Here is an 82,111-nt window from a genome sequence, read left to right on the forward strand (position 1 = left end):
CAGCCACTTAAGCTACAATGAAATCATTGAAAAAGAATTAAAAGTTATGGATTTAGCGGCATTTACTCTAGCCCGCGATCACAATATGCCATTGAGCGTATTTAATATGAATAAATCAGGCGCGCTAAAACGCGTAATTATGGGTGAAGAAGAAGGAACACTTATTTCTTCACAAGCCTCAGATGAAATAATCAAATAATTAGGATTAAACCGTGATTAACGATATTCAAAAAGACGCGCAAGCGCGCATGCAAAAAAGTGTAACTGCACTAGGTAGCCAATTATCTAAAATTCGTACTGGCCGTGCACATCCTGCAATCCTAGATGGCATTATGGTATCGTACTACGGTGCACCAACGCCTTTAAACCAAGTTGCTAACGTAACAATTGAAGATTCTCGTACACTTGCTATTGGTGTATTTGATAAGTCTTTAGCGCAAGCTGTTGAAAAAGCAATTATGGCGTCTGACTTAGGTTTAAACCCTATGTCGGCAGGTACTGTTATTCGTGTACCTCTTCCTCCACTTACAGAAGAGCGTCGTAAAGACCTAATCAAAATTGTACGTGGCGAAGTTGAAGGCGGTCGTGTTGCTATTCGTAACATTCGTCGTGATGCTAATGGCGATGTAAAAGGTTTATTAAAAGATAAAGAAATATCTGAAGATGAAGCGCGTCAATCAGATGATGCGATTCAAAAACTTACAGATAAGTTTATCAAAGAAATGGATACGCTATTAGCTGCTAAAGAAGCAGAGTTAATGGAAATCTAAGTAGGGCCCGTTTATCTTTTGAGGTTGAATTTGCAGTAGTGTGTTTGGTTTTAAGGCAAGGCAGAGCCTACGTAGTGTGGTTATTTCCCATTATTAGGCGATAGCAATGCATAAAATCTAAAAACGCGCTGCCCAAAGGGTTCTGCCTAGATTGAATAAATTACAATCCTGAAAGGTCGACAGGACCTATTAAAATTATTAGTTTTGAAACGCCGTCTAGGGTATACTAGGCGGCGTTTTTTTATGGAATACTCGATATTTATGGTTCTAGATGCTGACACAATTTCACAGCAATGTTTACCCAAACATGTTGCTATCATCATGGATGGGAACGGACGTTGGGCACAAGCTAGAAATAGACCTCGTGTGTATGGGCATAAAAAAGGCGTAGACGCAGTTCGTCAATCTGTTCAGTTTTGTACTAAATTAGGGATACAATCGTTAACCTTATTTGCTTTTAGTAGTGAAAACTGGCGCCGCCCTGAAGACGAAGTAAACACTCTAATGGAGCTTTTCTTATTTGTTTTAACAAAGGAAGTTAAAAAGCTTCATAAAAACAATGTAAAACTAACCATTATTGGAGACTTATCACGATTTTCTGAAGGATTACGTAGCAAGGTAGACGCTGCGCATAAGCTGACTGAAAATAATACCGGATTGCGCTTAAATGTTGCAGCTAATTACGGTGGTCGTTGGGATATGGCTAACGCGGCTAAACAACTTGCTTTGCAAGTTGCGCAAGGCACACTCAACGCAGAAGATATTACAGAAGAGCGCTTAGCACAGCATATGAGCATGGCAGATCAGGCAGAACCTGATTTACTTATTCGCACTGGTGGCGATGTTCGTATTAGTAATTTTTTACTATGGCAAGTTGCTTATGCAGAACTTTACTTTACCGAAACACTTTGGCCTGATTTTAATGAAGCAGCATTTGCTGAGGCTATAGCGTGTTACGTTGCCAGAGAGCGACGTTTTGGTTGTACGGGCGAACAAATAAAACAATTACTCGCTCAAACCTAAATAGAATAAGGGTCACATTTTGTTAAAACAACGAATTTTAACCTCACTTGTGCTTGCACCATCGGCATTAGCTTTGGTTTTTTATACACCGCTTACGTTATTTAGTTACTTTGCCGGTGCAATAGTATTATTAGGCGCATGGGAATGGTCTGCGTTTATGGGTTTATGCGATAAGCTCAAACGTGGTGCTTTTGTTGTATTGATTGCAGCCTTACTTGGCCTGCTTAATTTACATTGGCCTATTGAATCACTATGGGAAAGTGGCAAGCTAGTAGGTGATGCGAATTACTTATTTACGCTTTCGTTTGCTTGGTGGATTGTTGCTAGTTATTTAATTTGGCGCTATCCAGAAATGGCTAAAGCGTGGAATGAAGGTCTAGTAATGCGCGGCATTGCAGGTTTATTAACACTTGTGCCGTTATGGCTTGCACTAAATACGCTGCGCAGTGCGCAATATGCTGAATCAACACATTTTGGCTCTGTACTTATTTTAGTCGTATTGGGTATTGTGTGGAGTGCAGACGTTGGTGCTTATTTTTCAGGTAAGAGCTTTGGTAAGCATAAACTTATGCCAAAAGTGAGCCCTAATAAAACAATTGAAGGGTTAGCAGGCGGTGTAGTCGCTTCTATCATTTTTGTTTTAGCATTTTGTCACTTTACCGATGTTGATTTAGGTGTTTGGCCTATCTACGCGATAATGACTGCATTTATTGCATTGTTCTCTGCGGTAGGTGATTTACTTGAAAGCATGTTTAAACGTGAAGCTGGTTTAAAAGATAGCGGCCGTTGTTTACCTGGGCACGGCGGTATTTTAGATCGCATTGACAGCTTAACGGCTGCAGCTCCAATGTTTGTAATGTGCTATGCGTGGACTCTTAGTTTATGAGCCAAAAGCAATTGCTGGTTATTTTAGGCGCAACAGGTTCAATTGGTTTAAGTACACTAGATGTTGTATCGCGCAATAAAGAGTTATTTGATGTTTTTGTTTTAGCTGCAGGGCAAAACGCAAAAAAAATGGCTGAGCTGTGTATTGAACACGAACCACTTTATGCGATTATGGCTACCCAGCAAGCCGCTGAGCAGTTATCTGCTTATTTAGCTAATACACCATGCCAAACGCTTGTTATGCACGGCGAGCAAGCAATGTGCGACTTATGTGCTCACCCAGATGTTGATGTCGTGATGTCGGCAATTGTAGGTGCCGCTGGTTTACTGCCAACATTAAGTGCAGTAGAAGCAGGTAAAAAAGTACTCCTTGCTAATAAAGAATCGTTAGTTATGTCAGGTCAGTTGTTTATTGATAAAGTTAAACAACATAAAGCGACCTTGCTGCCAATTGATAGCGAACATAATGCTATTTTTCAATGTCTACCTTCTTCGTTACAAAGTGCCAAAGGCGATCAAAATTTACAGCAACATGGCGTAAGTAAAATTTTGCTTACCGGTTCTGGTGGCCCGTTTTTAACGCGCGATATAAACACACTAAAAGATGTAACTGTAAGTGAAGCCGTGGCGCATCCTAACTGGTCGATGGGTCAAAAAATATCAGTAGACTCGGCCACTATGATGAATAAAGGCTTAGAGTTTATTGAAGCTAAGTGGTTATTCAATTGCGACACCAGTGATATAGACGTAGTGATTCATCCACAAAGTATTATTCACTCAATGGTGCAATATCATGACGGTTCTATTTTAGCGCAAATGGGTAACCCTGATATGCGCACGCCAATTGCCCATGCACTTGCATACCCTGAGCGAATTAATGCAGGCGTTAAACCGTTAAACTTCTCTGATATATGTGATTTCTCATTCACCAAGCCTGACTTTTCTCGCTATCCAAATTTACAATTAGCGATTGATGCGTGTAGTGCAGGGCAGGGCGCGACTACAACGGTTAATGCTGCAAATGAGATAGCAGTAAGTGCATTCTTAAACGGTAAAATTGGTTTTACTGATATATACAAAATAAATGCACAAACGCTTGAATCTGCAACGTATACCAATGTACAAAGCTTAGATGAAATTTTAGAGTGCGATAAATTAGCGCGTATTAGCGCTTCAGAATTTATAACAAAAGTGGCGCATTAATATGTTTGATTTTTTTTGGAATCTTGGCTCATTTATTTTAGCGCTTGGTATTTTAGTGGCCATACATGAATATGGCCATTTTTGGGTTGCACGAAAAATGGGCGTTAAAGTGCTGCGTTTTTCAATTGGCTTTGGTAAGCCACTATTAAAATGGCACGATAAATATAATACCGAATATGTGATTGCGGCTATTCCATTAGGCGGTTATGTAAAAATGCTTGATGAGCGTGTTGATGACGTGCCGGCAAACCAACGTCATTTATCGTTTAACGCTAAATCTGTACAAGCACGTATTGCCATAGTTGCAGCGGGTCCAATGGCCAACTTTTTGTTTGCCATTTTTGCTCTTGCTGTAATGTATATGGTGGGTGTGCAGTCGGTAAAGCCTGTGGTAGGTAGTATTACCGAGGGTAGCCGAGCAGAGCAAGCGGGCATTATGCCTTCTCAACATATTATAAAAATTGGTGATGATGATATAACGACCTGGCAAGATGCCACGTTTGCACTTATGTCTAATTTAGGTGAAGAAAGCGTTGAAGTGATAGTGCGCGATAAAAACCTTCAACCACGTGTTAAAACGCTTAATTTAGAGGGGTGGAAACTAGATCAGCAAGACGTGCCACCATTAAGCTCGTTAGGTATTGTACCGTTTAGACCTCAAGCAACTTTAACAATTGCCGCCGTAACTAAAGACTCAGCTGCAGAACACGCTAATTTACAAGTTAATGACACAATTTTGGCTGTAAACGGTGAAACAATAAGCAATTGGCAGCAATTAGTTAATCTTATTACGCAATCAGCTAACAAATCTTTACAATTTAGTGTAAAAAGACAAGATACTATAAAAGCCATTACAGTAACCCCTAAAGGGCGCATTGATAATAACGGTATTGAGCAAGGCTTTTTAGGTGTTGCTCCTGTTGTACAGCAATGGCCTGATGGTTATGTAGAGACTAGACATTACGGCCCGCTCGATAGTATCGTGCGAGGCACAAAAGAAACGTGGCGCTTAATTACACTCAGTTTTGACATGATTGGTAATTTAATTACAGGCCAGGTTTCGGTTAAGAATTTAAGTGGCCCTGTGGGCATTGCAGTAGGCGCTGGAACTAGCGTAAGCTATGGGTTAGTGGCCTTTTTAAGCTTTTTAGCCTTAATAAGCGTTAACTTGGGTGTATTTAATTTATTACCCTTACCAGTACTTGATGGTGGACACTTAATGTATTACATAATTGAACTTTTTCGTAAAAAGCCGGTCTCTGAAAAGACACAAGAGTTTGGTTTTAAAGTGGGCGCCTTGTTGCTCATTTTTCTAACATGTTTCGCTTTGTTCAATGATGTATCGCGTTTGTAGTTTTACAGCGTGGCAAATTACTAATTAGAACACGATTGTAAAGCACCACTTTAGTAGGGTGTTATGCGGTAATACAGTTGTAAAGGATAAAGATAATAAAATGGCTATAAAAAAACATTTGGCAGTAACAAGTTTATTGGGTGCAAGTTTTGCAGCCCTAGGCCAAAACTCCTTTATTGTTGAAGACCTGAAAGTTGAAGGTTTACAGCGTGTAGCACTTGGTGCAGCGCTAACACATATTCCTATTAACGTAGGCGATAATGTTGATGACTATACGATTTCAAAAACAATAAAGTCACTTTATCGTTCTGGGCACTTTGATAACATAAAAGCCCTTCGTGATGGCAACAACGTTATTTTTAAAGTAACGGAACGTCCTACCATCAGCTTCATTGAGTTTGAAGGCAATAAAGACATTAAAGACGAGCAGCTTAATGAGTCTCTTGATCAGCAAGATATTCGCCAAGGTGAACCACTTGATAAAACCGTTATCGATAGTATCGAAAAGGGCTTAGTTGAGTTTTTCCACAGTATTGGTAAATACAACGCTAAAGTAGATATCAGTATTACTAAGTTGCCTCGTAACCGCGTTAAACTTAAATTAGAGTTTGATGAAGGTGATGCAGCTTCTATCCGACAAATTAACTTAGTGGGTAATGAACTTTTTTCTAATGAAGAGCTTCTTAAAATTGCTGAATCGCAGCAAGATTTACCTTGGTGGCAGTTTATGGGTAGCGATCGCTACCAAAAGCAAACCATTGAAGGCGATTTAGAAAAAATTCGTAGTTATTATTTAGACCGTGGTTACCTACGTTTTAATATCGATTCAACGCAAGTATCAGTGAGCCCTGAACGTGAATCAGTTTACGTTACAGCTAACTTAACCGAAGGCGTAAAATATACCGTTAAAGGCTTTGACTTTATTGGTGACTTGCTTGGCCGTGAAGACTTAATTAAAAGTGTTATCCCACTTAGAGCGGGTGAGCTTTACAATGGCTCAGTCGTTACTTCGTCAGAAGAATTTATTAAAAGCTACTTAGCACGTTTTGGTTACGCTAATGCTGAAGTACGTACAATTCCAGAAATTGACGACGAAAAGCAAGAAGTACAACTAACACTATCGGTTAATCCAGGTAAGCGTGTATATGTTCGTCGTATTATTGTTGGTGGTAACCAAAATACAGCTGATGAAGTACTTCGCCGTGAAATGACACAACTTGAAGGCGCCTGGTTATCTAATCAAAACCTTGAGCGTTCAAAACTACAAATTCAACGTTTGCCTTACATGGAAACTGTTGATTTTAACGTAGTGCCTGTACCAGGTGTGGATGACCAAGTAGATGTAGATTTTACTGTAAAAGAGCAATCAGCGGGTAGCTTTAATGCTGGTCTTGCTTATGGTTCTTACTTAGGTCTGCAGTTTAATATTGGTGTAACAGAATCTAACTTTTTAGGCACAGGTAACCAAATTGGTTTAAACCTTAACACGTCTACAGGTTCTGAAAGCTTAAGCTTATCGTACACAGACCCATACTTTACGCCAGATGGTGTATCGCAAGGCAGTAGCATCTTTTACAGAAACTACGATGCAAGTAAATTCAGTCTTGTTGAGTACAAATCAAAAAGTTATGGTTTAGGCACAAATATTGGTTTTCCAATTGATGCTGTAAATCGTGTTAACTTTGGCGCCCGTTGGATTAAAGAAGAGCTTTCGGATATTGCAGAGTACGAGCAAACGCGTGTACTTCGTGAAACATTCTTAGATCCAGACAACCCAGATGCAGGCTTTGACTTTACTAAGTATGAGCTGAGTGTTGGTTGGTCGCGTATTACAGTTAACCGTGGTTTATTCCCAACAGCGGGTTCGCGTCAAACTCTAAACTTAACAGCAACAACGCCTAACTCAGATCTTCAGTACTTTAAACTGAATTACGATTCGCGTTTTTACTGGCCTATATCAAATGACCACCGTTGGGTATTCTCAACGCGTGCAGCGCTTGGTTATGGTAATGGTTATGGTTCTACAAACGGGTATGAGCAAACACTTCCATTCCAAGAGTACTTCCGTATAACGGAAATGGAACTTCGTGGCTTTGACCGTAATACAATATTACCACGTGCTGTATCGCGTATACCGCAGTCTATTCCAGGTACGCCAGGTGCAGACGGTACTACAACCGGTAGCATTGGTGGCGCATCAGAATTTGATATTCTAGTGCCGCAAGGCCGTATTGGTGGTAATGCAAAAGCAGTGGCAGGTATGGAGCTAATTGTTCCTACGCCATTCTTAGATGAAGAAAATACCAGCTCTGTACGTACTAGCTTCTTTGTTGATGCTGCAAACGTATGGGATACTGAGTTTAACGTAGACCGCTATCAAAACTTAGGCGTTGATGAACGTGCTAAATTAGATGACTATTCAGACCCAATGCGCTTTAGGGTTTCAACCGGTCTTTCATTACAATGGATCTCTCCAATGGGTCCAATGCTGATCAGTTTTGCGTATCCATTGCAAAAAGAAGAAGATGACGATACGAAAACCATCAGCTTTAACATTAGTAACACTTTCTAAAGGAGTTTTTTGTGAAAAAATTATTTAAATCAACAGCTGTAGCAGTTTTAGCAACTTTAATGATGGGTACTTCTGTGAATGCATTTGCACACAAAGTAGGTATTGTTGATATGCAGGAAATCTACAAGCAAATTCCTCAAATGGCTAAAATTGAACAGTCTTTACAAACTGAGTTTGCTGAACGTCGTCAAGAGCTTGAAAAGTTACAAGGCGATATTCGTTTTGAAGCTGAAAAATTTAAACGCGAAAGTACAACTATGAGCCAAGCTCAAAAAGATGCACTACGTGATAAAATCCAAGGCATGCAAAAAAATCTTGCTGAACAAGGTCGTCCTTTAGAGCAAGAAATCAAAGCGCGCCAAAACCAAGAACTTGCTAAAGTTCAAGGTGTAATCATCAAAACAATTGAAGAAATTGCTAAAGACGGCGACTTCGACGAAGTTAAAGTAAAAGACACAACAATTTACTTTAATCCTAAAGAAGTAACTGATCTTTCGTCTAAAGTTGTAGCTGCAGTTAGTAAGAAATAATCACTCTATGCAAAATTATACGCTTTCGCAAATTGCGGAACTTCTAGGCGCCGAACTTCAGGGTGATGGCGCTTTAGAAATAAAAAAAATAGCGACACTTGCAAATGCCCATTCTGGGCATATTGCATTTTTAGCGAACTCAAAATATCGCTCGCAACTTGAGACTACTCAAGCTAGCGCTGTAATAGTAAGCCAAGCCGATGCTCAGTACTTTAGTGGTAGCAAAGTTATTGTTGCGAATCCGTATGTAAGTTACGCAAAATTAGCGCAATTTATGGATACAACACCACGCTCAGCCTCGACGGGTATTCATCCAAGTGCCACTGTTCATTCAACAGCGATTGTTAGTGACAGCGCCGCTATAGGGGCTAATGCAGTCATTGAAGCTGATGCGGTGATAGGTGACAATGCGCAAATTGGTCCGAACAGTTTTATCGGAGAACGTGTTAAAATAGGCTCTGGCACTAAGCTTTGGTCTAGTGTGACTATTTATCACGATGTTGAAATTGGTTCAGATTGTTTGTTTCAAGCAAATAGTGTTGTAGGTAGTGATGGGTTTGGCTATGCGAACGAACGCGGGCAATGGGTAAAAATACCTCAGCTTGGTTCAGTGATCATAGGTAACAAAGTTGAAATTGGTGCAAGCACGACAATTGATCGTGGCGCACTGGACAATACCATTATCCATAGCAATGTTATTATCGATAATCAGTGTCAAATAGCGCACAACGTTGAAGTTAATTCAGGCACCGCAATCGCGGGCTGCACCGTACTTGCAGGAAGCGTTACCATTGGCAAAAACTGTCAAATTGGTGGCATGGTTGCAATTAATGGTCACATGTCTGTATGTGATGGTGTTATAATTACCGGCATGAGTATGGTGACAAAATCAATCACCGAACCAGGTATTTACTCATCTGGTATGCCCCATACAACAAACAAAGAATGGCGTAAATCAATAGCTCACTTGCGTAACCTTTCAGACATGAAATCTCGTCTTAAAGCGCTGGAAGCATTGGCTAAGTCATAACGTTGAACACTAATAAGGATGCTATTTTGGCAAACGAATTAAATAGCCTTGATATTCAAGAAATTTTAAGTTTATTACCGCACCGTTACCCGATGCTATTAATTGATCGTGTTATTGATTTTACACCTGGCAAATCTTTACATGCTATTAAAAATGTTTCTATAAACGAACCTATATTTACTGGCCATTTCCCAAATCAGCCAATTTTTCCTGGTGTGCTAATATTAGAATCAATGGCGCAAGCCACGGGTTTATTAGGTTTTAAAACAGTAGAAAATCGTAGTGAAAACGAATTATATTTATTTGCTGCTGTTGATAACGCACGTTTTAAACAGCCAGTGATCCCAGGTGATACAATGCACCTTCATGTTGAGTTTTTAAAAGAACGTCGCAACATTTGGAAGTTTGCAGCAGAAGCTAGAGTCGACGGCAAAGTAGTGTGTAGTGCCGAAATTATGTGTGCGAGAAGAGAGTTTTAATAGTGATCCATTCTACAGCAATAATCGAACCTGGCGCTAAACTAGGTAACAATGTCTCAGTTGGTCCGTATAGTTATATTGGCAATGATGTTGTTATCGGTGATAACTGTATTATTGAGTCTCATGTTGTTGTTAAAGGGCCATCAACTATTGGCTCTGGCAATCATATTTTTCAGTTTGCGTCTGTGGGCGAAGCCTGCCAAGACAAAAAATACAACAACGAGCCAACCATATTAGTCATGGGTGATAACAATGTTATCCGTGAATGTGCCACTATTCACCGTGGTACAATTCAAGACCAAGGCGTTACTAAAATTGGTAGTAATAACTTATTTATGGCTTATACACACGTTGCACATGACGCGGTAATTGGCGATAACGTAATTTTTGCTAACAATGCAAGTGTGGCCGGCCATGTACATGTAGGCGACTGGGTTATCTTAGGTGGTAATTCGGGAGTTCATCAGTTTTGTAAAATTGGTGCACATGCCTTTATTGGTATGTATTCAGGTGTTAACAAAGATGTACCACCTTTTGTTACTACCATTGGTATGCCAGCAGGCCCTGCCGCTATCAATAAAGAAGGCATGAAACGTCGTGGTTTCGAAAGTGATGAAATTATGGCTGTACGACGTGCATACAAAGCGTTTTACCGTAAAAGCTTAGGTGCAGACGAAGCGATTGAATCGCTTAGTGAAGATGCTGAAAAGTACCCTGCTGTGAAATTGATGGTCGACTTTGTTAAAAGCTCAGAGCGCGGCATTGTAAGATAATTCGCGCGTTTTGCTCTAAGCATAAAAAAACCACCCTAGATGATAAATCGAAGGTGGTTTTTTATTGCCCACGGTTTAGACCTAATTCAGTTAATACTCAGCGAGCTCAAGTTAGGATGCATCTAATTTGTATAATAAAAGTCATCCTATGCGTTTACCTAAGTTAGTTGTCACTCTTTTTATTACTTCAGCGTTAGCCGCTTGTAGTAGCCAACCTATTGTTAAATCATCTACTGGAGAGGTTACTCAAGTTGGTAAAGCATCTTTTTATGCTGACAAATATCACGGGAGAACAACTGCCAACGGAGAGCGCTTTAGCCAACAAGCCGCCACAGCAGCCCATTTAGAGTTCGACTTTGGCACTAAGGTCGTTGTTACCAACCTCGCTAATAATAAATCAGTCACGGTAAGAATTAACGATAGAGGCCCGTATGTGCGAGGTCGTATTATTGATTTATCAAAGAGTATGTTTGAAAAGATAGCCGACCCTAAAGTCGGCGTTATTGATGTATCAGTAACGGTTTTAAAACCGGGTAGTTAGCGCAATATAGTCGGGATAAGTGCTACTGAGCTCTTTATGAGAGCCTTGTGCGACTACTTTACCGCCTTCTAACCATACAACATTATCCATTTGAGCAAGTAGAGCGGGATCGTGCGTAATTGTCAGCACGCTGGCGTTATTCATAACATGCATTATTGCTTGCATTACCCCTTGCTTAGATTGATTATCAAGACCTTCTGTTGGTTCATCAAGAACTAAAATAGTAGGGTTTTTAAGTAATGCTTGGGCAATGGCTATACGCCTAGATTGACCTTGCGACACGTTACGCCCGCCAGTGCCTAATCGTGTTTTTAAACCTTCTTTTAGCTCATTAAACCATGGGCTCAATTGAGCTAATGCGAGCGCTTCAATCATTTGCTCTTTAGTTGCATTTGGCGCGGCATAACGTAAGTTTTCACTTAATGTGCCATCAAAAATATGGTGCTGCTGGGCGAGTATATTTATAACATTTGCGCGTATATCATTATTTAACGAATGTAAGTCAACAACGCTATTTTGATTGTTTAGCGTTATGCTGCCTTGTTGCAAAGGCCATAAACCAGTAAGTAAATTTACAAGCGTCGTTTTACCGCTGCCGCTTCTACCTACAATCGCTACTTTTTGCTGAGGCATTAGTTCAAAACTGATATTAGTTAGCGCTGTTTGTTCACCATATTGGTAGCTAATATTGTTAAGTACTAACGTGTGATTTTGCGCGCTAAAGTTTTCATCAATGTCTACATGTTTACTTTCAATTTGCGTACTAGCTGCTTTATCTTCAAGTGTAAACAATCGCTCTGCTGCTTTTAAAACATTTGGAAGCTCTATAAACGCGTTGGGTAGTAGTAATACGCTTTCAAAGCTTGCCAGTACAAATAAACTTAACATAGCAAGTTCTACATTTACCATACTGCTTGCGTAAACCAGCGGCACAATGGTTACTATGCTAGCAAGCATGGCTAATTGAACAACCAACAAGCTTAATCCATCTGAGTTTGCCAGTGCTTTGTGGCGAATAAATAATTGCTGATTGTACTGCTCGCTTAATTCGTCGCACTTATTAAGTTGCTGCGAACGGGCTTGATAAATACTAAGCTCTCTAAGGCCTGTAAGTGTATCTGAAAGCTCAGAGCGAAGTTGTGCACTAAGTTGTGTTTCTTTATGGCTGTTTTTAGTGAGCTTTATGCTGAGTAGGGCAGGTATAACCACACCAATAAGTATAATGCCAGTAAAGCAAATAAGGGCGACGTTGCCATTATAGGCCGACATAAACAGCATGATGATTGGCACACTTAAAAGAGCGACCAGCATAGGAAGTAAAACGTTTAAATAAAATTTGTCGAGTGCGTCTACATCGTTTTGTAATCGGTTAACTAGATCAGCGCTGCGGCTCATTGCTAAATCAACATTGTTAAGCTTGCTTAACGTTGCAAATACTTTGGTACGTATTTCACTTAGTAATAAAAATGTGGCGTTATGAGTAACTAGGCGTTCGCCATAGCGCGATGCTGTTCGCACAATAGCTAAAAAACGAATCGTGCCGGCAGGAGTAAAATAATTCATTTGTACGCCCGCAATACCAGCAGCGGCCATTGATGCTAAAAACCAGCCAGATATAGCCAACAGGCCCACATTAGCTAATACCGTAATCGTCGCTAAAAATGTACCCAATAGCATAGCTTTGTAATGAGGAGCACAAAGTTTTAATAAACGAATAAAATTACGCATGCACCACCCCTTGTTCAGCCGTTTTTAGTAAGTCAGCAAATGCACCATTTTGCGCTGCAAGTGTTTCAAAGTGACCTTGCTCAGCTATTTTTCCATCGTGCATCACAATGATATTGCTGGCATGTTTAACGGTATTTAATCTATGGGCAATAACTAATACTAAGTTGTTTTTAGCATATTCATTAATAGCATCTTGAATAAGCAGCTCTGTTTGACTATCAAGGTGCGCAGTGGGCTCATCAAGCACTAAGACTGGTGCTTGTTTTATAAATGCGCGAGCCAGTGCAATACGTTGTTTTTGACCGCCAGAAAGCCCTTCACCTTGCTCACCTATCTGGGTGTTAAAACCATCGGGTAGGGTATTAATAAATTCAAGCACACCAGCTTGTTTTGCCGCGTGTTCAAGCTCTTGCTGTGTGGCAGTGGGTTTGGCCAATTTAATGTTGGCAGCAATGGTGTCGTAAAATAGCGTCGCTTGTTGTGGTATCCATGCAATATTATTTTGCAAGTAAGTAATATCGGTTGTACTTAAACTCTGATCATTAATAGATAGGTTGTTAATCACCTCAGGGTGAAACCCTAATAGACAATCAAACAACGTACTTTTACCTGAGCCACTACTGCCCACAACTGCAATTAAGCCTTTATTTGGCAATGTTAAATTTATATTTTTAATCCCTTCGTTACTACCAGGGTATATAAAATTAAGGTCGGTAATACTTATTGAATTAATTGTATTTAAAGTTAAATTGTTTTCAGGTGCGCTTGTAGTTACTGACGCATTTTCGTCACTTGGCAGTGGGGCATTTAAAATCGCAACCATATCGGCCGCCGCACTAATACCTTGTAAACGTGCATGGTAATGACTACCTAGTTGGCGCAGTGGTAAATAAAATTCAGGCGCTAAAAGTAGCACCACAAAGCCAGTGGCAAAATCAAGAGTGCCAAAAAATAGTCTAAAACCAATAATTACGGCAACGAGTGCCACGCTAATAGTGGCTAAAAACTCAAGTGCAAATGATGATAAAAACGCGATTTTTAAAACATCGAGTGTCGCGTGTCTAAAATCATCTGAAATTTTAGCTATTTGTTTAAGCTCGGTACATGTTGCATTAAATAGTTTTAGCTGAGTTAAACCTTGCACGCGGTCAAAAAAGTAATTGCCCAGTACAGCAAGTTGCTTCCAGCGTTTTTGGTTTAAAGCTTCGGCTTTAGAGCCTACTAAAATCATGAAAAAAGGAATAAGTGGGGCGGTTAATAAAAATATCAGCCCAGCTTTATAATCTGTCGGAAAAATAACTACCAATATTGCCAGCGGAATAAGCGCGCTGTAAGCAACACCTGGCAAGTATTTAGCATAATAGTCGTGAAGTGCTTCAACGCCATTATGCAGGGTATTTAATGTAGCGCCTTGGCCGTGTTGTTCTATATAACTAGGCCCAAGTAAGCTGAGCTTATGGAGAAGTGTTTGGCGCATAGCCGATTTTATTTTAAGCGCAGCAAATGCACTTAAGCGCTCACTTAACGCTAAAAACACCGCGCGCAATAAAATAATGCCTGCTAAGGGCCATAATAAATGAGTGACTTGGGCTAAATTATTACCTTCAAACATTACATTATGAATAGCTTGAGCCAGTAAATAAGCACCTGCAATCATCAGTAATGCGTTAAAAGTACCCAGTGCAATGCTTAACTTTAACCACACTGCAGCGGGTTTACTTTGACGCTTTAAAAAAGCGCGCAGTGATTGCTGCTGCGCGCGATCTGGCCGGGGGTTAGTCGCCATCTTTTGTGTTGTTAGCATCATTTAATAGATCGTGCATGGCTTGTTCATCATCAGCAATACTGTTTTTATTTTGATGAAATTCGTACCACATTACATTTATCACACCTAAGGTACAGGCCAAAAGTACACCTAAAATCCAAGCGAAATACCACATTGTTTAGTCTCCTTAGTAGCTACCATGAGTGTTGTTTTCAATTTCTTCTACCGTTACTCTGCGCCACATTTTTACGTAACACCAAGTGGTGTAGGACAATATTAGTGGTACAAAAATACACACTGCAACAAACATTATATTGAGCGTTTTATGGCTCGATACCGCATCCCAAATTGTTAAGCTAATATTAGGGTTATTACTTGATGGCATAATAAATGGGAACAGAGAAACACCGGCCGTCATAATTACGCCAATTAACATTAAGCTTGTTGAAATAAGTCCAAGTGCAGGTTTATTTAATTTTGAAAACACAAGTGCACTTAATGCCATTGCAAAGGCTAAAATAGGGAAGGTCATTGTCCACGGACGAGTGCTGTAATTACTTAACCAAGCACCTTGCGCTGTAGTGACTACTTTAGCTAGAGGGTCTGCATGACTTTGTGTATCAGCCATCGATACAACTTGGTAACCCGTTAAGTTAGCCACCCAAAAACCAGCTGCAGCAAATAACACGATAAACATAATAAGAGAATAGCGACCATATTGACCCGAACGCTCTGCGACCACACTTGCTGTTCTAAGTTGTAACCACATACCTGCATGCGCAACTAACATGGTAATACTTACTAAACCTGCAAGTAATCCAAATGGGTTAAGCAAGCCAAAAAATGATCCTTGGTAGCTAACACGCATAAGGTTATCAATATTAAACGGTACGCCTAAAAATAAATTACCAAACGCAACACCAAATACTAATGCTGGAATTGCGCTGCCTGCAAGCAAGCCCCAATCCCAGTTATTGCGCCAGCGTTTTGAGTCTACTTTACTGCGGTAATCAAATCCAAGTGGTCTAAAAAACAAAGCAAAGAGTACTAGCATCATGGCAAAGTAAAAGCCCGAAAATGCAGCTGCATAAACCATAGGCCACGCCGCAAATAACGCGCCGCCTGCAGTTATAAACCATACTTGGTTACCATCCCAATGCGGGCCAATTGTGTTTATTACTGTGCGGCGCTCTGAATCTGTTTTACCAACGAGGCGAAGCAACATAGCAACGCCCATATCCATACCATCGGTAATAGCAAAACCAATAAGCAGCACACCAATGATCAACCACCAAAGCATTTTTAATGTTTCATAATCAAAAATCATGATTGCTCTCCTTCAGTTTTATCAGCTTTGCTTGGTAATTCAAAATGATACTTACCAGTATGTAGCGAGCTTGGCCCTTGCTTAACAAAGCGGATCATCAGCCAGCCTTCCACAATGGCTAAACCAGTATAGAAAACAATAAACCCAGTTAAGCTAATTAAAATATCGTTTACTGTTAGTGACGACGTGGCTAAAAAGGTCGGCAGTATTTCAGATATAGCCCAAGGTTGACGACCATACTCGGCAACAATCCAGCCAAACTCAATCGCTATCCAAGGTAGTGGAATACTCAATACGGCAGCCCATAACAACCAGCGTTTTTGCTCAATAACGCGGTGTGCGTTGTAGTAAAATGCCAATATAAATACACCTAGCATGGCCACACCACAGGCAACCATAATCCTAAATGACCAAAACATAGGGCCTACTTTAGGAAAAGAGTCTTTAACAGCTTTTTGAATTTGTTCTTCAGTAGCATCTACAACATCTGGTGTGTAGCGCTTAAGTAGCAAGCCATAACCTAAATCATCTTTTAGAGTATTAAATTTGGCAATATTATCTGGCGTATCTTCACCGTTTCTGAGTTTTGTAAGGTATTCATAAGCAATCATACCGTTGCGAATACGTACTTCATGTTGTTTTTCTAGGTCGTTAATACCCGTTACTTGCTCATCAAGTGAGCGCGTAGCAATTAACCCAAGTGCGTAAGGTATTTTAACCGCCGCATGTGTTACTTGCTCTTCTGAATCAGGAAAACCAAATGCGGTAAACGCAGCCGGAGCTTCTTCTGTGTGCCATTCGGCTTCAATTGTGGCAAGTTTTACTTTTTGGACTTCGCCTACTTCGTAGCCTGATTCGTCACCGAGTAAAATTACACACAAAATTGACGCTAAACCAAAGCCTGATGCGACTGAAAAAGAGCGTTTAGCAAATGCTAAATCACGACCCTTCAATATGTACCAGCTACTAATACCAAGCACAAACATAGACGCTGCTACATAACCTGCCGATACAGTATGAATAAACTTAACTTGGGCTACAGGGTTAAACACAAGCTCTGCAAAACTGGTCATTTCCATGCGCATGGTTTGATAGTTAAATTCAGCGCCTACTGGGTTTTGCATCCAACCGTTGGCAATTAAAATCCACAGCGCCGACATGTTAGTACCAATGGCCATTAAAAAGGTCGCGCCTAAATGTTGGCGTTTAGAAAGCCTGTCCCAGCCTAAAAAGAACATACCCACAAAGGTCGATTCTAAAAAGAATGCCATTAAACCTTCAATAGCCAGGGGAGCCCCAAAAACATCACCTACGTAATGGGAGTAATAAGACCAGTTAGTACCAAACTCAAATTCCATGGTAAGGCCTGTTGCCACACCAATTGCAAAGTTAATACCAAACAATTTTCCCCAAAACTTAGTCATATCACGATAAATTTCGCGACCGGTCATAACATAAACCGATTCCATAATAACTAAAATCCAGGTCATACCTATCGTTAACGGTACGAATAAGAAATGAAAGAGAGCGGTAACAGCAAACTGTAATCGCGATAGATCCACAAAGGTTTCATCTATCATTATTGGCTCCTTGAGAGTGACGGATTAACAGGGCAACATTTTATTGGCAAAGTTAAAATTTAATGAACTTTCAGTAATTACTGAAAGTTTGTAATAGTATTTACGTTTGTGCAATCTTTGTCAACATACATATTAGTAAAGCGTAATATATATTTCCTATGCTACATCAGTATTAAAAACAAACAACATAAAGCCTTAACTTAGGTAATAAAAAACCAGTTATTTAAAGCGTTTAACCAAACAGTAAAACACGGTAAACTAACAAGCATGAACGCCTGGTTTACTTGTGAAATAAAATCAAATGAATAAAGATAAAAAACAACTACGAATTGGTATTGTGGCAGGTGAACTGTCGGGCGATATTTTAGGTGAAGGCTTAATTAAAGCCCTTAAAAAACACTTTCCGGACGCTATTTTTGAAGGAATAGCAGGACCTAAAATGCAAGCGCAGGGCTGTAAAACACTTTACGACATGGATGAGCTTTCGGTTATGGGGCTTGTTGAGGTGCTAGGGCGTTTACCACGTTTGCTTAAAATACGTAAACAACTCGTGCAGCATTTTGTAGATAACCCACCTGATGTATTTATAGGTATTGATGCACCGGATTTTAACTTACGTGTAGAAAAGCCACTTAAAGATGCGGGTATTAAAACCGTACAGTATGTAAGTCCGTCTGTTTGGGCGTGGCGCGAAAAGCGCATTCATACAATAAGTGCAGCCACTAACTTAGTGTTAGCATTATTACCATTTGAAAAAGAGTTCTACGATAAGCACCAAGTGCCATGTACATTTGTGGGGCATACCTTGGCAGACGACATAGCACTTGAGCACGACGATACTAAAGCACGAGAAGAACTCGGCTTAAGCCTTGATGACAAAGTACTGGCGCTGCTACCTGGTAGTCGAGGCTCTGAAGTTGGTTTGCTAAGCGAGACTTACATTAAAACAGCTGCTGAGCTGCAAGCTAAAAACCCCAATCTTAAAATTGTGGTGCCGTTGGTTAACGAAAAACGCAAAGCGCAGTTTAGTGATATATTAAACGCTACCGCACCAAACCTTAATGTTAACCTGCTTGATGGGCAATCAAAATTAGCGATGCAAGCTGCTGATGCTATTTTATTAGCCTCGGGCACAGCAACACTTGAAGGTATGCTTTATAAAAAACCAATGGTTGTGGGCTATAAAATAAAGCCTTTGAGCTATTGGATTTTTAAAACTTTATTTACGTTTAATATTAAGTACTTTTCGCTGCCTAATTTATTAGCCGACGAAGAGCTAGTGCCTGAGTTTTTACAAACCGAGTGTAATGTGACTAACTTAACAAACGCACTTACCCCTATGCTCAACACAGATAACAAAGAGCTAAAAGCACGCTTTTTAGCTATTCACGAAAAAATCAGATTAAATGCCAGTGAACAAGCAGCCAATGCTGTGGCGGAGTTAATAAATGCAAATTGATAGACCCAATGTATCCTTAATTGCTGGTGTAGATGAAGTAGGGCGCGGCCCGCTTGTTGGTGATGTAGTCACTGCCGCCGTCATTTTAGATCCCACTAAACCAATTGCAGGTTTAGCAGATTCTAAAAAATTAACGGATAAAAAACGCCAAGCACTTGCAGTTGAAATTAAAGAAAAAGCATTGTGCTACGCGTATGGACGCTGCAGTCCAACAGAAATTGATGAGTTAAATATTCTACACGCAACGATGCTTGCCATGACTCGCGCAGTAGAGGCATTAAGCACACAACCTGAATTTGTATTTATAGATGGTAATCGATTGCCAAAACTCACTATGCCAGCACAAGCTGTTGTTAAAGGTGATAGCTTAGTGGCCGAAATTTCAGCAGCGTCTATTTTAGCTAAAGTAGCGCGCGATGACGAAATGCTTGAACTTGATGCACGCCACCCAGAATATGGTTTTGCAGGGCACAAAGGGTATCCCACTAAAGCGCACTTTGCAGCGCTTGAACAGTACGGTGCAATTGACGAGCATCGTAAAAGCTTTAAACCTGTGCAGCGGGTTTTGGCGCAAGCCAATGGTGAGGGCTAAGCATGGCTGCTCCTGATTTTGTTCATTTAAGAGTTCATTCAGACTTTTCGATGGTTGATGGCCTTGCTAAAACAAAGCCAATCGTCGCAAAAGCGCAAGAGCTGCAAATGCCAGCCATTGCAATTACCGATCAAATGAACTTTTGTGGTTTAGTGCGTTTTTATGGCGCCACGCATAATGCAGGTATTAAACCTATAGTGGGTGCTGACTTTTGGGTTCGTAGCCCAGAGTTTCCTGATGAGCCAAGCCGCTTAACTATATTAGCCAAAGACAACGACGGCTATAAAAATATTACCTTGCTGATATCTAAAGCTTATCAGCGTGGGCATGTATTTCATCGCCCTGTGATTGACCGCGAGTGGTTAGTTGAGCTAAAAGCAGGCTTAATTATTCTCTCAGGCGCTAAAGACGGTGACTTAGGTAAAGCATTATTAAAAAATAATCCGACTGTAATTGAATCGGTTGTTAGTTTTTATAAGCAGCATTTTAGCGATAACTACTACCTAGAGCTTGTTCGCACCAATCGACCGCTTGAAGAAGATTACTTGCACATGGCGGTAGAGCTTGCTGCTAAAGAGCAACTACCGGTTGTAGCCACCAACGAAGTGGTGTTTTTAAAGCCCGAAAACTTTGAAGCGCACGAAATTCGTGTTGCTATTTTTGACGGTTACACGCTCGATGATAAGCGCCGCCCTAAACGGTTCTCTGAAGAACAATATCTAAAAACACCTGAGCAAATGGCTGAGTTGTTTAGCGATATTCCAGAAGCCCTACAAAATACCGTAGAAATCGCTAAGCGTTGTAATGTAACTGTGCAATTAGGTACTTACTTTTTACCTGATTACCCAACCGGCTCGCTTAAAATTGAAGACTTTTTAGTTAAAGTGTCACAAGACGGCCTTGAAGAACGACTACAGTTTTTATTCCCCGACGAAGAAGATAGAAAAGTAAAACGTGTTGAATACGATGAGCGTCTTGCAATTGAGCTCGGTGTAATCAACCAAATGGGATTCCCAGGTTACTTCTTAATCGTAATGGAGTTTATTCAGTGGAGTAAAGATAATAATATTCCTGTTGGACCTGGTCGTGGTTCAGGTGCAGGTTCGTTAGTTGCGTACGCACTTAAAATTACCGACCTTGATCCACTTGAGTTTGACTTACTCTTTGAGCGATTCTTAAACCCTGAACGTGTATCAATGCCCGATTTCGACGTCGATTTTTGTATGGATAGACGAGACGAAGTAATTGATCACGTGTCGGCTTTGTATGGTCGGGATGCGGTTTCGCAAATTATTACCTTTGGTACCATGGCTGCAAAAGCGGTAATACGCGATGTAGGGCGAGTGCTTGGCCATCCTTACGGGTTTGTTGATCGAATTTCAAAATTGATTCCGGGTGACCCCGGTATGACACTTGCCAAAGCGTTTGATGTAGAACCGCGCTTGCAAGAAGCCTACGATGGCGACAATGAGGTAAAAGACTTAATCGACATGTGTCGCATCCTTGAAGGGTGTACACGTAATGCCGGTAAACATGCGGGTGGCGTAGTAATATCGCCAACCACTATTACCGACTTCGCTGCGCTTTATTGCGACGACGAAGGTAAGTTTCCAGTAACACAGTTTGATAAAAACGATGTAGAAACAGCCGGCCTAGTTAAGTTCGATTTCTTGGGTTTACGTACACTGACTATATTGCAGTGGGCGGTCGATATGACCAATGTGCGCATGAAGCGCCAAGGTAAAGACCCCGTTGATATAAACACCATTCCACTGGATGATAAAAAAAGTATTGAGTTGCTACTTCGAGCCGAAACGACTGCTGTATTCCAGCTAGAGTCGCGTGGTATGAAAGACTTAGTACGCCGCCTTAAGCCCGACTGCTTTGAAGATATGATTGCACTTGTGGCCTTGTTCCGCCCAGGTCCACTGCAATCAGGCATGGTAGATAACTTTATCGACCGAAAACTGGGCCGCGAAGAAATCTCATACCCAGATGCGCAGTATCAGCACGAAAGCTTAAAACCAATACTTGATCCAACCTACGGCATTATTTTGTATCAAGAACAAGTAATGCAAATTGCGCAAGTACTAGCAGGTTACACGCTAGGTGGCGCCGACATGCTGCGTCGTGCAATGGGTAAGAAAAAACCCGAAGAAATGGCAAAGCAGCGTTCAACATTTGAAGATGGTGCAAGAAATAACGGCATTGACGGCGAGCTTGCGATAAAAATCTTCGACTTGGTAGAAAAGTTCGCAGGTTACGGTTTTAACAAATCTCACTCAGCAGCTTACGCACTCGTATCGTATCAAACATTGTGGATGAAAACGCATCATCCTGCAGAGTTTATGGCTGCGGTAATGTCGGCCGATATGGATAACACCGACAAAATAGTTATTTTGGTGGATGAATGTGAAAACATGAAGCTCACCTTATTACCACCAGACGTAAATGCAGGTGAGTTTAAGTTTACAGTAAACCTTGAAGGTGAAATTGTTTACGGCATTGGCGCGATAAAAGGCGTGGGTGAAGCACCGGTTGATGCAATCCTAGAAGCGCGTGCAAAAGGCGGCCCATTTAAAGATTTATTTGATTTTTGTGCCCGTGTTGATTTAAAACGCTTAAATAAACGTGTTACCGAAAAATTAATTTACGCGGGTGCTTTGGATCAATTAGGACCAGAGAAAACCCAATCTGGGCGTGCTACATTACTAGCCAGTTTAAAAGATGCTATGCGTGCGGCCGATCAACACAACAAAGCTGAGCAATTAGGACAAAGTGACTTATTTGGTTTATTAGCCACTGAGCCTGATGAAGTTGAACAAGCTTTTATTAAAGCCACAGGGCTTACTGATAACGAGTGGTTAGATGGCGAAAAAGAGACGCTAGGCCTTTATTTAACTGGGCATCCAATAAATCAGTACCGCCGTGAGCTTAGGCATTACACTAGCGGAAAAATAGTTGATTTACAGCCAACTAATCGTGATGTGTTTGCAACGGCCGCTGGTTTGGTGATTGCTTCTAGAGTATTAATTAATAAAAAAGGAAATCGTTGGGCCTTAGTAACTTTAGATGACAAGAGTGCACGGATTGATGTACGCTTGTATTCAGACGAGTTTGAAAAGTACCAAGATATGCTCCAAGTTAACAATATCTTGGTAATATCTGGACAGGTCAGCTTTGATAACTTCTCCGGTGGTATTACAATGACCGCCAGAGAAATAAACACCATTGCTCAAGCGCGTGAAAAGCGTATTAAAGCGATTAAAATGACGCTGAACATGGTGCAAATCGAGGCAGGTTTCTTCGATAAATTACAAAAAGTACTCGAACCCTATAAAATGGGAACGTGTCCGATCAAGGTTTATTACCAACGTCCAGATGCGTTGGCGCAATTAACTCTTGGGATCGAATGGTGTGTTACGCCAAGTGACGACTTAATCCATAAGTTATCACTAATGGCTGCGCAAGATGTAGAACTAGAATTTAACTAATTAGGTAGTTTAGAGCATGAGCCTCAATTATCTTGATTTTGAGCTTCCAATTGCAGAATTAGAAGCAAAAATTGAAGAATTACAAAGTATCAGCCGCGCTGGCGAATTAGACCTTGAGTTAGAAGAGGAAGTCAGCAAATTAAAAGAAAAAAGTGCCAAACAAAAACAGGAGATTTTTTCTAATTTAGGCGCTTGGCAAGTATCACAGTTAGCACGTCATCCGTTGCGTCCTTACACTCGAGATTATATCGAGCGCATTTTCACGGAATTTGACGAGTTTGCTGGCGATCGTACTTTTGCTAACGATCCAGCTATTTTAGGTGGCATTGCGCGTTTAGATGGCGAACCGGTAATGGTTATTGGCCAACAAAAAGGTCGTGATACTGCTGAAAAAATTAAACGTAACTTTGGTATGCCAAAGCCAGAAGGTTACCGTAAAGCATTACGCTTAATGGAAATGGCTGAGCGTTTTAAAATGCCAATCATGACCTTTATTGACACACCAGGTGCATACCCAGGTGTTGGCGCTGAAGAACGTGGTCAATCTGAAGCAATCGCACGTAACTTAAAAGTAATGGCGTCACTTAAAGTGCCGACAATATGTACGGTTATTGGTGAAGGCGGTTCAGGTGGTGCATTAGCGATTGGTGTTGGCGACAGAGTTAACATGTTGCAGTACAGCACTTATTCTGTAATTTCGCCTGAAGGTTGTGCGTCTATTCTTTGGAAAAGCGCTGACAAAGCACCGCTTGCAGCAGAAGCAATGGGTGTAACCGCAGAGCGCGTTAAAGAGCTAGACTTAATCAACAACTTAGTTGATGAGCCACTAGGTGGTGCACATCGTAATTACGATGCTATGGCACGTAACTTAAAAGTACGCCTTAAGCGTGACCTAGCAGACTTACAAGCGCTTACGCTTGAAGAAATGCTTGATCAACGTTACAAACGTTTAATGTCGTTTGGTTATTGCTAAACACATTAATTGTTAAAAAAAGCCGCTTATGCGGCTTTTTTGCTTTAAAATGTTCAGAGTTTTTATATAAAAGTGCGGCCATATGCATACAACAGCAATTTATCAGCAATTAAAAAAATCACTAAATAGCTATATTGAGCAAGGTAACACTGTTTTTACTGTGGCGCTTTCTGGTGGTGTTGATTCTGTGGTGTTGCTGCATTTAATGCGTGCTTTAAGAGCCGATAACCCTGCAATTGATGTATCGGCTATTTATGTTCACCATGGCTTGAGCCAGTATGCCGATGACTGGCAACGCTTTTGCAAAAAGGTATGTATTGAGCTTGATGTGCCTTTTAAAGTCGCAAAAGTTGTAATTGAGCAGCAGTCGCGTACGAGCCTTGAAGCCCAAGCTCGCGATGCACGTTACAAAGCACTTGATGAGCTAAGCCCACAAGGCAGCATTGTTTTATTGGGCCAACATTTAAACGACCAAGTAGAAACGTTTTTACTGCGCTTAAAGCGTGGCTCGGGTTTAAAAGGGCTTGGCGCCATGCACCAAGTGCGTTTGCTGCAAAGTGGCCGTGTATGTTTTAGGCCATTGTTAAACGTAAAGCGAAGCGATATAGAAGCGTTTGCGGCGCGCTTTAGTATTAACCACATAACTGATGACTCAAATACAGATGAAAGTTTTGACCGTAACTTTTTACGCTCAAAAATAGTACCTGTGTTAGCCGAGCGTTTTACTGGGTTTGAACAATGTACAGCACGAAGTATTGAGCTACTACAACAACAGCAAACACTACTTGATGAGTACACTCAGCTTGATTTAAATAAGTGTATTAACGAGTACCAAGCACTGTGCATTAGCCAAATAAGCGAATACAGCTCAGCGCGTATTGCAAATATAGTACGTGCGTGGCTTACATTATTTACACAGGTCATGCCATCGCAAAAGCAGCTTGAGCAAATTATTAATCAAGCAATGTGCGCAAAAAACGACGCGCAAATGCGTATTGATTTGCTCTATGGGCAAATACGTCGTCATCAAGGTTATTTGTATTTTGTAACACCAAGTGAAGTATTAACAGATATTGAGCTAAATCATTCGCAGCTAAAACTTGCAGACGGGCGCTTATTAATTAAAAGCATTGGTTTTGGAGTAAGACCTCCACACTCAAATGAGCAAGTAATAGTGCGCTTTAATTGCAATAGCGCACGTATTAAACCACTTAAAAAGCCTGGTAGTAATACAGTTAAGCATTGGTTTAAAGATGCAAAAATAGCGCCGTGGCTACGCGCCAGTGTGCCACTTATTTTTTATAATGATGAATTAGTTCAAGTGGTTGGTTGTTTTATAAGCGCTAAGCATGTTGATGAAAATGGTATTTTTTGGGAGTGTAAATAAATGAGTAAACAGCCGCATGTTGGCTTATCGTTAGTAAAAAAAGCGCCAATGGGTATGCTAATAACAGCGCTTATAGCTGTTATCGCTAATGTTTTACTTGAGTTAAATATAGTTACGTTAGGTTATGCAGTCGCTGGTGGGATTGCATCTGCAGTACTTTTATTAGCTTATTGGTTAGGTAAAGGTGGATTGTTTTTTATTTTAGGCGTGAGTCTGCCACTGCTTTTAGTATTATTTACACCGCTTGCGACTATTACTGCATTACTTAATTTAATTAGCGGGTTCTTTTTTGGTTTTTGTGCTGCGTTGTTTATTTATAAATTGGTAAGTGCAAAGCCTAGCGGGGGAAGCTAGGCTTTTTTATTTAATGCAGTTAAGTAAAGGCTAATATGCTTTTGCGCAGTTTCTACCTGATGCCTTTGCTTTGTATAAACCTTTATCGGCTCGAGCAAATATCTCAGTTTCGCAATCTTGGCTGTTAGCTAAAGTAAAGCCAATACTGGTTGTTACTTTATACTTAGACATTAATGGCGATTTTCTTACTAAGCACATTATACGCTCAGCAATCACTTTATTAGTTGTAAACTCAGGGTCTTCAATAAGTAAAGCAAACTCATCACCACCAAATCTAAATACCGAATCAGTGCCGCGTATACTGCTACACAGTACTTTTGAAAATTCTTTAAGTGTATCGTCACCAATTTTATGGCCGAAGTTGTCGTTAACTTGTTTAAAGTTATCTAAATCAAGCAACATTAAACTAAATGGGCGTTGATAACGGCGACAGTTTTCAAGCTTTTGAAGTAAAAAGTCATTAAATTGACTACGATTATTTAAACCGGTTAACGCATCCTTTGTGGCAAGCTTTAGTACGCGGCTATACATCATCGCATTACGAAGTGGATAAACCAGCGCACTATGTAATGTATGTAATTTTTTCTCAATTGCGTGACCAAGTGGGAATTTACTAAAATAAATTAGCTGCCCTAAGTGGTCTTTATTAATCGCTAAATCAAAAATATAGGGTGTACTATTTGTATCACTTTGTGATGTTTGAGCAGTACCTAAAGTTGATTGAAACTGCAATCCAGAAAAATTGAGCAATTGTTTTGCAAATTTAGCGTAAATAGCCAGAACATCCTCGATCACTAAGCTTGTTTGTAGCTCTGCGACGAGTTCATGCGTTTCAGTTATTTCATTTGTAGGTGAGTGTTCAGCCGAAAACGGCAAAAAATCACCGCGACCAGACACACGCTGCGTCAAAATATGGACGTTTTCCATAAAATTCTCCCCCGAGGGTGTTACTTTGCAATAACTAAGCTATTTTTGTGCCATATTTTAAAATTGCATGAAAAACATATGGTTGTTATATTTACTTACAAGCTACTAGTTTAATTTAAACGCGAGGCTGCATTTGCAAAGTATTAATGCTCAAATTTTTGGCTTATTAGTCGCGGCAGTTCTTTTTGTGTGGTTTTTTAAGCGCATTGGCTTGCCGCCTATTTTAGCGTACCTAGCAACGGGGGTTTTAGCCGGTAGTCATGGTATTGGCTGGCTTGCACAATCTCACGAAATAGAGTTTGTAGCTGAATTGGGTATTGTGTTTTTGTTATTTAGTTTAGGGCTAGAATTTTCTATTTCTCGACTAATGGCAATGCGCAACCTAGTATTTGGTTTGGGCTCATTACAAGTAGGTATAACCAGTTTACTCTTCATTATTATTCTATATTGCTTAAACTTTTCATTACTCACCAGTTTTACCATCGGCACAATTATGGCGCTTTCTTCAACCGCTGTAGTAGTTAAGCTATTAAAAGAAACGGGTGAGCTTAATCAGCGCCGTGGGCAATTAGCCGTTGGTGTTCTACTTTTTCAAGATATTGCTGTCGTTCCTCTATTAATAATACTTCCTTTATTTGCATCAAGTGACTCTCAAAGTATTGGCTGGGCTTTAGCGTTTGCCCTAAGTAAAGGCGCATTTGTATGTGTGCTTCTTTGGGCAATTGGTAAATGGGTATTGCCCATTGTGTTTAAAGAAATAGCGCAAGTACGAACCGATGAGCTATTTGTACTTACCACCATATTAGTCGCGTTGTTTGCAGGCTTTTTAACGTATATGTTTGGCTTGTCTATGGCGCTAGGTGCTTTTTTAGCCGGAATGATGTTAGGTGAGAGCCATTACAGGCATCAGTTAGAGGCCGATATACGCCCATTTCGCGATATTTTAATGGGGCTATTTTTTGTTACTGTAGGTATGCAGCTGGATATTTTATTTGTACTGGGGCATATCGTAATAATTATTGGCGCCTTGCTGGGTTTACTGGTATTAAAAATTGCAGTGGTAGCCTTTAGCGCGCGGCTAATGCATGAGCGAAACCAAGATTCACTCGCCTGTGGCATTATGCTGTGGCAAATGGGGGAGTTTGGCTTTGTACTTATTGCACTTGCTGGCCAGCATCAATTATTAAATTCAGAGCAAGCTTCATTTTTAATTGCCCTTGGTGTGCTTTCAATGGCATTTACCCCATTTTTGATTGATAAAACGCCATTTATTTTAAAGCGTTTAGGCATACTCGATCGCCCAAGTTTGGCGCTCGAGAGTGAGCCACAAAGTAGTACGCTTTATAGTGACCATGTTGTTATTTGTGGTTTTTCGCGAGTTGGGCAAACTATAGCGCGTTTTTTAAAGCCCGAAGCAATAGACTATGTTGCGATTGAAAGTAACCCAATTTTAGTACAAGAAGGCAAAGCGGCGGGTGAGCCTGTCATATTTGGCTATGTTAAACAAAAAGATATTTTAAAGTGCGCAGGAGTAGAGCGAGCTCGCTTGGTTATTATTACTTTTACAGAGTTTGATCATGCACAAGTTGTGATTGATGCCATAAAGCAAATAGCACCCAATGTTAAAATACTCATTCGTACCCGTGACGATAGCCAGCTAGATTATTTAAAAGAGCTAGGTGTAACCGAAGTAGTACCTGAGTCGTTAGAGGCAAGCTTAATGCTCGTGTCGCATGTGTTGTCTATGTCGGGCGTACCGATGACGCGTATTGTGCGAAGAGTAAGTAAAGAGCGTCGTAATCGTTATCCGTTAATGCAAAGCTTTTATGCAGGCTATTTTAAAGATAACGAAGATACATCAAGTGACCGGTTAGAGTACTTACATGTGGTTGCTCTGCCTGATAAAGCTTATGCAGTTAATAAAACAATCGAAAATCTAAATTTAGAAAAGCGTCGGGTACTGGTAAAAGCGCTGCGCAGAGAAGGAGCCGAAATAGACACGCCATCAGCACAAACAACCTTATTGGCTAATGACGTTTTAGTGTTACAAGGTAAACCAAGGCGTGTTGAGCGGGTAGAGCACTACCTGCTCGACGGAATAGAATAACGTTTCTGTTTGAGCTTAATCTAGTTCTAAAAACTTGCGTATCTCCGGTAATTTTTTCATACCGTCTTCATAACCAATTTGCATTAAATGCTGGGTGTAGCGTTTTTCAAACAATAGATAACTGGTTAAGCTCGATTGCGAATGTTTTTTAACACCTATGGTACGTAGCAATACTTTAATAGCCCAAGGCATATCGTCGTAATACTGCGCTGCAATTGCGTTAAAGTTTTGCGATGGGTTAATTACAAAGGTATCTATTTGTTTAAGTTCTTGATGTTTATCACGAGCGGGTAATAGCCCTAATGTTCGGTTAACACGAGCCAAACGCTCTAAATCCGATTGCATAGTGTCGGTAAATACACTGTCTAGTAAATGCCCCGCAACAGCAGAGAGTCCAGGATAATGTGGCGAATAACCCGGCGGGTGTAATTCTTTAGGTTGGTCTACCCCAATAATAAATATTTTTTCAGCGCCTAAATGAATCGACGGACTCAGCGGAGAAAGTTGATGTATAGAGCCATCACCAAAGTAATGGTTATAAATATTTACACTTGGAAACACCATAGGAATGGCACTTGATGCCATTAAGTGCTCAACATTAATACGAGTTGCGCGGCCTTCGCGTTTAGCACGTTGCCACGATGTTTGCGTATTAGATTGAAAAAATGCAACCGAGTCACCCGTTGTATAACTTGAGGCTGTAATAGACAGCGCATCTAAATAATTACGGTGTAAATTGCGCTCAATGCGGTGTAAATCTAAAATCTCGTTTAATAAACTACGCAGAGGGCGGTTATTTAGTAAGCTCGCTGGTGGGTGGTTAATATGCTCTGACTGAAAGCTCGTTAAGATATTGCGAGCAATATGACCAAACACGCTTAAAAAGTCACTTTTATAGACCATAGAGGTTGAAAAGTTTTTCCAAACTGATTCGAGCTTTCGTACAGCCAAATGCGCACAAGAAGCGTAACATGCCAATGCAGCAGAGTTAATAGCGCCAGCGGAGGTGCCATTTATTACTCTAAATGGCAATGGAGCAGTACGAGGCATACTATGAGCTAGCGCTTTTAGCACACCGACTTGATAAGCAGCTCGTGCGCCACCACCTGTAAGTAATAAGGCAGTTTTAGGTTTTTGTGGATCAACTTGCTTGATTTTCATATTGGTGGTTAAACTGTTCTACGTCTTTACTTTATTTATTAACTGTAAGTCTTTAAGCTAGAAGAATCAAAGGATAACTGCCCTAATGCTTATTACATTATTTAATCACCCAATTTAGTAGGTAACTTACTTTGCTATAATTGCCGTATTATAAAATGTCATAGTATTTGTGTAAGAATGAATTTAATCCACTTAGCGTACTCTAAGTGATATCGCATTTTAATTTTTATGGAGTTCGTATGTCAGATAAACCAGAAGCATCAGATGTTCAAAAACGTCCACCTAATAACAATATTCTTTTCGCCGTTATTATTTTAATAGTCGTAGCATGTGCGGCTGCCTTCGTATTGCTCACACCAAGTGACGAGCAAGAAACACGCACTGAGGTAGAGCCCGCAGTTAAAGAGCAACCTATGATGGAGCTTAAACCCGAGAACGACCCAGTGGTAGACGCGCCATCTGTAATGCCAGAAAAACCAGCCGAGCTTGAAGTACCAGTACAAAGCCCGAGCGAGCCGGAGCCTGAAGTAGAGCCACTACCAACACTTAACGAAAGTGATGCAGTTGTGGTTGCTAAAATGGATGAGTACCTAAGCGACTCAGTAATGAGCCTAATGGTGACCGACGATGTAATTCGCCGTGGTGTTGTATATGTAGATAACCTAGCTAAAGGTAAGGTAGCTAAAAAGCACACGCCTGTTGTACAGCCAGAAGAGAAATTTAGCGTTAATGAAGGGGATATCCTCACAATTAACCCTAACAGCTACGAGCGTTATACCCCGTATGTGAAAATATTTACCAGTATGAGTGCAGCGCAAGCCGTTCGCATGTACGAAGAGTACAAGCCACTTATAAATAATGCATACAGTGAAATTGGTTATGGAGATGATGAGTTTAATCAAACGCTAACCGATGCAATCGATTTATTACTTGATACGCCAGAGCCTGAAGGTGACTTGCCGTTACTTCGCGATTCAGTGACGTATCAGTATGCGTTTTCGGAGTGGGAGCAATTACCTGCTGCGCAAAAACAGCTTTTACGTATGGGTCCAGAAAACATGAAAAAAGTAAAAGCAGCACTTCGTAATATAAAAGCGCAGTTAGAGAACAATTAATACGCACTAAAACAGCTAAATACGTCGCGATTGTATATGAAGTATGCAATCGCACTTTCTTTTTAGATTATCCCTTGAATAACCGAGCAAAAGTAGAGATAATCCTTCCCGCGCCAACCAAGGCCCTCAATGGTAGTCTTATTGGTCCTCTCGCAACACTAGCAGGCGAACCTGGTCAGGCCCGGAAGGGAGCAGCCACAGTTTGTGACGTGTGTGCCGAGATGTGGCTGGTAAGACTGCCACCCAAATTCCTCATTTGGGTGTTGTTTGAAGTATAAGTTGACATATTTGTACTAAAAGATGGCATAAACCAGAAGCATAAGATGACATAATTTAGTATTAACCAAATTGTTAAATGGCTCACTCACATTTGCACTTCGGCTTTTTGCCTTTTCCAATAACTTGATAAAGGCTACCACTGACAGTTTTGATTAGCTGGTTCTGAGGTGATATTTCCACTATTCTTGATGTGCTAATATAATCGTTTGTTGCGAATCGGTACGTCATATCATCGACATAGATATCCTATAAAATTTATCCAATCATTTTCTTCACCATCAAAAATTGAAACTTAACGGTGTTTAAGTCTTAATGAGAAATATCTATTTCTACTAAATTAATCGGAATTTTTTAGCATTAAAAAACTGGCTTTGGTATCAGGAGCTTTTAATTCAAGAAAACCAGTCACTTTATGCCATTTTATGATTCAACTCTATGTCAACTTACGCTTCACTTTTGTCGCTGTGGAGCAATAAAACCGAGTTTGGTTATGCCAACTTATACTTCAAGCAACATTGGGTGTATATCGCTAACTCCTTAATTTTTATATTTTTTCACTAAATTAATCCATAATACCTAATAGTTTCCAGCTCCTTTTCTCGCTAGACAACTTTTAACTTGTACGCAATAATGTAGCAATTATATTAATTTAACACTGCGTGTTAACAAAGTACTCTAGGGTTGAAGTAATGCCTCAAAGAAGTAAGTGGACACTCGCTGTTTTATTAGGGTTGCTAGGGGGTTTAGTTAACCTCTCGCCGTTATATTTTTTCGACAGTTCTGAGTTTTTATTTGGGCAAGTATTTGTATTATGTAGCTTAGTGTTTATTGGGCTGCGTTATGCGTGCTTAAGCCTTGCGATCGTATCTGGCTTTTTACTTTATAGGTGGGGGCATTGCTGGCCGAGTATTGTTTATTTACTCGAGCTTTTTTGGCTTTACACTTTTTGTTTACGCCGCTCTAAACCCATACTCCCTCTTGGTACTGTTTTTTGGCTGTTAGTTGGTTTACCTATAATTTGGGGAATAGGGCAGTTTCTTATTGGTCTGCCATGGTTAACGCTAGTTGTTGCAATATCAAAGTACCTCATAAATGCGTTAATTAGCTTAGCTTTAGTTGATTTATTTAGTGTATTTGTACCCCACGCCAGCCGTGCCTATCAGGGCAGGCCTCTTGCTCGCATTCTTAGCTATGTTGTAAGCGTTATTATTATATTGGTTATACTGCTTACCAGTGTAATTTTAGTGAACGATCACCACTCTCGGTTAGAGTATGAGGTAGACGCCCAGCTTGAAGAAAAAGCCAAATATATAAGCACTCAATTAAGTGATTATTTAACGTTTCATAAAAATGCCATTGTAATGAGTAGCGACGCCATAAGCGCGGGCACAGATAGTGAGCAGCAGTTAAAAAGGCTAATGAATCTATTTCCAGGGTTTGCTACAAGCTTGTATGCAAACCCTAGCGGCTACGTCGAAATAACGTCGCCTAATAACCTTATAGCGGGGCTAACTAAGGCGCAGCGTAATGTCACTGATCGCGAGTACTTTAATCAGGCTAAGCAATATCCTCTCGGTTATAGCGGTGGTGTGTTTCAAGGGCGAGGGCTTGGCAATGAAGCCATTGTTGCGCTGTCGGCACCTATTTATCGTGATGGTGAGTTTTTCGGCGTAGTAGAGGGGTCGTTAAAGCTTGGACGATTAGAGCAGTTTATTCCTAATTTATTTGAAAATACTGGCGAGTTAGTTGTACTGGATGATAAACAAAAAGTGGTTTTTAGCTCGCTTGAGCAGTTTAAAATATTAACCGACTTTAACGAAGATGGTTTTAATGCGCGTAATATGGGCGATAAAAATTTATTTCGCTCCAATAATAATGAGGTTTACCATAGTTCTAGATATGTTAATCCGCAGAGCAAATGGCAAGTAATCACTTTTTATAATCGTAAACATTTGAGTATGGCTGTAGCCAAAGCATGGCTGCCAAGTATTTTGCTAGGCGCTATGCTAATTATTATGGTGGTGCTGTTTGTACGCCAACTTGCAAACTTATTAGTGCAGCCAATTAGTGGTTTAACTAATTTAATGCAAAGCTTTAATAAATCAAAAAAACATACTTTTAATACAGATTCAAGTTGGCAAGAAGTATTGCAACTACAACAGCAGTTTGAAATGCTAGCCACTGCGCTGCAGCATTCAATAGAAAACCTGCAAGCGTCAAATATAAAAAACCAAGACCTAAACAAACAACTCAGTGAGTTTAACCAGCAGCTAGAAAAACAAGTTGCTGAGCAAACTAACAAGCTTAAGCAAGCAGTAGAGCGTGCTAATTTAGCTAATGTGGCTAAATCGCAGTTTTTAGCAAATATGAGTCATGAACTACGCACCCCAATGAACGGTATTTTGGGCATGGGTGAAGTATTGCTGCGTGATAGTTCGTTAACCGACGAGCAAAGAGATCTTTTAGATACGCAACAAAAAAGTGCTCAAAACTTATTAAAAATCTTAAACGATATTTTAGATTTTTCTAAAATTGAGGCTAATGCAATGCAAATTAGCCCGCGCCCAACAAACTTAGCGCCGTTTATCGAAAATATTAAATCGTTGTTTTCACCCATTGTAAGCTCTGACGATGTGCAGTTTATAGTTCAGTGTAGTAACACCTTGCCAGATTGTATTAACGTAGATGATTTACGCTTAAGCCAAGTTATTATTAATTTATTATCTAACGCGTATAAGTTTACTGAGCGCGGGTTTGTGCGTTTATCGTTTGATTACAGTGGCCAGCAATTATTTGTGAGTGTGTCTGATAGCGGCATAGGCATAGAAAAAGATCAGCAATCGTTATTGTTTAGTGAGTTTACTCAAGCTGATGTAGGTGTTGCGCGTAAATATGGCGGTACCGGGCTAGGTTTGGCCATTAGCCAAGGGTTAATTAAAAAAATGCAGGGTGAAATATCTTTAAATAGTGAACCCGGTAAAGGCAGCATGCTCAAGTTTTACATTAATGCGCCTAAAGCTGAGTTTATAGAGCCCACAGCCGCAGTAAAGTCGCAATCAGTACCTGATCTTGGTAGCAAAAAATTACTATTGGTAGAAGACAACCCCATAAACCGCCAAGTAATTGCAAAAATGTTAGAGCCAACTCATATACAACTTACAATGGCTAACGATGGAATTGAAGCGTTAAAAGTGCTTAAGGGTAACACCTTTGACTTAATTTTAATGGATTGCCAAATGCCAAATATGGATGGTTACGAATGTACACAAACAATACGTGCTAACGAAGCAAACACTAAGGCACATGTGCCCATTATTGCAATTACCGCTAATGCCTACGAAGATGATAAACAGCGCTGTTTAAGTGTAGGTATGGATGACTTTGTATCTAAACCTGTAAGCACACAAGGTTTGTACGAAGTAATCGCTAGGGTGATAAACGCGCACTAGCTTAGCGTTTATCACCACAACAAATTTTAGATAAAATCGAGCGTAAGTAATAAGCGTTGCTCGTTTGCAGCCACCGCTGGTGAGCGATGTACAAGCCCTGCACCTTCGTTTTCATCCCAGTACTCGCCTTTAAGCAGGGCAACATCACCTTGCTTGAGTTGATTAATATTATTTAGGCTTTTAAATAAGCCAGACTCTTCATCGGGTTTACCTAAATTACCAGTACCTAGCTTTGAGCGGTTTACATCGCTGTGATTTAACCACTGCGTAGCAACACCTTGATAGGTAGTAACTAGCCGGCACGGAATTTTGTCTACATGAAAACGCGGGCACATGGGTTTATCTAATATTTTTAGCCTTAAACCGGCGCGTTTTAAATCAAACAGGCAGCAAAACATTTCAACCAACAGTGCGATATCTTCACACAGCGCTTTAACTTCATCGCGGTTATTATCTTCTGGCTTAAGCGTTTTTATTAATTGATCAAACGCATCATCGGGCGATACCGCAAGTTCTAGTGGCTTTAAAGCATTTGCGCTAATGAGAGTATTAACTGCATTTGTAAATGTTTGCTCAAGGTCTCTTTGCCAAATAACAATGTTAGTGTCTTGGTTATAAATTTGTGGCAATACATCGGCGTCACACTCTTTAGCTGCTTTTCGGTACAGCGGTTCCGCAGGCTTTATTTGCGCAGTTATTGGGGCTAGGGCATTCATTACTCTTCCTCCCAAATAGGAAACGGGTCGTTATAGGTTCTCCAAAAGTCCTTACCCTTAAGTACCGCATCTTCTGGTAGTAGGCAGTCATCAAGCGCTTTAATTATCGCTTGTTTATTTAATGATTGACCAATAAACACAAGCTCTTGGCGCATGTCACCAAAGGGTTCTACCCATTTATTATTTATGTCAGCAAGCAGTTCAGGCTCTGTAGGCCAGTCTTTTTGGGGGATGGCTTTAAAAAACATACCAGCAAATCCGTAATGAGCTATACCGCCTGCTTGGCTCCACTGCGCGCAAAATAAAGGGCGTGTTGCTAACCAAAAATAACCTTTTGAGCGAATAAGTTTGCCAAATTGTTCGGTGCTATGAAGAAAGTTATAAAACTTTTCTGGGTCAAATGGGCGGCGCGCAGTGTAATTAAAGCTGCTAATTCCATACTCTTCAGTCTCGGGAATATGTTCACCACGCATTTCTTTAAGCCACCCCGGTGCTTGTTGGGCACGTTCAAAATTAAATAAACCCGTGTTTAGCACTTCGTTAATATTAATATGGCCGTTTGAAATAGGAATAATGTTAGCTTGAGTATTAAGCGTATTTAAAATGGCAGTGAGTTTATTTAATTCATCGTTTGTAATTAAATCAGTTTTACTAATTAAGATTACATCGGCAAATTCAACTTGGTCAACAAGTAGGTCGGCTACGCTTCGCTCGTCGTCTTCTCCTAACGATTCGCCAGTATCTTGTAAATCATTTGCTTGTTCGTAGTCGTTTAAAAAGTTAACGGCATCAACCACCGTTACCATAGTATCAAGGGTGGCAATATCACCCAGTGATACGCCATTTTCATCGGCAAATGTGAAGGTTTCGGCTACAGGTAATGGCTCAGAAATACCGGTTGATTCAATAACGAGGTAATCAAAACGCCCATCTTTGGCAAGTTTGCCCACTTCAACAAGTAAGTCTTCTCGTAGGGTGCAGCAAATACAACCGTTGCTCATTTCAACGAGCTTTTCGTTACTGTGATTGAGCGATACATCGTTTTTAATAGTGGCTGCATCAATATTTATATCGCTCATATCGTTAACTATAACAGCCACTTTTTTACTTTGCCTGTTATTAAGAATATGGCTAAGTACAGTGGTTTTACCTGCCCCCAAAAAACCTGATAACACTGTGACGGGCAGTTTATTTATCATTTAATAATCTTACTAAATTATAATTAAAGGTATGTTATATTATATCAATTTCATATTCCAGTAATGCTAATTAATTTTTTTAATGCTGAGCTGCAAATTTAGTGTGTTACTCAAAAACTCTTCATTCGAAAAATAAGGATGAATATGAAATTATTTACATTGCACATGTTAATGATAGTCGTTATCATTCGCAACGTTTTATAAACCTCTTCTCTGGATCAATATGTTTAACCAAAAATATCTGGCGCTCAGTATTGCTGCGTCTTTTTCTGCTTTTTCTAATGTGGCATTTGCCGAGCAAAATAACGATATTGAAAAAATAGAAGTAACTGGCCGTGCCCAGCAATTTTACCTAGAAACCGAAAGTAAAATTGGTACCAAAACTAATTTAGATCTTATTAAGCTTCCGCAATCGGCTCAGGTGTTAACCGAGCAACTTATTATTGACCAAGCCGCGCGCGACATTACCGATTTATACCGCTCTATTGCGGGTGTCAGTGAATACAGCTACTCAGGCGTAACTTTTCGTGGTTTTAGAGATGACGCCAATGTATTTTACGATGGCGTACGTGGCGACCCATATTCGGGCTTTGGTGTACCGCAGTTATTTAATGTTGAACGTGTTGAAGTATTAAAAGGGCCTGCCTCTGCTTTGTATGGCGGGGGCGAACCTGGTGGGATGATTAATTACGTAACCAAAAAGCCAAGCTACACACAAAAACGCGAACTAAAGCTTACTTTAGGTAACTACAACACCCGTGGTGCATCACTCGATATGACAGGTGGTTTAAGCGATACAATGGCTTATAGATTGGGTGGTTACTATGAAGAGCAAGACAGCTTTCGTAACAATGCAGACTCAAAAAACACCGAGCTGACAGGCGGATTGTTATTTGATTTAAGTGATTCAACAACCCTAACCACAAGTGTTGACTACATAAAACAAGACCTAGGCGGTAACCGCCTACGTGGCGTACCGGTAGATGACAACGGTAACTTTTTAGTTGACCCAAGTTATAACGCTAATGAAGCGGTTGATTATCAAAATATGGAAGCTTTGGTGCTTCAAGCAGAACTTAGCCATTATTTTAGTGATGATTTTTCTGTAAGTAGCACACTGCGTTACATGGATAACGAACGCGATCAAGGCTACCATGAGTCGCAAAGTTGGGTAGATGTAAATGGTGATGGCGAAGCAAACATTGATGACGAAACCATCAAACGAGAATACCGTAAGCAATTTCGTGCCAATAAAGAAGCAAGTATAACCACCGACTTTGTTTATAACTTTGGACAAGGACAATTAACCCATCAGTTTTTATTTGGTGGTGATTACCACACCGTTGATACCGAATATGACTACTTACGTGCCCGATATGAGGCCGATGGCGTCGCTAATTTAAATATTTTTAATTTAAACTACGGTGAAACCGACCCAAGCACTTATAACCTCACCGACATGAACCGCGATGGCGTTGATACCGACCGATTTGGTGTGTATGCACAAGACGTAATTAGCATAGGCGAGCAGTGGACAATAATTGCAGGTTTGCGCTATGACCATTTTAAAGAGTTTAATCAAGAAACTGGTTTTAGTTACTCAGATAACGACATAACGCCGCGCGTTGCTGTTACTTATCAGCCAGTAGAAAACACATCGGTATATATTAACTACTCAGAGAGCTTTAACCCTACATCGTCAGCCGACCAAGAAGATGTAGAAGGCGAAGGTAATTTAGAACCAGAAACCGGCAAGCAAACCGAGCTGGGTATGAAAAACCAATGGCTCGACGGCAAAATAATGAGCACCTTTGCAATTTACCAAATTAATAAAGAAAACGTGGTAATGAGCAACCCAGACGATACTGGTGCGGGAGATGGCATTGCTGCACTGTTAAATATAGGTGAAGTAGAAAGCCGAGGGTTTGAAACAACTTTAGTCGGTGATTTGTCAGCGCACTGGACCGTAACGGCCAACTACGCTTACAACGATACGCAAGTGGTAGACGGCGTAACGGGTGATACGCTTTCAAATACATTTGGAGACGGTTCGCGCTTTGCTAATGCACCACGCCACCAGGCAGGTTTATGGACTCGCTACGCTATTGATTCAATTGACTCATCAATTGCATTTGGTGCAAATTACGTAAGTGAGCAACTGAGTACAAGTGGCCAAAAAGTAAAACCATTTACCGTATTTGATATGAGCTGGACGAGTCGCTTTGACGACGTATTACTGAGTGTAAATATTAATAACCTGTTTGATAAAGAATACGCGGTTAGTGGATTTAGTGAGCGAAACGGCCACTTTCCTGGCAGCCCTCGTGAAATTATTGGGCAAATAACCTACAAGTTTTAATACTTATTAGCGCGAGAGTTACTCGCGCTTTTTTTTAAGTGTCGCCTTGCACCTTTTTATCACTATTAAATTTAGCGGCTTCTTGAGTCGTGTTAATAGCCGTAATAGGGAAGGGGATTACAATACCTTCTTTTTTATAGCGTTTATGCAGGGCTTTGATAAAAGCAGATTTTACCCAAAAGCGATTAAAGTATTCTTTAGCTCTAAGCATCACCGTAAAGTTAATGCTTGATCTATCAAAGGTATGAAAAACCACAAAGGTATTGTAATCATCAACGCCCCATTCATGTGAAATAAGTATTTCACGAGCCACTTCAAGTGTTACTTGTTCAACAAATTCTAAATCTGAATCGTAATGCACACTTATATCAACAGGCACGCTTAGCTCTTTTTCAGGGTAAAAGTAATTAATAATACGCGACTTAGATAATTGGCTATTAGGTATAATAATCATATTGTTAGGTAGCATTTTAACCCATGTAGATCGCCAACCTATATGATCAACAAAGCCTTGCTCCTTAGATTCAAGCTCAATAAAATCACCCACCCTTATAGGCTTATCTATTACTAGCTGCACGCCAGAAAAAAAGTTTTCAAGGGTAGGTTGCAAAGCAAGGGCAACAGCCAGTGATGTAATACCTAACGAGGCAATAATGGGTGTAATAGAAATGCCTAACGTGCCCATTAATACCAGCAATCCCACTGACGATAATGTAACGCGTATCACGCCTTTAATTATGCTTTTTGAATTAAAAACCACGGCAGATTGTTTACCATAGTAATTAATAGTGCCAATAATAAAGCGGTCTAAAAACATAATAAGTGCAAGCAGCGCTAATACAATATTAATGTTATTAAAAGGGATTTGTTGAGAAATAGAAGTACTAATAATGAAGGTGTCGTGCTCTAAAATGGTGAGTAGCACAATAATTGTGCACAGTGTTAGCGGCTTAGATATTGACTCTATTAGTAAAGTATCGAATATAAATTTGGTTTTTGAAGTCCATTTTTTTAGCCAGTACATTACAAAAAAACGAATTAAAAACAGTAGTATAGCTATAAGTAATAGGGAGGACGCTGCGCCTAACCAAGGTGTGTTGTTAGAAAATTCCAGCGCTTTATTTAGCATAACTTAAACCTGTTCAATATAGTTTTATATATATTGCAGCAAGTTATGTACCTTTGTTTGGGTAAAAGTAGCTGCCGAGTTTAGTCGGCAGCAAATATTATACTTTTTTGGCTAACCACATACCGCCTAGCACGGCTGCAAAAAACAATAAAAACTCCATTTTAAGAGATACTAATTGAACCAAGCCCGGGCCTGGGCATATACCACTTAAACCCCAGCCTAAACCAAAAAGTACCGAGCCGATAATTAAGCGCGTATCAATTTTTTTTAAATCACTTAAATTAAACGTTCCTGAAAGAAGTGGCTTCTCTTTTTTTGCAACCCATAACCATGTCAGCATCATTATTAGCATGGCAACGGCCATTACTATAATTAAGCTTGCGTCCCATTGGTTTCCATAGGTAAGAAAGTTAATCACTTTAGCGGGGTTTGTCATCCCGCTAATAATAAGTCCTAAGCCAAATATAAAGCCTATAACAACCATCATAATTGCTTTCATTATTTATCCTACAAGGTTTGCTGTAATGAAGGCGACAAGCATAAATGTGCAAGTTGCAACCCAAGAGCGAGTAGAAAAGCGCGACATGCCGCACACACCATGGCCACTTGTGCACCCATTAGCTAACGTTGTACCAGCGCCAACTAAAAGCCCTGCAACAACAATAAGCCAAGGCGGTAATTGCAATTCGCCTTCTAATAAAGAAGGCGCAAATACCCTTACAGCCACTCCTGCCAACAACAACCCTAAAATAAAGTATAACTGCCAACGAGAGTCTGAATTTGCTTTAGCGAATACAGACTTAACAATGCCTGATATGCCCGCAATTTTTCCGTATAAAACCAGTAATAACGTACACGCTATACCTATTAATGCCCCGCCTATTGCAGCCGATACTGGGGTGAATTCTGTTATCATTTTTAAATTTCCCAAACAATAGAAACGCCTAAACCGGTTTGTTTCATTTCGATTGATAATTGTTGATTAGGCGCTAAGTAGTTAGCACCCGTTACTTTTTTTGCTGGCGAATAAAAAGCCATAGCGTTTAATTGTACCTTGTTGGTAAAAGAATGGCTAAAGCCAGTAGTAAAATGCCACTCTTGAACGCCCGGGGCTAAAATATTAAGCAAAACGTTTGATGAAGGAATAGGTTGCTCGGTATAAGATACCCCAAAACGAATTTTTTGTTGCGATGTACGTTGCCACTGATAGCCAAGCTTATAAATAGTCATATCGTTCCAGCCAAACCCAGCGCCGGCGTTAGCCCCTAAAGGTGCTGACACCAAGTTACTGATTGGATTTGCAATACTTTTTACTTCGCTGTAATTTATTTTTTGCCAATCAAATACAACCTGATTACTTGGGGTAAGCTTGTAGGCTGCGCCAAGTTGAAACGAACTTGGTAGATCAAATCCGCCTTGCTCTGCAAACAAACCTTTATAGCTATCAAACTCTTGCATAGACACTGATGAGCGGTAACTCGCCCCCCAGCTTAATGACGAATTTATATCTTGGCTAATACCTAGTTGAATGCCTAAGCCTGTGCTTGTATCGGTGCCATTATTTGTGAGCGCTTCTGGTGATTGCGAAAAAGGAGCAAAGTTTCCAAGCCCTTGCGCTTCAAACTGTTGCACCACGTAAATAGGGGATACACCAAGGCGTGTTTGTTCATTCAACTCATAGCTTACTGTTGGGCTAATAAAGAGTTGTTTTAAATCAACGCCCGTCGTACCAGCGTAAAAAGTCCCCTCAGGAGAGGATTCTGCGCCGTACTCGGTATTCATACCGCCGTTGCCATACACTAATAAGCCAATATTTACTTTTTCATTTAATTGATGGCCAATAGCAAACTCTGGAATTGCAAATACAGTGTTGTCGCTTTTTTGTGTTTTTGCTTCAAGATAAAATGCGCCAGGGTAAAAAGTATCTACTTTTGATGCAGTATATTTTCGTTCAGGTGAAAAAAGCTCTAAGCCCAGAGATAGCTCTGTTCCGTTAGGTAAAAAGGTTGCTGGATTATTAGCGCCAGACATTAATTCTTCTGACAGCGCTACACCTGCGCCAGCCATGCCTTTGTGGGTCATGCCATAGCCGTGAGTAAAATAACCATTAGTAGCAAATGCACTGAACGAACCTAACGTACACGTTAAAGCTAAGCCTGAAATTAACTGTTTTTTCATTTTAGTAAATACATAAAGTTGGAATGGGCGGACAATAGCTAATTTTTGATATTCTAAAAAGGAATTTAAATAGATTAGTTATAATAAAAGGCAATACGGCAATGGTTATAAAGTTAAAATAAATGAGCGTAGATTGCTATTCAGCCTAAACTTAAGTTAAAAGGTTCGCTAACGTATTGAGCTATAGTGATATTTAAGTATGCAATCGGTAGCTGTACACTTTGGTATTAAAAGCTTGCTGGTAAAAGGAGCGTTTACGTATTAACAGCAGCTTAAAATATATTTATTAATTAACGTTTAGCTCATCCAAACAATCACTCTTAAATAACGCCATTGTATGTAAAAGCAAAGCGGTGATTAATATCACCGCTTTTAAAAATCACATAGATTCGAGCGTTTTACCGCGCGTTTCTTTAATGTATTTAACAACAAAAAATATGCTTATAAGTGCCGATAACGCATAAAAGCCATAAGCACCGGCAAGGCCAATGTTGGCAAGCATAATAGGGAAGGTCATGGTAATGGCAAAGTTAGCAATCCACTGCGCACTAGCTGCAACAGCAAGTGCTGCCCCACGAATACGGTTATTAAACATTTCGCCTAATAATACCCATACAACAGGGCCCCAACTTAAGCCAAAAAATACCACAAATAAGTTAGCCATAATCAGCGCAAACGTACCCATGTTATCGCTAAGGGCAAGTTTGCCTGCTTCATCAAGGCCTGCACTGCCAAATATATAAGTAAGCGCGCTTAAGCTAATAAACATACCAATACTGCCTACTAAGAGCAGTGGTTTACGGCCAATTTTGTCAACTAGGGCAATGGCAATAAAGGTCGATACAATATTAGTAGTACCTGCGAGTACATTTATAAATAGCGATTGCGACTCGTCAAACCCAGCGGCTTGCCACAGCTCTGAGCCGTAATAAAACACCACGTTAATACCCACAAATTGCTGAAATACACTCAGCGCAACACCCACCCAAACAATTGGGTGTACTTTTTTACTGTTATCAATAAATAAATCGCGAATACTTGGCTTTGTGTCGCTATGCAATGAGCGTTTTACATCGCTTATTTGTTTATCTGCATTGTCGTCTGAAATTTTGCTAAATACCGCTTTTGCATCATCCACTTTACCTTGCGCCACTAAATAACGAGGCGACTCAGGAATAAACAACACACCCACTAAAAACAGTATTGCAGGCACAAGCTCAGCCCAAAACATCCAGCGCCAAGCGGCTATATCAAGCATTAAAATATTTTGCGCGCTGCCTGCTGCATCAGCAATTAAGTAGTTACTTAAAAAAGCAGCAAATAAACCCAATACAATAGCGAGTTGTTGTAATGTAGCTAAACGACCACGTAGTGCTGGTGGCGCAACTTCTGCAATATAAGCTGGCGCTAATACCGATGCAGCACCAATACCTAAACCACCAAATAAACGGTAAAAAATAAACTCCGCAGAGCTTTCGCTAATGCCCGAACCAAATGCACTAATGGCAAAAATAATCGCAGTGATGATCATAATTGCACGGCGACCAAACTTATCAGCCAGCGGCCCCGCAGCAAGCGCACCTAAGGCGCAGCCAAGTAACACAGACGCTACGTTAAAGCCCGTAGCCACACTGCTTGAATTAAATGCCTTACCGAGTGCCGACACCGTGCCGTTAATAACACCTGAGTCAAAACCAAATAAAAAGCCACCAATAGCAGCCACGGCAGAGATAAAAATTACGTAAAAAAGTGAGCACGTGTTTGATGTGTGCGCCGAGCTATTATTCCTCGGCGATAAAGATGATGTCATGATTGTGTGTCCTGATTTTTATTATTGTGTACTGTACTATATTGAAGCGCTTGGATCTGCGTAATTTAAACGAATTTTATCTGGGCTAATTCTTTCATAACTAATATTAAAATTATTATTTAATACTTCTAATAAGCCCTTAACATCGCCTGTTTTAAACATACCAGCGACTTGTACCCTTGTTAAACGCTCATCATCAGAAAGCTCAAAGTCTATATTCGTATATCGACTAATCTCGGCCATGGCATCGGCAAGAGATTCGCCTCTAAAAATAAGGCTTCCTTTACGCCAAGAAAGACTAGCCGCTACGTCTATAGGGTCTACTTTTTCAACGTGCTTAGCTATTTTACCTTTGAAACTTAAATCGAGCTTTTCACCTTTAGAAACTGCTGTAGAGTTATTTGATAAAAATTTACCAAGCTTATTTGTTCCATTTTTTTGGAGGCTTGATGGTTGCGAACTACTTTGTTCGGCAACAAGCACTTTTCCATCAGTGACTATTAATTCTATTTGTTTTTCACCCACTTCAACATTAAACGCAGTGCCTACTGCCTGAATAACTTTATCACCAGCAATAACACTTAAAGGCCTTGCCTTATCATGCGCCACATTTATATGTATCTCCCCCCGCAGTAAGTTAATTACTCGAGAGTCTCGGGTATATCTTATTTGTACAAAACTATTAGTGTTTAATGTAATTTCACTTTTATCTGGCAAAATTATGTCTTTGCTTTCACCTACACCCGTTTGAAAGTTAAGTTGCTTAGCGACAACAGCTGACTGATTAACGGGATAAAAAAATGAAAAATTAAATGCTTCTTGAAAAAAGCTAAGTGCAACAGCCAATAAAACAGAAGCGGCCGTTGCACCTAACCACACAGGGAGGCGTTTTTGTCTAGATTGTGATTGCGGGAATAGATCAGATAAGCGGCTGAGTTCACCCATCTTGTCCCATAGGTGTGCAACTTCAAGTAATACTTCGACGTTTTTATATGACTGAGCTAACCATAGCTGCAATGCGTCTTTTTCGGGTTTAGTTAAACCCCTATCGAGCTTAGCAAGCCATTCACTTGCACAATCAAGGCGTGCGTCTTCGACTGCCTTATTATTTCGTTCGTCTATATGGTGGACATTACTCATGACTACCCCCTGCACTTTTTTGTGAAGAAGAGTTAGGTTTGCCATACACACTTTTTTCAGATTGTCGCATAAACTGCGTACAACGTTTTACGCCGGTTGCTATATGTTTTTCCACGGTACTTTCACTAAGGTTTAATTGAGCAGCAATTTCTCGCTGCGAATAACCATACACTTTTTTTAATACAAACACTTTACGGCATTGAACAGGCAAAAGCCTGACAGCTTCACAAAAATTTGAAAATTCGCAATCGGTAAGCGCATTTTCGTACATTTCGTCTTTCTGATGTTCCGTTAAGAGTTGCTCTAATGCTTCCATGTTGTCGATACTATCGACTAGTCGTATATTGGCTTGCTTTTGATAATCGAGCGCTAGGTTGCGCGCCGTTTTATAAATAAAAGATTTTGGTGAGCAAATGTTTTCAGTGTTTTTTATTTGACAAATTCGCACGTAAGTTTCTTGCACAATGTCTTCAATTTCATGTGGAGGCACTATGCGTGCCACTACATTTGAGAGACCTTTGCGCGAGGCCAGATAAGCCTTATAAAATAGTGTGTCTTTTGTCATTGAGTGTGTGTCTCGTGTGTGTGGTTTTGGCAATTGTTGTTATTGTTTTGCCATTACAGCTTAAGACGATTGGTAATAAAAAATCCGCTACTCAATTTTAAAATAAATTGTTTTTCTATTTGTAAAATTGCAGGCACTATCAATCCTTGTTGTTAAAAGCTTGTAATTTGAATACCAAGTGTACTACAGTTTTTCAAATTATTAACACGTATAGGCTAGCTCTATAATTATACGTGTTCATATAACCAATTAATTAATATAAAAATATATTTAACTTTTTTAGTTGAAACCCCACAACATAATTTTTTTGCACACCAAAAAATAATAAAGGTTTAGTAATAATAAGTATGGCTAGTCAAAAAAATAAATTATTTGAAAAAAATAAAAAATATTTATGGAGGAAAATAAAAAGTCACTCGTCTTCATTCTGTGTATGGCCAAAAACTATACGCATGGAATGTATACATTTGCCACTTTGTTTACCGCTATATGTGCTTGTTTTTAGCTTAGTCACCACAGAGGTGAAAGCGAGCTCGGTGGACGAAAAAGCAATGTTTAACATTCCTCGACAAAGGGCCGATTTATCGCTAATAAACTTTGCCGAGCAAGCCGATATTACTTTGCTTTTTCCGTTGGATAAAATTCAACAGTTACAAACAAATACTATTACTGGCGAGTATTCAATAATAAATGCATTACAGACTTTACTCGACAGTACCGGCTTGCAAATGCAAGTTAGCGAAGATGGGCAAATTTCTATTTTAATAGACCCTAGCTTCGAGAGAACTGACAACATGGCTAACTATAAAAAAAATGGCGTGTCCAGTGCAGTGCTTGCTGTACTAAGCACAATGGCAACGCTCCCTGCATTAGCAGAAACAGCAGCACAAGAACCAGAAATAATTGAAGTACGCGGAATTAGAGGCTCGCTTGGTCGAGCCATGGATGCAAAAAGAGAAGCCGGTGGCGTGGTTGACTCCATTTCAGCAGAAGATATTGGTAAATTTCCTGACACAAATTTAGCCGAGTCTTTGCAACGTATTACTGGGGTTTCAATAGACCGTTCAGGCGGCGAAGGGCAGCTTATTACGGTGCGTGGTTTTGGCCCGCAGTTTAATACTGTACTAGTAAACGGACGCCAAATGGCATCAGAGAATCAAAGCCGTGCATTTAGCTTTGATACCATTGCATCAGAATTGGTTAAAAGCCTAGATGTATTTAAAACCTCAACGGCCACTATGCAATCTGGTGGTATTGGCTCAACAGTAAACGTTAATACGGCACGTCCATTTGCGATTAGTGGCTTTAAAATAGCGGGTAGTGTTAAAGGTATTTACGATGAAAATAGCGAAGAAACCACACCAGAAATTTCAGGGTTAATTAGTAATACATTTAATGATGACACACTGGGTTTGTTGTTTGCCGTTTCTCGTCAAGAACGCGAAACACGCTTAAATCAGGCACAGGTAGACGGCTGGTTAGAAAACGTGGGCGTCCCAAATCCTCAAACTCAAAGCGGGCAAGCATACACCGGTAATATTTTCTCGCCACGTAATTACGATCATAAAGTTACTACAGAGACACGTACACGCACTAATGCAAATTTAGTTATACAGTATGCACCTTCAGATGATTTAGTTATCACTGCTGATGCGCTCTATTCAGATTTTGATGTAGAAGCAGACACAACGTCTTACGGGCACTGGTTTACAGCGCCAAACTTAGAAGGCTTTGGTGATGCTGCAGGCCCAACCGTTGATGAAAATGGCACTGTGGTTGATTTATATCAAGAGGTAGGTCTTGCCACCGATATGCACGCTAAAAAGTTTGATCGTTTAACCAACTCTAGCGCATTAGGTTTAAACTTTGATTGGCATGTAAACGATAACTTAAATATGAAGTTTGATTTGAGCCACTCAAAAGCCAAGCGTGAGGCTAATAATGGCGGTGGCGATCAGCTATCGTTGATTGGCTATGCTAACCGAGTTCGATTTGAAGTGGATGGCGGTATCTTACCTTACGCGAGTGAGTTTGCCTCTGCTAACCCTAACATTTATAGCGGCCAGCAAGAGCTGGACGGTGTTGCTTATAACCCTGCAGTTGCACCTGATGGCGTATCAAATCATTTAGATACAGCCAACAGCCGTGCACACGTAATGCTTCGCCGTGGTTGGGCTGTAGAAGATACTGTGGATCAGTTTCGTTGGGATAGCATTTGGCATAACGATGGCAGCTCAGGCCTAGTTTCGGTTAAATTTGGTACTATGTATTCAACTGAAACTAAAAACCTTGATCGTTGGGACAACGAAGGCGTAGGTATTCACTGTACCTTTTGTGGTTACCCAGATGACCCAAGTATGGATGGCTTAGCGCAATTTGTATTTGACGCAGGAGATGACTTTTTAGGTGATGTGAGCGGCAGCGGTCGTATGCCAACGTCATGGCTTGCACATGATGGAGAGGCAAACTTTGCGTACCTTGAGCAAATAGCTGCGGCGAATGGTCAGCCTATTAGTTTTGATGCAGTTAAACGTAATAAGTCGTTTGAGATAACTGAAGATACTTTCTCGTTTTATACAGAATTTGATTTTGAAGCTGAACTTGCAGGCATGCCTTTATACGCAACAGCGGGCTTTAGATATGAAAGCACCGATGTAAAAGTAAAGGGCACAGATGAGCCGGTTAGCGCGTTAACTATCTTAGATAAAACAGAAATGCTTGCTAATTTCGGCGCCGTAGAAAATATTTCAGCAAGTTCAGATTACGAAGCGATTTTACCTAACTTTAGCGTAAAGCTTGAAATAAGCGATGAGCTAATAGCACGTGCTGCTGTATCACAAACAATTACGCGACCAACACTCGATAGTATGTCGCCTGTAACAGTAATTGAAACAACGCGCCAAGGGGGCAATTTAACATCAAGCTCTGGTAACCCTGCGCTTGAGCCATTTACCTCTGATAACTTAGATTTATCATTAGAGTGGTATTACGCTGATGCCAGTTATTTATCCGCTGGTTACTTTAGAAAGAATGTTGCTAACTTCATTATCAATACCACTGAAGATTTAACCTTTGAATTGTCTGACGGCGGATTGTTGACTGACCCCTCAACAGGTAACGATGTAGATAACCCTGACGCTGCTGACTCGACGGCTGTATTTACAAACACATTACCAAATAATAGCGAATCGGCGATTGTTGATGGCTGGGAAATAGCCTTACAGCATAGTTTTGATAGTGGCTTTGGTTTTATGGTTAATGCAACATTTGTTGATAGTGATGCAGAACTAGACCCTGCAGATATAACTCAAGTATTTGCATTAACAGGCTTAAGCGACTCTTATAATGTGGTTGGCTTTTATGAGAATGGCCCATTTCAGGCGCGTTTAGCCTATAACTGGCGCGATAGCTTTGTACAGTCACTAACACAGTTAAATGGTGATGGTGTGACGATAGTTGAAGACTATGCACAATTCGATGCCAGTGGCAGCTATGATATTACCGAAAATGTATCGGTGTTCTTTGAGGGTATAAACTTAACCGAAGAATACGTACACAAACGTGGTCGCTTCTCTAATCAATTACTAATGGTTGAAGATAGCGGGCGACGTTTTGCGTTAGGTGTTCGTGGAAGTTTCTAACTTAAATAATAAAAGTGGCTTTTACATTTAGTAATAGCCACTTTTTAAATACGCCTTTATAGGTAACAAGCATGAACCAGCAAAATAAAGAAATAAAAACAGTGGTTGTCGTTGGTGGTGGTATAGCAGGCTGGCTAACAGCTGGTCGATTAGCGGCGCACCATAAAAGTAATACCCCCGATGGTCTTAATGTTGTGCTAGTTGAATCTCCAAATGTACCAATTATAGGTGTTGGTGAAGGCACTTGGCCTACCATGCGTAGTACATTAATAGCACTTGGTATTAGCGAAACCGATTTTATACGCGAGTGTGAAGCAAGCTTTAAGCAAGGAGCAAAATTCGCCAAATGGGTGGATGGCAGCGATGATGATTTTTACTATCACCCATTAGTTCTGCCGCAGGGCTTTTCAAAAACCGATATGGCAGGGCATTGGTTAAATAACACAGCAGAGTCAACGTCTTTTTCAAACGCAGTGTGTTACCAAGAAGCTATTTGTGAGCAAGGGCTTGCCCCTAAAACAATTCGTACACCAGAATATGCTGCTATAGCCAATTATGCCTACCATTTAGACTCTGCAAAATTTGCCGTTTTTTTACAAAAACATTGTACTCAGCAGCTAGGCGTTAAACATATTTTAGCTGATGTAACGCAGGTCAATAATGCTAAAAATGGCGATATTGCAAGCGTTACTACAAAGCAACAAGGTGAAATTAGCGGTGATTTATTTATCGATTGCACTGGTTTTTCATCATTGTTGTTAGGCGAGCATTATAAGATTCCTTTTCAGCCCTGCGATGATGTGCTGTTTATTGATACCGCCTTAGCAGTGCAAGTCCCTTATGAAGATGAAAATGACAGTATTGCATCTCACACAATTTCAACAGCGCAAGAAGCGGGTTGGATATGGGATATAGGATTACAGCACCGCCGTGGGGTGGGCTATGTGTACTCCAGTAAGTACAGTACCGAGTCGCAAGCAAGGGAAAAACTTAGAGAGTATGTAGGCGATAAAATAGAGTCGTTAACAATTAGAAAAATCCCTATTAAAAGTGGCCACCGCTCACATTTTTGGCAAAACAACTGTGTTGCGGTTGGGCTTTCGGCTGGTTTTTTAGAGCCACTAGAAGCTTCTGCATTGGTATTAGTAGAAATGTCAGCGCAAATGATAAGCGAACAACTTCCCCATACCCGGGATATTATGGATATTACCGCCAAACGCTTTAATGAGACGTTTACCTATAGGTGGGAAAAAATAATCGACTTTTTAAAGTTACATTATATTTTATCAACCCGTGACGATAACGCATTTTGGAGCGATAACAGAGACCCTAAAACGATTCCTCAAAGCTTACAAGATCTAATGAAACTATGGCAATACCGCGCCCCTGCTGATCACGATTTTACAAGTAACAATGAGGTGTTTCCAGCGGCGAGTTATCAATATGTTTTATATGGTATGGGCTTTAAAAGTGATTACAGCACAACTGCCTATATGCTTGAAGACACTGTTTTTGCTAAAAGTCAGTTTGATAAAAATAAGAGCATGATAAACCAAGCTGTAACTAACTTACCTAGTAACCGAGAATTGTTAAATAAAGTTAAGAATCATGGATTTAGCACTATTTAGCTTAAAAATTCACACATAAAAACAATAAAGAGACACACATGGAAAATTTAGTCGCATTAGAACAAAGTGCTCATCAGCACATAAAAATAGACACACAAAAGGCACAATCACACGCAGAAAACATTAATATGGTCCCTGTTGTTATGGCAGAACTTAATCAAATTGCTGTTCAGCAGCCTATAGTTTTTGCAAAAAACTCAGAAACAGGGGAGTTTACACTCAATGCTTTATTAGGCTTTGAGCAACATGAGAACTTGTTTTATCAGAACTCGCAGTGGCAGGGTGTGTATTTACCGCTTCAATTACAGCGTCAGCCATTTTTTGTTGGTGATACTCATGCGCAGCAAACTCAATACCCTGTGTGTATTAATTTAAATAGCCCAGCAGTCGTTAATAATCGAGCGCAAAGCCAGAATAATTTAGAACCAATTTATACCCAAAGCGCAGAAGAAAGTAGCTATTTCAAACAAATAAAGCAGTGTTTAGGGCATTTACTACAGGGCGAAATAGACAATAAAAAGTTAATTGATACCTTGTTACAGCATGATCTACTGCAGCCATTATCGCTTGAGGTCACGTTTCAGAACAGTCAAAAAACAAAGTTAAACGGCCTATACACTATTAACCAAGAAAGACTCGCACAACTTAATAGTGATCAAATTACGCTTTTACATCAAAGCGCTTTATTACCCGCTATTTATACTGTTATAACCTCACTTGGCCAAATATACCCATTGATAGAGCGTAAAAATGCAGTGCTTAATTTAGCCGATGATTGATTTTAAACTAAACGAAAATATGGCGTTACACATACATACTGTAGGGGAAGAAAAAACCCCAATTATTGTTATTGATGATTTTGTAAATAATGTAGATGCGCTTATTAATTTTGCTGCGTTTTCTCAAAGTGCTAGAGAAGCGTTTTGCGCACAAGAAAGTGATTTTTACCCAGGAGTAAGAAAAGCAGCACCGCTTAGTTATATCGAGCGGTTAAAAGCGCTTGCGCCAATTATTAATTCACACTTTGATATGGCGGATAAAAGCGAGTTCGATGTAATTCTTTCTGCTTTTTCAATTGCATGCACTGAGCCTAATAAGCTCAGGCCAATACAAATGCTCCCTCATTTTGATACACCTAATATGAATCAACTTGCTATGGTGCACTTTTTATGTGATGAAACTCATGGTGGCACTTCATTTTATAAGCATAGAGCCCTAGGGTATGAACGTATAACAAAAGAGCGGCTTATGCTTTATAGGCAAGCTATTAAGCAACAAGCCATAGCGCAAAAACTTCATAAAAATCCACAATATATAAATGGAAGTACAACTTTGTTTGAGCAAGTTTACAGTGTAGAGGCTAAGCTAAATCGGGCAGTTATATACCCAAGTAATTTATTGCATTCCGGTAATATAAACGCGTCTAATGGTTATGCCTGTGACCCAGTTAATGGGCGTTTAACTATCAGTAGCTTTGCTGTTTTACGCTAGCTTTTTTATTACCGACTAAAACTCTCAAAGTACTCTTTTTGCAATTCTATAGTAAGCGCTTTAGGGCGAATGCATTGTACTAGGCTGTATACTTCTTCTTTTGTGTAACCTGCCGAATTTAAAATAAGCGCAGCGACCAAACCTGTGCGGCCAGTGCCGCCTTTGCAATGTATGGCAATGGTTTGTTTGTGTTGTATGGCCTGTAATATGTCGATTTTATGGGTGTTCCAGCTTGATGTAAAAGGCTGTTTGGGTGCTTCGTCGTCATTTATTGGTAAATGAAACCACGTTATATCGTGCTTATTGCACTCACTATTAATTGTTTCTACGTTGTTTTTTTCAAGCTCTTTTTGCGGCATAAGCGACAGCAGCACGTTAGCGCCAGCGGCTTTTAATGTGGCGATTGAATCCGCTAGGTTTTGTGTTTTTGTGCCAGGGCAAGGCGTAAAAATAATATTTGCGCCGTTATTGAGTGATAAAACATCGTACGGATGCGCGCTCATGGTAAGTCCTTTATTTTTAATGAATTTGCTTTAATAAGCTCACTATAGCGTGTTTTAGTTACAAGTTTAAGATTGAATAATAAGCATAAATGCTAGATACTGTTTTTATATACAGTCATGGCGATATTATGAAAAAAGAATTACCAGCAAAATACTATTTAGCGCATTTTAGAGAGCTTATTGAGTTTGTAAATAGTAAATGTATGCATTTACTTAAGCCCAAACACAGCGAATTTATTAGTAAAATTAATCAGCTAGATGAGCAAAGCCAATGCATGTTGGCGCGTGTGTACTCGCGAAAGCCTTATTTAGTGCAGGCGCAATCGCTTAATTATGAAGAAATAACCTCGCCGCATCAGGCTATTTATACGCTAAAAAAAGCGGGTATTTTATTTGAGCCAAACGAGCAGCATTATTCGCAGCTTTTAGCGCACTTAACTAAGCCTTCTTTGGTTGAGTTGTTAAGTAATTACAGTGAGCAAATAAGCTTTAAAAAGAGCGCCGCTAAAGGCGCGCTGGTTGATATTGCACGTGAGTTTTTTAAAACATGCCCACATGAGCTTGCGCCACTTTATAGCCAGTATGTAATTAATAACCGCAGTGATTACTACGAATATTTTGAGTTTTTATTTGCAGGTAAACTAAGCAGTGGAGATGTGAATCATCAAAACCGTTTTGTAATGCGTGACTTAGGCTTAACCGCTACGCGCGAAGGACACAGCGAGAGCTTGTCGCGCTTTGAAACACTAGACGAAGCGCAATCAAACTATTTACTAAACCGTTACCGGTTAGCATTTAAAAATATTACAGATGAGAGCGACTATGTTGCTTTAGCGTCGCAGGTTTTAGTGCAAGCTGCACATGGTGCAATAGCCGTTGTATTAAAAAACAAACTATTAGTTAGGCTTTATAGGCAGCTAAAAACAGTTGATAGCGAACTTGCTTTTAGTTTACTTGAAGGGTGTGTGGATGATAGCGAAGCACAAGAAATTCAAATAAGAGAGCAATACAGGCTTGGCAATAAAGAGTGGGTAAAAGCTCGATTAGAAGCCATTATCGAAAACCCACTTACTGATGATTTACTTTATTTTGCTGACGATTTTTTAATGCGTAAGTTTAATAAAAAAACACGTTCGCGTTTAAGTGCCATGCTTGCCGATACTCAGTGCGTGCTAGAAATAGATGAACTGTACCGAGGTGAAGTAGAGCAGGGCGTAAACGATTATTATACTCGCCAAGGTATGCAGGTCTTTAATACCGAAAACACGCTTTGGCAAAGTTTGTTTGGTTTAGTATTTTGGCACGAGTTATTTGTGGAGTCGCCTTATCCGCCATGCAATGAGTTTGATATTTATCCGCAAGTATTAAGGCTTGGTAATTTTTATGAAGCGCAGCAAACACAGATAAACGAGCGCTTAGCTCAGTGCCAAACGTCGCAAGCATTACTTAATTTAGTGTGCAAAAATGCAGCGCAATACTTTGATCAGCCCAATGGCTTATTTAGATGGCGCAGCAATTTATTAGAGCCACTAGAAGCGCTTATTTTAAACAGCCCACTTGAGGCACTAATTGCGCACTTAACGGCTATGAGTAAACATTATTTACAGCTAAAAGACGGCTACCCCGATTTAATGGTCATTAATAATGGCCAAGTACATTTTGAAGAAGTAAAAGCTCCAGGCGATAAGCTTAGGCGCAACCAACTTACAACTATTGATAATTTAAAAAATGTGGGCTTTACGGTACATATTGCCGCAGTTAAGTGGTTTGTAGATCCAAACCGTGTTTACAGCGTAGTTGACATAGAAACCACGGGCGGCTTAAAAGGCGGCAACCGAATTACCGAAATTGGCATTGTTAAAGTGCAGCACGGTAAAGTAATTGATACCTGGACGAGCTTAGTTAACCCCGAGCGCCATATACCTGGCTTTATTACGTCATTAACCGGTATTAGCGACAGTATGGTTTACAACGCGCCTGTATTTGCCAATATAGTTAAGCCGCTATTAGATAAACTCGCAGGCAGTATTTTTGTAGCCCATAACGTTAATTTTGACTACGGCTTTATTAAAAAAGAGTGCGAGATGGCAGGGCACTTTTTTAAAATGCCAAAAATGTGCACCGTGGTTGAATCGCGCAAAGCGTTTAAAGGCTTAAAGTCGTATTCGCTTGGTAACCTTAGTGCGCATTTTGATTTAAATTTAACCAGCCATCACCGCGCATTGGCCGACGCAACCGCCACTGCCGAGCTGTTATTGCTGATACAAAATAGTGAAACGCAAACGCCGTAGGGTATTGGCTTACCTTTAAGTATTTGAAATTTAGTTAATAAGTGATTTTATTGTAATTTTTTAATTTATTTTGGAATAAAGTGTTTTTGTAAATCGTCTTCTTTATGTCAATCCGACAAACTAGAGGACAAAACAATGACTAAATTAAATAAAATTGTAAGCGTAATGATGTTAAGCGGTGTGTGTACTTTTACAGGTGCAGTGCACGCCGCTGATATTGAAATATCCCAGTCAACGTTGGCGCAGCAACAAACATCTACATCTATTGCGCTTTCACAAAATGGTTTAACAGCCAGTGGTAGCAACGAGTCAAACGTATCTAACGATACACAGGTAACGGCTGATGATTCGCAAAACACAGATTCAACGGCGAATAACACGCAAACTCCAGCGCAAGAAAGCAGTGAGGCCGCAGAGCCTGCAAATTCATTAGTTGCATCTGCCAGCTCATCTTTAAATAACTCATTGAACGCATCGGCCTCGTCTTTAAATGCCACAGGTAATACCACAGTCAATACAGCGCTTGATGCAACCGCGCAGTTAACCTCATCGGCGGATAATTTAACGACTGCAGTGATCCAATCGTCATTACTTTCTGTTAGCTCTGAGCAAGGCGCTCAGCCTGATACTACTGATACACCAACAGATGCCTCTTTACTTTCAAATGTGAGTAGCGCAACCGATTCAGTAACACAAGCTGATGCAGCGAGTGCGCTTAATGCGGGTGAGCTTACAAACCAATTAGCAATTACTAATACGGCTGCAAACTCAGTGAGTTCTGCACTGCAGGTAGGTGATGCAATTAATACCAGTAATGAAATTGTAAGTAGTGTTCAGCAATCTTTAATTGCCAGTGTGCAAGATAGTACGGTTAGCAGTTTACAAAGCACGGTACAACAAAGTGTTAGCGGGCAGGTGAGTGCAGCGGTTACTGATCAAATTAGTAACGATGTAGCACTTAGCACCGCAAGTGAAGTAGTAACCAACATTACTAACGACTTAGACCTAGGCCTTTAATACGCCGCGTGTTTGCACAAATGCCGAATAGGGAAACCTATTCGGCCTGTTGGAGAATAAATATGAAAGCAGTTATAACCGCCACATTGTGTGTTTTTAGTGCCCAAGCGGTGCTTGCACAAACCAACCACGTTAAAACATCTGAGCAAAATAAACCCTTTAAAAGTAGCTTTGAGCTAAATGCAGATGCAGAAGTTGGGGTATTGAGCAATTCAGCGCTCTCTGTTCAGGAGCTTGACGATATTTCGTCACAAAGCGACAGTGGCATAAAAACCGCAGCCGGTGTTAATGCAAAATGGCAATTAACCAAAGGCGCCAAATTAACCTCAAGCTATCGGTTTGAACAACAAGACTACGATGAATTTGATCAATACGATTTAGACCTTCATCAATATGGTTTAGATGGCAGCTACAGCTTTAATAGCCATGAGCTAGGGGTTCGTTACGATGGCGCAAAAGCAAATGTAGATGGCGAAACATTTTTACATTTTAATCAAGCTAGTGCTTACTATGGCCACTTTTTAAACCCACATACGTATTTGCGTATGAGCATAAAAACCAAAGCTAAACGTTTTGCTACTGCAAAAGCACGTAATGCCGATGGTGTAGGTGCCGATGTAGCGCTTTATCATTTTATAAATAATGGCCAAACCATGCTAATGGCAACGCTAAGTGCTGATAAAGAAAACGCCGACGACAACCAATACGACTTTAACGGCTACGGCTTTACTACTAAAGTTACGCACAAATTTACGGCCTTTAATGTGGCTAACAAAGTAGGGGCTGGCTGGCGTTATCAAAATAAAGATTACGATGAGCAAACAACGGATGATTTTTTTGAGCAAATACCGTCGCGAGATGAGCACCGAAATGTAGTTAATGCGTTTTATAACGTAGCTGTGTTTGAGCACGTAACGCTAATAGCCGAGGCTGAATATGGCGATTATCAATCAAAGCTTAGTAGTAATACCTATACGCAATCGGTTTTATCGGCGTCAGTTAAAGTGCACTTTTAGGTGGGTAAATGGCGCCATAACCAAAGGTGGTGTCTTTGCCTTGCTCGCCTAAATCGACGACCAGCGATGTAAGCTCGTTAAGTGCTTTGGTTTTATTATTCCCATGCTTTAACAATAAACAACTTAATGCCGCGCTTACATGCGGCGCCGCCATTGACGTACCCGACTCCCTCCCAAATTTTCCATTGCCTTGGCTTGTAACAACATTTACACCAAGGGCTGTAAAGTCTATGTAATCACCTTTATTTGACCATCTATAAATGTGGTTTGTTGCATCAATAGCACTTACCGCTATCACGCTTTTATACGCGCCTGGGTATAACGGCAGCGACGCCGGACCTTGATTACCCGCAGCAGCTATAATGAATACGTTTTGTTTTATTGCTGCAGTAATACTTGCTTCTAAAATTGCGTTATTTGGCCCTGTTAGACTCATATTTATTACGGGTATTTTATTACTAACTAACCAGTTAAGTGCCTCTACTATGGCAAATAATGTAGCTCCTTGCGCATATTCAGATTGCCTATAAAACACCTCGGCACTGTAAAGCTTGGCACTGCTTAAAAGCGGGCTGAGCGATGCTCCTTTACCTGTAATTAACCCCGCTATGGCGGTGCCGTGTAAATTTGGCGAGCTTAACCCTTTAGGTAAAAAGCTTTGCGTGGTGATATTTGCGCCTTTAAAAGCACTGTGTTTGGTATTAATGGCGCTGTCGATCATGCCAATTTTTACACTTTGTGTGCAGTAGGGGGCAACAGACTTATTTTGCGTTACTTTTGCGGTAGATTCGCCTGTTTGCGCTTGGTAAATGTGGTTTCGGTCAAGTATTGCAGACTCATCTAAGTTAAGCGCTTTTAATAACTCACTTTTAGAGTTAACACCTTGGGGGGCGTTAAAGCGCACTAAGCTCATGTTAAGTGCGTTGTAATTTTTTACCGATACAATGGCTACATTTTGCTGCTTTAGGGTATTAAGTTGTTGGCTATTTGCCATTAATAACCATTGGCGCTCTATTGCTCTAAAGCCGTTTTCAAGCTCTACTTCAACAAATGCGGTGTTTTGGCTATTTATATTAATGTTAAGCACATTGGGTAAGCTGCTAATTGGCTCACTTATTTGCGCTTTTAGTTCATCAATCGATATTTGTGGAACAGGCACCGGAAGCGGCAGGCGCTGTGCTCGCTCTATAGTTTGCTCAATACGCTGCTCTATTGGGGTTAGCTGCCCAAGCACCTGATCGACTCTTACTATGTTGGCTGAACTCGTTGCGCTAAATATACAAAACGAAGCGGCTATTATGTGTTTAACGCGTGTGTTTTTAATATTCATAGTGGGTTACTCTATTAAATTTATCATACTGGTTAGTTAACGTTTAACACATAGAAATATTTCATTATTTAAATTATTTGGGAATAAATGTTTTTTTGAATCGTCTTCTTTATAAAAGAGGTAAAAATTAATGAACGAAACTATAAAAACCTTATTGCCCATACTTAGGCGTTTTGCCTATTCGCTAACGGGTAGTAAAGCAGATGCAGACGATGTAGTGCAAATAACAATTGAAAAACTATTAGTAAAAGGCATTCCGGATGACGTTGAGCCTGCTAAATGGGCATTTAAAATTTGCCGTAATGTGTGGATAGACGAATACCGCTCACGCAAGGTAAGGCAAAATACGGCTCAGGCCGATATTTTACCAGAGCCAATTACAAGCAATGAACACCAAACACTCGAAAATAAACAAATGCTTAAAAATGTAAATACAGCACTTGGGCAATTACCCGAAGAGCAACGCGCCATAGTATCGCTGGTGGCAGTGCAGGGCATGGCTTATAAAGAGGTAGCACATACACTCGATATACCTATAGGCAGTGTAATGAGTAAATTATCGCGCGCACGCAGTACACTTTATAATTTAATAAAACCCGACTTTAAAAAGGAGCAAGTATGAACATTAACGACGAAACACTTAGCGCCTTTTTAGACTCAGAACTAAGCGAGCACGAAATGGAGCAAGTGCGTAAAGCCCTTGAAACCGATGATGAGCTAGTAATGCGACTTGCAGAATTTAGCGAAGTAGACATGTTAGTAAAAGAGCACGCAACAAGTATTGACGACGCACCACTTAGTGACTCATTAGCTAAAACGGTTGTAAAGCTTGATACAGCAACGACAAAAAACACGTTAAACAGTAATGTAGTAACCTTAACGCCTTGGCAAAAGGTTAAGCAATCGGCTAATAAAAGTTTAGCAATAGCTGCAAGCGTTGCCGTGGTATTTGGTGTTGCAATGACGAGCTATTTACAACCCAATGAGTCGCAAAATTTAGTAGCCAGTAACATAGCCACAGCACTTAATACACAGCTAAGTAGTGGTGAGTATAAGCAAAGTGATGGCTCACTATTTAGTGCACAGCTTAGTTTTAAAAATCAGCAAGGTGAGCTTTGTAGGCAGTATGCACTAAGCTCAAATAATACAACGCAAACAAGCATTGCTTGTAAAACGCAAAGCGGTTGGCAAATTAAAGCGCGAACAGCTACGCAGCAAAGTAACAATGGCGCGCAATATCAAACGGCGTCTAATAACAGTGACTTAGATGCTGTTATAGATAGCATGATCAGCGGCGCACCACTCGATAGAGCGCAAGAGCAGCAAGCAATTAGCGCAAAGTGGCAGTTAAACAAATAATAATGTGTATAAAACGAGGTGAACTATGAAAACATCTATTTTAATTATCAGTATTTTACTTATGGCGGGCTGTGCATCTAAACCTGATTATCGCGCCGCAAATAATGGATCGCAAGGTTATAGCGAGCAAAAAATTAGCGACGATCAATACCGAGTAGAGTTTAAAAGTGTGTCAAACAACGTAGCCGATGCCGGTGACTATGCATTATTACGCGCGGCTGAGCTTACACAAGCACAAGGCTACGACTGGTTTGTTGTAACTAATAAAGAAACCTTTGTTGAGTCTAAATCGCAAGCTCCCGCGTCATCTATTAGTGCGTCACACAGCCAGCAATATGAGCGAAACTGTGGTTTATTAACCTGCGAAACACGCGCACGCCCAACAAGCAGCGTAGGCGTACAAGTGAGCAATAATGATAAACGCAAAGAAGTGCACACCCTGATTGATATTAAAATGGGCAAAGGTATAAAACCAAGCGACAACAGTTTTAGCGCCCAAGACTTAATTGAAAACTTAAGCAAAAAGGCGCAAAAGTAAGCGTTTGGTAAAAGCGCTTGATATAAGCACTTAGCTTTTTTTAGCTAAGTGCTTTTTTCGTGGTAAAAAACCAGTAACTAGCATTGTGCCTACAATTACAAATAGTGCGCCTAGTAATGTATTTGGCCCTATTTGCTCATCTAAAAATAAATGCCCCCAAAATATGCCAAATAATGGAATTAAAAAGGTGACAGTGAGTGCTGAAGTTGGGCCTATATCGTCAATAAGTTTAAAAAATAATATATACGCAAGGGCGGTACATACTACGCCCAGTACTAATACACCTAGCATAATATTGGTGCTTGGTATTTCTCGTATTGGCATAAATAAGATAAGCGGTAATACCATAAAGCTCGAAGCCCACATTGAGCCATGGGCGTTATCGAATGGGACCAGTTTAGGCGCGTTTTTAGTGTAATGCGATGCAATGGCATAGCAAAGTGAAGCACTCAATGCTGCTATTATAGCCATTATTGATTGGCTATTTAATACAAAATGATTTTGCCCAACCAAAATAACTACGCCAATTAAACCCAGCAGTAAACCAATCACCATACTTTTATTGGGCTTTGTTTTTGTCCATAAAATTCCAACAACAACACCCCATATTGGTGTTGTAGAATTTAAAATTGAGAGTGTGGATGCGCTAATAGTTTGGGCTGCGTAAGCAAAAAATAAAAACGGCAGAGCAGAGTTAAACGCGCCTATTATAAAAAAGTGTTTTGTGTGCTCAGTAAACGCTAAGCGGCGTTTTAAGTACAGCGCCACAATAAAGAGGGTGAGTGCGGCAAAGCCAACTCTAAATTCTATTAACACCGCTGGGCCTAAGCTGTTAGCTGCCATTCGCATAAATAAAAATGACGCGCCCCAAATTGCAGCCAGAAAAAATAACCGAAGTAAACTTGCTAAGCTCATGATAGTATTTTAATTATACAAATTGGATTACACAATAGCAGGCTTTGCAAAGAGTGTAAGCCAGATTCGGTACTCGCATATAAAAAATAATAAAGGACTAGTTATGGCTAAATGTATATTGGTTGCAGCAATTTTGGCTGTAGGTTTATTAGGTGGGTGTGGGTCGACCCCTGTTAGCCTATACAGCGACAATACAATGAAGAAAAAAGAATACAATGGTATTAATACCAATCCGCAATAATACTTAATCATTTTGCGGGGCTAAACGTGTCGCTACCTGCGTTAAAAAATTTTCATTTAGAACAACTAAATAGCGAATTTTTTGCCTAGCTATCAACAAGTTTCTCCTTCCTCAAAATAGATTACTTAATTAAGCGAATTGGTATAAAGCGTATAAAAAGGGGCTGTACGAGCAAGCTTTTTATGATTTAAAAGAGCCGGCAGCACTTGGCTATAAAAGTGCACAATACACGTTGGCATTCATGTTTTTAAAAGGCCAATACTTGGAGCAATCTACTAAACTCGGAATGGGCTGGCTAGGTGTTGCAAAAGAAGCGGGGGTTGAGAATTGGTCTGCGCAATACGATGCATTTTACAGTGCAGCGACTACGCAGCAAAAACAACAAATAGACGAAACAGTTGAGTTGTATATAACGCAATTTGGCGTTAAAGCACAAAATATGACCTGTCGGCGTTCAGCTTCGCCTAGGCGTACATTTGGTGAAGTTAAAATTGATTGCACTAAGCACGAAGGTAGCGTTACCGAGCACGACATACAAATAATAGAATAGAGTTATGACTTTTCTAGCTTTTTTTCAAAGTCGCTTTTAACTATTTCAAGTGCTTTAAGTACTTCTTCTGGAGCAACATCGTGTTGCTCTAGTATCATAATTAAATCTACTGCAAGTTTAATATGTGTAGGGGCCTGATCAAGTGGACTTGTCATTTAACTCTTTCTTTTTTGATATTTGGCTAATGGCAACATTTATTGCTGTTTGTACACGTTGTTCCATATGTATGCGTTCTGATTGCGGTAAATAAAACGCCATATCTACATCGTAGCGAATATATCGTGGCGGGAGCTGATTTAGTACCGTACAACAAAAGTCAGCCATTACATCTTCATCATATTTTTCATCAAGTTTAAGTTTGATAACTTCCTCGACTACAATCTTTTCGTAATAGTTGTGTATGTCTTCGTGTAATCGCATATTCCCACCGCTTTAAAATAATCCGTTTAATTGAGTCTATACTATGGCTTGCTATAAATCGATAGCGGCTTTAAATAGTTGTTTATGAACATTAATTAGTGAGCTCAAATTACGCTGATAACCTCCGCCTAGGCCGCACATTAGTGGGATTTGGTGTTGCTTACAAAAGTTGAGAGTAAAAAAGTCGCGTTTATATACGCCATCTAGTGATACATCAAACAAGCCTAACTCGTCTTTTGTGCAAATATCAGCACCTGCATTATACAAAATAATATCGGGGTTATGAATACGCACGCAAAAATCGAGTGCTTGCTCTAATGTAGCAAGGTACTCAGCGTCGGTTGTTTTAGCGGGCAATGCAAAATCGTAGGTGGACTCTTGCTTATTACGAGGAAAATTTTGTTCACAATGAATTGAGCAGGTAATAATTTGGTCATGGTTTTGAGTGATTTGTGCTGTGCCATCGCCTTGGTGTACGTCGCAATCAAAAATTAAAACAGTGTCGGCTTGCTCTGTATTTATTAAATGTGCTGCTGCAATAGCTAGATCGTTAAAAATACAAAAACCGCTGCCGTAATCACTGTATGCATGATGATAGCCACCACTTAAATTAGCCGAAAAACCATGTTTTAGCGCGTGTTCACTACTTTGGATGCTTGCCCCAACTGATAGTAATGTGCGCTCTACCAATTCATTTGAATAAGGAAAGCCCATTTTTTTTATGGCTTTATTGCTAAGAGTCCCATTTAAAAAGTCATCTATATAACGTTGGCTATGACATAGCGAAAGTTGAGATTTGGTTGCTTTTTTAGGCTCTTGAAAGTGAATAGCCGAAACACCTAGGTTTTCTATTTCTGTTTTAAGTAACTTATACTTTTGAATAGGGAATCGATGACGTTCTGGGAGTATAAGGTCTGAATACAATGGATGATAATAAAGCTGCATAGTAAAGTGCGCCTTAACGCAGCTGCTGTTTTTCTACTTGTTGAATTTTATCTTCGGTGGCAGAAATTGCTTTTCTGCAGCGGCCTAATCGAGCGTGTGTGCTTAATATTTCAAGGTTAAGCTTTTGTGCTTTAGCAGGCGAGGCTTTATCCATTTGCATTTTTCGCTCTTCAATCATGAGCACTAAACGGCGTTCAAACTCATGGTTTTGTTTTAATTCGTCGTAAAGCTCATGGGATGATTGCATTATTTTTTGCACAGCTTGCTTATAAACGGTTTGCTTAGGGCGTGGTTTATAATGGCTTTTGTTTTCTTTAACCCAAATAGGCGTTGATTTAATAACATTGAATACAGCTTGTATTTGAGCTGCAATACGTTCAAGCGCGTAGGTATAAGCATGGCGATGCTCGCTTGGCGGTAACCTTGAAACTTCGTCTTCTATTTCTATTACGTAATCGACTAGGTTCATACTTTTGGTACTAAAAACTGCGCGGTCAAACAAGCTAGGTTGTGCTTGCATGTAACGATTTTTAGAAAAAAGTTTAGCTTTATCAAATTGCTCAGCTTGTTGTTTTAGCGTTGCAACTTGTTGGCGTAGTTTATCTAAAGCCATTGAATGCATATTAAAAGTAAGCCTCGTAAATTAGTTTTAATGCTAAAAGTATAACCATAGTATTAAATACTGGGCGAATAAATTTGCTACCAAAACGTATTGCTGAATGCGCCCCAAACCATGCGCCTAGCATAATAAAAAAGCCCATTGTTATGCCAAGTAAAAAGTTTACATGGCCGAGTGCAACAAAGGTAATTAAAGATATAAAGTTAGACACAAAATTCATTGAACGCGCTAAACCACAGTTGAGTAGCAGGTTCATTTTGTAAAGCATGCCATTAGAAGCAGTCCAAAATGTACCCGTACCTGGGCCTGCTAAACCATCAAAAAAGCCTAATGCTAAACCTTGTAGCCATTGTTTTATTTTCATCGCTTTGTTTAGTTTAGGAAGTTCATCGCCTTCGGTGGTGCTTAAATTACCAAATAAGCTATAGCCAGCAACTAAAATAATAATAATGGGGAGTAGTTTGTTTAAAAAATCGATACTTAAATGATCAACAATAACAGTACCTATCAATGCACCTATTGCGGTAGCAATAATGGAGGCTGCCCAAAACTTAGGACTAAATAAGTTCTTTTTATAGTATGTATAGCTTGCCGTTAACGAGCCAAAGCTAGCCGCTAATTTATTGGTGCCTAATGTTAAATGTGGAGGTAAGCCAGCAGTTAATAAAGCGGGTACAGTTAACATGCCACCGCCACCGGCGATAGCGTCTATAAAACCTGCGGCAAGTGCAACAGCACATAAAACAGCCCAGGTTGTTGGATCGAGTGCGAGTTCAAACATTAATAATCTATTTGTCTTTTAAAAGGTGGTAGGGTGTCGAGCATGGCTTTACCGTATCGCTTAGTAACTAAGCGCCTATCGAGAATAGTAATACAGCCTTCATCACTCTCTTTTCGCAGCAGTCTACCACAGCTTTGTACCAATTTCTTTGCGGCATCTGGCACGGTAATCGTTAAAAACGGGTTACCACCTTTGCTTTGTACAAATTCTGCTTGCGCTTCTTCTATTGGCGAAGTAGGTACAGCAAACGGAATTTTAGTAATTATTAGGTTCTCTAAATATTTACCTGGTAAATCAAGACCTTCCGAAAGGCTCTGGGTTCCAAATAAAATACTGCCTTTGCCTTCGTCTACATTTTTAGTGTGTAATTTAAGCAATGCTTCTCGCGACATCTCACCTTGTACTAATAAGTTAAAACCTTTTGTTCTAAGAAACTTTGTTACGTGGTCCATTTGCCAGTAAGAAGCGAATAGTACAAGGTTCGCTTTTTTATCATTTAGGTACTCTGGTAAAGTTTTAGCTAGGTGATCACTAAAGTCTTTATCGGTAGGTTCTACTTTAGATACCGGAATACGTAAAGTGGCTTGTTTTGGGTAATCAAAAGGAGAAGGTACTTTAATAAATTTAACGCCTTCTTCTTTAGCAAGTCCTGTTTCGTAAGCAAAGTGATCAAACGAGCCCAGTGCACTTAATGTCGCAGAGCACAAAACAGCGCCCGCGCATTCTCGCCACAATTTATCTTTTAAGTAATAACCGACCTCGATAGGGCAGTCGCTTAATAAGTGGTCGTGATGGCTTTTATATTCAAGACGTTTTATCCACCGTGCATGGGGAGCACCTTCGCCTTTTTTTGCGTAACTAAACCATAGTTTGTTTAGTTGCTCTAAGCGGTTTATGTATTGACCGCTTTCGCCTAGTATTGGGTCGGCAACGTAAGGTTTTATGTCGCCGTCGCTTACATCTTGGGTAAGGGTGTCGTGCATTTTGTTTAAACAGCGCAGCGCATCTTGCGTGGCTTCGCTTATGTCTTTTGCTTTACTGTGCAGCGATTGTGGAATTTCACCGTGCTCAAAGCGATAAGTATCGTCTTTCGAATATTCAAAGTCGGCATTATCAAGGATATCGCGAACTACTTTTAAATCTTTATTCGCGTCATTAATGCTGTCGCAAAGTTTAAAGTTTTGGCCAATGGCTCTTTGCCCTACTAAAACCTTCGCCATTTTCCCGCTAAACTTGGTGAGCTTATCAAGCCATTCTATTGTGCCTTTAATTGTGGCAGCAGCTGATGAAAAATCGCGTGTTATATGTGCTAAATGGTGCGCTTCATCAATTACATAAATGGTGTTGTCGGGCTCTGGTAAAATTTTACCACCGCCTAGGTCTAAATCGGCAAGTAATAAAGAGTGATTAATTACCAGTACGTCCATTTGCATTAATTGATTACGAGCAAGCTGAAACGGACATGTTTGATGGGCCTTCATTTGGCGTTGGCATGAATGTTTATCGCACGCTATTAAGTTCCATACTCTGTCGGGTACGGTATCGACCCAACTGTCTCTATCGCCTTGCCATTTTTTATTCACATAGGCGTTATATAGCTCATTTAAACACTTGGTTTCCATTGCGCTCAATGGTGAAGTAAGTGTTGGCATAAAGTCCATTTGTGTTTGGCTATCGCCGTTTACAGCATTATGTAATTTGTGAGCGCAAATATAACGATGGCGACCTTTTACCAAATCAAATTTAAAGTCGAGGCCTGAATGCTTTTTAAAAAATGGGAGCTCTTTTGCTATTAATTGTTCTTGCAGTGCAACGGTTGCGGTAGAAATAACTAGCTTCTTTTTTTGCGCTAAGGCAAGAGGCAACGCGCCTAAACAATAGGCAAGAGACTTACCGGTACCGGTGCCTGCTTCAATTACGCAAATGCGCTGCTTTTTATGGTATTCGCCAGCAAGTGTTTTTGCTATTTCGGCTACAAGATAATTTTGACTGCTACGAGGGCGATAATCTTTTAGGTTACTAGCCACATGCTGGTGTACTTGCCTAATTGTTTTTTTTAGTGAGTCAGAAAGCATGGGATGATTTACCTAAAGTATGTATATAATTACAGTGCTATGGATTTTAGAGTTATAAGAGTGTAACTACAAGCAGCTTGTTTACTAATTTAGCCTATTAAGCAGTGGCGTTAGATGATTTGCATATTTTTTCCAGTCAGTCAGCGCTTCTTTGTAAATTGGCTTACGTACTTGTTCTGAACTGGGAGTTAAAACAGGGCGTTGGTTATTATAAAACTCATAACACGCTTGCTCTACTACTAAATTGCAATGTTCAAATAAATCATTAACCGTTTCAGTGAAGTTGTTTATTAAGCTTTCATAATTAATTGTATATATTTCGTCAGGATATACGCTATGCCAATGTGTCATCAGCTTATAATATTCATTCATGTAGTGAGCTAAATCTTCCTGATCGTAGCTATAACTATGGCCTTGTGAAAATGAGTGCTTATAAAGGCTCCATGCAGTCGCTTTTTTATCTCGTTGTACATCGATTATTTTTGCATTAGGGAATAAAGTTTTGATAAGAGCAATATGTTGAAAGTTGACTGGTTGTTTATCAATAAAGTAAGGCTTGTTATTGCGAAAAGGTTCAATGAATTTTAAGTAGCGTTTGGCTAATGTTGCCAAGTGCTCTTGAGTCAAACTATTTAGCTTATAAGGTACGTTGCTTTTTATCTGAAGGTTTTCTAACTCTACTGCAATAGAATTGATTTCTGATAATTCATAGCTAGCGTCAACATGGCTATGCGATGCCAGTATTTGCTCAATAAGTGTAGAGCCACTTCTAGGCAAGCTTACAATAAATATCAGCTGGACTTCATTTTCGGTTGAGGAATGTACTGTATTGGCTACTTTTTTGGTTAGGTATTTTTTACAGCGCTCATTAAAGTCATTAGTAATGTAAGGGGTAAGTGACTTTTGTAAATCGTTACTTATTCTTAGCTGCAAAAAGGCATCTTCGTATCTGCTATGTTGTTCATATGCTTTAGCTAAAGCAAAGTGAAGTTGTGCTCTATTTAATTTATTTGAGTCTATTGTTATCTGCTGTTCTAAATTAGCTATATTGAGCTGAGTGAAAGTATATGTTTTTAAGTTTGCTAAGTTCCAATAGGCTTCGCCGATATGGGGAGCTAGTTTTATTGTTTTGCAATAGTACGCAATAGCACTTTGGTTATTGCCAATTATCTTTTCTATGTTTCCAAGTCTTAAATTGCAATATGCGGGGTAATAATTTTTATTTAACAAAGATTGGTAATTTAGAGATGCATTTTTGAAGTCCATCATTTTTACATAGGCAGCAGCGAGTAGACTTTGGGATTGTGGTAGTAAAGTAACTAATTTGGTCGACCTATTATAAAAAGAGATTAGCTCTAAATATTGCTTTGTATTAAATAATGCTTCAATGTGCGCATCATAAGCGGCTGATTTTGTGCTATTTATATTTATATTATGAGAAGTAATAGCCAAATACGCTTTTAAGTCGTTTGCCTGAAAAGCTATTTTACTTAATAACACTAAAACACGGTATTCATTCGCTACAAGCTTGAGCAACTCATGGGCAATGTTTTCTGCTGGTTTTAATTCTTTGTTTAATAGATGCTGATTCGCTTTATCTAAACGTTGGTTAAACCAAGCAATCATCTCATATTGTTTAATGGCTTGTTGGTATTGCTCTTGCTCTTTTAACTGTCGATGTACTTGGGCTAATACTTGCCAAGCTTGATGGTGCTCTGGTGCAGTTTGAATTAAAGATAATATTATTTTTTTGGCTTGTTGAAGCTTGTTTTGTTGAAGGAGATTATTAGCGTGTTGGATAATTTCAGAAGGGCTCATTGAATGCTCATATTATTTTTTCTTAAGACTAACTTAGAAAGAAATAAAATATAACCTGCTTTACAAATTTTATTTTTGTCGTTTTTTATTACAAGGCTTATTTCATTAATGCACTTAGACTCGGGGTTTATTCTCTCTACAGAAACAGTTGATTCACCTTTGGGCGTAAGTTTTGTTATTTGGCTTTTAACTGAAAAAGGGCCATTAAAAGCAATTAGCTTACCAGAGTCAGTTGTTTTTTTTATCAAGTTAAAGGATAAAGCGACGGTAGAAAAAGTACTGCGGCTCTCAGATGTTTCTTTTGAAATTGTCCCTGTAGAATTAAAAGATTTTCAGCAGGGGACTGTGGCTGGTTGCTACTTTAAATCACTTAAACATTACTACAATGCGTTAAAAGCTCTAAGCGCAGAGGGCATTGTGACATACGAAGATGACATACGCCCTATAGATCGCTTTTTAATGGAGCGATTTATTAAAGGCTCCACATGGGTGAGAGGAGATATTACACATAAAGACGGATATAGGCTATTAACCAATTGCCAATTTAAAAATAACCCAGATGTAAATCCTAAGTTTAAAACAGTTTCTTTAGACATCGAGTGCAATGGAGAAGGGGTATTATTTTCCATTGGTTTGGTCGGTCATGGCATTGATTGTGTATTAATGATTGGCAGTCCTATTAAATATAGTGATGCAATTGAAATAATATGGTGTGTTGATGAAATCGATCTTTTACAAAAATTACAGCACTTTATAGCAAAAACAGATCCAGATCTTATTATTGGTTGGAACGTCATTGAGTTTGATTTTTCTGTTCTTCACTCCAGAGCTGAAACTCTAGGTATAGAATTGCGTCTTGGACGTAATAACGAAAAAATAAAATTACGAGTAGGCCATTATACTCGATTAACTATACCAGGAAGAGTTGTTATAGACGGTATAGACACGTTAAAAAATGCGACCTACCACTATGATAGCTTTAGCCTGTCAAATGTAGCTGCTAAGGAGCTTGGTGAGAAAAAGTACATCAGTTCAAGTGACCAGCTAGCAGAAATTGAACGCCAATTTAATGATAATAAGTTATCCCTTGCGAAATACAATAGACAAGATTGCGTACTGGTTCTACGTATTTTTAACAAATTAAATTTACTTGATTTTGCTGTTGTTAGGAGTCAATTAACGGGGCTTGAACTTCATAGAATGGGCGGTTCAGTCGCTTCATTTGTTAACCTTTATCTGCCCTTACTTCACCGAAGTGGTTATGTAGCACCTAATTTAGGAGATCATGGCTTAAGTTTTGATAGTCCTGGAGGGTATGTAATGTCTTCAAAACCGGGGTTTTATAAAAATGTACTTGTACTCGACTTTAAAAGCTTATATCCATCAATTATGCGTACTTTTTGTATAGACCCTCTTGGTTTAATTGAGGGGTTGCTCAATCCAAAAGATGCAATTCCAGGATATAATAATGCACTTTTTTCAAGACATAAAAATCATTTACCAGCCCTTATAAAAACTCTATCAATAACAAGACAAGAAGCAAAAGATAGCCAAAAACCTATGTTATCGCAGGCTATAAAAATTATTATGAATAGCTTATATGGAGTGCTTGGTTCTCGGGGGTGTCGCTTTTACGATCCACGTCTTTCAAGTTCAATCACACTACGTGGGCACGATATAATGCAAACCACAAAAAAATGGATAGAGGAGTGTGGGTACAATGTAATTTATGGCGATACAGATTCAATATTCATTACTTTGGATGACGGTTTGAATACGCTTCAATGCGATGAAATTGGTAAACAATTAGCTATTAATATCAATCAACAGTGGGTACAAGAAATTAGTCAGAAGCACGACTTAGAGAGCTTTTTGGAGATTGAATTTGAAACCTTATACAGTCCTTTTTTTATGCCTACAATTAGGGGGAAAACGATGGGCTCTAAAAAACGATATGTAGGTCAAAAAATTAATAAAAATCACAATGAGCTAGTATTTAAAGGTGTTGAAGCAGTTCGAAGTGATTGGACTGAGTTCGCTCAAGAGTTTCAAGTAGAGTTGTTTGAAACTTTGTTCAGTAGTGACTATAAAATAAGCCTTTTAGAGGAGTTAGTTAATTCTTACTCTAGGCGTTTACAAAATGGAGAATTTGACGATAAATTAATTTATAGAAAAAGGTTAGGACAAAATTTAACTGAATATAAAAAGAATATTCCACCACATGTCCAAGCAGTTAAAAAATATAAAGCCCAGAACCCAAACTTTGAGGTGAAACGAGGGCAAATTATAGAGTATGTTTACACATTTGATGGACCAGAGCTCAGTGATACAAATAAAAGACTGAATTATCCTTTGTATATAAAAAAACAATTAGACCCAATAGCCGAAATGATTTTTAGTGCTATGAAAGTGACGCTATCAAAGAGCACTCAAACCTCTCTCTTTTAAGTTACCGTAAGCTAAAAGTTAACCTTTGTGAATTCAATCCCCCCTTTTTTTATAATTTCCCTTAATGCAGTAATGGCGCTATTTAATAATACCAATGTAAATTTTTTGATTTTAAAATTGTAATGCTTTAGCTTTGAAAGTGTTGGTAATTAACAATAAGTTAATTTTATGTTGACCGCATTGTATTGCTGGTATTATCATAACGTATGATTACCATTTATTAACAAATGGTAATCAAGCAAAAAATATAAAAAATATAAAGTATTCTGGGAGAATCGAATGTTAAATAATAAAGTTTCAAAAGCAGTTCGCTTAGCGATAGCTTTCGGTACAGCTTCAACAGCTGCTTTTTCAGCAAGTTCGTTTGCTGCTGATGAAGAAAAAGTTGATAAGGTTGAACGAATTGAAGTTACTGGTTCACGTATCAAACGTACAGATATGGAAACAGCTAGCCCAGTGCAAGTAACAACTGCTGAAGAAATTGCTGTTGCAGGTTTTACTCGTGTTGAAGACATGATGAATAGCTTACCGCAACTAGAAGCGTCTAATACTTCTTTCCAATCAAATGGTGCTTCGGGAACTGCAACTCTTGATTTACGTGGTATGGGTCCTCAGCGTACTCTTGTTCTTGTAAACGGTCGTCGTATGCAAGCTGGTGGTATTTACACACAATCAGCTGATATTAACCAAATTCCTGCTGCGCTAATTAAACGCGTAGATGTAATGACTGGTGGTGGTTCATCTACTTACGGTGCAGACGCTGTTGCTGGTGTTGTAAACTTTGTAATGAACGATCAGTTTGAGGGTTTTGAAGTTAATGTAGGTACAACTGCTTACCAACATAATAACGATAATGAATACATGCAAGGCCTAATGGATGATGCTGGCTTTGAATATGAAGAAGGTAATACGGGTCTTGATGGCGCGTCATTTGATTTTGCAGCGACTCTAGGTGGTGCATTTGATAGTGGTAGGGGTCATGCAGTAGCTTACTTTACTTACAACAGACAAAATGAATTACGCCAAGGTGCACGTGATTACTCATCTTGTGCTCTAAATGCTGCTGGTACAGCTTGTGGTGGTTCAGGTAATGCTGTTAACCCTAACTTTTATATCTCAGCTCCTAACGCTGACGGTGTTGTAGACTTTGGTGAAGGCCAGTACGAATACTGGACTCTAGGTCAAGATAGCAGCTTTATTCCTTCAGTTGGTAATACATATAACTACGCGCCAATTAACCACTTTATGCGTCCTGATGAACGTCATACATTAGGTATGTTTGCTAACTACGAAATCAATGATAGCTTCCGTCCGTTCATGGAAGCAATGTTTATGCGTAACCGCACTACAGCGCAGATTGCTGAGTCTGGTACGTTCTTTAATGATAATTACTCAATTGATTTTGATAGCCCATTATTAAATGATACACAACGTGCACAACTAACTGAGCGCTTTGGATTGACTTCTGGTGATCAGTTTGCAACTTATATTGGTAAGCGTAACGTTGAAGGTGGCCCTCGTGCAGACAGCCTTGAACATAACTCTTTCCGTTTAGTATTAGGTAGTAAAGGCGAAATTAACGACCTTTGGTCTTACGAAGCATTTGCTCAATACGGTTCAACTTCATCTTCTTCAGCATATGAAAATGATTTCTTTGGTCCGCGTATAATCACCGCTTTATCAGCAAATGGTGAAGATTGTAGCGCGACTTCTGGTTGTATTCCGTACGATGTTTTTCAGTTTGATGGTGTAACAGAAGAAGCTGCACAGTCACTTACTGGTACAGCAATCTTGAACGGTGTTACTGAGCAATTGATTGTAAGTGGTTTTGTTACTGGCGAATTCGATTTCTCACTTCCATCTTCAGAGTACCCAGTTGCTGCAGTATTTGGTGCAGAGTATCGTGAAGAAACATTCAGTAGAACAGCTGATGAAGTATATGCACAAGGTCTATTACTAGGCCAAGGTGGTACTACTAAGAGTTTAAATGGTGGTTATCAAGTACGTGAAGTGTTTGGTGAGCTTAGCCTACCAATCGTTGAAGATTTACCGTTAGTTGAAAGTTTACTTGTTGAATTAGGCTACCGTTGGTCAGACTATAGCACTTCAGGTGCTGAGCCGACTTATAAAGTGGCAATGAACTGGGATGTAACAGGCGATTGGAAAATTCGTTCAAGCTACAACCGTGCAGTTCGTGCAGCAAACAATGGTGAGCTATTCGCTCAACAAAGCACTGGTTTATGGGCCGGTACTGATCCATGTGCTGGTACACCAAGCCTAACAGCTGCTGAGTGTGCAAATACAGGTGTTTCTGCAAGTCAGTATGGCAATGTAGGTAAGAGCCCTGCGGATCAATATAATGCTCTGTTTGGTGGTAACCCTGATTTATCTCCAGAAATTGCTGATACTATTACTTTAGGTGTTGTTGGTAACCCATTTGAAAACTTCAACTTCTCAATCGATTACTGGGATATTGAACTTGAAGACGCGATTGGTAATATTGACCCAGAAATTCTAGTTACACAATGTGGTAAAAGCGGCGCGGCTGTATTTTGTGATAACGTAGACCGTACACCTGGTAGTGGTAGCCTTTGGATAGGTTCTGGCCAAGTTGTTGCTACAAATACTAACTTAGGTAATATCCATTACGAAGGTATCGATTTAAGCGCAAACTACGATATGGAAATTGCTGAAGGTACATTAAAAACTAGTATCATTGGTACCTACATGTTAACTAAGGAATTTGATAATATTCCTGGTGTAAGTGAAGTATATGACTGTGTTGACTCATTAGATAACGGTTGTTTCCCTCAACCAGAATGGCGTCATGTTGTATCTGCTAGCTACGACACGGGCAGCTGGTGGAGAGCTACTGCTAAATGGCGTTTCTTCAGCGGTGTAAACGATTACACTGGTGCTGATACATTAGTACAAGACGACGGTATTAGCTCACAAAGCTATATTGACCTTAAAGGTACATTTACTATTAATGATTACACGTCTTTATTAGTAGGTGTTAACAACGTTATGGATAAAGAGGCACCTCTAGTTGGTGGTTCATTATCAACAAACGCAAATGCTATTGCTGGTTACTACGATTCGTTAGGTCGTTACTTCCATGCGAGCCTTTCATTAAAATTCTAATTTGAATTAATTAATGTATATTAAGCGAGCTTAGGCTCGCTTTTTTTATGGGGAAAAAATGAAATCGGTAAAAGAAAGTTTACTGTTTGCAATACAGCAATTGAATAGTGGAAAGATTGTGGCAGGAAAAGCAACCCTAGAAGGTTTATGCGACAACCCTGAAGTTAATGAGCAAGCTTTAGCTGTATTGTTTAAAGTAGCTATGAATGAAGGAGATTTACTAAAAAGTAAGGAAGTTTGTAGAAGACTCATTTCAATAGCCCCCAAAAAATTCGATTATGTAAATACTCTTTGTCAGTTATATGCCGCCAGTAATGAATTCTCTTTAGCAATAGACTTACTTAAAAAATACACTGAAATAGTACCGGATAGCGCAATGTCATATTTTCAATTGGGTGAAATGGCAAAAAAAGATGGCAAAGGTACTCTTGCAAGTACATCTTTCTTAGCAGCTATCGAGCTTGGTTACCACGACATATATACCGCTTATGTGGAGTTAGCATCCGTCTACTCTGAGCTTTTAATTGATTATGGGACTGCGACTAATTATTTACAGCAGGCAATTACAGTTGAACCAAATAAAATTAATGCCTATTTTAATCTTGCTAATATATATGAGCAGCTTGGTGATAAGCAAAACTGTTTAAAGAGCTTTAATCAGGTATTAAAGATAAATCCTTTATATGGTCTGGCGCATGCGAGAATTGCTGATATACAAACATTTAATAAAAAAGAAGCGTTAGAATACGAACTAAAAAGCCTATCTATTTTAGAAGCTACAGAAGATGATGTGTTAAAAGCTGATATGTATTATGCGCTTGGGAAAGCTTATGACGATAGCAAAGATTATGAAAAATCATGGTCTTATTATACTAAAGCCAATAGCTTTAATCGAAAATATATCCCGCAATACAACAGAGTTGATATTGAACATCAAGTAAGTAGCACACTAGCAAGAGAGCTTAGTAACGTAAAAAGTAAGACTGGCGATATTGTTCCAATTATTATTTGTGGCATGTTTAGGTCTGGTTCAACCTTAATAGAACAAATAATTTGCACTTCTGAGGTGATTAGTAATGGAGGAGAGATTGATTACTTGCATAAGCAACTATTCAATCTAATTGATAAGCCTAAAGTGCTGTCAAGCACGGTTAACTCAACATTATTTCAGCAAGGTTATGAGAAAGAATTAAAGTTAAGAGCGGGAAAAAGTAGTCTGGTTACTGATAAACGGCCTGAGAACTACTTATACATTGATATAATTAAAATGATGTACCCTGAAGCAAAAGTTATTTGGACACAGCGCGATATTAGAGATAACAGTTTATCAGCTTACTTTCAACATTTAGGCCCAAGTTTGAATTATGCGACCGCACTGAATGATACAGTGCACTATCATAAAGCGCAGCAGCGTGTTAAAGCACATTGGCTAAAAAAGTATCCTAATGATATTTTTACAGTCAATTATGATGAACTTGTTTCAAAGCCCGAGGGGGTATTATTGCCTCTGTTCGAATTTTTAGGCGTAAAATATCAAGGTGAAAGCGGTTTATTTCATCAACAAAAAAATATTGTAAGTACTGCTAGTGTTTGGCAGGTGAGAAAGCCTCTTTATACATCTTCATCGGGAAGATATAAAAATTTCAGTAGGTATATTAAAGAAAGCTTATCTATTTCTGATTTTGAAGAGTTTAATAATGTATTAGATTAATCACTGAGAGTATTCAGCACTCAATAGAGCGCTGAATACAATTTAATTATTTAGTGGGTAAGTCTTTTATTTTAACACTACTACTATTGATTTTTTTCTTGAGACGAAGCTTATTAATTTTGTCTAATACTGCAGGTGAAAAGCGAGATTGAGAGCTAACTTTAGAGGATAACATATCGCTTAGGAAGCTAAGGTTCATAGCGCCTGCACCAGGCACGTTACTATTGGCTGCTACGGCATTGAGTAAGGCCGCTTTGTTGGTGGCATTACCCTCACCAAATGAGCGCTCAGTGCCGTATATGTCGGTTACATTCCAGTCCTCAATAGCTAGAATTAATTCTTCCGAATCTTCTACTTGTGAATTAATAGAAGAATCAGAATAGTTTAAAATATGCTTTAGTAGATCGTTCTCAAAGTCAGGAAATAAAATTTTTGCTTGATCATAAAAAATAGAAACGTTTAGACGATTTCTTTTAACTTGAACGCCTCGGTTGGAGTTTACAAACTCTTCAGCATTACCTGAAAGTTGTTTATATACCTTATCAGCTGTGTAAGCTTCGTTACGTAAATTCGGACTTCCGATTATCCCTTGATAGAAGCCATACATTACTATTTTCTTATTCCCAAATTTCTTAAAAACGATATCATGTTGAATATTATTAAGTGACAAGGTATGACCTGAAACATTTATAAATTTATCGTTTAGTATTGAGTTTTCCCCTTCGAGTAATTTTTTTGCATTTCGAACTGGGTAATGTTCAATTAACTTTTCAATAATGGCTGTATTATATAAGTTTAGCCAATAAGCTAATTGCTCATCTAAGGTTAATGCGTTTAAAGGGACTTCTTCAGGTACTTTTTCTAGGCTTTGGCGAATTACTTTAAAACCTAGCTTAATATCCGATTTTACAACTTCTTCGAAATAAAAGCGGTTAGCCTCTAAAGCCGTATCTCTGTCTCTATTAGATCGTAACCTTGTGCCATTACCTACTATTGGTTTTAGAATAGTCCTATCAGATAAACCCATGTCAATAACGGTTAACTCTAGAAGTTGGTCTAGGTCTTCATAAGATATGCTTATATCCCTATTTAAGCCAAAATCTGAAAACTCTTCGGGTAAAGAGAATTCTTCAGCTTTCACTGGAATAAAAACAATAGCGATTATAAGTAGCAAGCATTTTATCATGATCAATCCTTTGTTTTTGTTTATTTTTATAGCACTAGTTTGAATTTCAATCAACTAGATTAACCAATTGGCATAATATCGCTAGGTATTGTTAAGCGAGGTCTATCGCTTTTAAGCTCATTTGTGCCATGCCAAATATAGCTAGGAAAAATGATAATTTGTCCACTTTCAGGGCATATCTCGCGATCTATTGATTCTCTTTTTCCTAGGTCAAGGCATGTTTCTCCTAACTTTAACCATCCATTTTTAAGTGGATCATTTTTACTCATTTCATCAGGTATAGAAATATAGCTGGGTGCTGACAACCAACCGTGAGGATGAATATGATTGGCATGATATCCTCCATTTTCTAGTTTTACTGACCAGCTGCCTTTGGCAGTAAAGTTTAGGCTATTTCTTGCCGTTAATGGGTGCATACTATCTGCTGGTAAATCATTTAAGTAAGTAGATATACATGACTCCATTGACTGCTTAAATAATGAGAGTAACGTATTTGAGCGATAGAGTAAGTGTCCTTCAGTTTGACTTCCTCTTCGAACACTTTGATCAAGCGGGTCTTGTTCTTTAGTGTGTAAAGTAAGTAATAGTTCCTTGAGTTCCTTCCCAAAAGAGTTAAACGACTTGTAGCCTTTAGGCGTAGGTAGAGCCATTGTTTTAACAAACATATCGTAATTAGTTAACCAATGATATTTATCGTCTTTAGCTAAGCGCCAAGCTGTGGATAAATAAGCCCAGATTTCTTGATTAAAAGGGTTGTGTTTAACTGCAGTGTTTAAGTGCAATATTGCTTTTTTATATTCAAAATTTTCAATACAGTAGTTTGCCAAATCTACACTATATCTTGCTGATTGGGGAGCCTGTGATACAAGCTCATCTAATATAATGAATGCTTTATCACTTTGCCCATGCTTACCTAAAATGATGCCATGAGCATGTTTTATGTCTAAGTTATCAGGGAAGAGCCTAATTGCTTGTGAAGATACATCAAGGGCTTGATTAAAATCTTTAAAATGTAAAAGCTGAGCTAGTTGTGATTGAACTAGTTGTGGGTTTTTAGCATGATTTAAGAATGTACTAGTGTAGGAGCTCATAAGGGCTGATTTGTTTGCACGATCCCAGTATAATTTATTTAAACACTCATGCGCAGGTATATAGTTAGGAGCCTGTTCAAGACATCGTTTTAAATACTGCTCACAAAGCTCAAACTTTAGTAAATCATAGTAAGTACAGCCAATCAAAAAGTTAACCTCGGGGCTATACTTGTTCTGCTTATCGCTTAGCATTAAAAATATATCTAAAGCATTGTCGAATTTACCCATATTGCGAAAATTACAAGCACGTTTATATTTAAATAAAAATTGATTTTTTAAATCGGCAGGTAAAGAGAGGTAATAGCTTTCAACTAATTCTAAGTCACCCAAACGTTCTAGTAATTCAAGCTTTAACCAGTGATATCTCTCTTTTAAGGTTTCATCAGATACGGTTTTAGAAAGTTCCTTTTTTGCTTGTAACAACTGGTTGGTTTTGATCAAGCTTTCTATAAAATTCAGAGATACCTTTTTGCTTAATGCCAAATACCTTGTGTTTTTTAAAAAGTTTAAACATAACGAATGTTTAGCAGTTCTGCACAGCAAGTTTGTATAGTTTTCAATTAGAGGGAGGGATGAAGGAAACTTATTTACTGCGTAAGAATATGTTTGTTCGGCATTTTCATTTTGGTTAAGTGCGCTATATGTAGCGGCAAGTAAAATATACCAATCAACAGTTTTAATATCACATTTGTTTAAAAAAAGAATAGCTTGGTTATATTGGCGTGAATTATAAGCAGCGAGCGCAGAGTTAAGAAAGTTAGACATAAAACACCCTATTTTTCGTACCATGTTAACAGGGTGTTTTTTAAAGTTAAATAATAAAATTTATTAAAGGTCTTTTATTTTTACAGAGCCACTATTATCAGTTTCTTTTAGCTTGAGAGCTCTAATTTTTTCGAGCATTTCTGGAGAAAAGCGGCCAAAGTCCATTGTTTTCTCCGAAATAGAATTAGATAAAAAGCTTATGTTAACAGCACCTAGTCCTGAACCTGCGCCATCAGCTCCTATTGGTTTTGATGAGTTATTTGCAACAGCATTGAGCATGGCGGCAGGATTTGTTGACGCTGCGCCACCAAACTTTCGCTCTGTGCCATAAATATCAGTGATTCTCCAATCTTCAATACCTATTTTAAAGCTCTTAGCATATTTTATATCAGAGCTCATTGGCGGGTTTGCATAGTCTTTTAGGTGCTCTCGTAAATCTTTCTCAAAGTTTTCGAATAATGGTTTAACTTGCTCATAGTACTTAGAGGCATAAAGGCGATTTTTTCGCTTGATACTAGTTCCTCTATTTGAATTGACGAATTCTTCAGCGTTTTCAACTAATTGATGATAAACCTTGTTTCCTTTATATGCTTCGGCACGAATGTTAGGACTTCCTATATTTCCTTGATAAAACCCATACATAACTATTGGTTTTTTTATACCAAACTTTTTAAAAACAATATTTTGTTGTATGTCGTTTAAAGAAAGTTTATGGCCAGCAACATTTAAAAAATCATCCTCTAAAATTGAATTGCTGCCAAAGAGTAAATCTTCTGTATCGCGAATAGGATAGTGTGTGATCAGTTTTTCTAACATGGCTGTATTGTAAAGGTTTAACCAATAAGCAAGTTGCTCATCAAGGCTGAGTTCGTTAAGTGAGATTTCATTTGGCAGACTTTCTAGGCTAACTCTGATCTTATAAAAACCGTCTTTAATCTCTGATTTTGTTACTTCTTCAAAGAAGAAACGATTTGCTTCTAATGCTGTGTCGTTATTTTTATGCGACTTCATTCTTGTACCGATGGAGGCTTGAGAATTTAGTTTGGAACGATCTGATGCTCCAGTATCAATTACAGTAAAACTTAGAAGAGTATCTAAGTCATCATATGAGACAGTAATATCTCTATTTAAACTAAAATCTGAAAATTCTTCCGGAAGTTCTTTTAAGTCAGCGAAAGCCGAGAATGAGATAGTGAGTATTAAAATACATACGAGGTGAGTTTTCATAGCAATTCCTTTGTTTGTTAGAAACACTATAATCTACAAATGTTAATTCACTTTCAAGGTTTGTTTACATTTAATTTCATTTTCTTAGCATAGCTCCAAAAAGTTGAATATTGCTCCTTGGTTAATAGTGATAATATTGCAACGTGTTAGTTTTTTGTTTCTTTAAGTTGTTGTAAATTAATGTGTTTTTTCGTTGTCAAAGTGTTGACCTTTTGCTTGAGTTGGGCCTACTATTCAAATCGAAATAGGTACTGTGATGAATTGCAGACCGTTTTGAAAACAAAATAATTAAAAAATATTCTAGGGGTAATCCAATGTTAAATAATAAAATCTCAAAAGCTGTTCGCTTAGCGATAGCTTTCGGTGCAGTATCAACAGCTGCATTTTCGGCTAGTTCATTCGCAGCTGAAGAAAGCGCAGATAAAGTAGAACGTATTCAAGTAACTGGTTCTCGTATTAAACAGGTTGATCTTGAAAATAGCTCTCCAGTAACAGTTATTACTGCAGCAGATATTAACTTGTCAGGTGAGCCATCTGTAGGAGATGTACTTAACAACTTATCTTCAAACTCATTCGGTTCTTGGACTGGTGTTTCTGGCTACGGCGCAGGTTCTTCTGCAACTTCAAGTATTAACTTACGTGGTTTAGGTTCTGATGCGACTCTAGTATTATTAGATGGCCGTCGTATGCCTGGAACAAGTACTTCTTCTGGTGCATCTGCAGATACTTCTCTAATTCCAATGGCTATCGTTGAGCGTATCGAAATCTTACGTGATGGTGCTTCTGCAGTATATGGTTCTGCAGCGGTTGCTGGTGTAATTAACATCATCACTAAAAAAGATTTCGACGGTTTAAATCTTAAATATGAATTTAATCAACCAAGTGTTGACGGCGGTGATAGCAGTACTTTCTCTGTATCGTCAGGTTTTACTGCTGAAAAAGGTAATATTGTTTTCACTTTCGAACACTCTGAAAGCGATGCTATTTACGATAGAGATATATGGGCACTAGATGATGAAACTTACGGTGCATACAGCTCGTACAGCCCAGTATCTAACTATTTAGATAGCACAGGCTACCATGCAAATTCAGATCTATGTGATGCAGAACCTAATACTGTAAATACTATTGATGCTGATGGTAATGGCCGTTGTACATATAGCTACGGTGAAGTAACTAAGTTTTACCCTGATACAAACAAAAACTCATTTTTGTCTAACTTCACTTATGAACTAACAGACAATATTCGTTTCATTGGTCGTGCGATGGCTAGCTTCAATGAAACAGATGCACGTTATGCTGGTACACCAGTATCTACTACGCCTATTTACATGAGTGCAGATAACCAATATAGCCCATCAGATGAAGATGTACGCATTTTTACTCGAGCTGTGCCAATTGGTAACCG

66 protein-coding genes, 1 other RNA gene and 1 pseudogene (1 of these 68 cut by a window edge) are annotated in these 82,111 nt (G+C 39.4%); 39 read left to right on the top strand and 29 right to left on the bottom strand.

Annotated elements, in window-relative coordinates:
* The 12 genes from pyrH to H5160_RS07165 all read left to right on the top strand — a co-directional run.
* A protein-coding gene (pyrH, locus tag H5160_RS07110) for a UMP kinase (RefSeq protein WP_024596498.1) crosses the window boundary here: on the top strand, positions 1–199 show its final stretch. It extends 551 nt beyond the left edge of the window; 199 of the gene's 750 nt are visible here — the last part of the coding sequence; its start codon lies off the left edge, out of view; it ends in the stop codon at positions 197–199.
* Positions 200–248: 49 nt separating this feature from the next.
* Entirely contained in the window at positions 249–770 is a 522-nt protein-coding gene (gene frr / locus H5160_RS07115; protein ID WP_206013162.1) for a ribosome recycling factor, read from the top strand.
* Positions 771–1,013: 243 nt separating this feature from the next.
* Positions 1,014–1,793, top strand: a complete 780-nt coding sequence (locus H5160_RS07120; protein WP_024596497.1) for an isoprenyl transferase — start codon at positions 1,014–1,016, stop codon at positions 1,791–1,793.
* Between the two features lie 19 nt (positions 1,794–1,812).
* Positions 1,813–2,679, top strand: coding sequence for a phosphatidate cytidylyltransferase (locus H5160_RS07125; protein ID WP_024596496.1), 867 nt, complete (start codon positions 1,813–1,815; stop codon positions 2,677–2,679).
* Entirely contained in the window at positions 2,676–3,881 is a 1,206-nt protein-coding gene (gene ispC / locus H5160_RS07130; RefSeq protein WP_154903577.1) for a 1-deoxy-D-xylulose-5-phosphate reductoisomerase, read from the top strand. Before H5160_RS07125 ends, ispC begins: the two co-directional genes overlap by 4 nt.
* A gap of 1 nt (position 3,882) precedes the next feature.
* Entirely contained in the window at positions 3,883–5,235 is a 1,353-nt protein-coding gene (rseP, locus tag H5160_RS07135) for a sigma E protease regulator RseP (protein ID WP_002958314.1), read from the top strand.
* A 100-nt stretch (positions 5,236–5,335) separates the two neighbouring features.
* Positions 5,336–7,807, top strand: a complete 2,472-nt coding sequence (bamA, locus tag H5160_RS07140) for an outer membrane protein assembly factor BamA (RefSeq protein WP_182737129.1) — start codon at positions 5,336–5,338, stop codon at positions 7,805–7,807.
* An 11-nt stretch (positions 7,808–7,818) separates the two neighbouring features.
* The gene (locus tag H5160_RS07145; protein WP_002958312.1) at positions 7,819–8,337 is read left to right on the top strand and encodes an OmpH family outer membrane protein; all 519 of its coding nucleotides are present in this window, start codon (positions 7,819–7,821) and stop codon (positions 8,335–8,337) included.
* Between the two features lie 7 nt (positions 8,338–8,344).
* The gene (gene lpxD / locus H5160_RS07150; RefSeq protein WP_024596249.1) at positions 8,345–9,367 is read left to right on the top strand and encodes a UDP-3-O-(3-hydroxymyristoyl)glucosamine N-acyltransferase; all 1,023 of its coding nucleotides are present in this window, start codon (positions 8,345–8,347) and stop codon (positions 9,365–9,367) included.
* Positions 9,368–9,393: 26 nt separating this feature from the next.
* Complete coding sequence (fabZ, locus tag H5160_RS07155; RefSeq protein WP_002958310.1) at positions 9,394–9,846, top strand: 3-hydroxyacyl-ACP dehydratase FabZ; 453 nt, start codon at positions 9,394–9,396, stop codon at positions 9,844–9,846.
* A gap of 2 nt (positions 9,847–9,848) precedes the next feature.
* Positions 9,849–10,619 carry an acyl-ACP--UDP-N-acetylglucosamine O-acyltransferase gene (gene lpxA, locus H5160_RS07160; protein ID WP_182737131.1) on the top strand — a complete coding sequence of 257 codons (771 nt, stop codon included), beginning with the start codon at positions 9,849–9,851 and terminating at the stop codon, positions 10,617–10,619.
* A gap of 148 nt (positions 10,620–10,767) precedes the next feature.
* A complete protein-coding gene (locus tag H5160_RS07165; RefSeq protein WP_024596251.1) occupies positions 10,768–11,160 on the top strand; it encodes a septal ring lytic transglycosylase RlpA family protein in 393 nt (130 codons plus the stop codon).
* Here H5160_RS07165 and cydC read toward each other — a convergent pair.
* From cydC to H5160_RS07190, 5 genes are read right to left on the bottom strand one after another with little or no spacing between them, the layout of a single operon-like run.
* Positions 11,143–12,888: a thiol reductant ABC exporter subunit CydC gene (gene cydC / locus H5160_RS07170; protein WP_182737132.1), complete on the bottom strand. Its 1,746-nt coding sequence runs from the start codon at positions 12,886–12,888 to the stop codon at positions 11,143–11,145. The two genes, H5160_RS07165 and cydC, sit on opposite strands and share 18 nt — an antisense overlap.
* On the bottom strand, positions 12,881–14,674 hold the full coding sequence (gene cydD / locus H5160_RS07175; protein ID WP_182737169.1) for a thiol reductant ABC exporter subunit CydD: 1,794 nt from the start codon (positions 14,672–14,674) through the stop codon (positions 12,881–12,883). Before cydD ends, cydC begins: the two co-directional genes overlap by 8 nt.
* The gene (cydX, locus tag H5160_RS07180; protein WP_182737134.1) at positions 14,664–14,828 is read right to left on the bottom strand and encodes a cytochrome bd-I oxidase subunit CydX; all 165 of its coding nucleotides are present in this window, start codon (positions 14,826–14,828) and stop codon (positions 14,664–14,666) included. Before cydX ends, cydD begins: the two co-directional genes overlap by 11 nt.
* A 12-nt stretch (positions 14,829–14,840) precedes the next feature.
* Entirely contained in the window at positions 14,841–15,980 is a 1,140-nt protein-coding gene (gene cydB / locus H5160_RS07185) for a cytochrome d ubiquinol oxidase subunit II (RefSeq protein ID WP_220491144.1), read from the bottom strand.
* Positions 15,977–17,560, bottom strand: a complete 1,584-nt coding sequence (locus H5160_RS07190; protein WP_182696042.1) for a cytochrome ubiquinol oxidase subunit I — start codon at positions 17,558–17,560, stop codon at positions 15,977–15,979. Before H5160_RS07190 ends, cydB begins: the two co-directional genes overlap by 4 nt.
* A 301-nt stretch (positions 17,561–17,861) precedes the next feature.
* Between H5160_RS07190 and lpxB the strand changes: the two genes are divergently transcribed.
* The 6 genes from lpxB (at position 17,862) to H5160_RS07220 (ending at position 25,819) form a co-directional block, all read left to right on the top strand.
* A complete protein-coding gene (gene lpxB, locus H5160_RS07195) occupies positions 17,862–19,019 on the top strand; it encodes a lipid-A-disaccharide synthase (protein WP_182674388.1) in 1,158 nt (385 codons plus the stop codon).
* A complete protein-coding gene (rnhB, locus tag H5160_RS07200) occupies positions 19,009–19,611 on the top strand; it encodes a ribonuclease HII (protein WP_165723758.1) in 603 nt (200 codons plus the stop codon). Before lpxB ends, rnhB begins: the two co-directional genes overlap by 11 nt.
* A gap of 2 nt (positions 19,612–19,613) precedes the next feature.
* Positions 19,614–23,105 (top strand): DNA polymerase III subunit alpha, encoded by a 3,492-nt coding sequence (gene dnaE, locus H5160_RS07205; protein ID WP_002958298.1) that lies wholly within the window; start codon positions 19,614–19,616, stop codon positions 23,103–23,105.
* A gap of 16 nt (positions 23,106–23,121) precedes the next feature.
* The gene (gene accA / locus H5160_RS07210; protein WP_002958297.1) at positions 23,122–24,078 is read left to right on the top strand and encodes an acetyl-CoA carboxylase carboxyl transferase subunit alpha; all 957 of its coding nucleotides are present in this window, start codon (positions 23,122–23,124) and stop codon (positions 24,076–24,078) included.
* A gap of 82 nt (positions 24,079–24,160) precedes the next feature.
* The gene (tilS, locus tag H5160_RS07215; protein ID WP_182737136.1) at positions 24,161–25,465 is read left to right on the top strand and encodes a tRNA lysidine(34) synthetase TilS; all 1,305 of its coding nucleotides are present in this window, start codon (positions 24,161–24,163) and stop codon (positions 25,463–25,465) included.
* Positions 25,466–25,819 carry a hypothetical protein gene (locus H5160_RS07220; RefSeq protein WP_002958295.1) on the top strand — a complete coding sequence of 118 codons (354 nt, stop codon included), beginning with the start codon at positions 25,466–25,468 and terminating at the stop codon, positions 25,817–25,819.
* A 30-nt stretch (positions 25,820–25,849) separates the two neighbouring features.
* Here H5160_RS07220 and H5160_RS07225 read toward each other — a convergent pair whose 3' ends face one another.
* On the bottom strand, positions 25,850–26,746 hold the full coding sequence (locus H5160_RS07225; RefSeq protein WP_182696038.1) for a GGDEF domain-containing protein: 897 nt from the start codon (positions 26,744–26,746) through the stop codon (positions 25,850–25,852).
* Between the two features lie 133 nt (positions 26,747–26,879).
* Between H5160_RS07225 and H5160_RS07230 the strand changes: the two genes are divergently transcribed.
* On the top strand, positions 26,880–28,853 hold the full coding sequence (locus H5160_RS07230) for a monovalent cation:proton antiporter-2 (CPA2) family protein (protein ID WP_024596261.1): 1,974 nt from the start codon (positions 26,880–26,882) through the stop codon (positions 28,851–28,853).
* Between the two features lie 15 nt (positions 28,854–28,868).
* Here the strand turns inward: H5160_RS07230 and H5160_RS07235 are convergent, their stop codons facing one another.
* A complete protein-coding gene (locus tag H5160_RS07235; protein ID WP_002958292.1) occupies positions 28,869–30,014 on the bottom strand; it encodes a patatin-like phospholipase family protein in 1,146 nt (381 codons plus the stop codon).
* Between the two features lie 239 nt (positions 30,015–30,253).
* Between H5160_RS07235 and H5160_RS07240 the strand changes: the two genes are divergently transcribed.
* The 3 genes from H5160_RS07240 to H5160_RS07250 all read left to right on the top strand — a co-directional run bounded on the left by H5160_RS07240 (position 30,254) and on the right by H5160_RS07250 (position 34,857).
* Positions 30,254–31,129 (top strand): DUF3014 domain-containing protein, encoded by an 876-nt coding sequence (locus tag H5160_RS07240; RefSeq protein WP_182737138.1) that lies wholly within the window; start codon positions 30,254–30,256, stop codon positions 31,127–31,129.
* A 139-nt stretch (positions 31,130–31,268) separates the two neighbouring features.
* Positions 31,269–31,365: signal recognition particle sRNA small type (ffs, locus tag H5160_RS07245), an RNA gene on the top strand.
* Between the two features lie 732 nt (positions 31,366–32,097).
* Complete coding sequence (locus H5160_RS07250; RefSeq protein ID WP_182737140.1) at positions 32,098–34,857, top strand: response regulator; 2,760 nt, start codon at positions 32,098–32,100, stop codon at positions 34,855–34,857.
* 26 nt (positions 34,858–34,883) lie between these two features.
* Here the strand turns inward: H5160_RS07250 and H5160_RS07255 are convergent, their stop codons facing one another.
* A complete protein-coding gene (locus H5160_RS07255) occupies positions 34,884–35,573 on the bottom strand; it encodes a DUF1826 domain-containing protein (RefSeq protein WP_182737141.1) in 690 nt (229 codons plus the stop codon).
* On the bottom strand, positions 35,573–36,772 hold the full coding sequence (gene zigA, locus H5160_RS07260) for a zinc metallochaperone GTPase ZigA (RefSeq protein ID WP_182737143.1): 1,200 nt from the start codon (positions 36,770–36,772) through the stop codon (positions 35,573–35,575). The genes H5160_RS07255 and zigA overlap by 1 nt, the downstream gene beginning before the upstream one ends.
* Positions 36,773–36,995: 223 nt before the next feature.
* Here zigA and H5160_RS07265 point away from each other — a divergent pair, with 223 nt between their 5' ends.
* The gene (locus H5160_RS07265) at positions 36,996–39,131 is read left to right on the top strand and encodes a TonB-dependent siderophore receptor (RefSeq protein ID WP_182737144.1); all 2,136 of its coding nucleotides are present in this window, start codon (positions 36,996–36,998) and stop codon (positions 39,129–39,131) included.
* 34 nt (positions 39,132–39,165) lie between these two features.
* Here H5160_RS07265 and H5160_RS07270 read toward each other — a convergent pair whose 3' ends face one another.
* The 7 genes from H5160_RS07270 to H5160_RS07300 form a co-directional block, all read right to left on the bottom strand.
* The gene (locus H5160_RS07270) at positions 39,166–40,260 is read right to left on the bottom strand and encodes a mechanosensitive ion channel family protein (protein ID WP_182737145.1); all 1,095 of its coding nucleotides are present in this window, start codon (positions 40,258–40,260) and stop codon (positions 39,166–39,168) included.
* 97 nt (positions 40,261–40,357) lie between these two features.
* Entirely contained in the window at positions 40,358–40,759 is a 402-nt protein-coding gene (locus H5160_RS07275; protein WP_182737147.1) for a DUF6691 family protein, read from the bottom strand.
* A 3-nt stretch (positions 40,760–40,762) separates the two neighbouring features.
* Positions 40,763–41,176, bottom strand: a complete 414-nt coding sequence (locus H5160_RS07280; protein WP_021032090.1) for a YeeE/YedE family protein — start codon at positions 41,174–41,176, stop codon at positions 40,763–40,765.
* 2 nt (positions 41,177–41,178) lie between these two features.
* A complete protein-coding gene (locus H5160_RS07285) occupies positions 41,179–42,438 on the bottom strand; it encodes an OmpP1/FadL family transporter (RefSeq protein ID WP_182737148.1) in 1,260 nt (419 codons plus the stop codon).
* A gap of 379 nt (positions 42,439–42,817) precedes the next feature.
* A complete protein-coding gene (locus H5160_RS07290; protein ID WP_182737149.1) occupies positions 42,818–44,248 on the bottom strand; it encodes a sugar porter family MFS transporter in 1,431 nt (476 codons plus the stop codon).
* Positions 44,249–44,284: 36 nt separating this feature from the next.
* Complete coding sequence (locus H5160_RS07295) at positions 44,285–45,388, bottom strand: FecR family protein (protein ID WP_182720641.1); 1,104 nt, start codon at positions 45,386–45,388, stop codon at positions 44,285–44,287.
* Positions 45,381–45,953 (bottom strand): RNA polymerase sigma factor, encoded by a 573-nt coding sequence (locus H5160_RS07300; protein WP_002958279.1) that lies wholly within the window; start codon positions 45,951–45,953, stop codon positions 45,381–45,383. Before H5160_RS07300 ends, H5160_RS07295 begins: the two co-directional genes overlap by 8 nt.
* Before the next feature lie 347 nt (positions 45,954–46,300).
* Here H5160_RS07300 and H5160_RS07305 point away from each other — a divergent pair, with 347 nt between their 5' ends.
* The 4 genes from H5160_RS07305 (at position 46,301) to H5160_RS07320 (ending at position 52,713) form a co-directional block, all read left to right on the top strand.
* Positions 46,301–49,594, top strand: a complete 3,294-nt coding sequence (locus H5160_RS07305) for a TonB-dependent receptor (RefSeq protein ID WP_182737150.1) — start codon at positions 46,301–46,303, stop codon at positions 49,592–49,594.
* Positions 49,595–49,665: 71 nt separating this feature from the next.
* A complete protein-coding gene (locus H5160_RS07310) occupies positions 49,666–51,222 on the top strand; it encodes a tryptophan halogenase family protein (RefSeq protein ID WP_182733815.1) in 1,557 nt (518 codons plus the stop codon).
* Positions 51,223–51,260: 38 nt separating this feature from the next.
* The gene (locus H5160_RS07315) at positions 51,261–52,001 is read left to right on the top strand and encodes a SapC family protein (protein WP_182724962.1); all 741 of its coding nucleotides are present in this window, start codon (positions 51,261–51,263) and stop codon (positions 51,999–52,001) included.
* Entirely contained in the window at positions 51,994–52,713 is a 720-nt protein-coding gene (locus tag H5160_RS07320; protein ID WP_182737151.1) for a DUF6445 family protein, read from the top strand. The genes H5160_RS07315 and H5160_RS07320 overlap by 8 nt, the downstream gene beginning before the upstream one ends.
* Positions 52,714–52,721: 8 nt before the next feature.
* Here the strand turns inward: H5160_RS07320 and H5160_RS07325 are convergent, their stop codons facing one another.
* Positions 52,722–53,216, bottom strand: coding sequence for a dual specificity protein phosphatase family protein (locus H5160_RS07325; protein WP_182737152.1), 495 nt, complete (start codon positions 53,214–53,216; stop codon positions 52,722–52,724).
* A gap of 89 nt (positions 53,217–53,305) precedes the next feature.
* Here H5160_RS07325 and H5160_RS07330 point away from each other — a divergent pair, with 89 nt between their 5' ends.
* From H5160_RS07330 to H5160_RS07340, 3 genes are all read left to right on the top strand, one after another.
* Complete coding sequence (locus tag H5160_RS07330) at positions 53,306–55,507, top strand: exonuclease domain-containing protein (RefSeq protein WP_182737153.1); 2,202 nt, start codon at positions 53,306–53,308, stop codon at positions 55,505–55,507.
* Between the two features lie 135 nt (positions 55,508–55,642).
* Entirely contained in the window at positions 55,643–56,524 is an 882-nt protein-coding gene (locus H5160_RS07335) for a hypothetical protein (RefSeq protein WP_182737154.1), read from the top strand.
* Positions 56,525–56,586: 62 nt separating this feature from the next.
* A complete protein-coding gene (locus H5160_RS07340) occupies positions 56,587–57,540 on the top strand; it encodes a surface lipoprotein assembly modifier (RefSeq protein WP_182693547.1) in 954 nt (317 codons plus the stop codon).
* Here H5160_RS07340 and H5160_RS07345 read toward each other — a convergent pair.
* Entirely contained in the window at positions 57,524–58,870 is a 1,347-nt protein-coding gene (locus tag H5160_RS07345; RefSeq protein ID WP_182737155.1) for a S8 family serine peptidase, read from the bottom strand. The two genes, H5160_RS07340 and H5160_RS07345, sit on opposite strands and share 17 nt — an antisense overlap.
* A 130-nt stretch (positions 58,871–59,000) precedes the next feature.
* On the opposite strand from H5160_RS07345, the gene H5160_RS07350 reads away from it, so the two are divergent.
* The 3 genes from H5160_RS07350 to H5160_RS07360 are packed head-to-tail and all read left to right on the top strand — an operon-like array spanning position 59,001 to position 60,767.
* Positions 59,001–59,492: an RNA polymerase sigma factor gene (locus H5160_RS07350; RefSeq protein ID WP_182737156.1), complete on the top strand. Its 492-nt coding sequence runs from the start codon at positions 59,001–59,003 to the stop codon at positions 59,490–59,492.
* Positions 59,489–60,229: an anti-sigma factor gene (locus tag H5160_RS07355; RefSeq protein WP_182737157.1), complete on the top strand. Its 741-nt coding sequence runs from the start codon at positions 59,489–59,491 to the stop codon at positions 60,227–60,229. Before H5160_RS07350 ends, H5160_RS07355 begins: the two co-directional genes overlap by 4 nt.
* A 25-nt stretch (positions 60,230–60,254) precedes the next feature.
* Positions 60,255–60,767, top strand: a complete 513-nt coding sequence (locus H5160_RS07360) for a CC0125/CC1285 family lipoprotein (protein ID WP_182737158.1) — start codon at positions 60,255–60,257, stop codon at positions 60,765–60,767.
* 30 nt (positions 60,768–60,797) lie between these two features.
* Here H5160_RS07360 and H5160_RS07365 read toward each other — a convergent pair whose 3' ends face one another.
* Positions 60,798–61,682: a DMT family transporter gene (locus H5160_RS07365; protein WP_182737159.1), complete on the bottom strand. Its 885-nt coding sequence runs from the start codon at positions 61,680–61,682 to the stop codon at positions 60,798–60,800.
* A 103-nt stretch (positions 61,683–61,785) separates the two neighbouring features.
* Between H5160_RS07365 and H5160_RS07370 the strand changes: the two genes are divergently transcribed.
* Together H5160_RS07370 and H5160_RS07375 are read left to right on the top strand one after the other, a co-directional pair.
* On the top strand, positions 61,786–61,923 hold the full coding sequence (locus H5160_RS07370; RefSeq protein WP_259416855.1) for a hypothetical protein: 138 nt from the start codon (positions 61,786–61,788) through the stop codon (positions 61,921–61,923).
* A gap of 136 nt (positions 61,924–62,059) precedes the next feature.
* Positions 62,060–62,473: pseudogene (locus tag H5160_RS07375) on the top strand (sel1 repeat family protein); the annotation flags it as partial.
* Between the two features lie 2 nt (positions 62,474–62,475).
* On the opposite strand, the gene H5160_RS07380 reads toward H5160_RS07375, so the two are convergent.
* The 7 genes from H5160_RS07380 to H5160_RS07410 all read right to left on the bottom strand — a co-directional run bounded on the left by H5160_RS07380 (position 62,476) and on the right by H5160_RS07410 (position 69,131).
* Positions 62,476–62,628 (bottom strand): DUF2496 domain-containing protein, encoded by a 153-nt coding sequence (locus tag H5160_RS07380; RefSeq protein ID WP_076915489.1) that lies wholly within the window; start codon positions 62,626–62,628, stop codon positions 62,476–62,478.
* Positions 62,612–62,893, bottom strand: coding sequence for a late competence development ComFB family protein (locus H5160_RS07385; protein ID WP_002958257.1), 282 nt, complete (start codon positions 62,891–62,893; stop codon positions 62,612–62,614). Before H5160_RS07385 ends, H5160_RS07380 begins: the two co-directional genes overlap by 17 nt.
* Positions 62,894–62,944: 51 nt before the next feature.
* The gene (locus H5160_RS07390) at positions 62,945–63,838 is read right to left on the bottom strand and encodes a histone deacetylase (RefSeq protein ID WP_182737160.1); all 894 of its coding nucleotides are present in this window, start codon (positions 63,836–63,838) and stop codon (positions 62,945–62,947) included.
* A 13-nt stretch (positions 63,839–63,851) separates the two neighbouring features.
* Positions 63,852–64,460, bottom strand: a complete 609-nt coding sequence (locus H5160_RS07395; protein WP_002958255.1) for a primosomal replication protein — start codon at positions 64,458–64,460, stop codon at positions 63,852–63,854.
* 1 nt (position 64,461) lies between these two features.
* A complete protein-coding gene (locus tag H5160_RS07400) occupies positions 64,462–65,238 on the bottom strand; it encodes a TSUP family transporter (protein ID WP_002958254.1) in 777 nt (258 codons plus the stop codon).
* Positions 65,238–67,313 carry an ATP-dependent DNA helicase DinG gene (gene dinG, locus H5160_RS07405; protein ID WP_182737161.1) on the bottom strand — a complete coding sequence of 692 codons (2,076 nt, stop codon included), beginning with the start codon at positions 67,311–67,313 and terminating at the stop codon, positions 65,238–65,240. Before dinG ends, H5160_RS07400 begins: the two co-directional genes overlap by 1 nt.
* 84 nt (positions 67,314–67,397) lie before the next feature.
* On the bottom strand, positions 67,398–69,131 hold the full coding sequence (locus H5160_RS07410; protein ID WP_182737163.1) for a tetratricopeptide repeat-containing sulfotransferase family protein: 1,734 nt from the start codon (positions 69,129–69,131) through the stop codon (positions 67,398–67,400).
* A gap of 108 nt (positions 69,132–69,239) precedes the next feature.
* On the opposite strand from H5160_RS07410, the gene H5160_RS07415 reads away from it, so the two are divergent.
* From H5160_RS07415 to H5160_RS07425, 3 genes are all read left to right on the top strand, one after another.
* A complete protein-coding gene (locus H5160_RS07415; RefSeq protein ID WP_182737164.1) occupies positions 69,240–71,579 on the top strand; it encodes a DNA polymerase II in 2,340 nt (779 codons plus the stop codon).
* Positions 71,580–71,858: 279 nt separating this feature from the next.
* Positions 71,859–74,723 (top strand): TonB-dependent receptor domain-containing protein, encoded by a 2,865-nt coding sequence (locus H5160_RS07420; protein WP_024597657.1) that lies wholly within the window; start codon positions 71,859–71,861, stop codon positions 74,721–74,723.
* 58 nt (positions 74,724–74,781) lie between these two features.
* Positions 74,782–76,434: a tetratricopeptide repeat-containing sulfotransferase family protein gene (locus H5160_RS07425; protein ID WP_182737165.1), complete on the top strand. Its 1,653-nt coding sequence runs from the start codon at positions 74,782–74,784 to the stop codon at positions 76,432–76,434.
* A 46-nt stretch (positions 76,435–76,480) separates the two neighbouring features.
* Here H5160_RS07425 and H5160_RS07430 read toward each other — a convergent pair whose 3' ends face one another.
* From H5160_RS07430 to H5160_RS07440, 3 genes are all read right to left on the bottom strand, one after another.
* Positions 76,481–77,674 carry a DUF547 domain-containing protein gene (locus H5160_RS07430; protein WP_182674420.1) on the bottom strand — a complete coding sequence of 398 codons (1,194 nt, stop codon included), beginning with the start codon at positions 77,672–77,674 and terminating at the stop codon, positions 76,481–76,483.
* 5 nt (positions 77,675–77,679) lie between these two features.
* A complete protein-coding gene (locus H5160_RS07435; protein ID WP_182737166.1) occupies positions 77,680–79,476 on the bottom strand; it encodes a putative 2OG-Fe(II) oxygenase in 1,797 nt (598 codons plus the stop codon).
* Positions 79,477–79,539: 63 nt separating this feature from the next.
* Positions 79,540–80,703, bottom strand: a complete 1,164-nt coding sequence (locus tag H5160_RS07440) for a DUF547 domain-containing protein (RefSeq protein WP_182737167.1) — start codon at positions 80,701–80,703, stop codon at positions 79,540–79,542.
* Positions 80,704–81,017: 314 nt separating this feature from the next.
* Here H5160_RS07440 and H5160_RS07445 point away from each other — a divergent pair.
* On the top strand, positions 81,018–82,111 hold a 1,094-nt coding region (locus H5160_RS07445; RefSeq protein WP_182737168.1), incomplete at its 3' end, for a TonB-dependent siderophore receptor.

Source organism: Pseudoalteromonas sp. SG43-4 (assembly GCF_014164325.1).
Lineage (GTDB): Bacteria > Pseudomonadota > Gammaproteobacteria > Enterobacterales > Alteromonadaceae > Pseudoalteromonas > Pseudoalteromonas distincta.

Bases quoted from the DNA above. Each gene is read 5' to 3' on its own strand.
- frr (WP_206013162.1), top strand. From the start codon at position 249: ATGCAAAAAAGTGTAACTGCACTAGGTAGCCAATTATCTAAAATTCGT.
- H5160_RS07120 (WP_024596497.1), top strand. From the start codon at position 1,014: ATGGAATACTCGATATTTATGGTTCTAGATGCTGACACAATTTCACAG.
- ispC (WP_154903577.1), top strand. From the start codon at position 2,676: ATGAGCCAAAAGCAATTGCTGGTTATTTTAGGCGCAACAGGTTCAATT.
- rseP (WP_002958314.1), top strand. From the start codon at position 3,883: ATGTTTGATTTTTTTTGGAATCTTGGCTCATTTATTTTAGCGCTTGGT.
- bamA (WP_182737129.1), top strand. From the start codon at position 5,336: ATGGCTATAAAAAAACATTTGGCAGTAACAAGTTTATTGGGTGCAAGT.
- lpxD (WP_024596249.1), top strand. From the start codon at position 8,345: ATGCAAAATTATACGCTTTCGCAAATTGCGGAACTTCTAGGCGCCGAA.
- H5160_RS07165 (WP_024596251.1), top strand. From the start codon at position 10,768: ATGCGTTTACCTAAGTTAGTTGTCACTCTTTTTATTACTTCAGCGTTA.
- cydC (WP_182737132.1), bottom strand. From the start codon at position 12,888: ATGCGTAATTTTATTCGTTTATTAAAACTTTGTGCTCCTCATTACAAA.
- cydD (WP_182737169.1), bottom strand. From the start codon at position 14,674: ATGGCGACTAACCCCCGGCCAGATCGCGCGCAGCAGCAATCACTGCGC.
- cydX (WP_182737134.1), bottom strand. From the start codon at position 14,828: ATGTGGTATTTCGCTTGGATTTTAGGTGTACTTTTGGCCTGTACCTTA.
- cydB (WP_220491144.1), bottom strand. From the start codon at position 15,980: ATGATTTTTGATTATGAAACATTAAAAATGCTTTGGTGGTTGATCATT.
- H5160_RS07190 (WP_182696042.1), bottom strand. From the start codon at position 17,560: ATGATAGATGAAACCTTTGTGGATCTATCGCGATTACAGTTTGCTGTT.
- lpxB (WP_182674388.1), top strand. From the start codon at position 17,862: ATGAATAAAGATAAAAAACAACTACGAATTGGTATTGTGGCAGGTGAA.
- rnhB (WP_165723758.1), top strand. From the start codon at position 19,009: ATGCAAATTGATAGACCCAATGTATCCTTAATTGCTGGTGTAGATGAA.
- dnaE (WP_002958298.1), top strand. From the start codon at position 19,614: ATGGCTGCTCCTGATTTTGTTCATTTAAGAGTTCATTCAGACTTTTCG.
- accA (WP_002958297.1), top strand. From the start codon at position 23,122: ATGAGCCTCAATTATCTTGATTTTGAGCTTCCAATTGCAGAATTAGAA.
- tilS (WP_182737136.1), top strand. From the start codon at position 24,161: ATGCATACAACAGCAATTTATCAGCAATTAAAAAAATCACTAAATAGC.
- H5160_RS07220 (WP_002958295.1), top strand. From the start codon at position 25,466: ATGAGTAAACAGCCGCATGTTGGCTTATCGTTAGTAAAAAAAGCGCCA.
- H5160_RS07225 (WP_182696038.1), bottom strand. From the start codon at position 26,746: ATGGAAAACGTCCATATTTTGACGCAGCGTGTGTCTGGTCGCGGTGAT.
- H5160_RS07235 (WP_002958292.1), bottom strand. From the start codon at position 30,014: ATGAAAATCAAGCAAGTTGATCCACAAAAACCTAAAACTGCCTTATTA.
- H5160_RS07240 (WP_182737138.1), top strand. From the start codon at position 30,254: ATGTCAGATAAACCAGAAGCATCAGATGTTCAAAAACGTCCACCTAAT.
- H5160_RS07250 (WP_182737140.1), top strand. From the start codon at position 32,098: ATGCCTCAAAGAAGTAAGTGGACACTCGCTGTTTTATTAGGGTTGCTA.
- H5160_RS07255 (WP_182737141.1), bottom strand. From the start codon at position 35,573: ATGAATGCCCTAGCCCCAATAACTGCGCAAATAAAGCCTGCGGAACCG.
- zigA (WP_182737143.1), bottom strand. From the start codon at position 36,772: ATGATAAATAAACTGCCCGTCACAGTGTTATCAGGTTTTTTGGGGGCA.
- H5160_RS07265 (WP_182737144.1), top strand. From the start codon at position 36,996: ATGTTTAACCAAAAATATCTGGCGCTCAGTATTGCTGCGTCTTTTTCT.
- H5160_RS07270 (WP_182737145.1), bottom strand. From the start codon at position 40,260: ATGCTAAATAAAGCGCTGGAATTTTCTAACAACACACCTTGGTTAGGC.
- H5160_RS07275 (WP_182737147.1), bottom strand. From the start codon at position 40,759: ATGAAAGCAATTATGATGGTTGTTATAGGCTTTATATTTGGCTTAGGA.
- H5160_RS07280 (WP_021032090.1), bottom strand. From the start codon at position 41,176: ATGATAACAGAATTCACCCCAGTATCGGCTGCAATAGGCGGGGCATTA.
- H5160_RS07285 (WP_182737148.1), bottom strand. From the start codon at position 42,438: ATGAAAAAACAGTTAATTTCAGGCTTAGCTTTAACGTGTACGTTAGGT.
- H5160_RS07290 (WP_182737149.1), bottom strand. From the start codon at position 44,248: ATGACATCATCTTTATCGCCGAGGAATAATAGCTCGGCGCACACATCA.
- H5160_RS07295 (WP_182720641.1), bottom strand. From the start codon at position 45,388: ATGAGTAATGTCCACCATATAGACGAACGAAATAATAAGGCAGTCGAA.
- H5160_RS07300 (WP_002958279.1), bottom strand. From the start codon at position 45,953: ATGACAAAAGACACACTATTTTATAAGGCTTATCTGGCCTCGCGCAAA.
- H5160_RS07305 (WP_182737150.1), top strand. From the start codon at position 46,301: ATGGCTAGTCAAAAAAATAAATTATTTGAAAAAAATAAAAAATATTTA.
- H5160_RS07310 (WP_182733815.1), top strand. From the start codon at position 49,666: ATGAACCAGCAAAATAAAGAAATAAAAACAGTGGTTGTCGTTGGTGGT.
- H5160_RS07315 (WP_182724962.1), top strand. From the start codon at position 51,261: ATGGAAAATTTAGTCGCATTAGAACAAAGTGCTCATCAGCACATAAAA.
- H5160_RS07320 (WP_182737151.1), top strand. From the start codon at position 51,994: ATGATTGATTTTAAACTAAACGAAAATATGGCGTTACACATACATACT.
- H5160_RS07325 (WP_182737152.1), bottom strand. From the start codon at position 53,216: ATGAGCGCGCATCCGTACGATGTTTTATCACTCAATAACGGCGCAAAT.
- H5160_RS07330 (WP_182737153.1), top strand. From the start codon at position 53,306: ATGCTAGATACTGTTTTTATATACAGTCATGGCGATATTATGAAAAAA.
- H5160_RS07335 (WP_182737154.1), top strand. From the start codon at position 55,643: ATGACTAAATTAAATAAAATTGTAAGCGTAATGATGTTAAGCGGTGTG.
- H5160_RS07340 (WP_182693547.1), top strand. From the start codon at position 56,587: ATGAAAGCAGTTATAACCGCCACATTGTGTGTTTTTAGTGCCCAAGCG.
- H5160_RS07345 (WP_182737155.1), bottom strand. From the start codon at position 58,870: ATGAATATTAAAAACACACGCGTTAAACACATAATAGCCGCTTCGTTT.
- H5160_RS07350 (WP_182737156.1), top strand. From the start codon at position 59,001: ATGAACGAAACTATAAAAACCTTATTGCCCATACTTAGGCGTTTTGCC.
- H5160_RS07355 (WP_182737157.1), top strand. From the start codon at position 59,489: ATGAACATTAACGACGAAACACTTAGCGCCTTTTTAGACTCAGAACTA.
- H5160_RS07360 (WP_182737158.1), top strand. From the start codon at position 60,255: ATGAAAACATCTATTTTAATTATCAGTATTTTACTTATGGCGGGCTGT.
- H5160_RS07365 (WP_182737159.1), bottom strand. From the start codon at position 61,682: ATGAGCTTAGCAAGTTTACTTCGGTTATTTTTTCTGGCTGCAATTTGG.
- H5160_RS07370 (WP_259416855.1), top strand. From the start codon at position 61,786: ATGGCTAAATGTATATTGGTTGCAGCAATTTTGGCTGTAGGTTTATTA.
- H5160_RS07380 (WP_076915489.1), bottom strand. From the start codon at position 62,628: ATGACAAGTCCACTTGATCAGGCCCCTACACATATTAAACTTGCAGTA.
- H5160_RS07385 (WP_002958257.1), bottom strand. From the start codon at position 62,893: ATGCGATTACACGAAGACATACACAACTATTACGAAAAGATTGTAGTC.
- H5160_RS07390 (WP_182737160.1), bottom strand. From the start codon at position 63,838: ATGCAGCTTTATTATCATCCATTGTATTCAGACCTTATACTCCCAGAA.
- H5160_RS07395 (WP_002958255.1), bottom strand. From the start codon at position 64,460: ATGCATTCAATGGCTTTAGATAAACTACGCCAACAAGTTGCAACGCTA.
- H5160_RS07400 (WP_002958254.1), bottom strand. From the start codon at position 65,238: ATGTTTGAACTCGCACTCGATCCAACAACCTGGGCTGTTTTATGTGCT.
- dinG (WP_182737161.1), bottom strand. From the start codon at position 67,313: ATGCTTTCTGACTCACTAAAAAAAACAATTAGGCAAGTACACCAGCAT.
- H5160_RS07410 (WP_182737163.1), bottom strand. From the start codon at position 69,131: ATGAGCCCTTCTGAAATTATCCAACACGCTAATAATCTCCTTCAACAA.
- H5160_RS07415 (WP_182737164.1), top strand. From the start codon at position 69,240: ATGCACTTAGACTCGGGGTTTATTCTCTCTACAGAAACAGTTGATTCA.
- H5160_RS07420 (WP_024597657.1), top strand. From the start codon at position 71,859: ATGTTAAATAATAAAGTTTCAAAAGCAGTTCGCTTAGCGATAGCTTTC.
- H5160_RS07425 (WP_182737165.1), top strand. From the start codon at position 74,782: ATGAAATCGGTAAAAGAAAGTTTACTGTTTGCAATACAGCAATTGAAT.
- H5160_RS07435 (WP_182737166.1), bottom strand. From the start codon at position 79,476: ATGTCTAACTTTCTTAACTCTGCGCTCGCTGCTTATAATTCACGCCAA.
- H5160_RS07440 (WP_182737167.1), bottom strand. From the start codon at position 80,703: ATGAAAACTCACCTCGTATGTATTTTAATACTCACTATCTCATTCTCG.